The 115,343-nt window shown below is 71.7% G+C and carries 113 protein-coding genes, 3 tRNA genes and 1 pseudogene (1 of these 117 running past the window's edge); 68 read left to right on the top strand and 49 right to left on the bottom strand.

Annotated features, from left to right (window positions below; translation table 11 throughout):
• From EF879_RS23655 to EF879_RS23635, 5 genes are all read right to left on the bottom strand, one after another.
• Window positions 1-783, bottom strand: partial view of an LLM class flavin-dependent oxidoreductase gene (locus EF879_RS23655; protein ID WP_123562257.1) — the 5' portion only. It extends 573 nt beyond the left edge of the window; 783 of the gene's 1,356 nt are visible here — the first part of the coding sequence; its start codon is at window positions 781-783; the stop codon falls past the left edge of the window.
• On the bottom strand, window positions 780-1,607 hold the full coding sequence (locus EF879_RS23650; RefSeq protein WP_123562255.1) for an ABC transporter ATP-binding protein: 828 nt from the start codon (window positions 1,605-1,607) through the stop codon (window positions 780-782). The genes EF879_RS23655 and EF879_RS23650 overlap by 4 nt, the downstream gene beginning before the upstream one ends.
• The gene (locus EF879_RS23645; protein WP_233604695.1) at window positions 1,583-2,635 is read right to left on the bottom strand and encodes an ABC transporter permease; all 1,053 of its coding nucleotides are present in this window, start codon (window positions 2,633-2,635) and stop codon (window positions 1,583-1,585) included. The genes EF879_RS23650 and EF879_RS23645 overlap by 25 nt, the downstream gene beginning before the upstream one ends.
• Before the next feature lie 4 nt (window positions 2,636-2,639).
• Window positions 2,640-3,722, bottom strand: a complete 1,083-nt coding sequence (locus EF879_RS23640; RefSeq protein ID WP_123562343.1) for an ABC transporter substrate-binding protein — start codon at window positions 3,720-3,722, stop codon at window positions 2,640-2,642.
• 129 nt (window positions 3,723-3,851) lie between these two features.
• A complete protein-coding gene (locus EF879_RS23635; RefSeq protein WP_123562253.1) occupies window positions 3,852-4,367 on the bottom strand; it encodes a flavin reductase family protein in 516 nt (171 codons plus the stop codon).
• A 796-nt stretch (window positions 4,368-5,163) separates the two neighbouring features.
• Between EF879_RS23635 and EF879_RS23630 the strand changes: the two genes are divergently transcribed.
• Together EF879_RS23630 and EF879_RS23625 are read left to right on the top strand one after the other, a co-directional pair.
• A tRNA-Leu gene (locus EF879_RS23630) sits at window positions 5,164-5,250 on the top strand.
• 257 nt (window positions 5,251-5,507) lie between these two features.
• The gene (locus tag EF879_RS23625) at window positions 5,508-6,734 is read left to right on the top strand and encodes a site-specific integrase (protein ID WP_123562251.1); all 1,227 of its coding nucleotides are present in this window, start codon (window positions 5,508-5,510) and stop codon (window positions 6,732-6,734) included.
• Between the two features lie 75 nt (window positions 6,735-6,809).
• On the opposite strand, the gene EF879_RS23620 is transcribed toward EF879_RS23625, so the two are convergent.
• A complete protein-coding gene (locus tag EF879_RS23620) occupies window positions 6,810-7,001 on the bottom strand; it encodes a helix-turn-helix domain-containing protein (protein WP_158624281.1) in 192 nt (63 codons plus the stop codon).
• Between the two features lie 175 nt (window positions 7,002-7,176).
• On the opposite strand from EF879_RS23620, the gene EF879_RS23615 reads away from it, so the two are divergent.
• From EF879_RS23615 to EF879_RS23580, 8 genes are all read left to right on the top strand, one after another.
• A tRNA-Gly gene (locus tag EF879_RS23615) sits at window positions 7,177-7,248 on the top strand.
• A gap of 30 nt (window positions 7,249-7,278) precedes the next feature.
• Window positions 7,279-9,381 carry a Hint domain-containing protein gene (locus EF879_RS27800; protein ID WP_199736585.1) on the top strand — a complete coding sequence of 701 codons (2,103 nt, stop codon included), beginning with the start codon at window positions 7,279-7,281 and terminating at the stop codon, window positions 9,379-9,381.
• Entirely contained in the window at window positions 9,378-10,289 is a 912-nt protein-coding gene (locus EF879_RS23600; RefSeq protein WP_123562247.1) for a ParB N-terminal domain-containing protein, read from the top strand. Before EF879_RS27800 ends, EF879_RS23600 begins: the two co-directional genes overlap by 4 nt.
• 122 nt (window positions 10,290-10,411) lie before the next feature.
• Window positions 10,412-10,699, top strand: coding sequence for a hypothetical protein (locus EF879_RS23595; RefSeq protein ID WP_123562245.1), 288 nt, complete (start codon window positions 10,412-10,414; stop codon window positions 10,697-10,699).
• Between the two features lie 81 nt (window positions 10,700-10,780).
• A complete protein-coding gene (locus tag EF879_RS23590) occupies window positions 10,781-11,398 on the top strand; it encodes a hypothetical protein (protein WP_148086539.1) in 618 nt (205 codons plus the stop codon).
• A complete protein-coding gene (locus EF879_RS27385; RefSeq protein WP_158624279.1) occupies window positions 11,373-11,522 on the top strand; it encodes a hypothetical protein in 150 nt (49 codons plus the stop codon). The genes EF879_RS23590 and EF879_RS27385 overlap by 26 nt, the downstream gene beginning before the upstream one ends.
• Window positions 11,523-11,572: 50 nt before the next feature.
• Window positions 11,573-11,932: a hypothetical protein gene (locus tag EF879_RS23585; protein WP_148086538.1), complete on the top strand. Its 360-nt coding sequence runs from the start codon at window positions 11,573-11,575 to the stop codon at window positions 11,930-11,932.
• A gap of 3 nt (window positions 11,933-11,935) precedes the next feature.
• Window positions 11,936-13,333 carry a terminase large subunit domain-containing protein gene (locus EF879_RS23580; RefSeq protein ID WP_123562240.1) on the top strand — a complete coding sequence of 466 codons (1,398 nt, stop codon included), beginning with the start codon at window positions 11,936-11,938 and terminating at the stop codon, window positions 13,331-13,333.
• A gap of 8 nt (window positions 13,334-13,341) precedes the next feature.
• On the opposite strand, the gene EF879_RS23575 is transcribed toward EF879_RS23580, so the two are convergent.
• Window positions 13,342-14,679, bottom strand: a complete 1,338-nt coding sequence (locus EF879_RS23575; protein ID WP_158624277.1) for a helix-turn-helix domain-containing protein — start codon at window positions 14,677-14,679, stop codon at window positions 13,342-13,344.
• A gap of 79 nt (window positions 14,680-14,758) precedes the next feature.
• Between EF879_RS23575 and EF879_RS28345 the strand changes: the two genes are divergently transcribed.
• The 3 genes from EF879_RS28345 to EF879_RS23565 are packed head-to-tail and all read left to right on the top strand — an operon-like array spanning window position 14,759 to window position 16,060.
• Window positions 14,759-14,911: a hypothetical protein gene (locus EF879_RS28345; protein ID WP_233604694.1), complete on the top strand. Its 153-nt coding sequence runs from the start codon at window positions 14,759-14,761 to the stop codon at window positions 14,909-14,911.
• Window positions 14,908-15,801 carry a hypothetical protein gene (locus EF879_RS27795; protein ID WP_199736584.1) on the top strand — a complete coding sequence of 298 codons (894 nt, stop codon included), beginning with the start codon at window positions 14,908-14,910 and terminating at the stop codon, window positions 15,799-15,801. Before EF879_RS28345 ends, EF879_RS27795 begins: the two co-directional genes overlap by 4 nt.
• Window positions 15,794-16,060, top strand: a complete 267-nt coding sequence (locus EF879_RS23565) for a hypothetical protein (RefSeq protein ID WP_148086537.1) — start codon at window positions 15,794-15,796, stop codon at window positions 16,058-16,060. The genes EF879_RS27795 and EF879_RS23565 overlap by 8 nt, the downstream gene beginning before the upstream one ends.
• Window positions 16,061-16,180: 120 nt before the next feature.
• Here the strand turns inward: EF879_RS23565 and EF879_RS23560 are convergent, their stop codons facing one another.
• A complete protein-coding gene (locus EF879_RS23560; protein ID WP_123562234.1) occupies window positions 16,181-18,637 on the bottom strand; it encodes a BsuBI/PstI family type II restriction endonuclease in 2,457 nt (818 codons plus the stop codon).
• Window positions 18,638-18,855: 218 nt separating this feature from the next.
• On the opposite strand from EF879_RS23560, the gene EF879_RS23555 reads away from it, so the two are divergent.
• The 21 genes from EF879_RS23555 to EF879_RS23460 all read left to right on the top strand — a co-directional run bounded on the left by EF879_RS23555 (window position 18,856) and on the right by EF879_RS23460 (window position 34,881).
• Window positions 18,856-19,170, top strand: a complete 315-nt coding sequence (locus tag EF879_RS23555) for a hypothetical protein (RefSeq protein WP_123562232.1) — start codon at window positions 18,856-18,858, stop codon at window positions 19,168-19,170.
• Between the two features lie 3 nt (window positions 19,171-19,173).
• Entirely contained in the window at window positions 19,174-21,024 is a 1,851-nt protein-coding gene (locus tag EF879_RS23550) for a hypothetical protein (RefSeq protein WP_123562230.1), read from the top strand.
• Window positions 21,021-21,248 (top strand): hypothetical protein, encoded by a 228-nt coding sequence (locus tag EF879_RS23545; RefSeq protein WP_123562227.1) that lies wholly within the window; start codon window positions 21,021-21,023, stop codon window positions 21,246-21,248. The genes EF879_RS23550 and EF879_RS23545 overlap by 4 nt, the downstream gene beginning before the upstream one ends.
• A gap of 2 nt (window positions 21,249-21,250) precedes the next feature.
• On the top strand, window positions 21,251-23,455 hold the full coding sequence (locus EF879_RS23540) for a phage minor head protein (RefSeq protein WP_148086536.1): 2,205 nt from the start codon (window positions 21,251-21,253) through the stop codon (window positions 23,453-23,455).
• 287 nt (window positions 23,456-23,742) lie between these two features.
• Window positions 23,743-25,428, top strand: a complete 1,686-nt coding sequence (locus tag EF879_RS23535) for a major capsid protein (RefSeq protein ID WP_233604693.1) — start codon at window positions 23,743-23,745, stop codon at window positions 25,426-25,428.
• Between the two features lie 71 nt (window positions 25,429-25,499).
• Window positions 25,500-26,330 (top strand): hypothetical protein, encoded by an 831-nt coding sequence (locus tag EF879_RS23530; protein ID WP_123562223.1) that lies wholly within the window; start codon window positions 25,500-25,502, stop codon window positions 26,328-26,330.
• Window positions 26,331-26,339: 9 nt separating this feature from the next.
• On the top strand, window positions 26,340-26,690 hold the full coding sequence (locus tag EF879_RS27380; RefSeq protein WP_158624275.1) for a hypothetical protein: 351 nt from the start codon (window positions 26,340-26,342) through the stop codon (window positions 26,688-26,690).
• 188 nt (window positions 26,691-26,878) lie between these two features.
• A complete protein-coding gene (locus EF879_RS23520; protein ID WP_148086535.1) occupies window positions 26,879-27,214 on the top strand; it encodes a hypothetical protein in 336 nt (111 codons plus the stop codon).
• 65 nt (window positions 27,215-27,279) lie between these two features.
• A complete protein-coding gene (locus tag EF879_RS27050; protein WP_148086534.1) occupies window positions 27,280-27,888 on the top strand; it encodes a hypothetical protein in 609 nt (202 codons plus the stop codon).
• A gap of 69 nt (window positions 27,889-27,957) precedes the next feature.
• Window positions 27,958-28,980, top strand: coding sequence for an N-6 DNA methylase (locus EF879_RS23515; RefSeq protein WP_123562217.1), 1,023 nt, complete (start codon window positions 27,958-27,960; stop codon window positions 28,978-28,980).
• 273 nt (window positions 28,981-29,253) lie between these two features.
• A complete protein-coding gene (locus EF879_RS23510; protein WP_123562214.1) occupies window positions 29,254-29,517 on the top strand; it encodes a hypothetical protein in 264 nt (87 codons plus the stop codon).
• A gap of 153 nt (window positions 29,518-29,670) precedes the next feature.
• Window positions 29,671-30,198, top strand: a complete 528-nt coding sequence (locus EF879_RS23505) for a hypothetical protein (RefSeq protein ID WP_123562212.1) — start codon at window positions 29,671-29,673, stop codon at window positions 30,196-30,198.
• Window positions 30,195-30,695: a hypothetical protein gene (locus tag EF879_RS23500; RefSeq protein WP_123562210.1), complete on the top strand. Its 501-nt coding sequence runs from the start codon at window positions 30,195-30,197 to the stop codon at window positions 30,693-30,695. Before EF879_RS23505 ends, EF879_RS23500 begins: the two co-directional genes overlap by 4 nt.
• The gene (locus EF879_RS23495) at window positions 30,692-31,078 is read left to right on the top strand and encodes a hypothetical protein (protein ID WP_123562208.1); all 387 of its coding nucleotides are present in this window, start codon (window positions 30,692-30,694) and stop codon (window positions 31,076-31,078) included. The genes EF879_RS23500 and EF879_RS23495 overlap by 4 nt, the downstream gene beginning before the upstream one ends.
• A 186-nt stretch (window positions 31,079-31,264) precedes the next feature.
• Window positions 31,265-32,212, top strand: a complete 948-nt coding sequence (locus EF879_RS23490) for a PKD domain-containing protein (RefSeq protein WP_148086533.1) — start codon at window positions 31,265-31,267, stop codon at window positions 32,210-32,212.
• A 9-nt stretch (window positions 32,213-32,221) separates the two neighbouring features.
• Window positions 32,222-33,010 (top strand): hypothetical protein, encoded by a 789-nt coding sequence (locus EF879_RS27375; RefSeq protein WP_158624273.1) that lies wholly within the window; start codon window positions 32,222-32,224, stop codon window positions 33,008-33,010.
• Complete coding sequence (locus tag EF879_RS23480; protein ID WP_148086531.1) at window positions 33,007-33,552, top strand: hypothetical protein; 546 nt, start codon at window positions 33,007-33,009, stop codon at window positions 33,550-33,552. The genes EF879_RS27375 and EF879_RS23480 overlap by 4 nt, the downstream gene beginning before the upstream one ends.
• Window positions 33,553-33,555: 3 nt before the next feature.
• The gene (locus tag EF879_RS23475) at window positions 33,556-33,816 is read left to right on the top strand and encodes a hypothetical protein (RefSeq protein WP_123562200.1); all 261 of its coding nucleotides are present in this window, start codon (window positions 33,556-33,558) and stop codon (window positions 33,814-33,816) included.
• Entirely contained in the window at window positions 33,816-34,244 is a 429-nt protein-coding gene (locus EF879_RS23470; RefSeq protein ID WP_199736583.1) for an HK97 gp10 family phage protein, read from the top strand. The genes EF879_RS23475 and EF879_RS23470 overlap by 1 nt, the downstream gene beginning before the upstream one ends.
• Window positions 34,241-34,603 carry a hypothetical protein gene (locus tag EF879_RS23465; RefSeq protein ID WP_148086530.1) on the top strand — a complete coding sequence of 121 codons (363 nt, stop codon included), beginning with the start codon at window positions 34,241-34,243 and terminating at the stop codon, window positions 34,601-34,603. Before EF879_RS23470 ends, EF879_RS23465 begins: the two co-directional genes overlap by 4 nt.
• Window positions 34,564-34,881 (top strand): hypothetical protein, encoded by a 318-nt coding sequence (locus EF879_RS23460; protein ID WP_123562197.1) that lies wholly within the window; start codon window positions 34,564-34,566, stop codon window positions 34,879-34,881. The genes EF879_RS23465 and EF879_RS23460 overlap by 40 nt, the downstream gene beginning before the upstream one ends.
• Window positions 34,882-34,947: 66 nt before the next feature.
• Here EF879_RS23460 and EF879_RS27790 read toward each other — a convergent pair whose 3' ends face one another.
• The 8 genes from EF879_RS27790 to EF879_RS23420 all read right to left on the bottom strand — a co-directional run bounded on the left by EF879_RS27790 (window position 34,948) and on the right by EF879_RS23420 (window position 39,950).
• A complete protein-coding gene (locus EF879_RS27790) occupies window positions 34,948-35,160 on the bottom strand; it encodes a hypothetical protein (RefSeq protein ID WP_199736582.1) in 213 nt (70 codons plus the stop codon).
• A gap of 100 nt (window positions 35,161-35,260) precedes the next feature.
• Window positions 35,261-35,611 carry a hypothetical protein gene (locus EF879_RS23450; protein WP_148086529.1) on the bottom strand — a complete coding sequence of 117 codons (351 nt, stop codon included), beginning with the start codon at window positions 35,609-35,611 and terminating at the stop codon, window positions 35,261-35,263.
• A 10-nt stretch (window positions 35,612-35,621) separates the two neighbouring features.
• Window positions 35,622-36,419 carry a peptidoglycan-binding protein gene (locus tag EF879_RS23445; protein ID WP_370375553.1) on the bottom strand — a complete coding sequence of 266 codons (798 nt, stop codon included), beginning with the start codon at window positions 36,417-36,419 and terminating at the stop codon, window positions 35,622-35,624.
• A 289-nt stretch (window positions 36,420-36,708) separates the two neighbouring features.
• Window positions 36,709-37,098, bottom strand: a complete 390-nt coding sequence (locus EF879_RS23440; RefSeq protein WP_148086528.1) for a hypothetical protein — start codon at window positions 37,096-37,098, stop codon at window positions 36,709-36,711.
• Window positions 37,099-37,743: 645 nt separating this feature from the next.
• Window positions 37,744-37,911 (bottom strand): hypothetical protein, encoded by a 168-nt coding sequence (locus tag EF879_RS27370; protein WP_158624271.1) that lies wholly within the window; start codon window positions 37,909-37,911, stop codon window positions 37,744-37,746.
• A 302-nt stretch (window positions 37,912-38,213) separates the two neighbouring features.
• Entirely contained in the window at window positions 38,214-39,059 is an 846-nt protein-coding gene (locus EF879_RS23430) for a helix-turn-helix transcriptional regulator (RefSeq protein WP_123562187.1), read from the bottom strand.
• A complete protein-coding gene (locus EF879_RS23425) occupies window positions 39,059-39,577 on the bottom strand; it encodes a DUF6879 family protein (protein WP_123562185.1) in 519 nt (172 codons plus the stop codon). Before EF879_RS23425 ends, EF879_RS23430 begins: the two co-directional genes overlap by 1 nt.
• Window positions 39,558-39,950: a hypothetical protein gene (locus EF879_RS23420; RefSeq protein ID WP_123562339.1), complete on the bottom strand. Its 393-nt coding sequence runs from the start codon at window positions 39,948-39,950 to the stop codon at window positions 39,558-39,560. Before EF879_RS23420 ends, EF879_RS23425 begins: the two co-directional genes overlap by 20 nt.
• 154 nt (window positions 39,951-40,104) lie before the next feature.
• Between EF879_RS23420 and EF879_RS23415 the strand changes: the two genes are divergently transcribed.
• The 27 genes from EF879_RS23415 (at window position 40,105) to EF879_RS23290 (ending at window position 63,779) form a co-directional block, all read left to right on the top strand.
• On the top strand, window positions 40,105-42,930 hold the full coding sequence (locus EF879_RS23415) for a hypothetical protein (protein ID WP_123562183.1): 2,826 nt from the start codon (window positions 40,105-40,107) through the stop codon (window positions 42,928-42,930).
• Window positions 42,931-47,166 carry a hypothetical protein gene (locus EF879_RS23410; protein WP_123562181.1) on the top strand — a complete coding sequence of 1,412 codons (4,236 nt, stop codon included), beginning with the start codon at window positions 42,931-42,933 and terminating at the stop codon, window positions 47,164-47,166.
• Window positions 47,138-48,235, top strand: a complete 1,098-nt coding sequence (locus EF879_RS23405) for a hypothetical protein (protein WP_123562179.1) — start codon at window positions 47,138-47,140, stop codon at window positions 48,233-48,235. The genes EF879_RS23410 and EF879_RS23405 overlap by 29 nt, the downstream gene beginning before the upstream one ends.
• Window positions 48,232-48,933: a hypothetical protein gene (locus EF879_RS23400; protein ID WP_148086527.1), complete on the top strand. Its 702-nt coding sequence runs from the start codon at window positions 48,232-48,234 to the stop codon at window positions 48,931-48,933. The genes EF879_RS23405 and EF879_RS23400 overlap by 4 nt, the downstream gene beginning before the upstream one ends.
• 346 nt (window positions 48,934-49,279) lie before the next feature.
• Window positions 49,280-49,594, top strand: coding sequence for a hypothetical protein (locus EF879_RS23395; RefSeq protein ID WP_123562175.1), 315 nt, complete (start codon window positions 49,280-49,282; stop codon window positions 49,592-49,594).
• A 194-nt stretch (window positions 49,595-49,788) separates the two neighbouring features.
• A complete protein-coding gene (locus EF879_RS28900; RefSeq protein WP_123562173.1) occupies window positions 49,789-50,481 on the top strand; it encodes a helix-turn-helix domain-containing protein in 693 nt (230 codons plus the stop codon).
• Between the two features lie 281 nt (window positions 50,482-50,762).
• Complete coding sequence (locus EF879_RS23385) at window positions 50,763-51,887, top strand: AAA family ATPase (RefSeq protein WP_158624270.1); 1,125 nt, start codon at window positions 50,763-50,765, stop codon at window positions 51,885-51,887.
• Window positions 51,884-52,426, top strand: coding sequence for a hypothetical protein (locus EF879_RS23380; RefSeq protein ID WP_123562169.1), 543 nt, complete (start codon window positions 51,884-51,886; stop codon window positions 52,424-52,426). Before EF879_RS23385 ends, EF879_RS23380 begins: the two co-directional genes overlap by 4 nt.
• Before the next feature lie 87 nt (window positions 52,427-52,513).
• The gene (locus EF879_RS23375; RefSeq protein ID WP_148086526.1) at window positions 52,514-52,846 is read left to right on the top strand and encodes a hypothetical protein; all 333 of its coding nucleotides are present in this window, start codon (window positions 52,514-52,516) and stop codon (window positions 52,844-52,846) included.
• Window positions 52,847-53,046: 200 nt separating this feature from the next.
• On the top strand, window positions 53,047-53,316 hold the full coding sequence (locus tag EF879_RS23370; RefSeq protein WP_123562165.1) for a hypothetical protein: 270 nt from the start codon (window positions 53,047-53,049) through the stop codon (window positions 53,314-53,316).
• 83 nt (window positions 53,317-53,399) lie between these two features.
• On the top strand, window positions 53,400-53,714 hold the full coding sequence (locus EF879_RS23365) for a hypothetical protein (RefSeq protein ID WP_123562163.1): 315 nt from the start codon (window positions 53,400-53,402) through the stop codon (window positions 53,712-53,714).
• Between the two features lie 58 nt (window positions 53,715-53,772).
• Entirely contained in the window at window positions 53,773-54,138 is a 366-nt protein-coding gene (locus EF879_RS23360; RefSeq protein WP_123562161.1) for a hypothetical protein, read from the top strand.
• A 9-nt stretch (window positions 54,139-54,147) separates the two neighbouring features.
• A complete protein-coding gene (locus EF879_RS23355) occupies window positions 54,148-55,149 on the top strand; it encodes a DUF2637 domain-containing protein (RefSeq protein ID WP_148086525.1) in 1,002 nt (333 codons plus the stop codon).
• 9 nt (window positions 55,150-55,158) lie between these two features.
• Window positions 55,159-55,563, top strand: a complete 405-nt coding sequence (locus tag EF879_RS23350) for a hypothetical protein (RefSeq protein ID WP_123562157.1) — start codon at window positions 55,159-55,161, stop codon at window positions 55,561-55,563.
• Window positions 55,564-56,267: 704 nt separating this feature from the next.
• Window positions 56,268-57,230: a recombinase family protein gene (locus EF879_RS23345; RefSeq protein ID WP_123562155.1), complete on the top strand. Its 963-nt coding sequence runs from the start codon at window positions 56,268-56,270 to the stop codon at window positions 57,228-57,230.
• 158 nt (window positions 57,231-57,388) lie between these two features.
• A complete protein-coding gene (locus tag EF879_RS23340; protein WP_123562153.1) occupies window positions 57,389-57,604 on the top strand; it encodes a hypothetical protein in 216 nt (71 codons plus the stop codon).
• Window positions 57,605-57,706: 102 nt separating this feature from the next.
• Window positions 57,707-58,690 carry a ParB/RepB/Spo0J family partition protein gene (locus EF879_RS28670; RefSeq protein ID WP_158624268.1) on the top strand — a complete coding sequence of 328 codons (984 nt, stop codon included), beginning with the start codon at window positions 57,707-57,709 and terminating at the stop codon, window positions 58,688-58,690.
• Between the two features lie 154 nt (window positions 58,691-58,844).
• Entirely contained in the window at window positions 58,845-59,024 is a 180-nt protein-coding gene (locus tag EF879_RS23330) for a hypothetical protein (protein WP_123562149.1), read from the top strand.
• Between the two features lie 397 nt (window positions 59,025-59,421).
• The gene (locus EF879_RS27365; protein WP_158624266.1) at window positions 59,422-59,589 is read left to right on the top strand and encodes a hypothetical protein; all 168 of its coding nucleotides are present in this window, start codon (window positions 59,422-59,424) and stop codon (window positions 59,587-59,589) included.
• A 94-nt stretch (window positions 59,590-59,683) separates the two neighbouring features.
• Window positions 59,684-60,193, top strand: a complete 510-nt coding sequence (locus tag EF879_RS23325; protein ID WP_123562147.1) for a hypothetical protein — start codon at window positions 59,684-59,686, stop codon at window positions 60,191-60,193.
• Window positions 60,190-60,432, top strand: a complete 243-nt coding sequence (locus EF879_RS23320) for a hypothetical protein (protein WP_123562145.1) — start codon at window positions 60,190-60,192, stop codon at window positions 60,430-60,432. The genes EF879_RS23325 and EF879_RS23320 overlap by 4 nt, the downstream gene beginning before the upstream one ends.
• Complete coding sequence (locus EF879_RS23315) at window positions 60,429-60,704, top strand: hypothetical protein (RefSeq protein ID WP_123562143.1); 276 nt, start codon at window positions 60,429-60,431, stop codon at window positions 60,702-60,704. The genes EF879_RS23320 and EF879_RS23315 overlap by 4 nt, the downstream gene beginning before the upstream one ends.
• Window positions 60,704-60,853, top strand: a complete 150-nt coding sequence (locus EF879_RS27360) for a DUF6011 domain-containing protein (protein ID WP_158624264.1) — start codon at window positions 60,704-60,706, stop codon at window positions 60,851-60,853. The genes EF879_RS23315 and EF879_RS27360 overlap by 1 nt, the downstream gene beginning before the upstream one ends.
• Window positions 60,850-61,083, top strand: coding sequence for a hypothetical protein (locus tag EF879_RS23310; RefSeq protein WP_148086524.1), 234 nt, complete (start codon window positions 60,850-60,852; stop codon window positions 61,081-61,083). Before EF879_RS27360 ends, EF879_RS23310 begins: the two co-directional genes overlap by 4 nt.
• Window positions 61,084-61,488 (top strand): hypothetical protein, encoded by a 405-nt coding sequence (locus EF879_RS23305; protein WP_123562139.1) that lies wholly within the window; start codon window positions 61,084-61,086, stop codon window positions 61,486-61,488. It abuts the gene before it with no gap.
• A 14-nt stretch (window positions 61,489-61,502) separates the two neighbouring features.
• Window positions 61,503-62,090: a hypothetical protein gene (locus EF879_RS23300; protein WP_123562137.1), complete on the top strand. Its 588-nt coding sequence runs from the start codon at window positions 61,503-61,505 to the stop codon at window positions 62,088-62,090.
• 825 nt (window positions 62,091-62,915) lie between these two features.
• On the top strand, window positions 62,916-63,779 hold the full coding sequence (locus EF879_RS23290) for a hypothetical protein (RefSeq protein WP_123562133.1): 864 nt from the start codon (window positions 62,916-62,918) through the stop codon (window positions 63,777-63,779).
• A gap of 156 nt (window positions 63,780-63,935) precedes the next feature.
• Here EF879_RS23290 and EF879_RS23285 read toward each other — a convergent pair whose 3' ends face one another.
• The 9 genes from EF879_RS23285 to EF879_RS23245 all read right to left on the bottom strand — a co-directional run bounded on the left by EF879_RS23285 (window position 63,936) and on the right by EF879_RS23245 (window position 77,808).
• Window positions 63,936-65,729 (bottom strand): Hsp70 family protein, encoded by a 1,794-nt coding sequence (locus EF879_RS23285; protein WP_158624262.1) that lies wholly within the window; start codon window positions 65,727-65,729, stop codon window positions 63,936-63,938.
• Between the two features lie 81 nt (window positions 65,730-65,810).
• Window positions 65,811-66,587, bottom strand: coding sequence for a hypothetical protein (locus tag EF879_RS23280; protein WP_123562129.1), 777 nt, complete (start codon window positions 66,585-66,587; stop codon window positions 65,811-65,813).
• Window positions 66,588-66,596: 9 nt separating this feature from the next.
• A complete protein-coding gene (locus tag EF879_RS23275; protein WP_123562127.1) occupies window positions 66,597-67,376 on the bottom strand; it encodes a hypothetical protein in 780 nt (259 codons plus the stop codon).
• 70 nt (window positions 67,377-67,446) lie between these two features.
• A complete protein-coding gene (locus tag EF879_RS23270) occupies window positions 67,447-68,592 on the bottom strand; it encodes a CdaR family transcriptional regulator (protein ID WP_158624260.1) in 1,146 nt (381 codons plus the stop codon).
• A 220-nt stretch (window positions 68,593-68,812) separates the two neighbouring features.
• Window positions 68,813-71,410, bottom strand: coding sequence for a rifamycin-inactivating phosphotransferase (gene rph / locus EF879_RS23265; RefSeq protein WP_123562123.1), 2,598 nt, complete (start codon window positions 71,408-71,410; stop codon window positions 68,813-68,815).
• Window positions 71,411-72,134: 724 nt separating this feature from the next.
• Window positions 72,135-75,068, bottom strand: a complete 2,934-nt coding sequence (locus EF879_RS23260) for a discoidin domain-containing protein (RefSeq protein ID WP_123562121.1) — start codon at window positions 75,066-75,068, stop codon at window positions 72,135-72,137.
• Window positions 75,069-75,125: 57 nt separating this feature from the next.
• Window positions 75,126-76,271, bottom strand: a complete 1,146-nt coding sequence (dgoD, locus tag EF879_RS23255) for a galactonate dehydratase (protein ID WP_123562119.1) — start codon at window positions 76,269-76,271, stop codon at window positions 75,126-75,128.
• A complete protein-coding gene (locus EF879_RS23250) occupies window positions 76,268-77,029 on the bottom strand; it encodes a FadR/GntR family transcriptional regulator (protein ID WP_233604692.1) in 762 nt (253 codons plus the stop codon). The genes dgoD and EF879_RS23250 overlap by 4 nt, the downstream gene beginning before the upstream one ends.
• On the bottom strand, window positions 77,026-77,808 hold the full coding sequence (locus EF879_RS23245) for an SDR family NAD(P)-dependent oxidoreductase (RefSeq protein WP_233604691.1): 783 nt from the start codon (window positions 77,806-77,808) through the stop codon (window positions 77,026-77,028). Before EF879_RS23245 ends, EF879_RS23250 begins: the two co-directional genes overlap by 4 nt.
• Before the next feature lie 238 nt (window positions 77,809-78,046).
• Here EF879_RS23245 and EF879_RS23240 point away from each other — a divergent pair, with 238 nt between their 5' ends.
• From EF879_RS23240 to EF879_RS23215, 6 genes are all read left to right on the top strand, one after another.
• A complete protein-coding gene (locus EF879_RS23240; protein ID WP_123562115.1) occupies window positions 78,047-79,387 on the top strand; it encodes an ABC transporter substrate-binding protein in 1,341 nt (446 codons plus the stop codon).
• An 84-nt stretch (window positions 79,388-79,471) separates the two neighbouring features.
• A complete protein-coding gene (locus tag EF879_RS23235) occupies window positions 79,472-80,368 on the top strand; it encodes a carbohydrate ABC transporter permease (protein WP_123562113.1) in 897 nt (298 codons plus the stop codon).
• Window positions 80,365-81,285, top strand: a complete 921-nt coding sequence (locus EF879_RS23230; protein WP_123562111.1) for a carbohydrate ABC transporter permease — start codon at window positions 80,365-80,367, stop codon at window positions 81,283-81,285. The genes EF879_RS23235 and EF879_RS23230 overlap by 4 nt, the downstream gene beginning before the upstream one ends.
• A 25-nt stretch (window positions 81,286-81,310) precedes the next feature.
• Entirely contained in the window at window positions 81,311-83,344 is a 2,034-nt protein-coding gene (locus EF879_RS23225; RefSeq protein ID WP_123562109.1) for a glycoside hydrolase family 2 protein, read from the top strand.
• A 35-nt stretch (window positions 83,345-83,379) separates the two neighbouring features.
• Window positions 83,380-84,744 (top strand): cellulase-like family protein, encoded by a 1,365-nt coding sequence (locus EF879_RS23220; RefSeq protein ID WP_233604690.1) that lies wholly within the window; start codon window positions 83,380-83,382, stop codon window positions 84,742-84,744.
• Between the two features lie 275 nt (window positions 84,745-85,019).
• Window positions 85,020-86,219, top strand: coding sequence for an SGNH/GDSL hydrolase family protein (locus tag EF879_RS23215; RefSeq protein WP_233604689.1), 1,200 nt, complete (start codon window positions 85,020-85,022; stop codon window positions 86,217-86,219).
• A 186-nt stretch (window positions 86,220-86,405) separates the two neighbouring features.
• Here the strand turns inward: EF879_RS23215 and EF879_RS23210 are convergent.
• The 22 genes and pseudogenes from EF879_RS23210 to EF879_RS23105 form a co-directional block, all read right to left on the bottom strand.
• Window positions 86,406-86,479 (bottom strand) — tRNA-Pro (locus tag EF879_RS23210).
• Between the two features lie 224 nt (window positions 86,480-86,703).
• Complete coding sequence (gene der, locus EF879_RS23205; RefSeq protein ID WP_123562105.1) at window positions 86,704-88,110, bottom strand: ribosome biogenesis GTPase Der; 1,407 nt, start codon at window positions 88,108-88,110, stop codon at window positions 86,704-86,706.
• Window positions 88,111-88,177: 67 nt separating this feature from the next.
• Window positions 88,178-88,861, bottom strand: a complete 684-nt coding sequence (gene cmk / locus EF879_RS23200; RefSeq protein WP_123562103.1) for a (d)CMP kinase — start codon at window positions 88,859-88,861, stop codon at window positions 88,178-88,180.
• A 148-nt stretch (window positions 88,862-89,009) separates the two neighbouring features.
• Window positions 89,010-89,756 (bottom strand): pseudouridine synthase, encoded by a 747-nt coding sequence (locus tag EF879_RS23195; protein WP_123562101.1) that lies wholly within the window; start codon window positions 89,754-89,756, stop codon window positions 89,010-89,012.
• Complete coding sequence (gene scpB, locus EF879_RS23190) at window positions 89,743-90,735, bottom strand: SMC-Scp complex subunit ScpB (RefSeq protein WP_123562099.1); 993 nt, start codon at window positions 90,733-90,735, stop codon at window positions 89,743-89,745. Before scpB ends, EF879_RS23195 begins: the two co-directional genes overlap by 14 nt.
• On the bottom strand, window positions 90,732-91,736 hold the full coding sequence (locus tag EF879_RS23185; RefSeq protein ID WP_233604706.1) for a ScpA family protein: 1,005 nt from the start codon (window positions 91,734-91,736) through the stop codon (window positions 90,732-90,734). The genes scpB and EF879_RS23185 overlap by 4 nt, the downstream gene beginning before the upstream one ends.
• 177 nt (window positions 91,737-91,913) lie before the next feature.
• Window positions 91,914-92,843, bottom strand: coding sequence for a ParA family protein (locus EF879_RS23180; RefSeq protein WP_123562097.1), 930 nt, complete (start codon window positions 92,841-92,843; stop codon window positions 91,914-91,916).
• A 218-nt stretch (window positions 92,844-93,061) separates the two neighbouring features.
• Complete coding sequence (locus EF879_RS23175) at window positions 93,062-94,066, bottom strand: tyrosine recombinase (RefSeq protein ID WP_123562095.1); 1,005 nt, start codon at window positions 94,064-94,066, stop codon at window positions 93,062-93,064.
• Window positions 94,067-94,160: 94 nt separating this feature from the next.
• Window positions 94,161-95,276: an alanine dehydrogenase gene (ald, locus tag EF879_RS23170; RefSeq protein WP_123562093.1), complete on the bottom strand. Its 1,116-nt coding sequence runs from the start codon at window positions 95,274-95,276 to the stop codon at window positions 94,161-94,163.
• 309 nt (window positions 95,277-95,585) lie between these two features.
• The gene (locus tag EF879_RS23165; protein WP_233604705.1) at window positions 95,586-96,161 is read right to left on the bottom strand and encodes an NUDIX hydrolase; all 576 of its coding nucleotides are present in this window, start codon (window positions 96,159-96,161) and stop codon (window positions 95,586-95,588) included.
• A 251-nt stretch (window positions 96,162-96,412) separates the two neighbouring features.
• A pseudogene (locus tag EF879_RS23160) lies at window positions 96,413-98,137 on the bottom strand (CTP synthase); the annotation flags it as partial.
• Window positions 98,138-98,450: 313 nt separating this feature from the next.
• Complete coding sequence (locus tag EF879_RS23155; protein ID WP_233604704.1) at window positions 98,451-100,592, bottom strand: hypothetical protein; 2,142 nt, start codon at window positions 100,590-100,592, stop codon at window positions 98,451-98,453.
• Between the two features lie 272 nt (window positions 100,593-100,864).
• Window positions 100,865-102,043 carry a glycosyltransferase family 4 protein gene (locus EF879_RS23150; protein WP_123562091.1) on the bottom strand — a complete coding sequence of 393 codons (1,179 nt, stop codon included), beginning with the start codon at window positions 102,041-102,043 and terminating at the stop codon, window positions 100,865-100,867.
• The gene (gene murJ, locus EF879_RS23145; protein WP_123562089.1) at window positions 102,040-103,719 is read right to left on the bottom strand and encodes a murein biosynthesis integral membrane protein MurJ; all 1,680 of its coding nucleotides are present in this window, start codon (window positions 103,717-103,719) and stop codon (window positions 102,040-102,042) included. The genes EF879_RS23150 and murJ overlap by 4 nt, the downstream gene beginning before the upstream one ends.
• A gap of 1 nt (window position 103,720) precedes the next feature.
• A complete protein-coding gene (locus tag EF879_RS23140) occupies window positions 103,721-104,596 on the bottom strand; it encodes a hypothetical protein (protein ID WP_123562087.1) in 876 nt (291 codons plus the stop codon).
• The gene (locus tag EF879_RS23135) at window positions 104,593-105,528 is read right to left on the bottom strand and encodes a copper transporter (RefSeq protein WP_123562085.1); all 936 of its coding nucleotides are present in this window, start codon (window positions 105,526-105,528) and stop codon (window positions 104,593-104,595) included. Before EF879_RS23135 ends, EF879_RS23140 begins: the two co-directional genes overlap by 4 nt.
• A gap of 48 nt (window positions 105,529-105,576) precedes the next feature.
• A complete protein-coding gene (steA, locus tag EF879_RS23130) occupies window positions 105,577-106,755 on the bottom strand; it encodes a putative cytokinetic ring protein SteA (protein WP_123562084.1) in 1,179 nt (392 codons plus the stop codon).
• 140 nt (window positions 106,756-106,895) lie between these two features.
• The gene (gene recN / locus EF879_RS23125) at window positions 106,896-108,653 is read right to left on the bottom strand and encodes a DNA repair protein RecN (RefSeq protein ID WP_123562082.1); all 1,758 of its coding nucleotides are present in this window, start codon (window positions 108,651-108,653) and stop codon (window positions 106,896-106,898) included.
• 82 nt (window positions 108,654-108,735) lie between these two features.
• Entirely contained in the window at window positions 108,736-109,620 is an 885-nt protein-coding gene (locus tag EF879_RS23120) for an NAD kinase (RefSeq protein WP_123562080.1), read from the bottom strand.
• Complete coding sequence (locus EF879_RS23115) at window positions 109,617-110,453, bottom strand: TlyA family RNA methyltransferase (RefSeq protein WP_123562078.1); 837 nt, start codon at window positions 110,451-110,453, stop codon at window positions 109,617-109,619. Before EF879_RS23115 ends, EF879_RS23120 begins: the two co-directional genes overlap by 4 nt.
• Window positions 110,454-110,479: 26 nt before the next feature.
• Window positions 110,480-110,722 (bottom strand): hypothetical protein, encoded by a 243-nt coding sequence (locus tag EF879_RS23110; RefSeq protein WP_199736580.1) that lies wholly within the window; start codon window positions 110,720-110,722, stop codon window positions 110,480-110,482.
• Complete coding sequence (locus EF879_RS23105) at window positions 110,719-111,462, bottom strand: phasin family protein (protein ID WP_123562076.1); 744 nt, start codon at window positions 111,460-111,462, stop codon at window positions 110,719-110,721. The genes EF879_RS23110 and EF879_RS23105 overlap by 4 nt, the downstream gene beginning before the upstream one ends.
• Window positions 111,463-111,581: 119 nt before the next feature.
• On the opposite strand from EF879_RS23105, the gene EF879_RS23100 reads away from it, so the two are divergent.
• Window positions 111,582-111,920 carry an SCP2 sterol-binding domain-containing protein gene (locus tag EF879_RS23100; protein WP_123562327.1) on the top strand — a complete coding sequence of 113 codons (339 nt, stop codon included), beginning with the start codon at window positions 111,582-111,584 and terminating at the stop codon, window positions 111,918-111,920.
• Window positions 111,921-112,027: 107 nt separating this feature from the next.
• On the opposite strand, the gene EF879_RS23095 is transcribed toward EF879_RS23100, so the two are convergent.
• A complete protein-coding gene (locus EF879_RS23095; RefSeq protein WP_123562074.1) occupies window positions 112,028-113,083 on the bottom strand; it encodes an HAD-IIA family hydrolase in 1,056 nt (351 codons plus the stop codon).
• Window positions 113,080-114,132, bottom strand: a complete 1,053-nt coding sequence (locus EF879_RS23090) for a Replicase polyprotein 1ab (protein ID WP_233604703.1) — start codon at window positions 114,130-114,132, stop codon at window positions 113,080-113,082. The genes EF879_RS23095 and EF879_RS23090 overlap by 4 nt, the downstream gene beginning before the upstream one ends.
• Window positions 114,133-115,343 lie beyond the last annotated feature (1,211 nt).

Here is a 115,343-nt window from a genome sequence, read left to right as displayed (position 1 = left end):
CCGGCCGAGGGCCCGGGCCCGGGCCTTCAGGTCGGCGTAGAACGCCTGCGCCTCCGGCAGCGTCTGCTGCGCCGTGAACACGGCCTCGGCGTAGCGGGCGGCCAGTTCCTTGCCGTCCTCCGAGGAGCCGGCCTGGACCAGCACCGGGTGGCCCTGCGGCGACCGCGGGACGTTGAGCGCGCCCGCCACCTTGAAGAACCGTCCGACGTGGTTGGCCGGGAAGATTCGGTCCTGGTCGCCCCAGACGCCCGCGGCCTTGTCCCCGAGCGCGGCGTCGTCGGCCCAGCTGTCCCAGAGCTTGCGCGAGACCTCGATGAACTCGGCGGCGCGTTCGTACCGGTCCCGGTGCGCGGGCAGCTCGTCGAGGTTGAAGTTGCGCGCCGCGTCCAGCCCAGCGGTGGTGACGACGTTCCAGCCGGCGCGGCCGCCGCTGATGTGGTCCAGCGAGGCGAACCGCCGGGCCAGGTTGAACGGCTCGTTGTACGTCGTCGAGGCGGTCGCGATCAGTCCGATCCGCTCGGTCACCCCGGCGAGGGCGGTGAGCAGCACGGTCGGCTCCAGCGCCCCGGAGGGGCGGCGGCCGACGTTGTTCCACAGCACCGGGCTGTCGGCCAGGAAGAGGGAGTCCATCGTGCCGCGTTCCGCGATCCGGGCCAGTTCCGTGTAGTGCCGGACGTCGACGTGGGCGAACGGGTCGCTCTCCGGCAGCCGCCAGGCCGCCTCGTGGTGCCCCACCCCCATCAGGAAGGCGTTGAGGTGCAGGGTGCCGGGTCGTTGGCTCATGAGGTCGCTCCTTCGGTGCGTGTGACGCCGAGCGCGGCGAGCAGCCGCTCCCGGTACCCCTGGAAGCCGGGGTGCCGGGGTGAACGGGGAGTCGGAAGGTCGATGGTGGTGTCGACGGTGATACGGCCGGCGTCGAGCACCAGCACCCGGTCGGCGAGGGTGACCGCCTCGTCGACGTCGTGGGTGACGAGCAGCACCGCCGGCCGGTGCCGCTGGCACAGTTCACGGAGCAGGCCGTGCATCCTGATCCGGGTCAGCGCGTCGAGCGCGCCGAACGGTTCGTCGGCCAACAGCAGCCGCGGTTCGCTCACCAGCGATCGGGCCAGGGCCACCCGCTGCTGCTCGCCGCCGGAGAGTTCGGCGGGCCAGGCCCGCTCCCGGCCCGCGAGTCCGACCTCGGCAAGCCGGGCCCGCCCCTGGTCGGCCGCACCCGGCCCGGTGAGGCCCAGGATGACGTTGGGCAGCACCCGCTGCCAGGGCAGCAGCCGAGCGTCCTGGAAGATCACCGAAAGCCGCTCCGGCACCTCGACCCGACCGGCGCCGTCCGCGTCGCGGTCCAGCCCGGCGAGAGCCCGCAGCAGGGTGCTCTTTCCCGATCCGCTGCGGCCGAGCAGGGCGACGAACTCGTTGTCGGCGATCTCCAGGTCGAGGTCCGCCAGGACGGTCCGTCCACCGAGTCGGCGGGTCAGGCCGCGTACCCGCACCGGTGGGCGGACGGGTTCGGCCGCGGCCTGCGGGAACGGGACGTCCGGGTCCGGCGTCGGCCGGTCGCCGGGGGTCGGCGAGGTCGAGGAGGCGGTCAGTCCGCCAGGGTGCGTCGCCATGACAGCGCCCTCCGCTGCGCGATCCGGACGGCACCGTCGGAGAGCAGCCCGAGCAGGCCGTAGAGGACGAGGCCGACGATGATGACGTCGGTTTGGCCGTACTGACGGGCCAGCTCCATCAGGTAGCCGATTCCGCTGGTCGAGTTGATCTGCTCCACCACCACCAGCGCGAGCCAGGCGTTGACGACCGCGAACCGCAGGCCGAGCAGGAACCCGGGCAGCGCACCCGGCAGGACCACCCGGCGGAGGAACCGGCCGGGGCTCAGCCGCAGCACCTCGGCCAGCTCGACGTACCGGTGGTCGATGGTGCGCAGACCGTTGTGGGTGTGGATGTAGACCGGCACGAAGACGCCGAGGGCGATGGTCACCACCTTCATCTGCTCGTCGATGCCGAACCAGAGGATGAGCAGCGGCAGCAGTGCCAGCGACGGAATCGCCCGCTTGATCTGCACCGGACCGTCGATGATCGCCTCGCCCCACCGGCTGAGCCCGGAGAGCAGGGCGAGCACGACGCCGACCAGCACGCCGAAGACCAGGCCGAGACCGGCCCGCTGGGTGGAGATCAGCAGGCTCTCCTGGAGGCGGCCGTTGGCGAGCAGCTCGCCGGCGGTGGCCACCACCGTCCAGGGCGCGGAGAGGGTCCGTTCGTCGAGCACGCCGGTCGCGGAACCGGCGGACCAGACGGCGAGCAGCAGCACCGGACCGATGGCCCCGCCGAGCGGGATCGGCCGGCCCGGGCCGAGCCGGCGACGGCGCCGGACGGACCCGCCGCGGGCGGTGTCGGTCGCGCCCGCCGCCTCCGGGGCCAGGGCGGTCGGGACCGCGCGGCGCGGCGCCCCCGGGTCCGGGACTCCCGTGCCCGGTACGGCGCTCGGGGTGACCGGATCCGGAGCGTTCGTGTCCACGACCGTCGGGTCCGGGGCTTCTCCGTCCGCGACTGCCGGATCCGTCGTCGGGCTCACCGGGGTCAGGTACGGCGCCGCCGTCGCCAGGCTGGCCGCCGTCTCGGGATCGAGCTGGGTGGTCACCGCACTACACCCCCGTGATCGCGTCGGCGGCCACCGACTCGTACCGCAGGTCGTATAGGTCCGCCGCCGGCAACGGTCGGTTTCCGGTCTCGGCGGCGAGCAGGTCGATGGTCTGCTGGTGCCGGGCGATGACCTCGGTCCAGTTCGCCGGAATGTCCGGTACGCCGGCGTTCTCCACCAGCCACTGTCCGTCCTCCCGGGTCAGCCCCTGGTCCTGGACGTAGTACCGCTCGATCCACTCGTCCGGGTTGTTCTCGATCCAGATCAGCGCCCGGGCCCAGTGCTGGACGTAGGCCCGGATCGCCGCGGCCTTGGCCGCGTCCTGTAGGACGGCGACCGGCGCGTACAGGTGGCCGGGGTCATCCCGCAGCCCGTGCGGGATGGTGCTTCCCCCGTCCCGGGCGTACTTCGCCTGATACCGCTTGACCTGGATGCCGCCGAGTGGTGCGACCTCCACCTGCCGGCTGGCCAGGGCGGTCACGTAGACGTCGCCGGTGCTGGCCAGTTCCACCAGCCGTACGTCGCGTTTGGTCAGCCCAGCCTGCCGCAACACCCGCAGCACCAGGGCGCCCTGGGCCTGGCCCGGGCTGTAGGCGATCGTCTTTCCGCGCAGGTCGGCCAGGCTCCGCACGGTGACCCCCGGCGCGATGCCGAGCTGGTAGATCGGGTGATTGACCGGATCCTGACGGAACCGGGAAGCGACGATCTTGACCGGAAGCCCGGTCCAGGTCGCGTGGATCGGCGGGATGTCGGCCACCGCCCCGAGGTCCAGGGCATCGGCCCGGAACGCCTCGATGGTCTGCGGGCCGCCGCTGAGGTTCGCCCAGGAGACCTCGAAGGTGAACCGGTCGATCTCGCCCGAGAACTCGATCGCCTTCTGGGTCTCCTTGTCACCGACCCGCAGCACCGTGCCGTCGGGCACCTCGACCGGCAGCGGCGCGTCGAGCGCGAGCCGCACCGTCGGCGCGTCCCGGCCGGCGCAGGCGGCGATTCCGGAGGCGGCGACACCGAACGCGGCCGCGAGGAGGGTACGCCGGCGGAGGGCCAGCGGCCCGGCGGCGGAGAACGGGGTGGACGGAGGGGGCATGGGCGCGCTCCTGAAGACAGACTCGACAGGCCGGCGTACGGGGCCGGCGGCCTGATACGGGAACCAGCGGACCGGAACGGCGGACCGGACCGACGGCGTGACCGGCGGCACGACCGCGGCCGGACGGTCTCAGCTGGCGGTGGGAAGTGCGGAGGTCAGCGACGCGTACCGGCCCATGTGGTAGAGCAGCGGCGTGACGTCCTCCGCGTGGTGGTGTCCGACCAGCGGCTCGGCCAGCACGATCGCGTGGTCGCCGGCGACGACCCGGTCGACGGTCCGACAGACCAGCCAGGCGATCGTCCCGTCCAGCAGCGGCACGCCGTACGGGCCGAGCCGCCACTGCGGGTACGCGGCGAACCGGTCGATGCCGCTGGTGGCGAAGATCCGGGCGATCTCGTGCTGGCCAGCCCCGAGCAGGTGGACGGCGACGTGTCCGGCACTCGCCACCGTCGGCCAGCTCGACGAGCCGCGGTCCAGGCAGAACGAGACCAGGGGCGGCCGCAGCGAGACCGAGGTGAACGAGGTGGCGGTGAATCCGGCCGGCGGTTCGCCCGCCGCGGTCACCACCGTCACCGTCGCCGCCTGCCGCCGCAAGAGCGTACGGAACCGCGCCGAATCGAGCCGGGGCGACTCGGAAATCGTCATGGCATCTCTCCTGTCCGTCGCATGGCCGTAGCCGCCAATGGCAAAGTCGTGGCGATCCGGAACGGGAACCCGACGGATGAACGGAGCCCCGAACCGGTGGGAGACGAGACACGAAAACGAATCCACCGGCACCTCGACGTGCGGCGGGAAGGGCAGGGTCAGCGGACGTCAGCCGGCCGGGTCAACCCCGGCGGCGGGCGCGGTCAGCGGGGACAGCCTGCGCTGGCGTGACGAGCCAGATCGATGTGCAGGCGGCTGACGAGGTGGAGGATGTATTGCCGCTGCATACATTGAATAATCCGTACCACTGCCGGGCACGGTCAACAGCGTTCCAAATTCCGAGAATGACAGGCGTATTTGCACCAGGCCCCGGAATGGAACCACGAAACATCCTGATAGCGATTCCGCAGATATAAGAGAACAGCAAGTCAACCAACTATTAACATCCGCACAGGAATGTCTGTGTCCGGGCGGTCGACCGGCGCCGCCGCACTCCGTACCCGTCGCGTGGCGGTCGAGGTCGCCGCCGGGTCCGGGATCGGCCGCGGACCGGAGGGCAGCGACGGAGAGTGCGGGCCGCCCCATCCGGTGCCACAGCACTCCCCCGGGTCCCCGGGGGGCACCCGCGTGACCCGGTCCGGCGTCCGGACCGGGGGCCGACGGGAGCGGCCCGGGGCGGGTGGGTGGCCGCCGTGCATGATCCACGAGAGCCGTGTACAGTAGTGCCCCGTGCGGCTCTGCGGGAGCAGATCGGGGAGTTCCTCGTTTGGTTGCTCGCGCTAGAGTGGCAGTGCACGTCCGGGTGGCGGAATGGCAGACGCGCTAGCTTGAGGTGCTAGTGCCCGTATAGGGCGTGGGGGTTCAAGTCCCCCCTCGGACACCAATCAGGGTACGAAGAAATTAGGCCGTTGACCTGGCAGAACTCGGGTCAGCGGCCTTGATCGTTTCTGGGTTCGCTGCCGCCACGGGAACATCCCGGGAACATCGTTCCCGGAGCCGTCCATCCGACGGGCTCGTGGGCGCGTTTTGCGCTCCAGCAGGATGTACGGCTACGGTCCCACTGCTGCGCATGTAGGTGCGCGCGGGCGGCATGGCTTTGAGGCGATCCGGCCGCCTGCTTCACGTGGAGGACCAGGAGCAGTGGCATCGATCGAGAAACGCACGTACAAGGACGGCAAGACGCATCGGTGGCGGGTGAAGTGGCGCATCGGCGGCACCGGCGACTGGGACGGCAGGCAGTTCGACACCCACACTGACGCCAAGCGCTTCAAGGCGCTCGTCGACGCGAACGGCGACCACATGCCGCCCACCGAGCAGCTGCACGAGCACGGCTTCGGCTACCTCGCACCCGCCGGTACCGGACCCGCTCCAGTCACGCCCGAGCCGGAGCGCCAGGTCACGTTCCGGGAGTACGCGCTCGACTGGCTGAGCACCCTCATCAAGCCGCACCCGGAGACGAAGCGGAAATACCTCGAGCGGCTGGAGAAGCACGTCTTCCCGCGGCTCGGCGACCGGCCGATCGCCGCGATCACCCGACGCGAGATGCGCGAGTGGCAGATCGCCCTGCTGGACGCCGGACTGTCCCCGAAGACGATCGCGAACATCCGAGGCGAGACGATCGTGCCGATCTTCCGGGCCGCCTGCCTGCCGGGCGAGGACGAGGAGCCAGCGCTGCGCACGTACAACCCGATGGACGGGCTACCGCTGCCCGAGGCGGCTCGGCATGAGCGGGACATCCTGGAAAGCCCCGACGAGGCGAGGATCTTCCTCGAGGCGGCGTACGAGGTCGACCCGGAGGCAGCGGACCTGCTGCTGACCAAGCTCGCCTCCGGCCTGCGGTGGGGCGAAGTGAGCGCGCTGCCGCCCCGGGCAGTCCGGCCCAGGCTCGGCACGATCGAGATCGTGCAGGTACTGCGGAAGGTCAACCGCAGGTGGGTGGTGGAGCCCAAGCCGAAGACGCAGCAGGGCTACCGGGAGGTGCCGCTGCCGCACCAGGTGATGCAGCTGGTCGCCGAACGCGCCGCGCAGCCAGGCCGCGAGTTCGTGTTCGTCGCCCCGCGCGGCAACCACTGGCGGTACGAGGACTTCTACGAGGGCCGGTGGGTGAAGATCCGCGACCTGGCGCGGGAGAAGGGACTGCCCCGCCGGATGACGATGCACGGGCTGCGCCACTCGATGCTGACGCTGCTCGCGACCGAGGGTGTGGACCTGGCAGCGCTCAAGACGATGGCCGGGCACAAGAGCGTCACGACGACGCTGAACGTGTACGTGCACGCCACCCGGAAGCACCACGAGCCGGTCCGCCGGATCGTTGGCGGCTTCCTCGGCGTCGACAAGCTGAGCACCGTGGGGGGTGCTGTCGGGTAGAGGGGGTGACCCGACAGCGGCGGGCGGCGAGCAGGCAGAGGCTCGCCGCCCGCTTGCTTCGCAGATGCCTCTGGCTCAGCGCCGCCGCGTGGTGGTCGGCAACGCCGGCGACCGGCGGTACGCGCTCGCCAGGTCCTCGTCGGTGAACCTGACCAGCCTGCCCAGCCGGTGACAGGAGATGCGGCCCTTGGACACCCAGCGCCTCAGCGTGCCCTCGGTGATGCGCAGCTTCTCCGCGGCCTCGGCGTAGGTGTAATCCCGCTCCACGACTCTCCCACCTTTCATGATCCACGCTGGCCGTGCGGTCACAGTAGACCATTGCGGCCCTACAGAGCTACGGCGATGCACGCCAAGCCACAAAGTGATCGAAAGGCGGCCTCCCTGCTCTCCCGGGCACGAGGCATACGGCTACGATCTGGCCGTGCGCGCATACCGCGCACCCGCGCTGGAAGTGCTGTTGGTGGCACGCCGCCGTTCCACGGCGGAGGCCCAGGTTCGAGCCCTGGCCGGCGCTCGACGCCGCCACGGGGGAAGGTGGTGACGCGTGTTCCACGGCTCCATCCCAGCCGACCTGCGCAGCATCATCTACGAGCACGCCGACTCGTGGCCCGACACCGACCTCTACGTCGGCTGCTCCGGCAACTTCACGATCGAGCGGACGCTGCACGCCCGCCCCGGCGAACACCGCACCATCCACGGCAACGACGTCCAGGCGTACTCATCGGCGTTGGGCTGGTGGCTCGCCGGCCGCCCCCTCGACTACCAGCTCAAGGAGGAGCACCGCGACCAGCTGGCCTGGCTGGAGCCGTACCTGACCACGCCGACGCACACGCTCGCCACGCTGATGCTCGGCACCCGGTTCCTCCAGTACGTCGGCCGGTCCGGGGTCTACTACGAGCGGATGGTGCGGGCCACCATCGGCCAGTTCCCGACCATGCACGCCAAGACGGTCGCCAAGCTGGAGGCGCTGACCCTGCGGCTCGGCTCGTACTACTGCGGCGACGTGCGGGACTACCTACGCGACGTGGTGCCGGCCGACGCCCCGGTGGCGATGTTCCCGCCGTTCTACTGCCTCGCACCCGACGAGCGGCTGCTGACCGAGGACCTGCGGTGGGTGCCGTGCGGCGAGCTGCGGCCCGGCGACCGGCTCCTCGCGTTCGACGAGTACCCACCTGACGGGATGCGGCTGCGGCGCTGGCGGCGGTCCGTCGTCACCCGGTCGGAGCCGGCAGTGAAGGAGTGCTTGCGGGTGCACCTCGCTGACGGCACCTCGATCGTCTGCACCGCCGACCACCCATGGCTGGCCGACCAGTACGACAGCAAGACAAGCGGCGGCAAACGCCGCTGGGTGCGGGCCGACCAGCTGCTGGAGAAGGCACCGTACGTGCTGCGGCTGCTCGACACCTGGGAGGAGGCCCGCACCTACGAGGCCGGGTGGCTGGCCGGCATGTTTGACGGCGAGGGCTCCATCCACATTGGGCAGGCGTCGAAGCTTCAGCTGTCGCAGCGGCCCGGACCGACGGCCGACAAGGTGATCGACCTGTTGAAGCGGCACGGCTTCGACGCCGGCGCGAAGCTGCGGCCGAGCGGAGTCCTGGGCATCGAGGTCGCCGGAGGCTTCCCGACGATCCTGCGGGCGCTCGGCACGCTGCGCCCCGAACGGCTGATCTCGCGCCTCGCGGCGCTCGACATCGAGCAGATGAGCGTCCGGTCGCGCGGCAACTGCCGGGTGCGGGTCGTGGCGGTGGAACCACTCGGCGAGCGACCCATCCAGTCGATCACGACGACGACCGGGACGTACATCGGCGAGGGCTTCGCCATGCACAACACCGGCGACTACGAGAGCCAGTTCGCGGCCATAGACCACTACTTCGACTGGCCGGCGCCGACGTACAACGAGCTGGACGAGGACGGCAAGGAGGAAATCATCGCCGCGGTCCTCGACCGGCCACACTGGATCCTCGGCCTGCACATCGCCCGGGACGAGCTGCGGCCGTGGCTGCGCGGCGTCGTGCAAACCAGCAACCGCGGCCTGCCGATCTACGTCTACGCCTCCTCCGGCCCGCGCCGGGTCGTCCGGCCCGCCCAGCAGGTCACACCGATCCTCATGCCGAAGATCGGGCCCAACGAGGACCTCGGCGACCGCATGGCCATCCACGTGCTCACCGGCGGCCAGTTCTCCGCCATCCGGAGCCAGTTCATGTCCAAGACGATCCTGCCGGGCTCTCCCCTGCTCGCCTGCGGCGTCAGCGTCGACGGGCGCATCATCGGCGCGTTCGCCTACCTGCCGCCCAAGTACGACCCGTCAACGGCGTACCTGATGAGCGACTTCCCGGTGTCGTGGACCCGATACCGCAGGCTGGCGAAGCTGATCGTCATGGCCGCCGCCTCCCGGGAGGCCCAACTGCTGCTCCAGCGCTCGCTCAGCAAGCGGCTCACCGCCTGGTCGACGACCGCGTTCACCAACAACCCGAACTCGGCGAAGTACGGGCGCGGCATCCCCGGCGTCAAGCTGCAGAAGCGCAGCGAGCCGGCCGCCGACGGCATCCACCGATACCAGCTCCAGTACGGCGGCCCGCTCGGCGGCTGGACCCTCGACGAGGCGCTGACGGAGTGGAAGCGCCGCCACGGAAAGGACACGCGATGAGCGACGACGAGGGACCGCTGAACCTGCGCCGCGAGACGGTCGACCCGCGCGAGCTCACGCTCGTCGAGGTGAACGCGCGGTTCATGCGCAAAGAGGTGTTCGACCGGCTCGTGGCCAACATACGCCGCGACGGGGCGCTCACCAGCACACCGCTAGTGTGGAACGACCAGGCCACCGGCCGGATGGTGGTGCTGTCCGGCAACCACCGGATCATGGCCGCCCGCGAGGTCGGCCTGGAGCAGGTCGACGTCATCGTGGTCGACCAGCCGCTGTCCCGCGCCCGGCAGGTCGCGCTGCAGCTGTCCCACAACGCGATCGAAGGCGAGGACGACCCGGCCACGCTGCGGCAGCTGTACGAGGAGCTGGACGACGTCGACTGGCGGGCCTACTCCGGCCTCGACGACAAGCAGCTCGACCTGCTCGCCCAGGTCGACCTGGAGGGCCTGAGCGAGGCCAACCTCGACTTCGCCACCGTCCAGCTCGTGTTCCTGCCCCACGAGCTGGACGCCGCCCGCGCCTCGTTCGACGAGGCCCGCAAGCTCGTCCAAGCCGACGCCCGCTGGCTCGCCGCCTACGCCGACTACGAGACCACCCTCGACGCCCTCGCAACCGCCCACGGCGCCCACAACGTCGGCAACGTAGCCACCGCCCTCGGCCTCATCCTGGCGGTGTTCGAGCGGCACCTCGACGAGCTGCGGGACGCCTGGCTCGACCCAGACACCAGCGAGCCCGTCGACGCTCGACGCCTCGTCCCCATCGAGACGATCCTCGGCACCCGCTCGATGCCGGCCGACGCCGGCGCCGTGCTCGCCCGGGCCGTCGACCGCATGGTCCGCAAGGGCGAGGTCCCCGCCGACCAGCGGTGGCGCGCCCTGGAACTGCTGGCCGCCGACTACCTGGCCAGCTGACCCACACCGGGCCCCGGCGGACCTGACCCACCAGTCAGCCCGCCGGTCCCGCACACCCCGCGCCAGCCGGCGCATGATCAAGACGGCCGCAATAAACCACCGCGACCGCACAGGAGGAGACCATGACCAGCACCGCCCCCGACAACGACCTGTACGCCGGCCTGGACGAGCGGCAGCGCGCCGAACTCGACCGACGCTGCGACTACCACCCACCCGCCGACCTGGCCACCGCCGAGCGGCACGCCCGGTGGCGGGCCGCGGTGAAGGTGCTCATGGCCGAGGCGATGCGCAGCCTGCCGCCCGGCCGCGAATCCTCGCTGGTGCTCACCGCCCTCGACGACGCCCTGATGTACGGCAACGCGGCGATCGCCCGACCCCCGATGCCCAGCGCCCGACCCGCAGGCCACTGAGAACGGATCGGCCCGACCCGACTTCCCCGCCGGCCGGGCCGACCGCACCACCGCACGCCAGCACAGCACGAGGAGGTGACCGTGACCGAGCAGGCGGTCCTCCCGTGGGACAGGCAGGACGACGAGCCCGAGAAGGCGTACTCGTACTTCGCCCTGTACCGGGACCTCGGTCGCACCCGCACCGTCGCGAAGGCCGCCGCCGAGGTCCACAAATCCCGGGACTACCTCCACAAGCTGGCGAGCACCTGGCGGTGGGTGCAGCGGGCGCAGGCGTGGGACCGCGAGCAGGACCGCCTCTACAGCGAGGGCCTGGCCGAGCGGCGCCGGGACATGGCCGAGCGGCACGCCCGCATCGCGTCCGCGCTGCAGGCGAAGATCGTCGCCCGGTTGCAGTCCCTCGACCCGGCGGCGCTGACGCCCAACGACATCGCGCGGTGGCTGGAAGTGGCGACCCGGGTCGAGCGGCTGGCCCTCGGGCTGCCGGACTCGACGACCGCGCACACCGGGCCCGACGGCGGCCCGATCCAGGCCGAGGTCAGCCAGATGAGTGAGGAGCAGCGGGCCGAGTTCTTCCGGGCGCTGATCGCCGAGGCGCAGTCCCGCGCCGGCCTGTCCAGCCCGGACAGCGGCGACGACGGGCCGGGCGACGCCGACGACACGGAGGAGGCGACCGATGGCGAGTCGGCGCCGCAGGAATGACGGGCAGGTGTGGATCGTGGTCGAGGTACGCGCCCCCCGGTGGGCGGTGTGGTGTGTGGCGGTGGGGTCGGTGCTGCTGGGCTTGGCCGCCGTCGGGTGCGTGTGGCTGGTGGCGGCCTGGTGAGCCGCGGTCCGAGGTCGGCCCGGCTGGTCGTCGGCCACGAGCGAGGCCGCGTGTATGGCACCCGGCGGCCTGAGCCGGCGGCGCCGGCCGTCGGCCGGTACGCGTGGCCCGAGGCCGACCAGGCGCCGACGCTGCCCTTGCCGCCGCCGCTCGTCGGCCCGCCGCCACCCTGGGCCCCGCTCACCACGGCGCAGCGGCGAGCTCTCCGCCGTCGGGTGTGGTCGTGGCGGCTGCTCCTCGGCGGCTGGCTCGCGGTGACGGTGCTGGTGCTGTACCTCGGCGTTCGGTGGCTCGGCGTCGCCTCGGCCTGCTGCCACCTGGTGACGGTGGCTGTCCTGTTCGGGCTGGCGTGGTGCGCGAGCGTCGACGTGCGCGAGCTGGAGCGCGATCTGCGGAACGGGCGGCGCTGACCGATGCTGCTGGCGTACCCGGATCCGGCGTTGATGTCCGACGCCGAGCTGGCCGCCTACCTGCGCGTGGTTTCGGAGGTGCAGGGCAACCTGCGCTACGACTGGCCCCGGCACGCCCGGCCAGAGCAGTTGGAGCCCGCCTGGTACCGGATCTGGATGCTGCTCGCCGGTCGCGGCTTCGGCAAGACCCGCACCGGCGCGGAGACGGTCCGGAAGTGGGCCGCCGCGCGGCCGGGCGGGCACTATGCGGTCGTCGCGAAGACGCACCGCGAGGTCTACAACGTCTGCTTCACCGCCCGGCGGGCCGGGCTCCTCGCGGTCATTCCGCCTCGCGAGGTGGCGACGTTCAACAAGTCGGAGCCCTACGTGATGCTCCGCAACGGGTCGATCATCCGCGGCTTCGGCGCGCAGGACCCCGACGTGCTGCGCGGCTACGACTTCGACGGCGTGTGGTGCGACGAGTACGCCGCCTGGCCGGTGCAGACGGCGCAGGGCGTGTTCGACATGCTCTGGTTCTGCATGCGCGAGGCCGAGAACCCGCGCATGGTCATCAGCACGACCCCGAAGCCGCTGCCGCACATCAAGAAGCTGCTGACGCGGGCGGCGAAACAGAAGGCCCGGTCCAGGCGCCCCCGGGTGGTCATCACGCGCGGCCGGACGCTGGACAACGCGGCGAACCTGAGCCCGGAGGCGCTGGAGGAGCTGCTGGAGCAGTACGGCGGCACCCGGCTCGGCCGGCAGGAGCTGGACGCCGAGCTGCTGACCGACGTCGAGGGCGCGCTGTGGAAGTCGGCATGGATCGAGGCCGGCCGGGTCGACAAGGACGACGTGCCGCCCCTGGTCCGGACCGTGGTGTCGGTCGACCCGGCCGACACGGTGTCGGAGACGAGCGACGAGACGGGCATCGTCGCGGTGGGCCGGGGCGAGGACGGCGACCACTACGTGCTGGCCGACCGGTCGATGAAGATCGCCGGCATGGCGGCCGGCCGCCGGATCTGGCAGTGCTACATCGATGTCGACGCCGACGTGGTGATCGTCGAGGGCTCGTCGGTGTGGATGCGGGACATCCTCGTCGACGCCTGGATCGCGATGCAGCGGGAGGGACTGCTGCCCGGCGGCGACCCGCCGATCGACGTGGTGCAGCCCCGGGCGAGCAAGCGGGTCCGGGCGGAGCCGGTCGCGGCCCGGTACGAGGTCGACCCGCCCCGGGTGCACCACGTCGGCGCGTTCCCGGCGCTAGAGGACCAGCTGACGACCTGGACGCCGGAGTCCGGGGACTCGCCGGACCGGCTGGACGCGCTCGTGCACGGGGTGACGTACCTGCGCAGCAAGGAAACTCGGCGGGCCGTCGTTGCGTCGCCACTCGGTCACCGGGCTCGCCTGCAGGCGGACGCGCGATGACAGGTAGATCAGGCGTTGGCCTCCCGAAGCACCTCAACCCCAGAGCTCCCGGCCCAGCGGCTTATCTCGGCATGCCAGCCCTGATGCCAGTAGGGAAGGCGGATTGCTCCCTCTGGGGTCACGCCTTCGGCCTCCGCTGCCCCGAACGCCTGGAACAGTTCGCTAGCGAGTCGGTGGGTTGCCGCTGCCAAACCTGCCCCTCCAGCGCTCAAGTCGTCGATGTCGGCGACGGTCTCGGCGACCGGCGGCTCGCTTACCAGTTCGCCGCCGACCGGCTCATTTCGCCAACCGACGTTGGAGACCAGCGAGACTGGAACCTCAGACGTGACCGGCCAGATGGTGGTCCTGACGGTGGCCAGACCGCCAGCTGCGGCTTGATCACGCGCATGGCGGGCGAGAAGGTTGAGGCCGGTGCCGATGGTAAGTGTGAGCCACAGGTTGTCAGCGAGCTTGACCTTCAGATCCTTGACATCTGGACGCGACTCGATCTTCGCGCAGCCGAACACGCCGCTGCCGGTCTCATGCAGCTCGCACGCAAGACGCGAGTACGGCTTGCTTCTCTCGAGCGATGCGGTGCCTACCAAGCAGCGTCGGCGCACTGTCGATCGGTGGAACTTGCCCACTGGGATACCGAAGGCGCCCACTTCACAGCTCGCGTTACGCATCTGGAACGCCTTCAGCGCGGCGCTGTTGATGGTGGCAGACCCTGGCAGGTCCGGGACGAGGGTGACGACGACGAACAGCTCGTCTGGTGCGAGGCGTTGAACGAAGTCCGCTTCGATCCGGGCTGCTTCCTCGATCCGGCTTGCGAAGCCGGCGAACCGTGCCCGGTACGCCTCGGCCACTTCGCTCTCCGACAACCAGGCAGTCTCAGTACCAATCCGTTTCGGGTACAGCATCGACTTGTTCTGAGCGACGTAGGCGTGTGGCGCCGTCGCCGACCGCGCGACCCAGATGACGAGGAAGCCAGTACCTGGACGATCGGGATCCTCGATGGGGAGGATGTCGAACGTCGGTGTCGGCTGGATGTTGCCGACGACTGTCTGTCGGAGCCGGCGCCGCTCGTCGTCGCTGATGACGACGCCGGTATCGGTTGCCGCGCGGCCTTGCTCGTCCTCGTCCATGCCGAGGACGAGGATGCCGCCGTTGGCGTTCGCGAGTGCGGCGACATCGGTGCACAGGGCCTTTCGGTCTCGGTCGCTGCTCGTGTAGGTGTCGCGCTTGAAGTCCAGGTCTGGGCCTTCGGCGGTGTGCGGGATGAGGCCCTTCACCTGCGCGTAGGTCAGCGTCTCGTCGATTGCTCCACCGAGGAGCTGTTCAAGCCGGCGGTTTCGGAGCGTAGGCATGCGGTCGATCGTGGACCGGGCTCCCGCAGGGACGCAACGTCTTTGACCTTCCATAATCAACTGGCGCAAATGATCTTGGATGATGCGATGTCTATGTACGGCGCAAGCCGCAGTGGCGTGGCTGGACCGGCTGGTTGAGGCCGGCTACACCCTGTCGGATGCCGAGGCTGCGGTACGCGCCGAGCTGCCCGCCGCCCCGGACGCCGGCAAGCAGGAGCAGGGAGACGAGTGAGCGAGAGCCGGCTGACTCGTCGCTCAGCCGAGGAGGCCCGCGCCTGGTTCGAGCAGGTGCGGGCCTCCGCTGAGGCGGACGGCCCGGTGCCCGCGGGCTCCGCGGCCGCGCGGTGGCGGCAGATGTCCCCCGATGCGCGGGAGGCGGCTGCCGTGGTGTTCGACGAGATGATGAAGGAGCGCACGATGACCAGCGGTGAGCGGCTGCTGCACGCCGCCTGCCCCGAATGCGACCGGTGGGTCGGCCAGGCCCACCGCGAGGACTGCGCCATCGCGCCGTGCCTGCTGACCGGCCTGGCGCGGCGCGGTTGCCGGGAGTTCGCCCGTGCAGAGCCGCACGACTGTGGCGAGGCGGTGTGGACCGGTGACTGGCCGGGCCACCCGGAGTGCCGCGAGTTCGGCTGGTATGTGCGGTGGGACCAGGCGGCCGGCTGGGTGCGGTGCGGTCCCGACGAGCCCGGGGCAGGGCCGGACCTGTCGCGGCTGTACGAGCAGGCCCGGTGGGATGTCGACCGGCAGCGGTGGGTGCAGCGCCGCGCCGTCCTGTTCAGCCGGGCGGGGCGCGGCCGGGCCGCCGTGGAGGAGGCGGCGCGGACGCTGCGGCGCTGGTGTGACACGGCCGGGTACGCGGTGGTCGCTGAGCACACCGGTCCCGGTGGCTGGTCTGCTGCGGTCGCCGACCTCGTTGAGGGCCGCGCCGACGTGATCGCGGTGCCGTCCGTGGAGCGGCTCGGCCACGGCCGGCAGGTGTTCGCGCGGATCACCGAGGTCCGCAAGGCCGGCGGCACGATCGTCGGCCCCGGGGTGCAGCTGGCCGGTACGAGCCTGCTCCTGTCGGCGACCCTGGCCGATTCGCCGGCCGGCGGAACGGCGGAGCGGCGCCGTGGTTGAGGTGACGCCGTCCGGCCGGCCGGTGACCTGCGACGGCTGCGGGGCACCGGTCGAGAAGGTAACCGCGGCGATGCGGCACCCGGTGCCGCCGGACACCGGGTTGACGCTGTACGGGCGGCCAGACCTGGAGTACATCGTGTGCGGCCCGCTGCCAGACGGCTCCCAGCCGTGCCTGGTGTTGGCGTGGTTGGCGGACGAGTTGTGGGACCGGGTGCGCTGCCGGCGGCCCGGCTGCGACGGCACTGAGTGCGGCGGCTAGTCCGCCTGGCGGACTAGCGAGAGGGGCGGGTCACGGCGATGCCGTGACCCGCCCCTTGCCGCCAGACACGCTGGTAGTTATGTGTTCGAGCATCGTCCCGGGCCGAGATTCGGCGAATGCCTACGGCTGGGCCAGGTATGGGCCGAGGAACCGCTCGCCGTTGAAGTGGATCATGTGCGTTGGGTTGTCGGCGCACCATACTTCGGTCTCCCACGAGATTTCCTGCAGGTACCTCCGCATCTCCTTGCGACTGGGAAAACAGGAGACGAAGACCAGTCCGGCCGTGGAGCCCGCGAAGAGAGTCTGCAACTCGGCATGGCGTTTGGCGTCGACGGGTCCGTGGCTGGACGCTGCCTCTAGAAGAACGAGCCAGTTCTTGTCTTCCATGTACACGACGAGGTCGGGCATCTTGCCGTGCTTGTCAACTGTGACGCCGAGCGCTTTGAGCGCATCGTTGTCGAAGAATGCCCACTTCTCATCGGCGTCACCGACGTATAGGGCAATCCCGCCCGGAGTGAAGTAGCTACAGAAGTCTTTGACTATGGCGTCGAGGAGTTCGTTTTGGCCGCCCGGGCTGAGGGTAATCTCTTGCCCTCCGGGGAGGGTTACCGGGATGCGTCGCATGGTCCTCTCCGCCGCGTAGGCTTCCAGCTGGCCTGGGAGATCGGCCAGGTACGCACGAAGCTCGTCGGCGAACCGGGGTGTGCCAAAGGTCCGAATTAGAGCGACAGCTCGGTCGGTGATCTGATAGCACCAGCGAGGAGAGTTGACAGGTCGGTCGGGCCGGTCGGGGTTTTGTAGAACCAGGCCGGCAGCGGCGAACTGGTGCAACGTCTGCCTGCGGATCGTCTCCCGCGTGTTGGGCTTGTAATCGCGGCCGTAGTGCTGCCGTAGGAAGTCCATGATCTCGACGGTGCGCAACATGGGGTTCTGAGCGGCTTCCCACGGCTGGTCGGGCAGTAGGTTGAGCAGGGCGCGCAGCACCAGCGCTGACCGCTCGTTGCTGCGCTCTGCGTCGAAGTTGAGCCGACCGAGCAACTGGCGGGCCTGCTGCACTGACTCTGCTACCTGGTCCTGCGGCACCGTGCCTCCCTGTTCCGTCGTGTCGGCCCCGCCAAGAACGTGCTGCAGCACAAGCGCGTCGATCTCATCTTGGCTTGGCCACTCGCCTGGTCGGACGTTCTCGCTGAGGCGGCGCAGCTGCGCGGCATCAGGGTAGCGAAGGTTTCTCAGATCGGTTGCATTGACCTGCGTGTGGCCGCTGAACTGGCGGAAGTGGGTGTCCAGCACGTTGGAGTTGAGCCAGATCGCCAGACCGACCGCAAGTGGCTCGTCCAAGCCGTTGCCATCACGATGGAAGACGTTGAGGTGGTTTTCGAACGCGACCCGATCTGCCGGGACGTCGGCGGGCCGATATACGGAGGCGACCACGCGCCTGGTTTCCTCCTTGGCCGAGAACCGCTTCACTAGGACGTAATAACCAGCGGGTAGCAACAGGCTGGCGGTCGATGCGTCGGCGACGATGGCGTTTGGCTTGCGGTACGCAGGCAGTGGCCAATTCACCCGACCGTTCTGTAAATGACCAGGATAGATCAACGGCACTGTGTCAGCAGTCGGCATGGCTCGCAGCGCATCCTTGACGCGGAAGTCGACGACCCGTCCGGTTGACACGTTGAGACCGAGATCGGCCAGCGTGGCAGGGAGTTCGGCGACGATATCGGCCGCTCGATCGTCCTCGACGTCTGTAGGGATATGGAGGAACGATTCGGGATCATCTGGCCGGATGATGTCCTCGTAGGTGACTAGCCGCTCGTGGGTTGGGTCAGCGTAGCCGCGTGAGGTGACAATGGTGACTTTCTCTGAGCGGCGAGCCCGCGTGCCTGTCAAGATGATGTTTTCTTGCAGCACCGATAGATCGGCGAACAGTGCGCCTCGTTCCTGGAAAACGTTGATACGGTCGACGCCCAGTAAGGAAAAGAACTGCTTGCGAAATTGCCGGAAGTATGTGCCATTAGCGAAACTACGAGGGGTGATGGCTACGAGTTGGCCACCCTCGGTGAGAAGGTGCACGCCGAGCGCGAGGAATGCCGCGTAGAGGTTCGGAACGTCTAATCCGACAGATTGAAGGTGACGGCGCACCGCCGAACTGCGAGCTACCTTCCGGTACGGGGGGTTCTGGATCACCAGGTCGAACCGTGGCTGCTCACCTACCAGGTCGAGCACGCCGGAGACCCGGGCGGCGGCCCATGGAATGAAATCCGCCGCGACGAGCTCGTAATTGAACTGGCCGCCAAGGGCGCGCGCAGTCTCCTGGCAGTCTTCCAAGGTCTGACGCAGCGTGTCATGCAGCCCCGATGCCAGTTCAACCGCAGTGACCCCTACCGTTAGAGCGGGCCGCTCTCGCAGCACCCGGGCAACCAACGCGGCCGACAACGATCCGGACCCGGCACCCGGATCCAGCACCCTGAGCACGCCACTTTTTGGCAGGCTCGGCTCTGCGGCGATGCGCTCGGCCACCACGCGAGGGGTGAAGAATTGGCCCAGGTCCCGCTGCTCGACGGGGTTAAGCAGTGCCATCGCCGCACCACGTCGGGCTTCGGTCCTTGCTAGAAGGCCATCGATCACTAGATCTCGCTGAGGGTCCGTCACCACGCCGGTGAGCATACTGGGCAGCCTGTTCCGCTTTGAGTCGCCATCCCCTAGCCGGCTTGCGCATTCGTGCTCTGTTGATCCTCAGCACATGGCCGATGCCCGTTGCATGTCCGGCCGCAGTGCCTCGGCTTATGCTCATACCTGTGGCGGCGATGATCGAGATCGTGGTGGTGCTATTCGTGGTCGCCCGGCTGACCCGGCTGGTCGCCGCCGACGAGATCACTCGCAGAGTCCGCGAGGCGGCGGTGCGGCGGCTGCCCGACGGCAGCTCGTTCGCGTACCTGCTGTTCTGCCGCTGGTGCCTGTCGGTGTGGGTCGCCTTCCCGGCCGCCGCCGCCTGGTGGGCGCTGTCGGCCGTGCCTCGCTGGTCCGGGCACTGGTGGGTCGACGTCCCCGCCGTCGCCCTGGCCTTGTCGCATGCGACCGGCCTGCTCGTGCGCGCCGAGCCGGAGGAGTAGCCGATGGCGTGGTGGGGCACGAAGCCGAACGCGAGCAGCGCGGTGGGTAAGGCGACCGCCGTGGTCGCCTCCGCGGCGAAGATGCGCTACGAGTCCAGCGGCACCATCCGGAAGGTCACTAAGCAGGAGTGGCAGGAGGAAGCCTGGCGGCACTACGAGGAGTGCGGCGAGCTGGCCTACGTCGTCGACCTAGTGGCCAAGGCGATGGGCCGCACCCGGCTGTACATCACGCAGATCGACGACGAGGGCCGCCCCGTCGAGTCCCCGAACGAGGCACCGGCCGGCGTCAACGACACGCTGCTCGGCGGGCCGGCGAAGCAGGCCGAGCTGCTGCACGACGCCGGGATCCAGCTCGGCGTGCCCGGCGAGTGCTACCTGATCGGTGAACTCGAGCGCGACGAGAACGGGAACGCCACCGACCGGGAGACCTGGTTCATCGCGTCGATCGACGAGCTGACGGAGAAGTCCGGAACGTACGTGCTCGACCAGGGCGCCGGGCCGCGCGAGCTCGTCCCGGAGGAGACGGTCATCGTACGGATCTGGGTGCCGAGCCCGCGGCGGCATGCGTTGCCGAGGTCGCAGGTGCAGGCGAACCGGCGGGTGCTGCGGCTGATCGAACGGCTGACCCAGTACGTGCAGTCGCAGATCGACTCCCGGCTCGCCGGGGCCGGGATTCTGCTGCTGCCCAACGAACTGTCATTCACGGCCGCCGAGCAGGAAGAGAACTCCGAGGATGGGGTGTCGTCGTTCCTGGCCACGCTGACCGAGGCGATGACCACCGCGGTGAAGGACCGCGACTCGGTGGCCGCCCTCGTGCCGATCGTCGTGCAGGGCCCCGCCGAGCACCTGGAGAAGGCCCGGCTGCTGTCGTTCGCCACCGAGCTGTCGGCGGCGGTTCCGTCGATGCTCGACGGGGCGATCCGGCGGCTCGCGCTCGGCCTCGACGCCCCGCCGGAGATGCTGCTCGGCATGACCCAGGCGAACCACTGGGGCGCCTGGATGACCGACGAGGCGACGATCAAGTACCACGTCGAGTCGAAGCTGGAACTGTTCTGCTCGGCGCTGACCCAGCAGATGCTGTGGCCGGCGCTGGAGGGCGTCGTCGACGACCCGAAGCGGTGGGTGGTCTGGTACGACACTAGCGAGCTGACGCAGACCCCGGACAAGGGCGCCGACGCGAAGGACCTGTACGCGGCCGGGGAGCTGTCCGGCGATGCGCTGCGCCGCGAGACCGGATTCGGTGACGAGGACAAGCCGACCGACGAGGAGCGGGAGCTGCGCCGGTTGCTGGAGATCGTGCGTACCGTGCCGGCCGCCGGCCCGCTGCTCGTGCAGCGGCTCCTACAGGTTGCCGGCGTGGCTGTCACGGTCGACCCGGCTGCTCTCGCCCCGGCGCCGCCGGCCACCCCACCCGCCGAGGAGGAGCCGCCCGTCAGCGAGCCGCCGGCCGGCGACACCGAGGACCGCGGCCCGCCCGAGCGGAACGCGATCGCCGCCTCGGCGGCCGAGCCGGGTGAGGCGTTCATCGCCGCGTGCGAGGCGCTGGTGCTGCGGGCGTTGGAGACGGCCGGGAAACGGGCGGTCGGCCGCCAGCGGTACCGGCACGACCACCTGGCGCCGTGGGAGCTGCACACCGTGCAGCAGGCGACGCCGGTGTCCGTGCCCCGGCTGCTCCAGGGCGCGTTCGCGACGGTGCCGCACGTCGCGTCGCGGCTCGGGGTCGACGCGGAGAAGCTGACCGCCGCCCTGACCGGGTACGTCGGCCGGCTGCTGGTGACCGGGGCGAAGCACGACCCGGCCGAGCTGCGCGAACACCTGATGGCCACGGTGTACGGAGAGCGGGTGCCGACATGACCGCCCCAACCGCGCCCGCCCCGGAGCTGGTGGCGCTTTCCGGGATGGCGTGCCAGCGGTCCGGGCGCGGCAAGGGCTGCACCCGGCTGCGGTGGCACGAGTGCCGCACCTGCGGCTGGTCGGGTGATCTGTGGGACGGCGACCAGCCGCCCGTGACCGACTTCGCGCACGTGTGCGACCCGGCCGACGTCGAGCGGCGCCGGCGGATTGTCGACGGGGGGTGACGGTGGCCGACGTCGACCCGTGGCTGCCGCTCCGCCTGGACCACGAGGCGCGGGTGGTGGCCGCCGAGAAGCGGATGGAGGTGGCCGCCAGGGCGGCGCTGCGGGCGTGGCTGCGTGCCGCGCGGGCCGTGACGCTGCCGGCGCCGGTCACCGCGGCCGCGCCGCCGCCGGACCCGTCCGCCCTCGCCGGTACCGGGCAGGCGTGGATGGAAGCCATGACGGTGCACCTGGTGCCCGAGGCCGCGCGCACGTTCGACGCCGGGGTGGTCGATGCGGGCGGGGACGTGGAGCTGCTGCGCGTCGCCCAGCTCAAGGACGAGTACCTGCAGGCGTTGCCGAACCGGCTGACCGGGGTGCCCGACAGCGCCTGGCAGCAGGTCACGGCCGTGGTGGCGGAGCTGACCGCCGAGGGTGCCAGCATCCCGCGGATCCGGGACGCGATCGAGGAGATCCTGGGCGAGCGGTCCTGGGCGGACCGGGCGGTGACGATCGCCCGGACGGAGACGGTCGGCGCGTACAACGCGGGCACGTTGACGGCGTGGCTAACCGCCGAGCAGGCGCTGGGCGAGCGACTGGACAAGGTGTGGGTGGCGACCCACGACGAGCGGACCCGCGACGACCACCGCGATGCGGACGGGCAGCGGGTCGCGCTGGACGGCGTGTTCATGGTCGGTGGGGTGCCGATGCGGTTCCCCGGCGACCCGGCGGCGCCGCCCGGCCAGGTCGTGAACTGCCGCTGCACGATGATCGAGGTGGAGGCTGACGAGCCGCTACCTGCGGTCCCTGAGCACCCCTGGCCCCGGCGTGACCGGTCCAGCGGGTTGGAGATCACGGTGACGGCGGCGGGAGCCGCGAAGGGTGGAGCCATGGCGACGTGGAAGGGCGTGCTGGCGCCGCTGGGTGCGAAGTCGGGTGACCGGCGCATCTTCGCGGCGGATGGCGAGTGGAGCTTCCGGGACATGCCGCTGCCGCTGCGGTGGGCGCGGCAGGATGCACCCGGGCATGAGGGCGCGGTGACGATCGGGCGGATCACGGCCGGCGAGGTGCAGAAGACGAAGCTGGTCGGCTCGGGTGACTTCATCGACGCGGTGCCGGAGTTGGCGGAGGCGCTGGAGCTGCTGCGCAACGGGGTGCTGTTCCCCAGCGTCGACCTCGACGACTTCGAGTTCGTGTACACGGACGAGAAGGGCCGCCCGATCGCGGACATGTCCGATGAGGAGTGGGAGGCGTTCGTCGAGTCGGGCGAGGAGCCGTACATCACGGTGACCAAGGGTCGGGTGATGGCGGTGACCCTCGTCGGGACGCAGGCGTTCACGGAGGCCCGGCTGGAGCTCGTCGACGACGAACCGGGCTCGGGCGAGCCCTCGGATGGGGTGGAGAAAGAGGAAGCGGCGGTGACGGCGGCCGGCACGGCAGCCGGGAAGAAGCAGCTCGCGCCGCTGTACCCGCCCCGGGCCTGGTTCGACGACCCGGGCCTGTCCGAGCTGACCCCGATCACGGTCACCGCGGACGGGCGGGTGTTTGGCCACCTCGCCGACCGGGACTGCCACCTGAGCTTCTTGACGCAGGGGCAGTGCGTGCTGCCTCCAGAGGAAGGCGGGTTCGACTGGTTCCACCGGCCGGAGATCATGTGCGAGGACGGCTCGCTGATCGCGGTCGGGCACATCACCGCCGGCACCGGGCACGCCGATCTATCGGCCAGCGCGGCGAGCGCCATCGCCCACTACGACAACACGGGCACGCAGGTGGCGGTGGTGCGGGCTGGCCGGGACGAGCACGGCACCTGGGTGGCCGGGTCGCTGGTGCCGGAGGCAACGGAGGAGCAGGTGCAGCTGCTGCGCCGGTCGCCGCTGTCCGGGGACTGGCGGTGGATCGGCGGCGCCCGGCAGCTCGTCGCGGCGCTGTGCGTCAACGTCGGCGGGTTCCCCGTGGTCAGGGGGCGGGCCTCGGGTGGGCGGGCGTACGCGATGGTCGCGTCTGGCTGGCGGGGCTGGCGGCCGTCGGTGCCGGCGGTCCGGCGCGGCGAGGCCGGATTCGTGTCGACGGCGGCGCTGGACGCGGCGATCCGCCGGGCCGTCGCGGCGTCGTTCGCGGCTGAGCGGCAGCGGGCTAGCACCGCGGCGGCGGCTGAGCGGATCGCCGCCAGCATCGGCCGGGACCGGTCCACGCTCGTCGCGGCGCTGTCCGCGCAGGTGCACGGCGAGTAGGGAGGGTTGATGGGCTGCAACTGCGGCGCGAGGAGCCGGAAGACGGTGTACGTGCTGTCCTACGAGGACGGCAGCGGCCGGAAGTCGAGCGAGCACCCAACGAGGGCGGCGGCGGAAGTCGCAGACGCCCGGCAGGGCGGCGGCGGGGTGATCCGGCCGGTCCAAAAGTAGGCACGCGGCCCGGCGGTGCGGATCTTGCCGCGCCGCCGGGCTACGCTGTGCCGGTACCGCCGATGCTGGCTGCGGGCCGGTCGGGATGAGATCCCTTCCGTGCTGAGGAGCCACCGGTGGACTTCGAGATCCCCGAGAGCCTGGACGGCCTCGACCTGGATGCCCTGTCCCAGCTGGAGACGGACGCTGTGGCGGCGTTCGACGCGCTCCGGGACGACCCGAACCTGGACGCCGCCGGTCTGGCGCGGCTGCGCGAGCTGGCGGCTTTCGTGCGGCAGGTACGCGACCAGCAGGCGGCCATCGAGCAGGCCGCAGCGCAGGTGGTCGCCGAGCTCGACGACTTGGACGCGGCCGTGCACGGCGGCGGTGACGACGAGGGCGACGACGCCCGTGACGGCGGTGAGCCGGCCGCCGCTGGTGAGGGTGAGCCGGCCGGCGACGGCGAGCCGGCCGAGGCGACCCCCACGGTTCAGCCGACGCCGGTGGTGGCGTCCCTGGCCCGCCGGGCGGCCCGGCGGCAGCCGAAGCCGCGCGTCGGCCGCAGCGCACGGTCGGCAGTGATCAAGGCGGCGGCGGACGTGCCGAACGTGCCGCACGGGCACGTGTTCAGCTCGGTGGCCGAGCTGGCGGCGGCGTTCGACGACAAGTGGGCCGGGTTCCCAGGCCCGGGCGCCCAGGTGCGGACCCGGATCAAGCAGGGCGTGGCGCGGGTGGAGTTGCCCGTCGACCAGGCGCTCGTCGCCGGCGGGGCGATGAGCGACTACGACGTGGTGGAGTACGCGGCGTCGGAGTCGCGGCTGTCCGGCGGCAACCTTGTCGCGGCCGGCGGCTGGGGCGCGCCCAGCGAGACGCTGTGGGACCTGTGCGAGGGCCTGGAGACCACCGAGGGGATCCTGGACTTGCCCAGCATCACGGTCCAGCGCGGCGGTCTGCGGTACCCGAACAACCTCGACTTCCGCGACTTCTACAGCGCGGTCGGGTTCGTGCAGACCGAGGCCGACAGCATCGCCGGCACGGACAAGCCGGCGTACCGGGTGCCGATCCCGACGTTCGCCGAGACGCGCCTCGAGGTCGACGGGGTGCAGATCGAGCACGACATCGTGCAGAACGCGGTGTGGCCGGAGCTGACCCGGGACGTGGTGCGCCGGGCGATGACGGCGCACGAGCACAAGATCAACGCGCGGATGATCGCCCGGATGGCGACAGCTCCAGCGCAGTCGACGGAGTTCACCCTGACGTTGGGTGGCGACGTCGACGGCGACGAGACGACCACCGCGGTTCTCGGCTCGGTGAGTCTCGCGGCGACCGACTACCGGTACCGGTACCGGATGAGCCGGCGGCGGCTGCTGGAGCTGGTCGCGCCGGCGTGGCTGATGGAGTGGATCCGCGCCGACATGGCCCGCCGCGCCGGGGTGAACTACTTCGACGTCACCGACGAGCAGATCAACGGCTGGTTCACCAGGCGGGGCCTGCGCCCGCAGTGGGTGGTGGACTGGCAGGACGGCTACGTCAACGCTGGCGGTGCCGGGTTCGGCGGTACGGCCCCGCCCGGCCAGTGGCCGGCGTCGGTCGACTTCCTGATCTACGCGCCCGGCACGTGGGTCAAGGGCTCCAAGCCGATCATCGACCTGTCGGCGGTGTACGACTCGACCCGGCTGCGGGACAACGAGTACATCGCCCTGTTCACCGAGCAGGCGACGCTGCTGGTGAAGCGCTGCTACGTGTCGTACAAGGTGACGGTGCCGCTGTGCCCGACCGGTGTGACCGGGCAGACCGTGGCGTTCGACTGCGCGGCCGCCTGAGCTACCCGTTGACGGGGCCGCGCCACGTCCCCGCTCGTGGCGCGGCCCTCCAGCCCATCCGGAGGTGACGGGTGACGCAGCCCCTCGTGTACGTCAGCGCGCCGGCCACGACGCCGTACAAGTACGGCCTGTTCTCGGCGGCGGCGGTGGTGGATCCGGTCGACCAGCGCGAGTTTCAGGCCGGCGTGGAGTGGGAGCCGGTGACGGTCGACGCCCCGGCGGCGGCGACCAGCTCGGCGGCGTCGGATCCGAACCGGCCGGCGAAGACGCTGACCGTCGGGGTGCAGCGGGTGACCGCCTCGCCGGTGCTGCGGCTGTACGCCGGCGTGGAGGCGGACCTGGCCGGCCGCGACGACCACCTGGAGCGGGCCCGCGCGGCGCTGGGCCTGGTCGAGCAGCAGTCGCTGGAGCACTACGTGTGGACCGGCGCTGCCGGGAACCGGCCGCGCCTGGCCGACCCGGGCACGCAGGTCCTCGCGGGTTCGGACGTGACGCCGGTGTCGCTGGCCACCGCGGTCGGGTTGCTGGAAGAGCACATCAGCGACCGGACCGGGGTGCTGGGTGTGGTGTGGGTGCCCCGCAGGCTGGCGGGACAGCTCGCGTCGGCGGACCTGACGCGGGTGGAGAACCCGCGGATGGTGGCGCCCCTGGGCACCCCGTACGTGTTCGCGCACACCAGCGGTGTCGGTCCCACCGGCGCCGCCCCGGCGGCCGGTGAGGCGTGGCTGTACGGGACGGGTCCGGTGATGGTGCGCCGGTCGCAGGTGACGATGCCGCGGCTGGTCGAGGCGCACGACCGGGCGACGAACGACGTGTTCGCGCTCGCCGAGCGGTTCTACACGGTCGGGTGGAGCGGGCCGGCCGCGGCGGTGAAGGTGAAGCTGCCGGCGGAGCCGGCGTAGGAGGTAGAGATGGCGCCCACGATTTACCCCACGGACCGGGCGGACGCGAAGGCGTTGGCGCGGCGGCTTCTGGACGCCGCCGGCGCGGAGCGGCACGACGAGGTGCGGACGGTGAGCGACGGCCCCCTCGGGCTCGGGTTCGACGTGCCGGAGGACCTGGCGGTGAAGGTGCTCGGCGTCGAGGGGTTCGACGTCGGCGAGGACGAGCCGGGTGCGGCCGGTGAGCGGCAGGCGGCGGAGGCCGCCGGGGAGAAGACGTCGGCCAGGGTCGGGGCCGGCGAGTCCGAGGCGAGCGCTGCCGGCGGTGGCTCCTCCGCGCCGTCGAAGGCGTCCCGGGCGCGTGCTGGCCGGAGCACGTGACTCGGAGACCCCGCGCGTCGGACCGCGCCGCCCCTGCTGGCTGCTTCCCGGGCCAGTAGGGGCGGCGTTGTCTGTGTGACCTGTTACACGGCCCCGTGGTGTACATATTTTGTGTACGGATGGCCTGCCCTCTGCATACAATGAATATGTACGCGATGTCTCCATCTACTGAGAAAGAGAGGGCAGAAATGGAACAGCGAGTGCGGGAACTCCTTGGCGAGTACCAGGTGCCGGTCGAGGTCGTCGACCCGAGCGACCTCGCCACCCAGCTGGCGATCCGGCTCGCCGAGGTCGAGCGGGCCGTGGAGGCCGCGGCCCGCGAGGTGCAGCGGGCGACGGAGCTGGCCGTCGCGTCGGCGAAGCAGGGCGACCTGCGGGCGATGACCCGGGGCTCCCTGATGGCCGCCGTGACGGACAAGGCGGCGGCGTTCGACGCGGCACTGATGCGCGTCGCGGAGCGCCGGGAGGCGCTGGCGCTGGTCGCCCACGACGTGCGGCAGAAGCGGGGAACCGCGAGCAACTGACGTCGACGAGTGCGCGCCGGCCGGGTTTCCGGCCGGCGCGCCGCCATTTCCAGAGGGAGGAAGGCATGAAGGTCACGAAGGACGACGCGAACGGGCTCGCGGCGCTGGTCGACGTCATCGGCGCGTACGGCACGGTGACCGAGGTCGACGACGCCCAGGAGCACATCACCTTTGAGCTGGCGGGCGTCGCGTACCGGTTCGTCGTGGAGGACGGCAACGCGCTCGGCGTCACCGAGCCGATGGTGATGCTCCTGTCAGTGCGAGGGCCGGACGCGAAGTGGCCGCCGTCGACGATCGTCGTCGAGGAGACGGCCGGGTTGTACGTGGTGCCGCCGAGGATCGCCGAGCGGATCGTGGCCCGGTTCCACGAGCACGGGTGGTGCCAGCAGTGCCGTGCCGGCTGGCACACCAGCTGCGAGCGGCAGGCGGGCGATGGGACCTGCCGGTGCCGGTGCCGGTGCGCGGTGGAGTGGGCGGTCAGCCGCGTAAAGGCGAGCCTCGGGCCGCTGCCGGAGCCGACGCCGACGCCGGCGGTGGCCGCGGCTCCGAGCGATGCGCAGACCGGCGTGCTGCTGCCCCGGCGTGCCCTGCGGCCTGGCTCGTGCGGGTGCGAGTGCGCGACCGGCGGCTACTGCGGCGGCTGCGGTCACGCGGGCTGCGCCTTCCGCAGCTGACCCACAAACCCGGAGCGCCCCCGCAGCCCGACGGCTGCGGGGGCGCCGCCATTCGAGCTGGAGGTACCGATGACAACGAAGACAGCGCGGCGGAAGGCCGTGCCAGAGAGTCCCCGGCAGCACGCCTGGAAGATCGCGGAGGCGGTCGACGAGGCATGGCACGGGAACTTCGGCGGCTCGCGGATCGAGATCCCGGTCAGCGTGGTCGCCGCATTGGCGCTCGTCGAGCAACGCGACCCGGACGGGCCGGACCTGGCGGAGCAGATGCTGTCGCTGGACCGGCACGGGTTCGTCGAGCTGCTGCGCAGCATCTGGAACCGGTTCGCGATCGGGCGGCCGGACCTGCTGCCCCGCACAAAGCCGCTGTGGGGGTGGCTGGACGACGACGACCTGGACGACCAGTTGCTCCGGTCGGTGCACGCCACCGGGCAGGCGGCGCTGAAGAAGGGCCAGCTGGAGCTCACCGGCGTGAGGTGGCGCCGCGAGGAGGTGGACCTGCTCGGCAGCGTGCTTCAGGCGATCCGGTCCCGGTCGGCGCGGGACGGCCTCGGCCAGTTCCTAACGCCCGTTGACGTGACGGACATGATGGGCGAGATAGTGGTGGCTGACCTGGGAATTGCGGCGTACGAGGTGGCCAACGACAGGCTGCCGCTGTCGGTGTTGGAGCCGTGCGCTGGCACGGGCACGATGCTGCTCGGGGCGGCGCGGGCTATACGCCGGCGGGGCGGCGACCCCGAGGCGGTCGAGTGGTGGGCCAACGACATCGACTGGCTCGCCGCGGCCTGCTGCGCGGTCAACGTGCACTGCTGGGGCTTGGGAATGCGGGTGGTCGTCGGGTGCGGCGACGGGCTGATGAACGACTGGATGCAGGCGGCGCTTGACGAGCGGCAGCGGGCGATCGACGAGGTGGCCAGGCTGTGGGAGCAGGCCCGGATGCTGGCGGCGGTCCGGCAGCTGTTCGGTCTGGACGCGCCGGAGGAGCCGCTGGTGCGGCACCTGCGCGAGTCGTTGCCGCCGGAGCCGAAGGCGGCGCCACCGCACTCGGCGACGTTCGACGCGGACGCGACCTACCGGCAGGGGCGGCTGTTCTAAGCCGTCTTGTGTGACCCGCTCCATAGCCCAGCCCGTACATAAATTCTGTACGCGCAGGAGGCTTGCCGTATACAATGTCTATGTACGCCACGCGCCCATCTACCTGGAGGAAGAGATGCCGGAGAAGGTGATTGAGCCCGACCTGTCGGCTGCGACTGACGAGTGTGGGCGGTTCAACTGCAACGACGAGATGGACTGCTGCTGGCACTGCGGTGCGCACTTCTCGGAGCCGCACGCGCCGGATTGCAAGCACGCGGACGAGCCGTTCGACGAGTGCGACGCCCGTCCGGCCGACCCGGAAGAACAGGCCGACCGGACGATCTGGACGGCCAGCTGGGGCGGCACCGGGAGCGGGTCGGTGAGACGGTCGAGGACCTGAAGGCATACCTGGTCCGCTCGCGGACGCCGCAGTGGTACGCGGACAAGATCGTGGCCTGGTTTGCGGGCGGCGCGACGCCGTCGCCGTACACCCTGCCGGCCTGGCACGGCGAGACCGAGTCGTGGTGGGTCGGGTCACTCGACGAGGCCCGGTCCTGAGCTGGTGACTGCGTAGACGGGACCGGCCGGGTGGCCGGCCCCGGTACGGAGTTCCCAGCCTGGGCCTCCGATCTATACGGCTACTGTTGATGATTGCGGCCGTACAGAAAAAGGTAACTGTTTAAGCAAGACCCCGTTCACGTGGAGGTAAACATGGGTCTTCGCGCGCTGCTCGGTGTCGAGGACGCCGGCGGCACGTACCGGGCGCGGTATGTCCACTACGACGGCTGCCCCACCGTGATCGTGCCCGCGCTGACCGCGCTGGTGCACAACGTGCTCGACCACGACCAGGCGGCGGCGGTCGACCATCTGCTGCGCTCCGACTGGCGGTCGCTCTACGCCCTGCCCGGCACCGGCATGGCCGGCGAGGTGGTCGGCGCGCCGATCCTCTGCGCCCCGGAGCCGGAGACGGGTCACATCGGCACGACCACCCCGGGCGACCGCGAGTGGGCTTACCTGTTCGGCGGCCACCGGTTGCACGTCTACCTGGCCGTCTGGCCGGAGCGCGGCGACAAGCAGTGGCAGCCGTGGGCGTGCTGGTCGGTCAACGAGCTTCCCAGCTTGTCGATGACCGAGCTGCTGGACGTGCAGAAGCGCGGCTTCGCGACGCAATGGCGGGCCGCTGATTTCCGGAAGTACATGGCGGCGGTCGCCGAGCGCTACGGGGAGGTTTGGCGATGACGGCACTGGTGGGGCGCTTCGCCCCCGGCGGCGACAGGTGGTACCGGGCGCGGCCGGTCGACCTGGAGGGCCAGCCGAGCTGGCTGCTCGGGCAGATGCACGCGATGTGGCGACGGAAGTTTTCGCGGGACACGGAGGAGATGGTCGCCGCGTTGCTCGACCGGGACTGGTGCTTCCTGGCCAACACCGAGTGGCCGCCGGCTGTGGTCGCCGACGAGGAGGGCCGGTGGGTGCACGTCACCGGCGTCGGCCGGGCGCACCCTCTCGGTGTCAGCGGGAGGGCGCTCGTCGGGCGGATGCCCGCCGATCCGCCCGGCGAGGGTGAGGAGTGGGCGTACCTGTGGGAGTACGCGTACGGCGCGCTGCACGTGTACGTGGCGGTGGCCGGGCGGTGGGAGCACATCGCGACGCTGCCGCTCGACGTGTGGGCCGGGCTGACCGACCAGCTGGTGCTGGACGTCCAGGCCCGGCGCGGCTGGATGGAGCGTGCGGCGTGACCGTGGAGAGTACGAGCCGGATGGGTCTGCCGATCCGGGTCGACGAACTGCGGCGCCGGGACCATGTGGTGTTCCTCGGCAATGTCGTCGAGGTCCTTGACGTGCACGGGCACCCGGACTTCGCGACGGCGTTGCAGGTGATGGTACGGCGGATGCCGGAGGGCAAGCCGGCGTCGGCGCTGCTGCCGAAGGGCCACATGGTGATCGGGCTGTACTTGCCGAGGCTGGTGCCCATGCACTGCGCCTTCTGCATCCGGGCGGTGACGGTCGAGGCGGACCTGGCGTTGGGCACCCCGAGGAAGGTGACGTGCCGGCGGTGCGCGAGCCCGCCGCCCGAAGGGACGGTGCCGATGCCGCCCGTTCAGCCGAGGAGGCTGACCTAGTTGGAGATGTTCCACCGGTGAGAGGATCGAGGGTCGTGCCTAGGGGCACGACCCTCGACCATCGGTGAGTCACCGCCCAGGCCGCGCTCGTGTCCAGGGTCGATCCGGCGCCGCCTGGGCTACCCTAGGCGGGTAGCGCCGCTGGCTGCGGGCCGGGCACAAGGATCTCCCGTTGAGGACGTGCCGATGCCTGCGGTGTGCGATGCCCCGGTCAAGGGGAAGATGCTGCGTGCCACGAAGCTCGACGCGTGCGGCAACCCGGTCATGGGGGCCGGGGGTTGGCCGGTGCACGTGGTCACGAAGGGCTTCATCTCGGTCGAGTACGCGCCCGAGTTCGACGAGGGCGAGGAGATCGACCAGAAGGACGCCAACGGCGACTCCGCCGTCTACGAGCCGGGCCGGCGGCGGATCAAGTTCTACAACGTCACCGTCAGCTGCTGCAAGGTCGACCCCGAGTTGTACACGATGTTCACCGGCCACCCTGTCGTCCTTGACGAGGACGGGGTGGCGACCGGGATGCGGGTCACCAGCGGGATCAACCTGGCGTCGTCGGTGGCGCTGGAGCTGTGGTCGGGCACGTCGCTGAAGAAGTGCGCCGGCGGGGCGACGCCACGGCCGCGGTTCGGGTACTTCCTGCTGCCGCAGATCATCGACGGGCACGTCACGGACTTCACGATCGAGAACGCGGCGGTGACGTTCACCCTGACCGGGAAGGCGATCGAGAACGAGGCGTGGGACGTCGGCCCGTACGACGTCTACCTGCGCTCGACCGGTGTCGGGAAGCTCCTCGACCCGATGGGTGAGAAGGACCTGCTGCACATCGACTGGACGACGCTGCCGCCGCCGGCGCCGACGTGCGGTATCACCGAGCGTCCGCCGGACGGTACCTTGGCCGAGGACGCCACGGACGCGACCGGCATGACGGCCGAGTTCACGGCGACGTACGTTCCGCCGGGTCCTCCGGTCCACACCTACACGGTGGATTGGGGTGACGGTGCGGTGTCGCCCGGCCCGGCCGAGGCGGCGAAGGTCAGTCACCAGTACGCATCGGCCGGCGTGTACCTGGTGACGGTCACCGACACGACGACCGGGGCGCAGCGCTTCAAGTCGGTCGCCGTGCCGTTCGCGCCGTAGGCGACCGCCGTGACGCAGCCGGTCCGGACCGGCCCGTGCGACTGGCCGCTGATCACGGCCGGCTGCGCGGGCTGGGCCGACGTGGACGCCGAGATCAAGGCGACGGCCACCAGTGTGGCGACGGAGGTGCTGTGGGCGCTGTCCGGTCGCCGCTTCGGCCTGTGCTCGTTGACGGTGCGGCCGTGCCGGCGCAGCTGCCCGGACGGATACGACTTCTGGCGGTTGCTGCCATACCTGCCGACGCTGCCGTACGGCTGGCTTGGGGTGTCGTGGTGCGGCTGCTCCGGGCCTGGCTGCTCGTGCTCGTCGCGGCTGTGCGAGGTGGGCCTGGCCGGTCCGGTGCACGGGGTGACGGAGGTCCGCGTCGACGGCGAGGTGGTGCCGCCGGCCGCGTACCTGGTGCACGACCGGCGGTGGCTGGTGCGGGTTGACGGGGACTGCTGGCCGGAGTGCCAGGACTTCACCGCGGCGGACACCGAGCCCGGCAGCTTCGTTGTGACCTATCAGCGTGGCATCCCGGTGCCGGTGGGCGGGCAGCTCGCGGCCGGGCAGTACGCGTGCGAGCTGGCGAAGGCGATTCTGGCCGACAGCACGTGCCGGCTGCCTCGGCGGGTGCAGTCAGTGGTGCGGCAGGGCGTGCAGCAGACGTTCCTCGACCCGGCGCAGCTCGCCAAGGACGGCATGACCGGGCTGCCCGAGGTCGACCAGTGGTTGCGGGTGGTCAACCCGAACCGGCTGCCCCGCGATTCGGTGGTGTGGTCGCCGGACCTGGCCGGCGGTCGCCGGAGGACGTCATGACCGCGCCCGTGGTGCCGGCCGACCCGGTGGCTTGGCCGGTCGCGGTGGCGCTGCGTGCCGCGGTGGCTGACGAGCTGGTCGCCGCGCTGGGTGGGACGCCGGCCACCACGGCGGTCGTGCCCGGCCGGGACGTGGCCATCGACGACTGCTGCAACGGGCAGGCGTGGGTGCGGATCGTGCGCGTGTTCCCGACACGGCCGGGCGAGTTCCCGCAGGGCCGGACGACGCCGATCGGCGACGGGTGTGACCCGGGGGTGTATTGGGCGGTGGAGCTGGGCGTCGGCACCGCGCGGTGCGCGCCGAGTCAGGACGACTTCGGGAACCCGCCCCCTGCGGAGGACCTGGAGCGGTCCGCGACGGTGCTCGCCGACGACGCCGGCCGGATTCGGCGGGCCGTCCTGAGCCGGCTGCCCGAGGTCGAAACGGTCGAAGAGGTGTTCGTCGGCGAGCAAACCAGCGTCGGCCCGTCCGGCGGCTGCGTCGGGCAGGAGCTGCTGGTGACGGTGATGACCACCCTGTGCGTCGGAGGGGATGAGGAGTGAGCGATGCCGAAACTCGGTGAGTTCGTGACGGTGCGGGCGCTGGTGAACATGCCGGGCGTCCAGGCCGGCGAGGTGCAGGTGCTGGAGTGGACGGCCCGGTTGGCGAAGCTGGTGCGGTTGGGCCGCTACGAGCTCGTCGAGCGGGAGGATCCGCCGACCCAGCCGCCGGCGCCGCCGGAGGGTGAAGCGACGGCGGCGGACGCCGTAGCCGCCGGCGTGGATGAGGCCGAGCCGGCCGGGGCGAAGCGGTCGCGTCGCCGTTGATGGCGCTGGTCATCAAGGCCCGCGTCGACCTGTTCCAGGGAGAGATGCGGCAGCTCCTCACCGGCCCGGTTGGGCCGGTGGTGTCGTTCGTCCGGTCGGTGGCCCGCCGGGTGCGGACCCGGGCGGTGCTGAAGTGCCCGGTCGACACGGGCCGGCTCCGGTCAGCACACCGCGAGGAGGTCGGCGTGCGCCTCGGCCAGGTGTACGGGTTCGTGGTCAACGACGTCGAGTACGCCGAGTACGTGCACGACGGCATCGGCCCGCACATCATCCGGCCCCGGCGACCGGGTGGCGTGCTGCGGTTCGAGACGGGCGGCGAGGTGGTGTTCACGACCTATGTGGACCACCCGGGCACGAGGCCGCAGCCGTGGCTGCGGGAGGCGATGGAAGAGGTGGCGGTTCCGGCGGGGTTCCGGATCGTCCGGTGATTGGGGAAGAGATGCGGGAGTTCACGACCAGCGCCAAGGCGGCGCAGAGCAGCGACGGCGGAAGGTTGCCCGACGTGCCGTTCAAGCTCGACGGCGTGGAGATGGTGTGCCGGGCGCCGAAGGACGCGCAGCTGGCGTACCTGCTGGCGGCGGCGTCGTCGAGCCGGGCGCAGGAGGACCAGGTGGCGGCGGTCCTCGACTTCTTCGAGCAGACGCTCGACCCGGCGGGTCTGCGGGTGTTCAAGAAGCGGCTGCTCAGCACCGACGACGAGTTCGACTTCTCGGACGCGATGCGGATCTTCGAGTACGTGTGCGAGGTGTGGTCCGGCCGCCCTACTGGGTCGGGCAGCGGCTCCTAGACCTGGCGGTCAACCGCTGGCCCGAGTTCCACGGCACGATGCTTCTCCGCACCGGGCGGGAGCCGCTGAGGCTGCCGCTACCGTCGCTGCTGGACGTGATCTACGCCTGGTGGGTGGAGGGGGCGACGGAGAAGGACATCGCGAAGTTCCATCGGCAGCTGACGACGCCGCCGGCCGGCGCCGAGCTGGAGGGCCGCGAGGAATGGTCGGACGAGGAGACGGACGACTCGTTCGAGCGGGCGTTGGGCAGCCTGCGCGGTGCGGCCCGTACGGCGTAGTCCCGGCGCGGTGGCATGAAGAAGGGCGACCCCGGGCGGGGGGTCGCCCTTCGCGGCTCGTTGGGGCTACCGCAGGTCCCGGTCGCCGCGGAAGGTGGTGCCGCGCGGCGGCTGGTACGGCGGAATCTGTCCCAGGTCGATCTGCGCGGCCTGGCTGGCGGCGGCCTGCTGCTTGAGCTGGTTGACCCGGGGCTTGATGAGGCCGAAGTAGACGAGTGCGTCGGCGATGGCCGCCACGGCGAGGGTGACTTCGGTGATGGCCTCCTCCGTGATCGGCACCCAGCCGAGCGCGGCAAGGGCGATGAGGATCGCCTTGATGGTGACGGAGAGGACGGCGCCTGCGCCGACAGGTTGGTGGCGGGCGTGCCCGGGTTGGTGCTCATGGGGTACCTCCGGTGAGTTGGCGGATCTGGGCCTTGAGGTGCGCGTTCTCGGCGAGGAGCCGGTCCCGCTCGGCGGCAACGTTGGCGCGGGCCGCGAGTTCGGCCCGCAACTGGTTGACCTCGCTGCGCAGCTCGGCGATGGTGGCGTTCGCGGTGGCCACCTGCCGCTCGGCGCTGGCGAGCTGGGCCTCCAGCCGGGTGAGGGTGCGTTCCGCGATCTGGTTGCTCAGGTCGGCGAGCGTGAGGTCCCGCGTCCGCCGCCCGAGCAGCCAGGTGAGAAACCGGTCGACGACGACGCCGGCGATGGACCCGCCACCGATGAGCGCGACGATCACCGCGGCATTCACTGTGCGGCTCCTACGTGACCGGGTTGTGGTAGGCGGCGTCCCAGGTCTGCCGGCCGAGGAGCCCGTCGACGAGCAGGTTCTGGTCCTTCTGGAAGGCGGTGATGAGCGCCTTGTACTCCGGCCCGTAGATGCCGTCGTTGCCGTACTTGGTGAGCCACCGCTCGCCCTTGCCGATGCTCCAGCCCCGCCGGCTGAGCTGGTTGGTCCATTCCTGGATCCACTGCCTGTCGGTGCGGCCTTTGAAGGTGCGCAGGTACTTGCCGGAGACGCTGTAGTCCGGTCCAGACGCCGGGCCGAAGTACCAGCCGGCCGGCAGCGGGAACGCGACGGCGGGGCCGGGCGCGGGCCGTCCCGGCTTCGGCGGGGCGGGTGTGGGGGTCGATCCGACGATGGGCAGGCCAGCGCGTAGCCAGCTGTAGATCTCGTCCCCGGGGCAGGCGGTGGCACCGCGGTCGCGGTGGCCGAGGAGGGCCAGCTTGGAGCCCTTTCGGCGGTTGGCTTCCTCGTACAGCCAGCGGAAGCTGCGCCGGGCGGCGTCGGAGACGTCCTGGCGGTTCGGGCGGTCCAGGCCGATGATGCAGACGCCGATGTTGGGCGTGTTGTGGCCGGCGCAGTGGGCGCCGAGAACGGTCCAGCCCCGGCCCTCGTAGATGTCGCCGTTCAGCGAGTTGATCAGGAAGTTGTACCCGACATCCGCCCAGTCTGACGTCCATGTGGAAGGCCTGGATCTGCCTGGGGCTTTGCGTCGCGCTCGCGGCGCTGTAGTGCCCCATGAAGCCTGTGCGCTTGGACCAGGGCACGGCCTCACGGCTGCGTGGTGGTCTGGCGCCCCATTCGGCGCGGCTGATGATGTGCAAGGAAAGCTCCTCCCGACAGCCATGCGTGCTGGTGGCTGCCGGGGGGCGGACGCCATTAACGGTAGCGGCCGAGGGTGACAGGCATCGGTCAGGGCCGGTTGGCGGGCGCGTCGCGCGGGTGCTCAGGGACGCGACGCGCCCGCCGGTTGCCCGGCGTCCGGCTACGGGGGAAGTCGGGACGCGCGGGCCCGGCCCGCCGGCCGCGGCGGCTCCGGTGCCGACGGCCGGCGGGGTCTCAGGTTAGGTGCGCCAGACGAAGGACACGTCGTCGGCGGTGGCCCCGACGAGGACCTTGACCAGCAGCATCTCCAGCACGGACTGCCGGTAGATGGAGGCGATCGCGGCGACGGTGGCGTGGCGCTCGGCGGCGAGCCACGTCATCGACTCGACGGGCTCGGCGAGCACCACGGCTGTGCGGCAGCCGAGCGGGCATTTGTAGGCACGCCGCTTGTCGCCGCGTGGCTCATGGGCCGGAGCCATGGGGATGTCGCACGGCCCGCACCAGACGAGGTTGCGCAGCAGGTAGGGGTCGGTGCTGGCGGCCATGGCCGGCCGGCCGGCGCCGGTCACCAGCGTGGCCCGCCGTTTGGGGTTGCCGGAGGGTGGGGCGCCGTCGGGTCGGCGCCCCACCCTCGCTCGGGCGCCGCAGGTCCCGCCTCGGAAGTTGCTGCGATCCCGGAGGCTGCCGGGGGGACCTGCGCACCCTGGGATGGAGGCGCGGCGTTGGCCTCGTCCTGCCGCGGACGTACCGACCGTTCGTGCCACGGGCGCGGTTTAGCGTCGGCGGCGGTCAATGAGGTGGGATCGACACCCGCGGCGTGGATAACGATGCTCGCGTTGTAACGGGCTCGACATCCCAGGTATCCGCAGGTGCAGCTGCCGCCCGGACCGGGCTGGTGTCGTAGGTAGACCTCGACACAGTGCTGGTACATCACGGACCCTTTGAGATTCGGGATCACGTTGGAGCGGAGTCGTGTCACCAGCGGCCGCCGTTTCCTCGCCGCCGCTGCTGGCCGCCTCGACCGGTCAGCGCTGCGGCGATGTGCCGGTGGATGATGTTTGGTCCGACCCAGGCGGGCGTGAGGCGCGGGCCGTCGAGCGGACCGCTCGACGGGGTGAAGTCCGGCGGGGGTACCTGGTGTGTCGAGGTCGACGAGCTGCGCTGGCGGAGGGGGCAGGCATGCCAGCGGGATCCGCAGGTGCACCAGTCGCCGCCGCGTGACCAGTCCTGCTCGTGGTCGAGTCCGATGGGCGCCTGTAGCGCGGGGGTCGTGATCACAGCGCCCGCCCGATTGCCGTCTTGACGTCGGCGCGGCGCGCCCACTCGGCCGCGGCGCAGGGCCACGGGTTGCGGCACCACACGCAGCGACGACGGATGGTCAGCGGCGGCCAGGCCAGCCTGAGCGTGAACAGGCCGCTGTCGGCCCGGTGGATGGTCAGCACGTACGCTGTGATGGTTTCGCGCTGCCCGGCGGTCAGGGCCAGACAACCGAACCCGGGGATGGGTTCCGTAGGGCACGGGTCGGGTACTTCGATCCCGTGTCCGCTAGTGGCCTGGCTGTGGGTGTTGGCTTTCGGATGGGTCTGACGCAAACCACTGACGACCACGACTAGCCCCCAGGTGATGTGTGCCCTCGTACCTCACGTCGCGCCACCGGCCGTGATCGCCCGATCACATTGCCGTGGCACGTGGTGACGGTAGGGAACGGGCCGCGTCGAAGGGGAGGATGTTGCACGAAGTTGCATCAACTCGCGTCGTCGAGGCTCCTGAGGGCGCTGGTGATCAGGCTCCGGGCGTCACGGCCGTAGACGGCGGACGACGCCAACCGCTCGAATGCTTTGGCGTAGACCGCGATGTCCCGCGGCTGCGTCAGTTTGATTTCGGCCGAGATCGTCTCGATGAGGACCGTCGTGTTGTCGAGTATCCAGAAGCCGTGTAGCGGCAGGAATTTGTGAGTGGCCCGAGTTGGGATGATTCCCATGTGAACACGTGGAAGAGTCGAAGCGGCCAGCAGGCGATCGAGTTGGCCAACCAAAACATCTGCTGGGGCGATGCCCAGTGTCAGGGCCGTTTCGCAGAAGACCATGTGAAACCGGTGCTCTCCCCGGTAGAGAATCTTCTGCCGCTCCATGCGAGCCTCCACGCCGTCGTCTACGTCATCCGGCAGGCCGTGGAAGTCGATGAAGCTGGTTAGCAGGGCCGCGGCGTACTCGGCAGTCTGAAGCAGCCCGGGTATGAACATCGGCTCGAAGGCGCGAAAGAACGTCGTCTCGGCCTCGAAGCGGACGCTTTCCTTCTGTCGCCGCTTGGTGCCGGATCTGAGCTGCCGGCGCCACTCGACGAACATTGTGTCGATGGAGCGGACGGCCGCGACCAGGTCTGGTATCTGGTCTTCGGCGTTGCAGATGCGGCACCACGTGCGTACGTCGTTCTCGGACGCGTTGATGACGCCGTGTTCCAGCTTGGAGACCTTGGTGTAGTGCCAGCCGGCGTTGGCGGCCAGCGCCCGGCCCGTCAGTCCGGCGTCATGCCGGATGTCCCTGAGCCTGACGCCCAACGCCTCGCGGGCCTGACGGGCCGGGGTGGACACTAGCCTGCTGGGTGGTACTCGGCGTACGGGATCGCACGCGCCCACACCTCGTCACGCACCGCCCGGTACTGGGCCACGAGCTGTGGGTCGTCCTCAGTGGCGTAGCCGCCGGAGCGTCCGTCTGGCTTGAACAGGCTCAAGACGAGCTGGTCGTCGTCAAACAGCCAGCAGTCCTCGGCGGGAAGGGTGATGTCGCTTGCCTGCGCGCGGGGCAAGTAGCGGATGTCTTCACCGGCCTTGGCGTTCTGGGGGTCCAGCTCTCGCTCCCAGCGTACGTAATCCGAATGGGGCTCTGTGACGATCCGCACTCGTTGAATCACCGTACCGGCTGAGGTGACGGCGCGGACGAAGGACAGCCACTCCTCGCGCCAGGAATAGTCGTCCGGCAGCCCTTGGATCCATCTCTGGAAAGGGACGTCTTCCTGTTCGACCCGGTAGACATCCCGCATCTCCAAGTGAAAGGCGCGGACGCCGGGGCGAAACAGGGATTCAAACTCTCTACTGGTGATCGGATTCATCAATGTTCTGTACCAGGTTCTGCATTTGCTCGGCGGGCACCTCGACGCAGGATTCGTGCGGCGGGATGTCCATCTGGGCGAGCGCGGCGGCGTCGGTCATCCGCGATCCTCGGATGATGTAGGTCCCCCGCTGGGTTACGTGGACGATCGGCGGCGCTATCCGCTTCACCTGCCCGTTCAGGCCGTTCTTGGCCAGGTGGGTCATGAGCCTGGCGGGTACCTCAACAACGGTCTCCTGATCTGTTTCTGAGCGGGCGAGGATGTCGGCGTCGCTGACGCGCCACCCCTGCACGACGTAGCTGTCACGGTCGGTCGCGTACAGGGTCGGGCTCTGCCCGCCTGTTGTCTCCTTGCCCAGGAACGTTAGCCGCATCTCCCAGCCTCTCTGGAACAAGTTGCACGGGGTTGCCTACCCCGACGATCGTCGGGCTCGACCGTGTGCAACGTCAAGGCGGGGTGTGAGGCACGAAAAGGCATACGGCCGCAATGAACGACAGCGGGCGTATAGGACCGCCTACGCTGATCATGTGGCACTCGGGCGCGCGTACATCGAGATCGTCGGCGACGTGAGGCGCTTCGGGCCCGACCTGCGGAAGGGCCTGCAAGCCGCCTTCAAGATCGGGTCGATCGGGACGATCGCCGCCTCGGCCACCACCCAGCTCGTCGGGCTGGCCGGCGCGATCGCCCAGGTCGGCGGCGCCGCTGTGGCAATCCCGGCCGCCATCGCCGTTGGCGCCGCCGCCATCGGCACCCTGCGCCTGGCTACCTCCGGCCTCGGCGACACCCTCACGGCAGCCGCAGAGGGCGATGCGGCGAAGTTCGCCGACGCGATCAAGAACCTGTCCCCGCAGGCACAGCGCCTCGCCCGGGAGTTCCAGGCCGTGTCGCCTCCGCTGCGGGAGATCCGCGCCGCCGCGCAGGACGCCTTCGCCGCCCCGATCGTCGGCCAGATCAGCGCCACCGCGGCCGTGCTGTCCGGGCCGCTCCGCACCGGCCTCGCGGACATCGCGGTGTACTACGGTCTCGCCGCCCGCCGGGCGCTGGAGTTCGCGCGGGAAGCGGCGACCGTTGACGCACTGCGCTCGGTGCTCGACACCACCCGGGTGTCGGTCGCCAACCTGACGGTGGCGACCGGGCCGCTGCTGGCCGGGTTCCGGGACATCGCGGTGATCGCGCTGCCCGCTGTCGAGCAGCTCTCGGCAGCCGCCGGCGATGCTGCCACCGGGTTCGGGCTCTGGCTGTCGTCGGTCGCCGCATCCGGTGAGGCGAGCGCCGTCCTCGAGCGCGCCCTGGGTGTGCTGTCACAGCTCGGCCAGATCGCCCGCAACGTCGCCGGGATCATCGGCTCCGTCCTCGGCGCCGCCGCCGGTGCGACAGGCAACGCGCTCCTGACCAACCTGGTCAACGCCACCACGGCGGCGCGGGAGTTCCTGGCCTCGGCAGAGGGCGGCACCGCCCTGACCGGGATCTTCACCGCGCTGGCCACCGTCGCGGCCGGGTTGTCCCCGGTGTTCGGGACGCTGGTCGGGATTATCAGCAGCTCGCTGGTGCCGGCGCTGCTGCCGATCGCGCAGGCGATCGTCCCCGCCTTGCAGGCCCTCGCCAACGGTCTCGCGCCAGCGATCTCCGCGCTCGGCGCGGCGCTCGGCCCCGTGTTCGCGGCCCTGTCGACCGGCGTGCAGGCCCTCGCGCCCGCGCTCGGGCCGGTCGGCCAGGTGATTGCGTCGATCGCGCTGGCCCTCGCTCCGCTGCTGCCTGTCGTCGGCCAGCTGGTAACCCTCCTTGTCGGGCCGCTGGCGCAGGCCCTCGCCGCCCTCAGGCCGCTGATCGGTCCGCTGGTATCCGCGCTAGCCCCGGTCCTGCTCCAGATCGGGCAGACGCTCACCGCGGTCCTCGCCCCCGCCGCCGGGCTACTCGCCAAGCTGTTCACCCAGCTGGGGCAGCCGCTCGGCCAGGTCGTCGCCGCGCTGGGCAGCGCCCTCGCGCCTGTGCTCAACGCCCTCGGCCCGCTGATCGTGCAGGTCGTCACCGCGCTGATGCCGCTGATCCCGGCGATCGTGTCGCTGCTGCCGCCGGTCGTCGCCATCGTGGTGGCGTTGACTCCCCTGATCGAGCTGGCGGCGCAGCTCGCCGGGGTGCTGGTGGCGCTGGCCGCGCCGCTGATCAAGGTCGCGGCGCTGCTGGTGTCGTTCCTGGCGTCGCGGGCGGTCGTCCCGTTGGTCCAGGCGATCGCCGGCGCGCTGGCGTGGCTGTTGTCGCCGCTGTCCGGGGTCGCCGACTGGCTCGGCAAGGTCGCCGGGTGGCTGAACACGATCGACTGGGCTGGTGTCGGGTCGGCGATCGGCGGCGCGTTCTCGTCGGCGTGGAACGCCGTCGTCGGGTTCTTCACCGCGGTCGGGACGTGGTTCGCCGAGCTGCCGGGCCGGATCGGCGCATTCCTGGCCAGCCTGCCGCAGATGCTGTGGAACCTGTTCACGTCGGCGGCGAGGATGGCGTTGGAGGCGCTGGGCGTCGGCATCGGACTGATCCTCTACGCGGTCACGCAGCTGCCGGGGCAGATCATCGCCGCGGTGCAGCAGCTCCCGGCCCTGCTGGGCAACCTGTTCACCCAGGCGTGGAACCTGGCCCGATCGCTGTTCCTGGCCGGCGTCAACGCCGTGGTCGGATTCGCGACGGCGTTGCCGGGCCGGATCCTGTCGGCGCTGTCCCGGCTCGGGAGCATCATCTCGTCGACGTTCACCGGCGCGGTCAACGCCGGCCGGACCGCGGCGGTGAACGGCTTCAACGCGATCGTGTCGTACATCGCGGGGATCCCGGGCCGCATCTCCGGGTACGCCAGCCGGTTCTTGTCTGCCGGCAGCGCGCTGATCGGCCGGCTGGTCGACGGGTTGCGGCGGGTGCCGTCGCTGGGCAGCATCGCCTCGGCGATCACCGGCACCATCCGGACCCAGCTCAACCGGATCATCGGCGCGATCAACTCCGGCATCAGCCGGGTCGACGCGCTGCTGCCCGGGTCGCTGCCCCGCATCCCGTACCTGGCCGACGGCGCGATCCTGCGCCGGCCGACGTTGTTCGTCGGCGGCGAGGCCGGCGACGAGGTGGTCATCCCGCTGACCCGGCCCCGCCGGGCGCGGGAGCTGGCCGAGGAGTCGGGGCTGCTGCGGATCCTCGCCGGCCAGCTCGGGCAGGGCGGCGGGACGCCGATCGTGTTCGGCCGGGGCGCGATCTCTGTGGTGTTCGAGGGTGTCATGCCGACCCGGCAGGAGGCGCTGGAGGCCGGCCGGGCGGTCGGCGAAGGCGTGTGGCAGACGTTGGCCCGGCGGGACGTGGCCACGACGGTGAGGACGATCTGAGTGGGGAACTACAACCCGGACTGGCCGTACGTCATCGGAATGCAGTGGGCGCCGCTCGTGGCTGACGCGGTGCTGCTCGACACCGCCAGCGAAGTCGGCTACACGTTCAAGGCCCGCCACGACTACAGCTCGTCGGAGGAGGGCCTGGGGCGGGTGCGGCTGTTCGCGACCGCGCCGCCGCCGGGTCGGCCGACCCGCAAGGAGCTGCTGGTCAACCTCTACCGGTCCGATGTGGTGGCAGGCACCGGCCCGATCCGCAAGCTGGTGATCGCCTGCACGGGGGGCGAACTGCTCGGCGGTGCGGCCCTGGCGGGCGGCGCCGCGCAGCCCAACGACGCCGTGCACAACCCATCCGACCCCCGGCACATCACGCTGACGGGCCCGAACGCGGCCTGCCGGTTCTGGTTCGACACCGGCTCGTCGCAGGTGCAGGGCGCGTTGCGGTACCGGCGGATCCTCGACGTGTCGGTGCTCTACGTGATGTCGGGCCCGTTCGCGGACCTGTCCCCGGCGGTGACGCTGGGCCTGGAACGACCGTCGGCCGGACTGAACTGGGTGATGGACGAGACGTTGACGGGGCCTGCCCTGCATACCGAGGTCACCACCCCGCGCCGGGCCCGCCTAGGCGAGCTGAACCCGTGGTGGAGCACGGCCGACACGCCCCTGACGACGAAGACCCGGCTGCCGTGGAAGTGGGCGGGCGGCCTGGCGCCGACGTCGGGGCTGATAGCGCTGTCCGGATCGGGTGGCACGAACGTCAACGTGCGGCTCCAGACCAGCGCGGCCGCCGCGGCGAGCGCCGTTTTCCAGGTGCACTACCTGGCCCTGGAGATCACGTACGGGGAGGAGAACCGTGTCGCGGGCGGCGGCCTGGACATCTCCGACGGCGCGGCCCTCATCGGCGGCTACTACTACGAGATCCCGCTCGTCGAGATGTACAACTTCGGGTACGACGTGCCCCTCCGCGCCGGGTACGAGTACGCGGTCACCGTGGGGCAGGCGTACTCGGGGCAGATGTCGGTGGCGTCGCCGGTGCCTGTGCCGGTCGACCGGCTGGGGTCGGTGGGGCCGTTCCCTGGCCACCGGGGGGTGCTGCTGCGCAAGACGCTGCGCGAGGGGTCGGTGCCGACCGTGGAGACGGTCAGCGAGATGCCGGCGATCGTCATGTACGCGGGTGCGAGCGCACCCGGCACCGCCGACATCAGCTCGCACGGGTACCTCGCGCAGGCGGTCGGCACGCTGTACGACCATTACGGGCCGGGCGCGACGATGCAGCGGCTGCTCAACGACGTCGCCGGTACGTACGTGTGGGCGAGGTTCTACGCCCGCCACCTGCCGGGCACGAAGGACCCGCTGGAGCTCTTCCAGGTCGACCCGGCCGATACGTGGGTGCGGCTCGGCCCGAGCGCCTCGATCACGGTCGACGAGTTCGACGCGCTGCCGGAGGTGGCCGGAGGTTGGAAGGAGGTCACGCTGCGGCTGGAGCCGCCGTACGTGGCGAGCGGCGCCGGCGGGACGACGTGTTGGGCGTTTTACAGCAGTGCCGACGGCGAGGTGCCGTGGCAGGTCCTCGGCGCCGACGCGGAACCCCACACCCTCCTGGGCTCCTCACCGTCCCAGCCCGGGTATGGGGACCTCGGCGGGTACGCAACGATCGACGGCAACAGCGACGTGTCCGTTGACCTGACGCTCATGCTGGCGCAGGAGATGGACGCGGTGACCGGCCTGGCGGTGCAGTCGGCGGTGCAGCCGCTGACCGTGGTCGACGAGAACTGCCAGCGGCCGGTGGGCGGCATCCCGACCGGCATCCACTACCACCAGCTGTCGTGGACGGCGATCAACACGGCGGTAGTCGCGGGGTGGGGCCACTACGAGGTGCAGCGCCAGGACGACACGATGCCGTCCGGCGAGTGGGAGACGATCGCGAAGGTCGTCGAGCCGAACGTCACCGCGGTCGACGACTACGAGGCCCGGGTGGGCGTCGAGTCGCGGTACCGGATCCGGATGGTGCACCGCACCGGCATCGCCGGCCCGTGGTCCGCGCCCGTCGCCGCCACCATCCCCGCGCCAGGTGTGACCGGCACCGGCGTCGACGTGGGGGTGCTGATCCTGACCAGCAACCGCAGCCCGGCCGCGAACCTGGCCTACGTCATGAGCTGGGAGCGCCAGAGCGCCGAGGAGTTCACGTTCCCGGAGGCGGGCCAGGTCGAGCTGCAGGCGATGTTCGACCGGGACTACCGCACGGCTTTCCGGCCGCTGGAGCGGGGCGGGGTGGAGTTCACCCGCACGGTGCTGGTCAACGCGGCGGCGGTGCCGCCGGGGACGATGGACAAGGGGTTCACGGATCTGCGGGACCTGGCGTGGGACACGTTGCCGTACGTGTGCGTGCGTGACGAGCTGGGCAACCGCTGGCTGGCGGCGCTGCTCGTGCCGTCCGCATCGGTGCGGCGGTCCCGCAAGCGGGGGCACCTGCACCTGGCGCAGCTGACCGTCGTCGAGGTCACCGACACGCCGGCGCCGCTGGACGGCGGGCCGGCGCCGTGTGAGGGCCTTCGCCCGGAGGGCACCGTCGACGCGGTGACCGCCGACGCGGACACGCCGCCCGGCCTGGACCCGATCGTGGTCGACGACAGCTTCACGCGGGATGTGCCGGCGGGTGGATTGGGTAGCACCGAGACGCCGGGCCTGCCGTGGACGATTGACATGGGCCCGCCGGAGGACGTGTCCGTGACGGGCGGCGCCGGCCGGATCAAGCTGGTGGAGTACCGCAACAGCAACCCGTTCTTCGAGACGACCGTGGCCGGGTGGACGACGTTCGGGTGCACGCTCGTCCGCTCGACGGCGCAGGCGCACGAGGGCGTCGCGTCGGGGTTGGTGACGCCGGACGGCGTGACCGCGCAGGTGCGGATCGAGTCGAACCAGGTGACCGGTGCGGCGGTGGGCGTGACCTGGCGGGCGGTGGCGTGGGTGCGGTGCGCGGTGGCCCGCAACGTCGTCCTGTCGATCAACTGGTTCGACGCGGCCAGCACCTACCTGAACACCTCGTCGAGCAGTCCCATCGCGGTGGCCGCGAACACGTGGACCCGACTGACGTTCAGCACGGCCCCGACGAACCCGGCGACGGCGAAGGCCAGTGTCAACGTGGTCATGGACGGCACGCCGCCGGCGAGCCACCTGCTCTACGTCGACGAGGTGGCGCTCGGGCCGTCCCCGGCCGGCAAGGGGATCGTCACCGGCCCCGACCGGCTCGACGTCGACATTCGGGCGCGGTTCCGTCTCGACACGGCGGCCCTCACCCAGCCGGTCAACGGCTACCTGCTCGGCAGGTACGTCGACGCCAACAACCACTACCTGGCCCGGCTCGCGTTCAACCCGGACGGGACCCTCGGCGTGGGCTTGGAGAAGCTGGTGGGTGGGACGCTGACCACGATCGCGCCGCTGGAGATCCAGGAAGACAGGAACTGGGACCCGGTGACCTGGGCGCCGGGGGACTGGATCTGGCTGCGGATGCAGGTACGCGGCTCGGTCGTGCGCGCCGGGGCATGGAAGGACGGCGGCGACTTCTACAACTACCCGGCGCAGGTCGTGGACTCCAGCCTGGCGGTGGCCGGCCGGACGGGTGTGCGGGGCGCGTTGACGGCCGGCAACACGAACGTGACCGCGACGATGGATGTCGACGACTTCCGCGTGCGCGAGCCGATGGCCGACTTCGACATCCGCGTGGAGCTGCGCACCTCGGCCGACCAGTGGGCCGTGGCAGTTGAGCATTACACCTCGGACCCGGACGGGTTTGTCTCCAACGGCTGGGACTTCATGGTTTCCGAGGTCGAGACGTGCGTCGAGGTGTTCGGCCAGGACGTCTTCTACCAGTGCGTCAGTACCGACGTGCTTCAGGTGGTGACCCGCCAGCGCCGGTGGGTCCGCGCCACGTACGAGCAGGACGCGGGCGGCGGCCTGGCGCGGATGGACCTGTACACGTCGCTGGACGGGGTGGCGTGGACGCTGGTGTACAGCGCGACCGACTACCCGGAGCCGCTGGACCTGGACCCCGGATTCTTCTCGCTGTGGGTGCGGGGCGGGGTCACGGTGTCGCGGGTGGAGGTACGCAACGGCATCGACGGCCCGATCATCACCGCGCCGGACTTCGAGGCGCTGCCGAAGGGCACCACGTCGTTCGTCGACGCGCAGGGCCTGAGGTGGGAGGTGAATGGGCTTGGCATCTGCGGCACCGCGTGACCTGCTCGATCTGCCCGACCACGTTGGGCAGCGGGCGGTGTCGTTCCGCTTCGACTTGATCGACGGCCGCACTGGGGTGCGGCGCGGGCCGCTGACTCCGCTACGCGGGACGACACCGAGCCTGAGCCACGATGTCACGGCGACGATCGTGCGGCGGGTGTCCGGGCTGACCCTCGGGGCGGTGGACGCCGAGCGGGTGAACCCGCTGACGGACCGGGTGGCGATCTCGATGGTGGTCGGCGACCGGCCGCCCAGCGTGTACCCGCTGGGCCGGTACATGATCGCCGACAGTGTGGAGGTGGTGCGCAGCGGCGGGTCGACGGCTCCGCTGACCCTGTTCGACGAGATGTTCATCGTCGACCAGGAGCTGGAGAGCGGGTTCGACGCGGGCGGGCAGCTCGTCGACCAGGCGGTGGCCCGGCTGCTGGATGGGTTGCCGATCGGCGAGGTGGCGATGGACTCGACCGAGCAGCGGTCGGTGAGCTCCTGGTCGCCGGGCACCTCCCGGGCTAGCGCCCTGCGGGACCTGGCGACGATGGGCGGGTACTTCAAGCCGTGGTTCGACCACCAGGGCCGGCTGCGGCTGCGGCGCGCGTTCGAGCCGGCTGGCCAGGCGCCGACGATCGACCTGGACGCGTCCCGGCGGGTGGTCCGCAACTCAATCTCGCGCGTGTCGGACCTGCTGACGGCGCCGAACCGGTTCGTCGTCGTCAGCAACGACCCAGGTTCGGACGCGGCCCCGCTGGTCGGCACGTACGACGTGCCGGCGTCGGCGCCGCACTCGATCGCCCGACGCGGGTTCGTGCTGCCGAGGGTGGTGGAGGCGCAGCTGCCATCGCAGGCGCTGGTGACGGTATACGCGCGGACGCTGGGCATACAGCAGACGATCTACGAGTCGGTGGAGCTGAGTACGCCGCCTGACCCGCGGCACGACGGCTACGACGTGGTGCGGTGGGACGGGCAGCTGTGGCTGGAGACCGGCTGGACGATGGCGCTCGCCCCGGGCGGGGAGATGCGGCACACGCTTCGCCGGGCGTATCCGACGACGGACGGGGATGATCCGGCGTGAGGGATCCGTATGGCCATCTGCCGGTGAAAGCGATCGCCGAGGCGGTGCTGGAGCGGGCGAGCCGGCTCGGGCTGATGTGGCGGCTGCGGCCCGCGACAGTGGTGAGCGTGGCGGCCGACGGGACGATCCGGGCTGTCTACGACGGCGACACGGTGCCGATTCGCGTCGTGTCCATGGTGGGGCCCGTCGCGGTCGGCGCCCGGGTCATGGTGGTGAAGTCGCCGCCGTCCGGGAACCACATTGTCGGCTGGGCGGGACCACCCGCCCCCGGTGTCGGCCCGGACGGGCTGGCGTGGGCGGAGAACAACTCGCCGGCCGTGACGGCCCAGACCGTGGTGTTGTCCGTGCCGATGGTGCTGCGGGCGCGGACGGCGTACCGGGTGGAGCTGGGCGGCGGCGTCAGCTCGTCGGCCGCCGGGGTGCAGCCGTTGTTCCGGCTGATGCGGGCTGGCTCCCCCGCGGTTCAGATCACCGAGTTCTACCGGTTCCGGACGGAGGGCGGCCCGGTGATGAACTGCGACGCGCTGCGGTACATCAAGCGGGACGCGGACACGGACCTGTCGACAACGATCCAGCTCACGCTGGAGGCGAACACGGGAACGGTCACGCACATCGGCGCGCCGGGACGGCCCCGCTACTTGCAGATCACGGCATGTGGCGAGGCGGTGAAGTTCCCGCACGCCGTCGCGGTGACGTAGCCGCCCCGGATAGCAAGGAGCCCCGGACCGTGGTCCGGGGCTCCTTGCGTTCACGTGGAGACACCAGCATAGCCGGCTGCGCGCAGGCCGAGCAAAGGATGTCCCGGACATACATACAATATTGACGTCGAGATGGCCTATCCTATACAATGTCTTTGTACGTCTCGTCTGCCATGAACAGGAGGGAAGATGGCCAAGATCTTGCCCAGTGCGGCGACGTCGGGCCTCGCGGCCGGACCGCTGCCCTGCGGTTCTGACCTCGGAGCCGCTGCGGCGCTGTGATCGATCCCGCGGGGTGGTGCCGTACATTCTCTCTGTACGGCGCCCGTCGTGGGAGGAGAGGAACGTGAAGGTGAGCAAGACCCAGTTGAGGGCGGCGGTCCGTTCGGTCGCCGACAACCTGATCGAAGAGGGGCCGATCTCCCCGCCGCCCGTCGTGGGCCTCAAGGAGATCGGCCGGATGTTCGACGTGAAGGACAACACGCCGTACCAGTGGCGGTCGAAGGGTGTGCTGCCCAAGGAGGACGGCGAGGTGAGCAACAACCCGGTCTGGAAGGTGCCGACCATCTACGCGTTCGCCGAGCGGACGAACCGGACGATCGTGTGGGATCCGTGGGGCATCAAGCGGGACCCGGGCGAGCCCGAGGCCGGGACGGCGTGAGGGTATGAGGATGCCCGGAGGCACTGCGGCCGTACACGTCGGGTGTAAGGTGCCGGAGAACGTCTCGGCCCCGCCAGGCGGTCATCTGGCGGGGCCGGTGGAGACGTACCCGGATCGGATAACGGGTCGCACGCGCATCGTACGCCAGTTCGGGGTGCGGTGCGCTGGCGGCGCTGCACAGAGAGGCCGCCTGCATGGTCGACCGGTGGACGGTCGAACGCGCGGTCAGGAGCAAGGAGTGCACGTTGGATCCTCCTGGCCGCCAGCTCGTCTTGACGCTGCTGACGTGGACGGACCACGCCACGGCCACGATCCCCGAGCGGTTCACGCCGAGCCTCACGGATCTGGTCAACGGAACCGGGCTCGCCCGGTCCACCGTGGCCGCGTGGCTCAACAAGCTGGAGAAGGAGGGCTGGGTGGTTCGGACCCGGCCCTCCGTGGCGGACGCGCGGTCGAAGAAGGCTCGGACGGTGTACCGGCTAACGGTGCCGTCTGGTCCGCTCACCGGACTAGTGGGGGACGAGACGCGTCCGCCACCCGGACCAGACGAGCGGGAAGAGACCCGCAGGGCTGGTCCGAGAGTCGGACCAGCAGCGTCCGATTCGCCCCGGCTTGCTGGTCCGGGAGACGGACCAGAGATGGCCGGTTCTAGTCCGGGTCGCGGACTAGAGCTAGTCCGCCTGGCGGACGGTTCTAGTCCGCCACGCGGACTCAATCCAAACGGGAAACAGGACCTACCGGTTGGCGGCGGCACGCTCGCCGACCACCGGTACGTCGAGGGGCCGAACGGCTACTGCGCCTTCCCTGGATGCAGGAGATCGGCCCCGCTGCACGGCCGCCACCTGGCGGTCGTACGGGAACACGGAAGGAGAGTGATCGGGAAGTGACTGTCCCCCTGCCGACAGTCGACGTCGCCCAGTGCGCCACCTGTGGCGGGCTGCTCGTTCCCGCAGGCGACGACTGGCGGCACGAGGCCGACACGGCCTGCACGGCGTTCGGTACGCCGGTCATCTGTCGGCACTCCGACTGCGGCTTCCCTGCCGCTGTCGGAGCACTGGCCTGCCAGGTCCACACCGGGCTTTCGCATGGCCTCGATCTATACGGCCGCAATCACGTTCAGTAGCCGTATAGCCTTTGTAAGTTCGTTCACGTGGAAAGGGACGAAGACGTGTCAAGGTTCAAGCCTGCGACGAGGAAGCAGGCGAAGGCACGGATCGCGCTCGCCGGGCCGTCCGGCTCCGGCAAGACGCTCACCAGCCTCAAGCTGCTCTACACGCTGACTGGCTGCCGGACGGTCGCTGACGGCATCGAGCGGATCGCCGTCGTCGACACCGAGCGGGACTCGGCCGACAAGTACGCCGCCAACCCGGAGCTGCCCGGAGTCCTGGACATGACGCCGGAGGAGGCCGGCGGGTACGGGTTCTCGAAGATCTCCCCGGTGAAGTACGACCCGCGGCAGCTGGTCGAGCTGATCGACGAGGCTGCCAACGAGGGCTTCGCCGGGTTCATGGTCGACAGCCTGTCGCACTACTGGTTCGGGCCTGGCGGCATCCTGGAGCTGGTCGACCTGTTCGCCCGCAACCACAGCGGCCGATCGATGGACGGCTGGAAGCAGGTCCGCCCGATCGAGCGGGCGTACATCGAGGCCCTGATGTCGTACCCGGGCCACGTCGCGGTCTGCCTGCGCTCTAAGCAACGGTACGAGCTGACCGAAGGTTCGGACGGCAAGGCGAAGGTCTCCAAGCTGGGCATGCAGCCCGACCAGCGCGATGGGATCGAGTACGAGTTCGACATCGTTGGCGACATCGACGCGGAGCACTTCCTGCGGATCACGAAGAGCCGGTGCGACGCCCTGGCTGACCAGGTGATCTACAAGCCGGGCGCCGACCTGGCGCACCAGCTGCTTGACTGGCTGGAGAACGGCGAGCCGCCGGCCGACGTCGACTGGCCGAAGGCGCTCGCCGCGTGCAGCTCCCGGGAGGACCTGGAGGTGCTGTGGCAGCGAGCACAGCGGCTCGGCATGACGCAGAAGCTGCGACCCGCGTTCAACGCGCGGGGCCAGGAGATCGCCGCCGCGCGAAAGACGTCGCTCGCCCAGGCCGCCGACATCGACGCCTCAGAGGAGGCCGGGGCGGAGATGGCTCGCCGGGCCGCCCGCATGGCCGGCGCGACGCCCAACGAGCCGCCGGGCCAGCCGCGCGGCGATGTGAAGACGGAACCAGCCGCCCAGGTGACCGAGCAGCCGCCAGCTGAGGCCAGCGGCCGGGCCGACCTGGCGGAGGTGACCCGGTGACCAGGCAGCAGCTCCCCGAGGTGGCGATGCGGGCCGCCGTGCTCAAGGCCCTCGCCGACGAGGTGAAGAAGGCGTACGACGCCGCCCGGCACGAGGCCGACAGCGGACTGATCGACCTGCACAACCAGCTCGGGGTGACGACGGTCGAGGTGCGGGTGCCCGGCTGCGGACGGGCGGTCGCCCAGCTCAGCCTGAGCACTCCTGAGCCCGGGTTCATCGTCGAGGAAGCCGGCTTCCTCGCCTGGTGCAAGCAGGAGCACCCGACCGAGGTGGAGGTCACGACGCCGGCACCGGTGGAGACGGTCCGGCCGGCGTGGCGTAAGGCGCTGCTGGCCCGGATGCGGGTCGAGCCGGATGGCACGGTCGTCGACGGCGAGACCGGCCGGGTACTCGACTTCGTTCGGGTCGCCGAGCCGGCCCCGCCGGCCACGCGGCTGACGTGGAAGACCGGCGGACGGAAGGAGGTGGCGGCGGCGTACCGGGACGGCCGGCTGGCGCTCGGTGAGCTCCTGGCACTGCCGTCCGTCGAGGAGGAGTGACCGGTGGGGCCGGGTCGAACAATGTTGATCTTCGACCCGGCCCCGTCCCACACTGAGGAAGCCTCGACCAGCGGAGAGGTGTGTGTGGTGGCCATCAGCACGGCACTGCTGCGCGACGGCACGGTGGACGTCGAGGCGTACGTCTCGGCGGTCGACGCCGGCCGTCCGGTCGGCGTGTGCGGCTGCGGTGGCCTGCTGGCCGGGTCGACGGAGCAGGGGCGCGGTCTGCTGTGGCTGACGACCTGGTGCCAGGCGTGCGGTGCGGAGACAACGTCGCCGGGCGGCCGGGTGCTGGCCCGGCCGGAGGCCGCGCGCCGGGCGCAGCCGGCGTGGTTGCTGGAGGCAGCGGCCGAGCTGGAGGCGCGCCGGTTCCCGGAGCGGGACGCGCCTGAGGGCTTCGCCCGCCCACAGCCTGTCTAAGCCTTCGTCCCGGCACCTCCTCACTTCCCGACCCGATCGAGGCCGTTCGGCGGTCTCCGTGGAGGGGCCTGCGGTGTCGGCGCCTGTGTGACCTGCTACACGGCCCAAGATATACATAAAACCTGTACGCCAAGATCGCTTTTTGCCTACAATGTTTATGTACGCACCGCTCCCCTTCTCCCCCTAACAAGGAGGAAGTCATGCCCACCCACCAGGACGTCATCGAGCAGGCCCTGCTGGGCGCCATGCAGGAGGCCGACCTGGAGCTGGCCGCCGGCGAGATCGGCGGGCACCTTGCGGTCCTGCACGACGCGGAGGGCGCCCCGGTCGAGATCGACGAGGTCCTGACGCTCTCCAGCGCCGGCTTCATGACCTCGAACAGCGGCGTCGTGCTGCGGCTGAGCGACGGCAGCGAGTTCACCGTCGAGATCAAGGCGTACCGCGCGCCGCGCGGCGGCTGGAACCACTGAGCACCCCGGCGGGCGCGCTCGAGGAGCGCGCCCGCCACCCCTTCCCGACCTCAACCCACCCACCCTGCCTGGAGGTACCGACCATGACCGCCCCGACCGCCCCCGTCCTGCTCTGCACCCAGCGCATCGAGATCCCGACCATGAACGCCGAGTTCGTGCCCGAGCAGGACGGCGGCCCGTGCACCGAGCGGGGCGTCGCCAAGCTGACGATCGAGCACGACGGCGACCGCTGCGGGCACGACGGGCTGTGCCTCCTCGACCCGGAGACCGGCGAGGACATCGAGCCGTGGACGGAAGAGCAGTGGCTCTGCCGCCAACACCTGTGGGAGTACGAGCGGGCGGTCGTCGCCAGCTCCGCCGACGCGGGGCGCGGGGCCGAAACGCTCACCCTGCTCTGACCACCGACCGGGGCCGCCCGGAGCACCCGGGCGGCCTGCAACGCATTGGAGGAGAACTGTGGAGGACCCGTTCGCTCTGCCGGAAGCGCCGGCAGCGGCCGAGACGGTGGTGATCAAGCTGGCGCTGCGCGCCCTGGTCGTCGACGACGGCGGCGAGTACGAGGGCGCGCCCGCCAGCTGGTGCCGCGGCTGCCTCGCGGACATGGGCGGCCAGCGGGCGGTGAAGCTGGCCGGGCGGTGGATGCACGAGGCCTACGCCCGCACACGGCTCGACCCGGCTTACCCACGCGACGCCTGGCTCGTCATCGCCGAGCACCTGGCGGCATCGCCGAAGCGGCACAGCACGGCGACGCTGCGGGCGGCGCTGACGGCGCTGGCGGCGATGGCCCGTGACAGCGGCAACGCCGCGCCGGCAGCCGGGTAGGTGCCGGCAGTGGTTCACGTGGGGAAGGTGGCGGTGCCCAGCCGGCCCGGCAGCGATGAGTGGGGCGTCGCCTGGGTGGCGTTCGTTGCCGGCATTGCCGCCTCGCTGGCCGCGAACATCGCGCACGCCGACGTCAGCCTCGGCGCCAAGGCGATTGCCGGCTGGGCGCCGCTCGCCCTGTTGCTCTGTGCCGAGGTCGTCATGCGGGTGCCGGCACCGCGGTCGTGGATCCTGAGGACGGTGCGGCTGCTCGCCACCCTCGCCGTTGCCGGGGTCGCCGCGCTGGCGAGCTACCGGCACATGCGGGACCTGGCTCTGGAGTACGGCGAGGACTGGCTGACCGCGGCTACCCTGCCGCTGTCGGCCGACGGCCTGATCATCGTCGCGTCGATCGCGCTGTTCACGCTCGCCCAGGAGCGGCGGCGGGCTATCGCTGCCGAGGCCCTGGCGCTCCAGGCGGCGCCTCCAGGCGCGCCGGTGCCGCCGGTCGACGAGCCGGTGCCGGACCGGGTGGCGACGCCGCCGGGGGCCGATCGGCCCGCCCCGGCCGCGCCTGCCGTTGCCGACCCGCCAGCCGACCCGGTGCCGATGCCGTTGCCGGAGCCGCTGCCGGAGCCGGACCGGATGCCGTTGCCGGCGCCCGACCCGGTGGCGGAGCCGGCGCCCGAACCCGTGCCGTTGCCGGTGCCGGACCCGGAGCCGCCCGCCGCTGTGGCAGAGGCGCTGCCGCTGCCGGAGCCGGAGCCCCGGCCGGACGACGACCAGCTGCCGTTCGGCTTCGAGCCGGTGCTCTCCCGGCTGGATGCCGCGACGCGGCAGCTGTACGTGCGGGCGTACCGGCGGTACCTCGACTCGGTCGCCGCCGGCAGCCCCTTGACCGGCGCCAAGCTCGGCCAGCACTGCGGTCGCGGGGAGCGGTGGGGTCGCGACCGGATCGCGGAAGTCAAGGCGGCGCAGCAACGCGCTGCAGAAGCTAAGGAGCTGGCGGCGTCCGCCGCCGGCGGGATGTGAGGAGGAGACATGGTGTCCATGGCAATGGTGCAGGCAGAGTGGGCTGCCCGGTTCCGCGAGCACCCCTACGCCTGGGTCATCACCCGCGACCGAGACCACGAGCTGCACGGCACGTCGGAGTCCTCGGTCGGGATCAGCGGGCCGTCGCAGGCGACCGAGGAGATGGTCAAGCGCGCTCGGACGCAGGGGCGGCGCTTCCGGCTGCTCGACGAGGGCGACATCGACGAGAGCGCGATCCTCGACGGGAAGCCTGTCGACCCGGCGGAGCGGGGCGTGGTGTACGAGGGCCAGATCTGGACGCAGGACGAGCCGGGGTCGGACTCCGACTTCGGGCCACTGCGTGACTACGGGGAGCCGAACTACGGATGCGTCTCGATTCAGTACCTCGAGCGCGGCCGGTGGGTTTCGCTGTAGTGGCGCACCATACGGCCGCAATGGTTGAATGAGACCGGACTGACCGGCCTGCGCCGGTCGGGCCGTGGGGCGGGCTTGGTGGCTGTCGGGGGACGGACGCCTGGCCCGCCCCGAATGCCAACCCGGACGAAACATGAGCCCGGCGCCCCTTACGGGGACGCCGGGCTCATGTCATTGCGGGTAAGGGACAGTGCTGCGCCAGTCGATTACAGGCGGTGAGGAGCTGTAAGGTTGCCGACCAGTTTCCGGAAGGGTTCATACCTACCGTATGAGCTAACGGCACAGTGAGAGGGACACTGTGTGAGCAGGTCACATGTAGGTGTAGGTGGCACGGTGCCATCGCCCACTGCTACCGTATAGATGGCCCTAAGTGGTGTAAACACTGCGTAAGGTATGACACTGTGCAGCACTGCAACCAGCCTTGGCACGGTAACCTCACAGGCTGCTGCCAACCGGGGGTTGCCGGCAGCGGTTGGTTGCAGAGCACGTTGACCAGGGATGGAGCGTCGATGAGCGCGACGTGGAGCCTCTGCGGAGGGGCGGGTAGTACGGCGACAGTCCGCGACTGCGCCGTTGCTGCGCCAGACTCGCGTCGGCTGTCGATCATCCGGGCGGACGGGGCCGCCATAGATCGACGCCGAACTAGGCGTCGTTGAGCTTGTCCGAAAGCAGAGGCACTGCCGTCGTGGACCCAGGGGTCGGAGATGCGTTGCTACGGGTATGACGAGACGGGACGGCAGATCGTCCCTCACGAGGCGGCAATCATCCAGGAAGTGGTGAAGCGGCTGCTCGCCGGCGAGAGCATGCGATCCATCGTCGCGGACCTGCGTGCGCGCAATGTCACCACGTCAGCCTCGCGTCCGTGGACCCAGCAGTCGCTCAGCCGGCTGCTGAAGAACCCGCGGCTCGCGGGGCTCAAGACGTACCGCGGGGACGTCGTCGGCCCAGGCGAATGGCCAGCGATCATTGACGAGGCCACGCACAGGAAGCTCCTAGAGCTGCTCGACGACCCGGCGCGGAAGCAGCCGTACGCGACCAACGTGCGCAAGTACCTGTTGTCGGGCGGATTCCTGGTGTGCGGATTCCCCCTGCCTGACGGACAGGGAGGCACACGCCCGTGCGGCAAGACGCTCTACACCCAGCCCAGCAATAGTGGCAAGCGTGGATACGTGTGCCGATCGGGCAGCCCGAGCTACGGGTGTGGTCGAATCCGCATCGCGGCGGAACGCCTTGAGGAGGAGGTCACCGTGCGGGCACTGGCCCGCCTGGCGTCGCCGAAGGTGCGCGCCCGCCTGGAGGCGGCGGTTGGCGCCGCGGCCTCCGGCACGGAGCACATCACTGCGGCAGTGGAAGCCATCGGAGAGCGGCTGAAGGAGGCGGGGCAGGCGTACGCGCAGCGGCAGATCAGCATCGACACGCTCAAGGCGATCGAGGCTGAGGCTCGGCGCGAGCGGAAAGCCCTGCAGGAGAGTCTGGCCCAGGCGGAGCGGCTGCGGTCGCTGCCCGCGACGACGCCGGATGCCCTTGCGGCGTGGTGGGTTGATGCTCCGCTCGAGAGGCGGCGGGACATGTTGGCGCTAGTCCTCGACCGGATCGTCGTCAAGCCCGCAACGCGCGCCGGAGTGGCCCGTTTGGACACTGACCGGTTGGAGTTCGTCTGGAAATAGAACCGAAAGCACTACCAGCGTTGACCCACCAGAGGATTTGATCTGTCGCGGGTAGTCGTCCCAGGTTTACCATCAGCCACGTCTTGGGGCGCGTTATAGCCCGGTCCGGCTGTGGGATCACAGTCGGACCGCTAACGCATCTATCGGAGGCGGAGCTGGTGGATCGCGGCAAGAAGATCGAGGTACTGAGACTGGCGCAGAGGATTGCAGCGGAGCTGGAGTCCGGAAGGGTGGACGACGTCGACATGGATGATGAGACGGTGGCCCGCGTGGCCGCGATGCTCGCCCCGAGAACACCGATCCTCTACCGGCCGCCCCAGCTCAGGATCCCATCTCGACTCGTCAACCGGAAGCGTGCCCAGCTCACGGCCTAACAAACTCGCCAAGCTGTACATAAAACATTGACCGCAAGATCGTTCCTGGCATACAATGAACATGTACGACACACGTACACCGTTCACAGTGGAGGAACGATCGTGGTTGCCAAGAAGCCAGCCCTGAGGAACATCCCGGTCAGCAAGATCGAGCCGGACCCGGACCAGCCTCGCAAGCAGTTCACCGAGGAGGAGCTGGCCGAGCTGGCGCAGTCGATGCAGAAGATCGGCCAGCTCCAGCCGGTCGCGGTGCGCAAGACGAAGACCCCCGGCCGGTACCGCCTGGTCGTCGGCGAGCGGCGCTGGCGGGCCGCCCAGCAGGGCGGTATCGACGAGTTGGCCGCCATGGTGTGGGAGATGGACGACGAGGCAGCGTTCATCGCGCAGGTCGCCGAGAACGTCAACCGGCAGGACATGACGCCGATGGAAGAGGCCAACGCGTACCAGCGCCTCGCGGCGGCCGGCTGGGAGGTCGAGGCGATCGCCGAGCTGTTCGGCAAGAGCCAGCCGTACATCGGGTGGCGGATCGACCTGCTCGGCCTCGTTGACGAGGCGCAGGAGCTGGTGGCGAAGAGCCAGCTGCAGGTGGGCGTCGCCTGGTACGTGTGCAAGCTGTCGCCCGACCAGCAGCGGCGCTTCCTGGTGAAGTGGGCGCGGGCCGAGTTCTCGTCGGCGCGAGACGCCGAGGCGTTCGCGAAGGCGTGCAAGGCGGCCGAGGAGCAGGGCGGGTTCTTTCGGCTTGACGAGTCGGAGCACGACGAGGAGGCGCAGGAGAAGGTCGTCGCGGAGCGGAAGAAGGTCGTAAGCAAAATCGACCGGCTGGCCACCGCCGGCGAGATCCTGCAGGAACTGTCGCAGCTGAACCCGGTGGACCTGGCGCGGCTGCTCGCGGGCGCCGACGGCGGAGTGGGCGCCTACCGGCAGCGGGTGGACCACCTCAAGACGCTGGCGGGCAAGGTGTCGGCGAAGCTGCGCAAGGCCCAGGCGATCGCGGCGTCGGCGACGGTGGAGATCGACCCGGCCGTGGTGGTGGAAATGCCGGCCGAGCTGATCGACCTGACTCCGATGCCGGCCGCAGCCGAGTAGCCGCCGGCCGCTCCCGTGCGCCCCGCGTGCCACCGCACGCGGGGCGCACCTGTTGGCGGGGTGTACGGGCGCAGTGGTAGTGCGTATGCTCCCGACCTGTGGAGCCTGTTCACGTGGCGAAAGAGCCGGCCAGCCGTCTGAAGCGGACGGTCTGATGCCGGTGTTGGGCCCGATCGACCTGCCGCCCTGCGGCGTGTGCCGGCGGGCGAAGGTGCGGGTACGCCGACGCGAGGCGGATCCGGTGGTGCTGTGCCTGGCGTGCGACGGCGGGCCGCTCGTCGACCAGGCCCGCGCGCAGCTCAGCGAGCGGCAGCGCCGGGCGCTGAATCTGTGACCCGCCGGAGTGTTCGAGTGGCCGCAGCGACAACCCTGCTGGCGGTGCGGGGGCGATATCGCGGTGGTTCGGACTGGACCGCACAGCTGCCTGGTCATCGACGCCGACCCGCACCCGACGGGAGACGTGCGACTTCGGCGCGAGCCAGACGGCTGGACGGCGCGGGTCATGACGCTTGAGCAGTGGTACGTCTGGGCGGACGTACGTCGCGCACAGCCGTACCTGCCGGCCCGGACAGGTTTCGTCGTGACCTCGGTGTGTACGGTCGCATTTGCATAGAGACGCAGATATGCATACAATGTTTATGTACAACCTGCGTCTCCTGGCGGCCATCTGGGCGCGCGGTGTCGTCACGCTCATCTAGACGTGGCCGATCCCGCGCACGCCGACGGCACTGATGGAGGCGAAGCGGCGGGCACAGGCCGAGCTGTACTGGCAGGCGCGGCTGTCGAACGCGGTCCCGCTCGGGCCGGCGACCTACCGGGTCGCTTCTCGGGCGGTGTTCGACGACTACGCCGGACCAGCGCTCGTCGCGGAAGTACAGGCAGCGTTGCTGCCGATGTAGGAGACGGAACGACCGGGGAGGGGGCAACAGTGCCCGCAAGGTGTACGGCCGCAATGACATGCTGCGGACTACTACGCGCGAGAGGGGGCGTGGGATGAGTAGCGAGGACGTCATCCGCGAAGAGCAGGTCCGGTGGCTGCGGACGCAGCTGCCGACCTTCCTCAGCACTCGGGACGTGGCGACCATCGCGGTCGCCGCGACGGCCGAGGAAATCGGCCTGGATTTGTCCGACCACGACGTGCGGGCGCTGGCGCTCGCCGTAGTCGACGCAATCGAGAAGGGCACCGAGCTGCGCGGCATCGAGTTCGCGTACAGCGTCATCGACCGGGAGGTCAACGACACCTACCGGCACCTCATCGCCCCGGCGACGGCGAAGACGGCCGCTGACCCGCACCACGCCCCGGTTCTCTACGCACACCAGCAGTACGTGAGCGGCATGGCGACACTGCGCCGCCGCATCGGCGACGTCCTGCTTCGCGCCGGCAAGCAGTGGCTCGGCGCCGAGCCGCCGATCGTCGAGGCCCCGCCCGTCGTGCCGCTGGCCGCCCCGGCCGGAGCCGTCGAGGCCCGCGAGCGGGCCGCAGCCCGGGTGGCGGCGGCATGACCGTCGACCTGGAGGAGACCGACGCCGACCGGGCGTTCGAGGCGCGGCCGGGCTGCTGCGCCGACTGCGACGAGATGCTGGCCGAGGCTGGCGACCTGTCGGAGTACGAGCGGGAGCTGGCCCGGCGGCGGCGGACCGCCTGGCGGCGGGCCGTCGCGGTCGCGCGGTGGGTCGCCGAGGCCCGCCGGGCTCGGCTGCGCGCCCTGCACGTCGACTACCGGCGGCGGCGTGCCCGGTGAGCAACCCGGACAGCGAGGAGGTGCGGGCGCGGGCTCTGGCCCGGGCCCGCGCCTCCCGGCGCGAGTCGGGCGGCGAGGCGCCGCCCAGCCGGGAGCGGCCGGCGCCGACCGGCCCGGTCCGCGACCCGGCTCCGGTGCATGACGGCGTGGCGAAGCTGGCCACCCGCTACCTGCTCGACGGCTACCGGCCGGACGAGGTGGCGGAACGGCTCGGTGTCGACCGCGGATGGTGCCGGCGGATCGCCCGCCGGCTCAGTGGAGGAGGTGACTGATGCCCGATGAGGTGGCGGCCGACCAGGAGCCGATCGGGTGCGAGGACTGCGGGCGTCCACTGCGGACACCGAAGTCCCGCGCGGAGCGGATCGGTCCAAAGTGCGGCCGGCGGCGCCGCGAGGCGGCCGGGACGGCGGTGACGGCATGAGCGCGATGATCCGCATCGGCCACGGCCTGTACACCGCGGTGGTGACCGCGCAGGCGCATCTGCCCCTGCCGGCGCCGCCCGACAGCGGATCCGACGAGGTGGTGCAGCTGGAGCTGCTGACCATCACCGCCCCGCCCCGGGTCGTCGCGGCGGCGATGGATGCGCTGGCCGACCACCTCGAAGACCTGCTGTCCACCATCGCCAAGCTCTACGACACCCAAGGAGGGTGAATGCAGCTGTTCACGAGCCGCTACCAGCGGTTCCGGCCCAGCCAGGGCGCCCCGGTCCGCACGACCGTCGGCGCCCCGCGCTTCCAGCTCAACTACGAGCTGGCCGGCGAGGCGCGACTCTTGATGCCGAGCTACGCGATGCTCAAGCTCGCCGAGGAGCCGTACCGGGCCATCTACCGGGAGCGGCTGGAGGCCGCCGGCGTCGACGCGATCCGGCGGCAGCTCAAAGCGATCGCCGTCGCGGCCCACACCGATCGCCTGGTCCTGCTCTGCTTCTGCGACCTGTCGGCGCCCGCCCCGGACGGCTGGTGCCACCGGCGGATGTTCGCGCAGTGGTGGCAGGAGCGCACCGGCGAGGCGGTCCCGGAGCTGGCCGAGCAACCCGACCCGACCCTGTTCGACTGACCGAAGGAGTTCACGTGGAATCGACTCTCAACGTCCCGGCGCCCCCGCGGCCGCCGGGCGACATCGCCGACCTGCCCGCCGACCTGCGGCCGGGCGACGCCGGAGTGTTCTCCGGCGATTGGTTCGCGTACGACCACGACGGCGGCACCCGGTACGCGGCGGCGTTCGCCGGCACCCTCGTCAGCCGGGTGACCGGCTGGGCAGTGTGGGAGTGCACCCAGGCCGTTGCCCAGGACATCCTGGGCGAGCAGGAGCGGATGCACTGGACGGAGTATGAGCGGCTACGCGCCGACGGCATGCCCGCCGAGACGGCGAAGGCGCGTGTCGACGCAGGGCTGGCTGTGCTGTCGTGGGACGGCCCGGTGCTGGTCGTCGACGAAACACGGCTCGGCGGCACGGTCACGCGGATCGCCCCGGACGAGCGCGGAATGTACGTCGTCATGGGCGGCGTATGGTGCTGGACCGAGGTCCCCGCGCACCTCGTCGACGTGATCCACGGCGACGGCTCGCGGGTCTCCTGGAACGACCTGGGCGAGGATGCGAAGCGGGCGCTGGAAGGCGTCGTCGGCCCCGTGGCAGACGGTACGCCCTGCGGCGGCTGACTGTAGCCGTACAGCTGGGGGTCGGCGCGCCGCGCCGGCCCCTTCGCTTGGCCTAAGATCATCGGTGTTCCCGGCGGGAACACGGGCGGGAACAGAGAGCCACAAGCGGCCACAACGGGCCACGACTGGACACACGCTGACCTGCGCTCGTAGGATCGGCCCAGGTCAGCGGCCCGGTTTCGCGGGGTTCAAGTCCCCCCTCGGACACGGTTTCCCGGCATATCCGCGCGATGTGACACGCCGGTGACGACGGGGCGTTGACCCACCGTCCTGATCTCCCTGACCTCCCGGCGGCTGGCCGCGCGGCGTACTCCCGAGTTGTCCAGCGCCGATGCGGAATGGCGGCGGCCGAGCGCGATGGCTGCCGCGCCCGGCGGTCGGACGTTCCCGCCACCGGTCTCCGTGCACCGCAGCCCTGGCACGCCGGCGGTGACCGTAGCGTCCCCGACCGGGGAGGCGTCTTCCGCCGGCGGCATCACCCGGCAGCGCGCCGCGTCCTCCGCGGCACCGCCGTGCGACACCACCCGGCCAGCAACCACGTCTCACTACGCGCGACCGCGACCGACACGGCCGGCACCACCGCCGGGCAGACCACCATCAGTGCCTACCGACTGCGATGAGCCGAGGCGGCCTGGGGTACGTCCCCCGACGGGTCGCCCAGCGAGCGGCCCGGATCGCGACCCCGGACGGTACCGGTCGCGCCGGGGAGGCGGCGTTCCCGACGCTGGCCATGTGCGAGAAATGTACGGCCCGCCGCCCACCCTTCCAGGCACAGGGATCATCGTGTCCGCACCGGTGACCGGTGTGGACCGGAGGGGAGGAAAGATGCCTCGGATCCTGGTCACGGCTCTGGCAGCCGTACTCGTCCTGGCAGCGGCGCCGACCGGGGGCGCCAGACCGGCGGTCGCCGCCGACGCCGTGCCGGAGGCCACGACCTCACTGCACTACACGAACAACATCGGGTTCGACCCGGCGCCGCGGGACGTCGGCTTCAACCTGTGGGACCTGGGCCCGTACCCGGAGGAGGTCAACGCGCTGCCGGCCGGTCACCGCGCTCTCATCTGGGTGGGCGGGGACTACAGCCAGTGCACCTCCGAGTACACCGACGCCGAGTTCAACGCCCTGGTCGACAGCCTCGCCGACAACCCCAAGGTCTTCGGCTGGTACCTCTGGGACGAGCCGGACCTGGCCCGGTGCCCGACGCTGCTCTCGCTGATCAGCAAGCGGGCCGCCTACATCCGTACCCGGACGGGCGGAGCGCAGAAGTCGTTCGTCGTGTCGGGAGGCGGGGACGGTGAGGCGGCGCCGGCCGCCCTCGCACCGGCCCGCTCCGGGGTGGACCTGATCGGGCTCGACCCCTACCCGTGCCGGATCGGTGAGGCCTGCGAGTACGGGCTGATCGACCAGGCGGTCCAGCAGACGCTCGCCAACGGTATCCCCCGCTCCGCGATCGTGCCGGTCTACCAGGTGTTCGGTCAGACCTGCGCGAGCGTGCCGACGACAAACCGCAAGTGGCGGCTCCCCACCGCCGCCGAGATGGACCAGATCTTCGCCCGGTGGGATGCCCTGGTGCCCAATCCGGTCTTCGACATCGCCTACAGCTGGGGCGTGCAGCCGGAGTGGGCCTGCCCCAGCCTCGCCGGCAGCACCACCCTGCAGAGCCGGTTCGCCCAGCGGTTCGCCTCCTGACCCGCGTACCGCAGCTGCGGACGCGGGGACGCCTCGGTCCCCGCGTCCGCGCGATCCGGTGTCACCGGGCCCGCCGTCTGGTCCCGCTCATGAGGAGCGACACACAGGACGACGCACAGAACGGTGCCCGGTGTCCCGGATACCGGAGCAGCCCGCTCACGCGTCGGTGTCGGGGTCGTCGCTCACCCGCTTCGCCGTCACCATCTGCGCGGAGTTCCAGATCGCCAACGAGTCACCGGAACACCGGTAGTCCAGCGACCCGTCCGTCTCCGGAAGGGACGCGTCGTTGACCACCTCGCCATCGACTCGGCCGATCAGACGGCCGCTGGCACGGACATCCCGAAGGGTGAGTGTGCCGTTCTCCGTCGTCGCGGTGCCCTCGATCCAGCCACTGACGACGACCTCGTACCCCCGACCCGACTCCTCGCCGGTCCAGGTCGTGCTGTCGCCGTAGTCGAGCATCACCCTGCCGGTTGGCCAGAACCGGTATACGACGCCGGGCCCCGTCCGCCGGACAGCCGGTCCCTCACCCCGACCCTCGAGCACACTGTGGGTCTCCTGCCAGGTGCCGATCAGGCAGGTGTCGATGGAGCGCGCCACCGTCCCAGTGCCGTCGCCCTCGTCGCCCGCCGAGCGGCCGTCGGGCGGGTCGCGCAGGAGCGGCAGCGCCACGACCGCCGCGCCGACAGCCAGAACCAGCCCACCGGAGATCGCGAGCCGCCGGCGCCAGACACGGATGTCGGGTCGGGCGGAGCCGGTCTGCCCCGTCTGTCCGGACGCCGGCGCCGGTGCGGAAGCCGGGGACGGTGACGGCTTGGGACTCTGGGGCACCGGTGCCGGCCCCGGCCTACCCCGGTCGGGCTCACCAACGTGCAGGCTGCCCTCGGCCACCACGAGTTGCGGCTGCTCCACCGTGACCGGCGGGATCCCCAGGCCGCGGTGCAACAGGGTGGTCACCAGGGGGATTCGGCTCGCTCCGCCGACCAGGTACAGCCCGACCAGGTCGACGGCCCGCACACCGGCGTCGCGCAGGACGGCGGAGGCGACCTCGACGGTCCGGGCGAGGATGGGCTCGGCCAGCTCCTCCAGCAGCTCGCGTCCGAACGGCACGTCGTCGTTGACGATCGGCACGTGCACCAGCACGCTGGTAGACCGGGACAGGATCTCCTTGCCGGCCCGTACGTCGTCCCAGAGAATCCGGCTCAGCCGCTGGGCTTCCGGATCCGCGGGCTGGCTCAACCGGGCCCAGGCCGCCGCATCCCGACCGGCGTAGATCGTCCCGAGGTACGCCACCATCGCGGCGTCGATGTCCAGTCCTCCGACGTCGGCGAGCCCACCGGTGGCGAGCACCTCGAAACCCCCGACCGTACGGCGTACCACCGAGACGTCGAGGGTGCCGGCGCCGAGGTCGTACACCATCAGGGACGCGCCGACCGGCACGGCACCACCCCGTACCGCCACGAAGTGGCTCGCGGCGGCGACCGGCTCGGGCACCAGCGACACCTCGGGAAAGACGGCACTGCCCGCGGCGAGCAGGATGTTCCGGCGGGCCGTTCCCCAGGCGGCCGGATAGGTCACCACGGCGGATGGAATCGGGGCGCCCGCCGTCCGCGCCGCCTCCTCCGCCACCCGGCCGAGCACCGCGGCGATCAGCTCCGGCACCGGCACGGCCGACGGCACACCTCCGGCGGATGCGGGACCGAACAGGACGGCAGCGTCGTCGATACACCGCTTCGGGTGCGGCTCGAAACGCTCCGGATGTGACCGGGCCGCGTGCACGGCCGGCTGCCCGACCGAGATGCGGCCGTCGGGCTCGACGAACACGGCCGAGGGCAGTAGCGGCGAACCGTCGAAGAGCAGGGGTCGGACCCGTCCGTCCGGCCAGCGGAGCGCCGCCACGGTGTTCGACGTGCCGAAGTCAACGCCCAACCGGAAGCCGCGCGAGACCACCCGGCCATGATAGGGAGGCATCACGGATGGCCGTCCCGGCCGCACGGCGTCGACCGAGACCGTACGACCGGGACGGACGGGTCAGACCCCCAACGAGCGGAGTCGGGGTAGGGCGGACACGGCGGCGGGACGGCTGGTGTTGCGGGTGGCGATGTGCTCGGCCTGGGCACGGGAGGGTTCGGCCGGGGCGACGACCCACGCGGACTCACCCCGGTCCCCGTTGTAGGCGACGCACTCCCACCACTTCTCCCGGGGAAAGCCCGGTTCCTTGGCGCCCCTCTTCACACACGTCGGGGTGAGTTTGGCGACGACCGCCTCGTAGCTGCGGATCTGGTCCTGGATGACCAGGTTGATGCCGTTGGTCAGGCCGGCGCGGCCGCGGGCGGCGACCACGATGGCGAACAGCGCGGGCAGGACGTGGCCGATGTTGTCGACCGCCTGTGGCGTCTGCACGGTGGTGACGTACGCGGTCGCCAGTGTGGCGCAACCGGTCGCGTCCCGCGCCCAGAGCTGCCGCACCGTGTTCGACATGTTCTCGATGTCGGCGACATCGATGGTGTGCTGGCGGGCGCAGGCCTGCACCTCGGCGCTGGCGATCAGTTCGGTGTGGGCGATGATGTCGGCCTTCGCGGCCTCGACGGCGGCGACGACCTGCTGGACGGCCTCCCGCAGCGAGGGGTCCTCGGAACTGCCGCCGCCCAGCAGGTGCCCGGCGACCGCGACCACGAGGCCGGTCCAGTCGAACGCCATCGCCGACGCCTGGCCGGTGCGCGGCGCGGCCTGGGCGGCGGTGGGGACCACCGTGACCACGACGGCGAGTCCGGCGGCGAGCAGGCAGGTACGCAGTCGGTGTCTCACGTCTCTCTCCTACTGTCCCTGTCCGGCGAGGATGCGTCTGGCCGCCGCCCAGCTGGAGTTTCTGGCGGCTTCGAGCTTGAGCTCTTCCAGGTTGACCGGGCCGCTGTGCCAGGTGTTGCCGACCATGTGGTCGATGCCGTAGGCCTTCTCTCCGTTGGCCGCCTCGCACTCGTAGCGGATGAAGATCTGGCCCGGAATGGGTTCGGGGTCGCTGAAGCTCCGGCAGGTCGGCTCCAGGTCGGCCACGATCGCCCGGTTGAGATCGCGGTACCTGGCCTCGATCTCGCTGAGGCCGCCGGTCCAGCCGGCGTCGGTACGCGCGGTCAGCGTGATCGGGTAGAGCACCTGCGCGGCGAGGCCGATCTGGTCCTTGGCCTTTCTCCCGACCACCTCGTACTTGCTGGCCGCGTTCTGGGCATAGTGACCGACGTCCAGGGCGAAGGTCTCCAGGAGGATCTCGTTGTCCCGGATGGCGTGGTAGTCGAGCATGTCGATCCTGACGGCCGCGGCCTGCCCCAGCACCTCGGCGGCCTCGATGCCGTCCACGTGCGCGATGACCTCGTTCTCGAGGCCGGTGAGCGCCCCGGTCACGATCCGGACGAACTCGACGATCTGCTCCGGCGTCGCGCCGCCCGACCGGTAGACGTTCCAGGCGATCAGGGCCGCGTCCACGATCGGATCGCTGATGCCGCCGTCGGTGTCGGCCCGCGCCGGCTGTGCCGCCCCGGGCAGCAGCATCGCGGACGCGACGGCGACCGCCGCGATGCCACGGACGAGCTTTCTCCCCATGGCGGGCAGTGTGGCGGGGCCGGACGAGGCGCGTCTTCGTGACGAGGACGCAAGTCTGCCGGGCCGTTTGTCAGTCTGCGTAGCGGTCCGCGGCGAGCGTCCGCGCGACGGCCGTACTCAGCAGCCGGACACCCACGGTCGAGCCGGGATCGATACCGGTGACCTCGCGCACGCGGCGCAGCCGGTAGTCCAGCGTGCGCGGGTGGATGTGCAGCGCGGCGGCGGTGCTCGTGCGGTTCATGTCGTTGGCGTAGTAGGCCCGCAGCGTCGCCACCAGGTCGGGACCGGTGGCCAGCGCCCGCGCGTAGCTGCGCAACCACCCGTCGACCGCCGGTGTACGCGCCACCGCCATCTCCACGAACAGGTCCGCGATCGCCGGTAACCGCTCCGGAGGATCCTGCGGCGGTGCCACCCGGCTCGCCTCGCGGGCCCACGTCAGCGTCCTGGCCAACCCGCCCACCGGTCCCTCCGCCGAGCCGACGCCGCAGGGCTGTCCGATCAGGGCCGTCGCACGCCGTACCCACCGCAGGATCTCCACCTCCGCCACATCGGCGGGCGCGAGCACGGCGACCTCGTCGGCGGCGAGCCAGGACACCGGGATCCGGTCCACGGCGAGCGCGGCGACCACCTCGGACCGCGTCTCCGGAGTCACCGGTCGTGCCGTGGTCAACACGACGATGCGGTACCGCCCGGTACGGCGCAGGTCGGCGACGAACGGCGCCACCGGCTCGTCGGCGAGCAGGGCGCGGGCCAGAATCTCCAGCCGCGTCGGCAACACCCGCGCGGCACCCACGCCGCAGGTGTAACCCCGCAGGTAGGCACTGCGGGCGCGGACACCCTGGGTACCGAGCCAGCCGACGATCCGCAGCAGGTCGGTGACGTCCTCGGGACGGGCCAGATCGTGCACCTCGCGCACCATCAGGGCGGTGTGCAGGCCGATCACCTGCTGCTGGGAGGAGACCGACAGTCCCACCTCGGCCCGCTGGCGGCCGACCGCGGCGATGTCGGCCAGGTCCTTCTCGGTCAGCGGCCGTCCGGCCAGGGCGAGATCGAGCGATCGGCGCCGGATGAGGACGGCGAAGTCGTACACCCCGATCTGCTCGTCGGTGCCGGGCGCCATCGCCTGGTACTCGCTGACCTCGTGGCGGTACGTCTCGACCGCGTGCCGCGCGTTGACCTCGACCCGCTCATGCAGGGCGTCGAACAGTGCACCCATCGTTGCGGTTCCTCCCCGTCGCGGACGCCTCGGGCGGTGACGGTTGGGGGATCGCCACGTCATCGACCGTAACAGATATCTCAGGTCACCCTGACGATGGAGGAAACCCTCCCGGCGGCTGGATCGGCGTCACCGAACCGGCCGCCACGACGAGCGGCTCTCGTGCCGCACGGAGCCGGGCGCGACGCGACCGTGGTCGTGCGTCCCCTCCGCCGAACCGTCAGTCGGACAGGATCTCGACGTACCCGTCGGTGCCGTGTACGCGGATCCGCTGTCCATCGGAGATCAGTCGCGTAGCGTTCACCACGCCGACGACGGCCGGCAGGCCGTACTCCCGTGCGATCACCGCCCCGTGGGTCATCATCCCTCCGGCCTCCGTCACCAGGCCTGAGGCGGTGACGAAGACGGGCGTCCAGCTGGGGTCCGTATACGCCGTCACGAGGATGTCACCGGGTTCGAGATCGGCCTGGGCCATGTCCAGGAGGACCCGGGCCCGCCCCTCGACGGTCCCGGCGGAGACCGGGAGGCCGATCAGCGCACCGGCCGGCACGCCGTCACGTCGGTACGCCCCGACGATGACCTCGCCCTCGGAGGTGAGCACCCGGGGCGGCGTGAGCGCCTGGTACGACCTGAACTCGTCCTTGCGTCGTTGGATGAGCTGGTTGTCGACGTGGTGGGTACGCACGACGTCGTGGAGCTCATCGAACCTGAGATAGAAGATGTCCTCCCTGTCGCGGAGCACGGCCGCCTGCACCAGGCGCTCGGCCTCCCCCAGCAGGGCCCGCTTGTAGACGAAGTACCGGCTGACCATGTGGTACTTCGGATACTCGCGGTAGCCGATGAAGGTCCGCAGTCGATCGATCATCCGCTTCGTCTCGTCGGCCTTCCGCTCGCCGTCCGGTAGGGCCCGCACGCGCGTCAGGAGCTCCTGTTCCTTCGTCCACGCCTCCTGCCGACGCTGCGCGAACAGCCGCTGACCGGCGCCGGGCTCGAAGCTCCTGATGGTGGTGAGGAGCGTCGGTACGAGCATGCGGGGGCGTTCGCTCCACCGCGGTCGCGTGATGTCGATCTCACCGACGCCGCGCATGCCGTACCGGTCGAGCCAGGCCCGGATGGCGTCGCGGGCTTCCCGCCCGCCCCGGAGCCTGGGCAGATCGTCGAGGAAGCCATCGTCCTCGACCTGCTCCAGGAAGGCCACCACCTCGGGATACGGACGGATCGCGTCGGCGACGTCCAGCAGCGCCAACCCCATCTCGGACGTGACGTTGTGGGGGGCGGACTGCGTGAGGGTGTCGGCCGGGTTCTTCTCGCCCAGCCACGCCCGCAGGTGATCGTTGAGCCACCAGGTGGCCTCTATCCCCGCCATGACCGCCTGGTGACTCAGCGGATCGAACAGGATGCGCCTCAGCTCCGCGATGTCCGCGCGGATGGTGTCGAGGAGCGCCGGTCCGGACATGGTCCGGGTGGTGGCTTCCAGGGCGGCGAGGGAAGCCTGGCTGCGCGCGACCAACTCGGCGACGATGGCCGGATCCGTCTCGATCGGGGCCGGAGCCTCGCCCGCCGGCGTGCCGGGACCGTCGTCGGGGAGCGACGGGACACCGTCGTCGCGTTCGAGGACGGTCCGCAACGCGTCGCCGATCAGCGGATCGGATCGTCCCAGGGTATCCAGGAGTTTCGCGCGGCGCGTGGGCGAGGCCAACATCGCGGTGACGTCGACGAACAGCCGCCCACCGGCCTCGCGCATCGGCGCGGGGGTCGTCAGCTGCCAGAGGGAGAGCCCCAGGGGCTTCATGGCGTCGGTCATCATCTGCTGATGACCGACGGAGACGTAGACGTGCTTCTCCTGGTCGTCGGCTTCCGGGATCGGAAACAGCGTGGTGATCGGTCGGCTCTGAACAATCTGGAAATCACCGTCGACCAGGCACCATTCGATGTCCTGGGGATGGTCGAAGTGCGCCTCGATCCGCCGGCCCAGCTGCACGAGCCGCACGACCTGCGCATCCGTCAGCGCGGGCCGCTCCTGCCGTTCCGGGGCGATCACGACGTCCCGCGTTCCGCCGTCGGGCAGGGCGTGCACGGCACGTTGCTTGGCGACGACGGTCCTGGCGATGACCGCGCCGTCGCGTACCGTGAACACGTCCGGGTTCACCAGACCGGAGACCAGGGCCTCGCCGAGGCCGAAGCTGGCCTCCACCACGGCGGTCCTGCGGTGGGACGTGACCGGGTCGGCCGTGAAGAGTACGCCGGCCGCCTCTGGAAAGACCATCTGCTGCACGACCACGGCCAGCTGCACCGTACGGTGGTCGATGCCGCTGCGCTGGCGGTAGGTAACGGCCCGCTCGGTGAACAGCGAGCCCCAACATCGGCGGACGTGGTCGAGGATCGATGCCGGCCCCACGACGTTCAGGTACGTGTCCTGCTGGCCGGCGAACGAGGCCGTCGGCGTGTCCTCCGCCGTCGCGCTGGATCGGACCGCGTAGGCGACGTGCTCGCCGAGCTGGGCGAGGGCGTGGGTGATCGCCGCCGCGAGGTCGTCGGGGACGGTGACTCCCTCGATGGTCCGGCGGATCTCCGCGCTGATCGTGCGGACCGCCTCGCGGTCATCCGTGGTCAGGCGCGACAGCTCGGTGAGCCGATCGTCGATCGACGGCGCCTCCGCCATGATTCGCCGGTAGGCGTGCGTCGTCACGCAGAAGCCGACCGGGACGCGAATCCCCTCGACCCGACACAGCTCCCCCAGATTCGCGCCCTTACCGCCGACGAGCGCGACCTGGGTCCTGTCGATCTCGTGAAGGCTCCGCACGTACGGCTCGGTCACTGCGACGCCTCCGGGGCGGCGGTGCTCCGCACCGCACCGGTCGGTTGCGGCACCGACCTCCCACGCCGAGTCGCACCGCTGGTCGGGCGCATTCGCATCGCATCGCCTCTCTCACTGAGGAGTCGCATCGCCTATCCCTCCGAGGCGTCGGCTGGCCGACGCCGGAACATCGGAACGCCTTCGGGAGGTCAGCTCCCACCGGAACAACACCGGGCGTCCGTCATCGCGGGGCAGGCCGATGCCGGCCATCCGGACACGTCGTGGCGAGGACGGTAGGGGTCCTCCACCTCAGCCGCCGCGTGGCGCCGGTCGCACCGTCCGGGGGATCACTCGACTACCGGCCAGGTCACGTCCCACCACGGATGCCGACCGCCCGGTTCCGCCACACCCTGCGCGACAAGCCGCGCGTCCGACTGCGCCGGCGGGCGCATCGACGGCCCGATCGCCCGCACCCACACCGCCGATCCCACCCCGAGTCACCGCGCCCCCTCCATCGACGACGACACATGCCGATCGTGCCCGCGTTTCCGCAGGCCGTGGCCTCGGCCGACGATTCTCCGGCACGACCGTGGCCTTGCCGCAAGCCCCGGGTTCTGGTATAGGTTGGGATTGGCGGGGAGTGATTTTCTTCCTCCTTGTGGCGCCCTTCCCTCGTCCTTTCCGCATCACCCTTCTCATGTCGCCCGTTGCGGGCCCGATCGGCGTCGGTGGCGGTGGGAACGCGTCAACCGGCGTGCGCGATGGCGATCTCCGCGGCTGACACGTGACCGTTGACCCCGGCGCGTGCAGTCAGTCTGACGTACCGTGCCCGCGTCGCGTCCCACTCGGCGACCTTCGTGGTGTCGTCACCCGCCCAGGTCGCCTCGGCGACGGTGGTGAAGGTGGAGCCGTCGGTGCTCACCGCGATCGTGTAGTCGGTGACGATGCCGTTGGCGTTGCCGTCCTGCCGCGGCTGGTACAGCAACGCGAGGGTGTCGTAGGTCGCGCCGAGGTCGAGCGTGATCGACTGCGGCGGAGGCGTGTACGGGCTCCACGACTGGTGCCACATCGTCGCACAGTCCCCGTCGATCGCCTTCCCCGCGTCGTATCCCGCCTGCTGGCTGGTCGCCGTCGCGGTCATCGTCGACGGCGGCACGAGATGCGGGAAACGCGGTACGGGGTTGGCCGGCGGCTCGCCCTCGCCGAGAGAGGGCAGCCGCGTCCGCGACACGGCGACCTCGGCCGCCATCGCGGCCGCCGGGCAGCCGCTGACCTCGGTCGCCTCCAGGCGCACGTACCTCGCACGGACCGGAACCGGCAGCGGTGCCGTCTTCGTGGCCGGGGTGTCCGCCCAGTGCCCACGCACCGCCTCCGTGAACTCCCGCCCGTCCCGGCTCGTGGACACGGTGTATCCGGTGATCCCGCCGGCCGTCGCGGTGACCGCCGGGGTGTAAGCGAGGCCGGCGACGGTGGTGACCTTCCCGAGGTCGAGGGTGAGCGCCTGCGGCAGCGGCGCGACCGGCGCCACCTGCGATCGCCAGCTCGACCACAGGTGGTCGTCGATCGCGTGCCGGGCGGGATAGTAGTGCCCGAAGTCGTTCGCCGTGTGTTCGCTGGTCGCCGTCGCGGTCATCGTCGAGTGCGGGATGAAGACCGGCCACGGCCCGGTCGGCACCACCCGCAGGTTGTCGAACTGGGCGCGCTGCCAGCCGCCCACCCGCAGTCCCACCTGCCCGGTGGTGTGGTCGGCGTCCGCCACGGTGGTCAGGACGGTCCCGTCCAGCAGCGCCGTGATCCGCTCGCCCCTGAACCGGAGGCCGAGCCGGTGCCAGGTGCCGGTCCCGAGCGTGGGTACCGCGCCGCTGGCCAGCGTTCGGGTGCGGCTCCGGACGTCCTCGGTGAACAGCGACCAGGTGCCGGTGTCGGCGACCCGCAGGTGGTAGCCGGCGGCGTTGTGCTGCTGGCTGTCCACCCGGCCGAGCAGCTCGACGTGCCCGGGCTGGTCGAGGAGGGCGTCGACGCTGACCTCGTAATCGCCCCACCACCGTGGATCACCGACCATGGTCGTCGGCGGCAGGTTCGTGTCGTGCCAGGCGAGTGGCGGCCGGGTGACCTGCTGTTCGTAACAGGTGCCGTCCCGGTCGCCGGCGCACGGCACCGCCTCGAACGCGCCGTGTACGTCGGCCACGTAGCGCGCGAGGCCGAATCGGGTACGCTCGAAGTCCTCGCGGTACGGAAGCGCGAGCTGGGTGCCCGGGTCGGCATCCGACGCGGCCGACCCCTTGGCCTGGCCGGTGGTCGTCGAGATCGTGTAGAGACGACCGGGCTCGACGGTGAGCTCATAGACTCCGTCGACCGGTGTGATGCTGCCCTGCCGGATGAAGTCGTCGTCGGTGCTCGCCGTCGTCAGGTCGGTGGTCCAGACCGACACCGGGCCGGTGGAGAGCCCGCCCGACACCTCGAACCGCATCGTCTCCGGCCCGACGGAGTCAAGAGTCTCGATCACGACGGTGTAGTCGCCGCTGGCCGGCGCCCTCAGAACGACGTGGCTCGCACCCGCGCCGCTGTACCCGCTCGCCCCGTCCAGGTATCGCCAACCCGGATCGGTGAACTGGGTGGTGTGCGCGTCGACCCAGACGCTCGGCCCCACCTCGTAGGAGCCCGACCACGGCCGCTCCGCCAGGATCAGGCCGGTGCCGCCGATCGGGAAGTTGTCGTACCAGGCCGAGATCAGCGCCCAGTTGAGGTTCCCGGTGATCCGCGCGTCGATGTAGTGCCGGTTCATGGCCCGGGCCAGCGGCTGCGCGCCCACGTCGTAGTCCTGCGTACTGTTCTCGCTGTCCCACAGTGGCTTGCCCGTGGCCAGCGCCGCCTCGCTCACGTGGCACGTCCGCTGCAGCGTCCGCCACTCGCACACGTCGTGCTCGCCGAGGATGTCGATCGCGGCGTCGAGTTCGGGGTCGGCGGCGATCTGCGGTGCCGCGAACCAGTAGTCCGGCGGGCTGTGGTTGTCCGTCGCCACGATCCGTACGTCCGCGAAGCCAGCCGCGTCCAGTGCCCGACGGAGCTCGACGGACACGTCGCGGTTGAAGCCGCTCTCGTTCGCCGCGCCGAGGTAGTCGATGTCGAAGCCGTTCTGTCGGGCGCATTCCAGCCATGTCAGGAGGTAGTCGACCCGGTCTGTGGACCAGTAGCCACCGTCGAACCAGCCCGGTGCTCCCCACGGCAGACCGTAGAACCTGATGGCGGGGTTGCGTTCCCGTGCCTCGGCCATCAGCCACCACTCGTAGCCGCGGTGGCAGTCAACCTCGTCGGGGGTCCGAAGGTGGCTGGGTTCGGCCCCCACCGTGGCGTCGACGTCGGCGCCGATCTCGACCTTGAGGATGTCGAGGGCGGCACCATAGTTCGGTCGGAAGAGGTAGTCGAGGATCTGCTCCCGTTCCGGCGCCGGGTAGTCGAGCAGCAGCCGGGAGGAGCCACCGGCACTGACCCCACCCACGCCGTCGAACGTCCGACCGGTGTCCGTACCGTCGACGCTGATCGTGTGGACGGCGGCGTCTGCGGTCGACGCCTCGGTCGGTGTCGGCGCCACCGGCGGGAGTGCCGCCACGGTGAGCGAGAGCGCGCCCGCCACCAGCCGGAGCCCGGTGGTACTCCCCATCGACCGGGTCAGGTGCACCGGTACCTCCTCATCGGATCGGTTCGCTCGCCGCTGGGCGAGGCCGCCGTCGTCGTATCACCACTCGGCGAAGCTGCCGTCGTCGTGCCGCCACACCGGTGAGTGCCAGGCGTGGCCGAGTTCGTCGGCTCTGCGCACCGCCCTCTCGTCGACCTCGATCCCGAGGCCGGGCCGGCGCGGGCGGGCCACCCGGCCGTCGACGAACCGGAAGACCGACGGGTCGACCAGATAGTCGAGCAGCTCGTTGCCGGCGTTGTAGTGGATGCCCAGGCTCTGCTCCTGGATCAGGAAGTTGGGGGTGGCGAAGGCGATCTGCAGGCTCGCGGCGAGGGCGATCGGCCCCAGCGGACAGTGCGGAGCCACGCTGACCCCGTACACCTCGGCCATGGCCGCGATCCGGCGCACCTCGGAGATGCCGCCGGCGTGGCTGATGTCCGGCTGCACGACGGCGAGCCCGGTGTCGAGCACCTCCCGGAAGTCCCACCGGGAGTACATCCGCTCGCCGGTGGCGAGCGGCACCGGGGAGGCGGCCACCACGTGCCGCAGCTGGTGCCGCTCCTCGGGCAGCAGCGGCTCCTCGACGAAGAGCGGGCGGTACGGCTCCAGCAGCGGCAGCAGCCGACGGGCGTTGGCCAGGCTGACCCGACCGTGGAAGTCGATCGCGACGTCCCGGGAGTCGCCCAGCACGTCCCGGACCGCGGCGACGCGCCGGACGACCGCCTCGATCTCGGCCGGGGTGGCGATAGGGCCGAGCCGGCCCGAGGCGTTCATCTTCACCGCGGTGAATCCCGCCTCGACCTGCGCCCGGACGGCGTCCTCCAGCTCGGCCGGCTCGTCGCCACCGACCCACGAGTAGACCCGGGTCCAGTCCCGCACCGGGCCGCCCAGCAGCTCGTGTACCGGCGCGCCCCGGACCTTGCCGGCGATGTCCCACAGCGCCTGGTCCAGCCCGGCGACGGCGCTGGAGAGGACCGGACCGCCGCGGTAGAAGCCACCCTTGCTGAGTACCTGCCAGTGGTCCTCGATGCGCAGCGGGTCGGTGCCGACGAGCAGTTTGGCCAGCTCGGTGACGGCGGTCCGGACCGTGGCCGCCCTGCCCTCGACGATCGGCTCGCCCCACCCGACGATCCCCTCGTCGGTGCCGATCCGGCAGAACAACCAGCGCGGCGGCACGAGGAAGGTCTCGACGGTGGTGATCTTCACTGCGGCTCCCGAGGCGGTGCCGAGGGACCGGAGGCCCGGGCCCTCTCGATGTCGAGCAGGCTCTTGGCGAGCAGCGCGGTGACGGCGGCGGCCGCACCCTCCGCGTCACGGGCGCGGATGGCGCTCAACACCGCGGCATGGGCGGGGGTGGGGTCGTCGTCCTGGACGGCACCATGCACCATCCGGTCCCGGGCGGCCAACCCGGTCTCCAGCACCACGTCCATGCTGACCAGCAGCTCGTTGTGGGTGGCGACGAGGAGGGCGCGGTGAAACGCGAGGTCGGCCTCGACCGCGTCGCCGTCGCCGCCCGCCGCGGCCGCCATCAGCTCCAGCGCCCGCTCCAGCGCGGCGATGTCGGAGTCGGTACGGCGCAACGCCGCCAGCCGGGCGCTCGCCGGTTCGAGGATGCCGCGCACCTCCGCGAAGTCGTCGAGGAACTGGCTGTCGGGCAGGCCCTCGAACCGCCAGCGCACCACGTCCGGGTCGAGCAGCCGCCACTCGCTGCGGGGCTGGACGAACGTGCCGCGCTTGGGTCGGGCGTCGACGAGCCCCTTGGCCTTGAGCACACGAAGCGCCTCGCGCAGTACCGTGCGGCTGACGTCCAGCTCGACCTCGATGCCCGGCACGTCGAGCGTCTCGCCCTCGGCAAGATCTCCGGTAAGGATGCGCCGGCCGAGCCGCTCCACCACCTCGCCGTGCAGGCCGCGGCCACGGTACGCGCCGGGCGCCCTTCTCCCGATCATTCCCGCCCCGTTCATGCCGAGTCCTTCACCACGCTCCATCCGCCGTCGATGACAAGACTGGCGCCGGTGATGAAGGACGCCTCGCCGGAGGCGAGGAACGCGATGCCGGCCGCCACCTCGGCAGGTTCACCGAACCGCCCGACCACCGTTGCCGCCGCGCTGCGCGACCGGTCGGCCTCGGAGACGCGGTCCCACGCCCGACTCATCACCGGCCCGGGCAGCACACTGTTCACGCGTACCGCCGGACCGTACTCGACGGCAAGCTGCCGGGTCAGCGCGGCGAGCCCGCCCTTGGCGGCGGCGTAGGCCGGGTGGCCGGGAACTCCGAACATCGCGTGCACCGAGGACACCACGACGACCGCGCCACCGCCGGGCGCCGCCGACCGCCTGAGACCGGGCAGGCAGGCCCGGAAGCCGAGGTACGTCGCGGAGAGGTTGACCGCGATCTGCCGGTCCCACGAGGCCGGGGTGAGCTCGCCGGCCGGTGCCACCTCCACCGTGAACGCGTTGCTCACCAGCACGTCCACCGGGCCGGTCCGTTCGGCGTGGGCGACGACCTCGGCCCAGCGCCGCTCGTCAGCCGCGTCGGCCAGCAGGGCCTCCGCCCGACCGCCGCCGGACCGGATGTCGTCGGCCACCCGCTCGACCCCGGGGTCGACGTCGGTCAGCACCACCGTGGCGCCCTCCGCGGCGAGCCGGCGGGCGGTGGCGGCCCCGATCCCGGAGGCGGCACCGGTCACCACCGCCACCCGTCCGGCGAACCGCGCACCGGGATACCTCACGTGCACACTCACCCTCCCCCTTCCCCCGTCGACCGACCCGGCGTTCACTGTAGATGAAAGCATTTTTTATGACTACATCTTGACAGAGACATAGCGATACATGAGCCTCCTGCCAGGCAGGCAGGGGCGCCTGAGGCTCCTGCCGGGCAGGCAGGGGCGCCCGGCAACGCTGAGCCGGACGGCTCAGCGGCGTGCCAAGCCCACCACGTCCACCCGCCACCGGGGGGTGGACCGCGAGTGAGGAGACAGGATGAGACGTACGCGCGGTCGCTGGCGGGGCCGAACCGCGTTGTTGTTCGGGCTGGTGCTCGCCGTGGTCATCGCCGGCTGCAGCTCGGGCTCGGACCCGGCGTCCACTGGAGAATCAGCTCGTAAGCCGGGTGAGAAGATCACCCTGACCTTCTGGTCCTGGGTGCCCGGCGTGGACAAGGCCGTCGACCTGTGGAACTCCGAGAACCCGGAGGTCCAGGTCAAGCTGGAGAAGATTCCGGCGGGCAACTCGGGCGGCTACGCGAAGATGTACTCCGCGCTGGAGGCCGGTACCGGCGCGCCCGACCTGGCCCAGATCGAGTACCAGGAGCTCCCCGGCTTCCTCCTCGAGGGTGGACTGGTCGACCTGGCGAAGTACGGCGCCAAGGACGATGCCGGCAAGTTCGTCGAGTGGCAGTGGCGGCAGGTCGCCTTCGGCGACGGGGTGTACGCCATTCCGCAGGCCTCCGGCCCCATGGCCTTCTTCTACCGCCAGGACCTGTTCAGCCGCTGGGGAATCGAGCCACCGAAGACGTGGGACGAGTTCCGACAGGCGGCGCAGACCATCCGCGCCAAGGATCCCAAGGCCTACATCTCGACGTTCCCACCGGGCAACGCCGGCTGGTTCGCCGGCCTGGCCTGGCAGGCCGGTGCCAAGTGGTTCGGCGTCGAAGGCGACACCTGGATCGTCAACATCAACAGCCCGGAGACCCGCAAGGTCGCCGAGTACTGGGACGGCCTGGTTCGGGACAAGCTCGTCAAGACCGATCCCGACTTCCAGAACGGGTGGTACAAGGACCTGCAGGAGGGCGCCATCGTCGGCTGGGTGAGCGCCCAGTGGGGTGACGCGATCCTCGCCGGCAACGCGCCGCAGACCGCCGGAAAGTGGCGGGTCGCGCCCATTCCGCAGTGGGACACCGGATCGTTCGTCTCCGCCAACTGGGGCGGTTCCACCACCGCCGTCCTCAAGGGAGCGAAGTACCCCAAGGAGGCGAAGGACTTCGCCGTCTGGCTGAACACCGACCCGGAGAGCGTCGACCTGCTGATCCAGGGCGGCTACGGCTGGCCCGCCGCGAAGGACGCGCTGTCCGGCTCGGCGCTGGACAAGCCGTACGACTTCTTCGGTGGGCAGAAGATCAACGACGTGTTCGCCGAGGCTGACAAGGCCATCGACCAGGACTGGACGTGGATCCCCACCACCGCGGCGACCTACCAGCACCTCGGCGACGGCTTCCAGAAGGCGATCGCCGGGCAGGGCACCTTCGTCGACGCCGTCGAGGCGGCGCAGGTCAAGACCGAGGCCGACCTGAAGGCGAAGGGCCTCAAGGTCAAGGCCGGCTGACCGGAGCCGGCGCCCGTCCGGTGGGCGGGCGCCGGCTCCGCGGTGCACACCCGACGCGTCCCATCACCACCCCGGGGGGAACCCATGCGCTCACGCCGATCGGACCGGGCCGCCGCGGCCGGGTTCCTGGCTCCCTTCCTCCTCCTGTTCACCGCCTTCTTCGCCCTGCCGATCGGCTACGCGGTGTACCAGAGCCTGCTTGCCGTGGAGCGGATCGGACCGCTCGGGCTCGGCGGGTCCAGGACAGTCTTCGCCGGTCTCTCGAACTACCGGGCCGCCCTCACCGACGATGCGTTCCTGGACAGCATCACCCGCGTGCTGCTGTACGCCGTGGTCCAGGTCCCCCTGATGATCGGCCTGGCCACGATACTGGCGCTGCTGCTCGACGCGGCCGCCGCGCGCGGCGTGCCCTTCTTCCGCAGCGCCTACTTCCTGCCGTACGGCGTGCCGGGCGTCATCGCCTCGATCCTCTGGGGATTCCTCTACGTCCCCGGCGTCAGCCCGATCATCGACCTGCTCGACGCGGCCGGACTGACCGTCAACCTACTCGACTCCGGCAGCGTGCTCTGGTCCATCGCCAACATCGTGACCTGGGAGTTCGCCGGCTACAACATGCTGGTCATCGTCGCCCAGCTCAAGGCGATCAACAGTGAGCTGTACGAGGCGGCCCGCATCGACGGCGCCGACGCCTGGCAGGTGATTCGCCACGTGAAGCTGCCCCTCATCCGGCCGGCGATCGTGCTCACCACGGTGTTCACCATCATCGGCACCCTCCAGCTGTTCGCCGAGCCGCTGGTGCTGCGTCCGACCTCGACCGCGATCAACACGTCCTACACACCCAACCTGGCCGCGTACACCCAGGCGTTTGTCAACAACAACTACAGCCTCGCCGCGGCGCAGTCGGTCATCCTCGCGGTGGCCGCGTGCGTGCTGTCGTTCGGCTTTCTCCGCCTCGTCGGACGCAGGGAGGACGACCGGTGACCACACTCGTCGAGCCACACGCGACGCGGTCCGGCGGATCGCCGGCCCCGGCCGAGGCGGCGCGGAGGCGCCGCCTCGGGCCGGAGCTGCACTGGCGGATTCTCGTCGTCGGCCTGCTCACGGTCTTCGCGGTGTACTTCCTGCTGCCGGTCTACTGGCTGGTCGTCGCCTCGACGAAGAGCACGGATCAGCTCTTCGGATCGTTCGGGCTGTGGTTCTCCGAGCCGCGCCTGATCGACAACCTGCGCAACGTCCTCACCCACGACGACGGGATCTACCTGCGGTGGGCCGTCAACAGCGTCCTCTACGCCGGTGTGGGCAGCGCGGTGGCGACCCTCATCTCCGCGATGGCGGGGTACGCGCTGGCAAAGTACCGCTTCCGGGGCCGGGAGGCGCTGTTCAACCTCATCCTCGCCGGCGTGCTGATCCCGGGTACCGCGCTCGCCCTCCCGCTCTACCTGATGATCAGCAAGGTCGGCATGGCGAACACCTACTGGGCCGTGCTCCTGCCCTCGATGGTCAGTCCGTTCGGCGTCTACCTGTGCCGCATGTACGCCGCGACCGCCGTCCCCGACTCGATACTGGAGTCGGCGCGGATGGACGGGGCCAGCGAGCGACGCATCTTCACCACCCTGGCGGTGCGCATCATGTCCCCGGCCCTGGTGACCGTCTTCCTGTTCCAGTTCGTCGGCATCTGGAACAACTACTTCCTGCCACTGGTCATGCTCTCCGACCCGGCGCTGTACCCCATCACCCTCGGCCTCACCTCCTGGCAGTCCTTCGCCGACCGTCAGCCCGAGCTCTACCAGTTGACCGTGGGCGGTGCGCTCCTCTCGGTGCTGCCGCTGATGGTCGCCATCGTCGTGCTCCAACGGTTCTGGCGAGGCGGGCTGACCGAGGGAAGCGTCAAGGCATGACCGTTCCGACACCCCTGGAGCCCGCATGACCCCACCCCTGCACGCCACCCGCCGTACCGTTCTGGCCGCCGCCTCGCTCACCGCGCTGACCGCCGCGCTACCCGGTGTGGCCTCCGCCGCCCCCGCCGTCGGCGGCCTGCCCACCCCGTCGGTGCCGCCACACGGTGACCGGGAACCGGCCGGGACCCGGATCGAACGCATCGACGGGACCGGTGTGGTCTTCCAGTACGGTCGGGTCGTTCCGGCCTTCGACGGCTGGGACCGACGCGAGCCGACCCGGGGATACCGCATGCTGGATGGACGCTGGCACTTCCGGTTCGACCCCGAGGACCGCGGACTCCGGGACGGCTGGGCACTGCCCGGCTTCGACACGACGGACTGGGACACCATCGACGTCCCCTCGTCCTGGGACCTCCACGACACCCCGGGCTTCGGCGGCTACGACGGCACGCACTTCGGCGAGGGAACCGCCTTCCAGGACGGCTATGCCTGGTACCGCACCACCGCGACGATCCCCGGCAGCTGGCGGGGACGGCAGGTACGGCTGACGTTCCTCGCGGTGAACTACCGCGCGGACGTCTGGGTGAACGGCAGGTTCGTCGGCGCGCACGAGGGTGGCCACACGCCGTTCGCCATTCCGGTCGGTGAGGTGGTCGCACCGGGGCAGCGGGCGGTCATCGCGGTACGGGTACACCGCCGCCCCTCGTACACCGACTACCGCACCGGGACCGGCCCGATCAGTGACCCGCTCGCGGTGCCGTGGAAGCCGGTCGACTACTGGCCGTACGCCGGCATCACCCGATCGGTGTGGCTGGAGGCCGTTCCCGAGGTGAGCATCCCGAAGGTCCTCGTCTCGGCCCGGGATGGTCGGTTCGAGGCCCGGGTCGTGGTGGAGAACCGCGGCGGTCGCCCGTTCACCGGGCACGTCGTCGTGTCGCCCGGCCGGGGCCCGCGGGCCGGCCGGACATCGGTGCCGGTGGCGGTTCCCGCCGGCCGTGTCGCGGTGGCACGGGTCCAGGTCGCGCTGCCCGACGCGCCGACGTGGAGCCCGGCCGAGCCGACCGTGCTGACCGCAACCGCGGAACTGCACGTCGGGCCGCCGGGCGCCGGGCGGCGGATCGACCAGCTACGGACGGACTACGGCATGCGCTCGGTGGAGGTCGTCGGGTCGACCCTGACGGTCAACGGTGCCCCGGTGTTCCTCAAGGGGATGAACTGGCACGAGGAAACGGCCGCGAGCGGTCGGTCGATGACCCGTGCGGAGTACGACCACGAGCTCGGCCTCGCGCGGGACGCCGGCGCGACCATGCTCCGCAACACGGTCTACAACCGGCACCCGTACGTCTACCAGTGGGCCGACCGGCACGGCGTCTTCGTCATGGACGACATCGACACGATGTGGCTGAACACCGACCAGGAGCGCGTGCAGACCACCACCTACGGGCTCTCCAGGGCGCTCGCGGCGATGATGGCCTGGAACCAGCACAACAACCCGTCGGTGATCCTCTGGTGCCTGCAGAACGAGTCGGAGATCGACCCGGACGGCGCTCCCGTCTACCGCGCCTGGCTCACGGACATGAAGGACGCCGTCAAGGCGGTGGACCTCCAGAACCGACCGGTGACCTGGGCATCGAACACGACGTTCGACCCGGCGTTCGACATCGCCGACGTGATCGGCTTCAACGAGTACTTCGGCTACTTCTACGGCCAGAACTCCGATCTCGGCCCGGCCATCGACGACGTACACACCCGGTACCCGGACAAGCCCATTCTGATCACCGAGAACGGGACCTGGTCGTTCCTCGGCCACCACGGCCCCGCGGACGAGCACGGCACCGAGGAGTGGCAGGCGGCCAGCTTCCGGTCGCACTGGGACCAGGTGTCGGCACGCGCGGCCTACGTCGCCGGATACACGTTCTGGGTGCTCAAGGACTACAAGCAACGGTGCGGTTACAACGAGGAGTACAACGGCATCTCCGTGATGGGGATGGTGGGCTTCGACTCCACCACCCGCCGTCTGGTGTACGACGCGTTCGAGAACGCGCGTTCACCACGGTGACGTCCCCCGACCCCGTTCCGAAAGGCTCCTGACCCGTGACGATCGTCCACCCCCACGGGGTTCCGGCACACCTACCGCCGCGGCTGACCATCACACTCTGGGACTTCAGCTGGTACACCCAGGCCACCGCCGGAGAGCCGTTCCACGACCTCGACACGGCCTTCGCCGAGGCCGTCGGGCGCGGCTACAACACGGTACGGATCTGCGCCATGCCGTACCTGCTCTTCGGGGACCACGGCATCGACACCTCGGCGCTGCGGTTCACGTCCATGGGTGGTGACGTTGGCCGACGCACCCGCTGGTACAACGTGGCGGGCGGCGCCGTCCTGGACGGGCGGCGACGCCTCCTCGCGCTCTTCGAGGCCGCCCGGCGACACGACTGCTACGTGATCCTGTCCTCCTGGGAGTACCAGCAGAGTCCGGCCTTCCTACAGGGGCGGGAGTGGTACGACGCGCTCATCTCGATCCCGCCGTCGGATCGGCACGTCACCATCGCCCGGGCGATGGCCGACCTCGTGGGTTTCGTCAAGGACGCCGGGCTGGCCGACCGGATCGCCTACGCCGAGCTGCACAACGAGGTCGACCTGAGCCGGCTGACCCAGGTCGACGGCGGGGACACGGACCCCTACTGGCCGCAGCGGCAGGCCGTCGCCGACGGCGTCGCGGTGCTGCGGGAGCGGCACCCCGACGTGCTCGCGACGACGTGCTACGGCATCCCGCCGTACCTCGACATGGCGGCCGTACCCGACAACGGGCAGGTCGCGCACTTCCACGTCTACGTCTACGGGGTCCTGGCCGCGTTGGAGAGGTGGGCGGGGGTACGCGTCCCGCCGCCGGAGTTCCCCACCCCGCGGCTACGGGCGCTGCTCCGGGAGGATGCGCCGCCGTTCGAGGCCTACGCCAAGCAGATCGAGCCGTGGCGGCTGGCGGCGACCGGCGTCTCGGCGAGCATGTTCTACAGCTACGACTGGGTCGACACCGCGAAGTGGGACCGCTGGCTGTACGAGAACTACGGTGACTACCGGATCGCGATGACGCAGGCGCTCGACGACCGGCTCTCGGTCATCGCCCGATGGGCCGACCGGCACGGGGTGCCGGCCGTCATCGGCGAGGGGTGGATCGGCTACACCCCGCTCCTCGCGGAGTTCGAGGACGGACCGGTCGGTCAGGGCCTGGCCGAGCACGCCCTGACGCGCTGCATGGAGTACGGCTTCTGGGGGGTCGTCCTGGGATCCAACTCGGCGCCGCACCACCCCGGCTGGCGCAACGTGGAGTGGCAGCGCCGGTGGACCAGCCGGTTCCGGTCCGGCCAGGGGATGAACGGCGGCCCGGGGCAGCACGCGGCGTCGCCGTCCGGGGAGGTCGCGGACGGACCCGGCACGGGGAATGGAGAGGTCTGACGATGAGCCGTCGTACCGGCCCGTCGCCGCGACGTCTTACCGGTCCGTCGCCGCGACCCGGGCACCCTCGGCGCCCGGGTCGCGCCCTGATCGCGCGACCGCCGATCAGCCGGAGGGCGGGGGGCTGGCGCGTCGCGGTCGCGGCGGCGGTGGTGGCGGCGCTGCTGCCGGTCGACGCGCCGGCAGCGGGGGCCGACACCGGGACCCTGGCACGACCGGAACCTGGCACTCACGCCACGCATCCGACCGGGCGAACCGCCGGACCGCAGGGCGAGGTGGCGAAGGGTCCATCGGGTACGGCGGACCGTGGGCGGGCCTGGGTCGGTACCTGGCAGACCACCGCCCAAGCGCCGATGGGACCGACCTGGCAGGGACCGAACTGGTCCCAGGAGGGATTCGACAACCACTCGCTTCGCCAGGTCGTACGGGTCAGCGTCGGCGGGCCGATGGTGCGGATCAGGGTTTCCAACGTGTACGGTCAACGGCCGCTCCGGCTGACCGGTGCGACGGTCGGCAAGGCCGCGCAGGGAGCGGCCGTGCAGCCCGGGACCCTGCGCCGGGTCCGGTTCGACCGCACGTCCTCCACCGTCGTTCCTCCGGGGCGCGAGAGGTTCAGCGACGCGGTGCCGCTGTCGGTGGCGCCACTGGACCGGCTGACGGTGACCCTGTACGTCGCCGAACCCACCGGACCCGCGACGTTCCACGAGTTCGCCGCGGCGACGACGTACCGCGCCACCGGGGACCACCTGTTCGACGAGACCGCCGCCGCCTACACGGAGACCGGCCGGTCCTGGTACTACCTGTCCGGCGTCGACGTCGCCCGGCAGCGGGGCCGCGCGGAGCACGCCGTGGTCATCGCCGGCGACTCGATCACCGACGGAGTGGGCGCGAGTAGCGACACCGACAACCGGTGGCCGGACGAGTTGGCCGAACGCCTCGCCGCAGCCCACCGGCCGGTTGGGGTCCTCAACGCAGGGCTGGCCGGCAACCGGCTGCTGACCGACTCCAACTGCTACGGCGAACGGCTGACGGCCCGCTTCGCCCGTGATGTTCTGGACCAGTCCGGGGTGAGAACCGTGGTGGTGCTGGAGGGCATCAACGACATCGGTGCCCCGCTGTGGGTCGACCCGTGCCTCGGCCCCCGCCCGGTCATCACCGCCGATCAGCTGATCGAGGGCTACCGGACGCTGATCCGGGCCGCCCACGCCCGAGGCATCACGATCATTGGCGCGACACTGCTTCCGTTCAAGGGTGGCGGCTACCACAGCGACCAGGGCGAGCAGACGCGGGTAACGGTCAACCAGTGGATGCGGACCAGCGGCGAGTTCGACGCAGTCGTCGACCTCGACCAGGCGGTCGCCGACCCGAGCGAACCGGCTCGGATGCGCGCGGACTACAACGCGGGTGACGGCATCCACCCGAACGACGCCGGCTACCGGGCGATGGCCGCAGCCTTCGACCTCGACGACCTGTAGTAGGCCGTACCGGGTGGACGCCCGGAGATCTGGTCGGCACGGGACCGTCGGCTCGGCGCGGCGACGTGGTCCCCACGTGGTCCCCACCCTCGGGCCGTCTAGATCCACCACGGCCGCTGTCCCGGAAACGTAAGAGAGGCCGTTGACCAGGGCGTACGCTCCGGTCGACGGCCTCTCTCGGTGCTGTCGGGACGGCCGGATTTGAACCGACGACCCCTTGACCCCCAGTCAAGTGCGCTACCAAGCTGCGCCACGTCCCGTTGCCACCGTGCAGGTCTCTCCTGAGGTGGCCGATACAGCTTAGCGCAGGATGATCCCGGACGCGCACACGCCCTCCCCCTGTCGCCGCGGTCCGGGGTCGGTGCCGGTCGACCACGGCACACCCCGTACACCATCCTAGGAGGATGGGTTGATGTGCGACCGCGCCGGCGGCTCGCGCCGACCGGGGTGCGGCAGTAGCCGACCGCACCCCGGTCGGCGGTCGCTAGCCGCGTGCCTTGCCGCGCCCGCCGGCCCCGGCCCTCTTCCGGGGACGGACGGAGACCTCCACCGGGGTGCCCTGGAAGCCGAACTCCTCCCGGAGCTTCCGCTCGATGAACCGCTGGTAGCCGGCGTCCAGCGGGCCGGTGGTGAAGAGGACGAACCGGGGTGGGCAGGTTCCGGCCTGGGTGGCGAAGAGCACCCGGGGTGCCCGACCACCGCGTACCGGGTGCGGGGTCGCCTGCACCAGCGCACTGAGCCACTGGTTGAGCTGCCCGGTCGGTACCCGGGTCTCCCAGCTCGCCAGGGCGGTCCGCAGCGCCGGGGCGAGCCGTTCCACCGCCCGTCCGGTCTTCGCCGAGAGGTTCACCCGGATCGCCCACGGGATTCGCCGCAGCTCCCGGTCGATTTCCCGGTCCAGGTAGTACCGCCGCTCGGCGTCGACCAGGTCCCACTTGTTGAACGCGATGACCAGCGCCCGCCCGGCCTCGGTGACCATGGTCAGGATCCGCTGGTCCTGCTCGCTGATCGGCTCGCTCGCGTCGAGGAGCACCACCGCCACCTCCGCGGCCTCGATGGCCGCGGCCGTACGCAGGCTGGCGTAGTACTCCGTCCCGCTGGCCCTGCCCACCCGCTTGCGCAGCCCGGCGGTGTCGACGAACCGCCAGACCTCTCCGCCGATCTCGACGAGGCTGTCGACCGGGTCGACGGTGGTGCCGGCGACCGCGTCCACCACCGCCCGCTCCTCCTTTGCCAGCCGGTTCAACAGGCTGGACTTCCCCACGTTGGGGCGGCCCACCAGCGCGACCCGGCGCGGGCCTCGCGGGCCCGCCCCCGAGACCGGAGGCGCCTCGGGCAGCGCCGCGAGGATCGCGTCGAGCAGGTCGCCGGAGCCCCGGCCGTGCAGCGCGGAGACGGGATGCGGCTCGCCGAGCCCGAGGGACCACAGCGACGTCGCGTCGAGCTCGATGGCGCTGTTGTCCGCCTTGTTCGCGACCAGCAGCACCGGCTTGGCGCTACGCCGCAGCATCCGTACCGCGGCCTCGTCCACGTCGGTGGCCCCCACCATGGCGTCGACCACGAACAGCACGACGTCGGCGGTCGCCACCGCCTGCTCGGCCTGGGCCGCGATCGCCGCCGCCCGGTCGCGGGCGTCCGGCTCCCACCCGCCGGTGTCGACCACGGTGAACTGCCGTCCGGCCCACTGGGCGTCGTAGGCCACCCGGTCCCGGGTCACCCCCGGGACGTCCTCCACAACCGCCTGCCGACGGCCGATGATCCGATTCACCAGCGTCGACTTGCCGACGTTGGGGCGCCCGACGACCGCCACCACCGGCACCGGGCCGGCCGGCGCCACCTCGTCGTCGACGTCCGGCTCCCGCAGCTTGACCCAACCGTCTCCGGTACTCACGACGCCTCCTCGCCCCGGCGGGCACCGTCCCGCCCCGCTTCACCACCCGTGCGCCCGATCCGGCGCGTCACCGGTCGGACCGCCGTCCGGTGAGCAGCTCCCGCAGCTGGGCAACCACCTCGTCGACGCCCAGCTCGGTGGTGTCCAGCACCACCGCGTCCGGAGCCTGCCGCAGCGGGTCGGCGGCGCGGGTGGAGTCGAGCCGGTCCCGCCGCGCCAGGTCGGCCGCGGTGGCCGCCAGGTCGGCCGCATTCTCCATGGAGCGGCGTTGCGCCCGCGCCTCGGGTGACGCGGTCAGGTAGACCTTCAGGTCGGCATCCGGCGCCACCACCGAGCCGATGTCCCGACCCTCGACCACGATCCGGCCAGCCGCCTCGATGATCGCCCGCTGCTGGGCGACGAGGATCTCCCGGACGGTGGGCACCGCCGCCACCGCGGAGACGGCCGCGGTCACCTCCGGGCCCCGGATCTCGCGGTCGACGGCGATTCCGTCCGCGGTCACGCTCGGGGCCTCCGGGTCGACGCCGATCCTCAGCTCGACCTCTCTCGCAACCTTCGTCACCGACTCGGCATCGGCCGGATCGACGCCGGAGCGCAGCACCGCCCAGGTCACCGCCCGATACATGGCACCGGTGTCCAGGTAGCGGGCGCCAAGGGCGCTCGCCAGCCGTCGGGAGACGGTGGACTTCCCCGAACCGGACGGGCCATCCACGGCGACCACACATCGCCCGGTCCGTACCTCTTCCGCCACCGTTCCTCCTTCACCCACTCGACACCGTCGGCCCACGGCCGGTCGGCGGCGGCGCACCGCGCCTCCGCGTTTCGCTGTCCATCATGCCCCGCGCCCCGACCCGGCCTGCGCCCGACGGTCATCGCACAGCGGCGGCTCCCCGACCAGGTCAGCCGCCGACGGCCTTGAACAGCGCGGCGATCTCGGCGTTGCTCAACACCCGGGTACGTCCGGGACGCAGGTTGCCCAGGCGGATCGGCCCGATCGCGGTACGGACCAGCCGGGAGACCGGGTGCCCGACCTCCTCCATCAGGCGCCGCACGATGTGTTTGCGCCCTTCGTGCAGGACGAGTTCCACCTGGGCAATCCGTCCCAGGGTGTCCACCACCCGAAACGCGTCAACCCGCGCCGGTCCGTCCTCCAGTTCGACCCCGGCCTTCAGCCGCCGCCCGACGTTGCGCGGCAACGGCCCCGCCACCTCGCAGAGGTACGTCTTCGGCACCCCGTACGACGGGTGCATCAGCCGGTGCGCGAGCGTCCCGTCGTTGGTGAGCAGCAGCAGGCCCTCACTGTCCGCGTCGAGCCGGCCGACGTGGTAGACCCGTTCCTCGACCCGGCCCAGGAAGTCCGAGATCGCGGTGCGGCCCTTCTCGTCGGCCATCGTCGACACCACGCCGCGCGGCTTGTTCAGCGCCAGGTAGACCAGGCGGGTGTCGGTCACCACCCGCTCACCGTCGACGTGGATGACGGCGGTGGTCGGGTCGACCTTGTCGCCGAGCTGCGCGACCCGCCCGTCCACGGTGACCCGGCGCCGAGCGATCAGGTCCTCGCAGGCGCGCCGGGAGCCGACACCGGCCGCCGCGAGCACCTTCTGGAGGCGTTCGACCCGCGGGGGTGGCTGGTCATCGTGGGGCATCGGTGATCTCTTCCACGTTGTCGGGCAGGAACGGGGCGAGCGGCGGCAACTGGTCGACGCTGTCCAGCCCGAGCTTCTCGAGGAACAGCGTCGTCGTCCGGTAGAGGTGGGCACCGGTCTCCGGTTCGGTGCCGCACTCCTCGACGAGGCCGCGTGAGACCAGGGTACGGATCACTCCGTCGCAGTTGACACCGCGGATGGCCGAGATCCGGGAGCGGGTCACCGGCTGCTTGTAGGCGACCACGGCGAGCGTCTCCAGCGCCGCCTGGGTCAGCCGTACCGACTGCCCGTCCAGGACGAACCGCTCGACGTACGCGGCGTACTCGGGACGGGTGTAGAGCCGCCATCCCCCGGCCGCCCGGCGCAGCTCGAAGCCGTGCCCGGCCTCGGTGTAGTCCCGGGCCAGCCGCTCGAGCATGCCGGCGATCCGCTCGGTCGGCTGCTCCAACACCTGGGCGAGGACGATCTCCGTGACCGGCTGGTCGACGACGAGCAGGATCGCCTCCAGGGCACCGCGCAGCTCGGCGTCGTCGATCAGGGCAAGGTTTCCGGCCCGCCGCCCCGCCTGGTCGGCGGCGGGCGCGGGCTCCGCCGCCTCGGTCGACGCGCCACCGCTCTCGCCCGGCCGCTCCTCGGCCCGGACGTCGGACGGCGTGGGGCCGGACTCTCCCGGCACCTCCCGCGCCGGAACCCCGGACGCGCCGCCGGAGTCGCCCGGCGAGGCCGAATCCGCGCTGACCGGCAACGCCGGTTCGGCGCCGCCGGACGGTCCCGGCTCGGCACCGCCGGACCCCGGTTCGACGGCACCGCGCGGACCCGGTTCGGGATCGCGCGGCGGCTGCGGTTCGGCGGTGTCGCGCGGCTGCGGTTCCGGGTTGTCCGGCGGCGTGGGCGAGTCGGTGGCGGGTGACCGCTTCCAGGGCGGCACCCAGGCCGCGGCCTGCTCGGCCAGGGACTCTGGCCGACCGTCGCTGGTCACCGTGGTTCCTCCTGTGTCTGCTCGGTATCGGTCGGTCCGCCCGCGGTCTCGTCGGCACCGGCCGGCGCGCCGTCGCCCGTCCCCGACGCGGGTCGCTCCCCCTCGGGGCGCCCGGCGGCCGGGGACCCGGCATACTCGTCGATGTCCAGCTCGGCACCACCGTCGGCCGGACCGGTCCACCGTACGGTCAGCTCCCCGAGCGCCTCCACCTGGGTGAAGCCGACCAGTCCCTCCCGGTACAACTCGAGCAGCGCCAGGAACCGGGCCACCACCTCGAGGGTGGACGTGCAGTCGGCGCAGAGAACCCGGAACGTGGCGCTGCCGGCCCGGCGCAGCCGGTCCCGCAGCAGCGCGGCGTGTTCCCGGACGCTGACCCGGACCATGTGCACGTGGTCGATCGAGACCACCGGGGGCGGCTTCGGCGTCATCGCCCTCACCGCCAACGCGGCGAGCCGGTCGGGGCCGATCCCCAGCACCAGGTCGGGCAGCGCCTCGGCGTACCGGGGTTCGAGGGTGACCGCCCGCGGGTAGCGCCGCGAGCCGACGGCCTCCAGCTCGGCGATGTGGGCGGCGGCCTCCTTGAAGGCCTTGTACTGCAGCAACCGGGCGAAAAGCAGGTCTCGCGCCTCCAGCAGGGCGAGATCCTCCTCGTCCTCCACCTCGGCGGCGGGAAGCAGCCGGGCCGCCTTGAGGTCGAGCAGGGTGGCGGCGACGACCAGGAACTCGCTCGCCTCGTCGAGGTCCCAGTCGTCGCCCATCGCCCGGATGTAGGCGAGGAACTCGTCCGTCACCTGGTGCAGGGCGACCTCGGTGACGTCGAGCTTGTGCTTGCCGATGAGTTGCAGCAGCAGGTCGAACGGGCCGGTGAAGTTCGCCAGCCGTACCGTGAAGCCGCTGCCCGACTCCGCCCCGCTCGACGCCTCCGCGGTCGGGCTCGCGGGCGACGACGCGGACGGGGCCGGATCGGGCGACGTCGGGGTGGCCTCGGCGTCGGGCGGCACCGGGTCGGATGGGGAACTCACCCGACGACCGTAGTCCACCGACTCCGAACCGTCGGCGAGCAGCCTCGTGCCGGTACCGTCACTCACCCGATGATCCTCGACACGGCGGGCGCCGGAGCGGGCCCGAAAAGGAACGAGAAGACGTCCGGCGCCGGCCGGCCCCGGACCTCGCACAGGTTACCGCTCGGCCTGCGCGGCGATCACCTCTCGGGCCAGCTGCCGATAGTTCCGGGCCCCGGAGGAGGCCGGGTCGAGGGTGGTGATCGGCGCGCCGGCGACCGTGGACTCGGGGAACTTCACGGTCTTGGTGATCACCGTCTGGTAGACCTTGTCCCCGAACGCCTCGACCACCCGTTGCAGCACCTGCCGGCAGTGCGTGGTGCGGCTGTCGTACATGGTGGCCAGGATGCCTTCCAGCTCCAGGTCGAAGTTGAGCCGTTCCCGCACCTTGTCGATGGTGTCCAGCAGCAGCGCAACGCCGCGGAGGCTGAAGAACTCGCACTCCAGCGGGATGAGGACGCCGTGTGACACGGTCAGGGCGTTGATCGCGAGCAGCCCCAGCGACGGCTGGCAGTCGATGAGGATGAAGTCGTACTCCTTGCGGATTCCCTTCAGCACCCGGGCCAGGGCCATCTCCCGGGCGACCTCGTTGACCAGCTGAATCTCGGCGGCGGAGAGGTCGATGTTGGCGGGAAGCAGGTGCAGCCCGGCCACGTCGGTCTTGATCAGGACGTCGTCGGGGGTGACGTCGTCCTGCATGAGGAGGTTGTAGATTGAGAGGTCGAGATTGTGCGGATTGACCCCGAGCCCCACCGAGAGCGCGCCCTGCGGGTCGAAGTCGACCAGCAACACCTTGCGGCCGTACTCGGCCAGGGCCGCACCCAGGTTGATCGTCGTGGTGGTCTTGCCGACGCCGCCCTTCTGGTTGGCCATCGCGATGATCCGCGCCGGGCCGTGCTGGTCGGGCGGCATCGGCTCGGGGATCGGCTTGCGCATCGTGTACGCGGCCGGGTCGGCGGGACCGAGTTCGGCGCCAAGATCCAGGGCGGACTGCTGCTCGCGTAGAGTCGAGGTCCACGCCTCGGCCCGGTCACCGTTATCAGCCATGTCCTCGTACGCCCCCTCCCGACGACTGCCCGGCGTCGGAGCCGAACGGCGTCCTGTGCGGCGCCGCCGCGAACCTCGATTGCCGCCTCACGAGGCCGCGCCGATGCCGACTGTACGCCACGTCGCAGCACCGTAGTGGGCACCGTCTCGGCGTGTCGACTCGGCGGAGGCACCGTGCGCACGGCCCAAACCTCCGCGCCGAGATTACCCAAGACGATTCAGCCGAGTGCCCGGGGATGCGCCGTGACGTACACCTCGCGGAGCCGGTCCACTGTCACCAGCGTGTAGACCTGGGTGGTGGTGACCGAGGCGTGTCCGAGCAGTTCCTGCACGACCCGGACGTCGGCCCCACCGTCGAGCAGGTGGGTGGCGTACGAGTGGCGCAGCGTGTGCGGCGAGACCGCACCCGGCCCCTCCACCGGCAGCCCGGCGCGCCGGGCCGCCCGGCGCAGGATGGCCCAGGCGCTCTGCCGGGACAGCGGCCCGCCGCGGGCGTTGAGGAAGACGGCCGGGGTGCCCCGGCCGCCGGCGGCGAGCGTCGGCCGGGAGCGGACGAGGTACGCCCGCAGCGCCTCCGCCGCGTACCCGCCGACCGGCACCAGCCGACTCCGACCACCCTTGCCCCGCAGCAGGACCACCCCCTCGACCAGGTCGAGGTCGTCGATCGCCGTACCGACCGCCTCGGAGATCCGCGCGCCGGTGCCGTACAGGAACTCCAGCAGTGCCCGGTCCCGCAGCGGGAGCGTCGCGGCCGGACCGGTCGCCCCGACCGGGCCGGCCGTCTCCAACAGCCGCAGCACGTCGGGGACCTCCAACGCCCGGGGCAGCCGGCGGGGCGGCACCGGAGGGCGGACGTCCCGGCTCGCGTCCTGCCTGACCAGGCCCTCCCGCACGGCAAACCGGTGCAGGCCGCGCACCGCGGAGGCGGCCCGGGCGGCGGAGGCGGCCGACAGCGGCGGATGCTCCGCGTCACCGGCCCGCAACCGCGCCACATGGCGGGCGATCTGCGCCGGCGAGACCGCGGCGAGGTCCTGGACCCCGTCGGCGGCCAGACTCGCCAGGTAGCGTTCCAGGTCCCGGCGGTACGACGCGAGTGTGTTCGTCGACAGCCCACGCTCGACGGTCAGGTGATCGAGGTAGTCGCGCACGACCCGCCGCAGCGCCGCGGAGGGCTCGGCTGACGGCCCGGCAGCCGGCGGGGCCGACGGGTCGGGGGCGTGCACCGGCGCGGCGGCGGCCGGGGACGGCCCGCCGTTCCCGGCCGGGTGCGGCCGCCCGGTCAGCGCACCGCCCCCGTTCGCCAGGCCGCGGCCGGGCTCATCCCAGGACCTCGGCCAGTGGCAGGGTCGACATCCCGTGCGCCTCCGCGACCGGACCGTAGGTGACGTGACCGGCATAGGTGTTGAGGCCGAGCGCGAGCGCCGGGTCCCGCCGCAGCGCCTCGCGCCAGCCGTGGTTGGCCAGCTCCAGCGCGTAGGGGAGGGTGACGTTGGTCAGGGCGTACGTGCTGGTGTGCGGGACCGCTCCGGGCATGTTCGCCACGCAGTAGAACAGCGAGTTGTGCACCGGGTAGACCGGGTCGTCGTGGGTGGTCGGGCGGGAGTCCTCGAAGCAGCCGCCCTGGTCGATCGAGATGTCGACCAGGACGCTGCCGGGCTTCATCTGGGAGACGAGTTCGTTGGTGATCAGCGTCGGCGCCTTGGCCCCGGGCACCAGCACGGCCCCGATCACCAGGTCGGCGTCGAGCACCGCCCGTTCGATCTCGTAGGTGTTCGACGCCACGGTCTGCAGGTGTCCCCGGTAGATGGCGTCGGCCTGGCGAAGCTGGCTGACCGCCCGGTCCAGCAGCAGCACCTCGGCCTGAAGACCAAGCGCGATCGCCGCCGCGTTCCGGCCGGCGACACCGGCGCCGATCACGACCGTCTTGGCCGCGTAGACCCCGGAGACGCCGCCCATCAGCACACCGCGCCCGCCGCCGCTGCGCATCAGGTGGTACGCCCCGACCTGCGGGGCGAGCCGGCCGGCGACCTCGGACATCGGGGCGAGCAGCGGCAGCGACCGGTCGGGCAGTTCGACGGTCTCGTACGCGATGCCGGTGACCTTCCGGTCCAACAGCGCATCGGTGCAGGCCTTGGAGGCGGCCAGGTGCAGGTAGGTGAAGAGCACCTGCCCCTCGCGCATCCGGTGGTACTCCTCGGCCACCGGCTCCTTCACCTTCAGGATCAGCTCGGCGGTGCCCCACACGTCGTCGGCGGTGGGCAGGATCGTGCCTCCGGCCGCGGCGAACTCCTCGTCGCTGATCGACGATCCGGCGCCGGCACCGGTCTCCACGAACACCTCGTGGCCGGCCCGGACGAACTCGTGCACTCCCGCCGGGGTGATCGCCACCCGGTACTCGCGGTTCTTGACCTCGCGCGGAATTCCGACCTTCACGATGCAGACACCCTCTCTCCGGGATCACCGGCCCGGCGGGGCGGCCCCGTTGCCGCCGCCGTCCAACCGTCCCGTGCGCGGAAGTCTAGGGCCGGGCCCCGATCCGGGCAGCCCGCATTGTGACAGGGGGTAACCACCAGTCTTGACGGTGTGTCAGCCGCTGTGGACGTGTCCCGTCGGCGGATGGCCCGGTGCCCAACCCGCCCTGTCGGAGGGTGGCCCGTCCCGGTGGCGGTGTCCCGAGCCGGGTCCCCACCGGGCGCCGCCGCGACAGCGGAGGGTCACCGCCCCCGGCCGGCGGGCCAGCGGTCAGGGCAACGGCGCGTCGGCGGGCCGCAACGGTGCCCAGCCCTGGTCCCGGGCCCGGGCGGCGGCGAGGACCCCGGAGACGCAGGCGACGTTCGTGATCTCGCCGGCCAGCACCATCGCCACCGCCTTGTCCAGGTCGACCCGGGCGACCTCCAGCTCGGCCTCCTCGTCGCGGCGTTCGTGTCGCGCCTCGGGCGGCACCTCGGAGAGGTCCCGGGCCAGGAAGATCCGGATCATCTCGTCCGAGTAGCCCGGCGAGGTGTGCACGTCCACCAGCAGGTCGAGCCGGGCCGCCTGGAGGTCCGCCTCCTCGGCAAGCTCGCGCAGCGCGCTGGCGGGCGGCGCCTCGCCGGCGACGTCGGCGAGACCGGCCGGCAGCTCCCAGAGGTCCCGGCGGAGCGGATGCCGGTACTGGCGGATCAGCACCACCCGCCCCTGGTCGTCCAGCGCGACCACGGCCACCGCGCCGACGTGCCGCACGTAGTCCCGGGACGCCACCCGGCCCCCGGGCATCTCCACCTCGTCGGTGACGACCGAGAAGACCCGGCCCCGGAACCGCTCCTGCCGGGACCGCACCTGGTAGCGGTGGCCGGCTGCCTCGCGGCGGTCCGCGGAGCCGTCGCGACCGGCGGCCTCGCCCCGGTCGGCAGCGCCGCCGGGGCGGGCCGTCTCGTCGCGGTCGACAGCGCCGTCACGGCCGGCCGTCTCGTCACGGCCGGGGTCGGCGACCGGGCCGGTCACGACGGGAAACTCGCGCGGACCGGCTGGACCCCACCGTCGACGCGGCCGTTCCGGTCGCCCGGCTCCGCCGCCGCGGATTCCCCGTTGGCGCCCGCCTCGCCCTCCGTCGTCCCGCCGGTGGCGGCCGATGCCGACGCCAGGTCGACCGGGAGCTGGTCCGCGGCCGAGTACGCGACGACCGCGCCGACGAAGGCGACGAAGAGCGGATGCGGTCGGGTGGGGCGGCTCTTCAACTCCGGATGCGCCTGGGTCGCCACGAAGAACGGGTGCAGCGAGCGGTCCAGCTCCACGAACTCGACCAGCCGGCCGTCCGGGGAGGTCCCGGAGACGTGCAGGCCGGCCTTCTCCAGCACGTCGCGGTAGGCGTTGTTCACCTCGTACCGGTGCCGGTGCCGCTCGCTGACCTCGGTGGTGCCGTACGCCTCGGCGACCAGCGACCCCTCGACCAGCTTCGCCGGGTACGCGCCCAGCCGCATCGTGCCGCCGAGGTCGCCCCTGCCCGCGACGATCTCCTGCTGATCCGCCATGGTGGCGATCACCGGATGCCGGGCCTTCTCGTCGAACTCGAGCGAGTTGGCGCCGTCCAGCCCGGCGAGGTGCCGGGCCACCTCGATGGTCATGCACTGGAGTCCGAGGCAGAGCCCGAGGATCGGGATGCGGTTCTCCCGGGCGTACCGGGCCGCACCGATCTTGCCCTCGATGCCGCGTACGCCGAACCCGCCCGGGATCACGATCCCGTCCACCCCGGCCAGCGCCGCGGCGGCGCCGGAGGTGGTCACGCACTCGTCGCTCGGCACCCACCGCAGCTCCACCCGGGCCCGGTGCCCGAACCCGGCCGCCCGGATCGCCTCGCTCACCGACAGGTACGCGTCGGGCAGGTCGACGTACTTGCCCACCACGGCCACCTGGACGGTGTGGTGCGGGTGGTGGACCCGGTCGAGCAGGTCGTCCCACCGGTCCCAGGCCACGTCCCGGAACGAGAGGCCGAGCCGGCGTACGACGTAGGCGTCCAGCCCTTCGCGGTGCAGCACCTTCGGGATGTCGTAGATGCTCGGCGCGTCGGGCGCGGCGATCACCGCCTCGCGGTCGACGTCGCAGTAGAGCGAGAGCTTGTGCTTGAGCTTGTCGGGGATCTCCCGATCGGAGCGGCAGACGATGGCGTCCGGCTGGATACCGATGTTGCGCAGGGCGGCGACCGAGTGCTGGGTGGGCTTGGTCTTCAGCTCGCCCGACGGCGCGAGGTACGGCACCAGCGAGACGTGCAGATAGAAACAGTTGTCCCGACCGAGGTCGTGGCGGACCTGGCGGATCGCCTCCAGGAAGGGAAGCGACTCGATGTCCCCGACCGTGCCGCCGACCTCGGTGATCACCACATCCGGGGTCCGGCCGTCCTCGTCCGGGTCCGCCATCGCCAGGATCCGGGCCTTGATCTCGTTCGTGATGTGCGGGATCACCTGGACGGTGTCGCCCAGGTACTCCCCGCGCCGCTCCTTGGCGATCACCTCCGAGTAGATCTGGCCGGTGGTGACGTTCGCCTTCCCGGAGAGCGAGCGGTCGAGGAAGCGCTCGTAGTGGCCCACGTCGAGATCGGTTTCGGCCCCGTCTTCGGTGACGAAGACCTCGCCGTGCTGGAACGGGTTCATCGTTCCCGGGTCGACGTTCAGGTACGGGTCGAGCTTCTGCATCACGACCCGCAGACCCCGGGCGGTGAGAAGGTTTCCAAGGCTGGACGCGGTCAGGCCCTTCCCGAGTGAGGAGGCAACGCCCCCGGTGACGAAGATGTGCCTGGTCGTCCGTGCTGAAGGGGCCAAGGCCTGCTCCCGTGGTCGTTCGTTGCGATCATGCAGACCGGGTCCGATCAGCCAAGTGATCCACGCGATCCACGGGATTCCACGGTAACACGGTCCCTGGCCGGGGCACTCGCCGCACCCGTTACCGGGCCGTCGACCCGACGGTCGCCCCGACGCAACCTCGCCGTCACCCCACCGGCGGTCCGGTGCGGGGTGGCCGCGGGGTCGGCATGCCGGCCCCGCGGCGCCACCGCACCGCCCGACCGGTCAGCGGACCGCCCGGCGCGGTCGCCGACCCGGTCGGCGCGCGGCGGGAGGTCATCGCACCGTCCGATCAGCGGGTCGACATGCCGGCCGGGTCCTCCGGCCACGGTACGGCCGGCGGCATGGTCCGGTCGGCGGCATGATCGAGGACCCGCAGGGCGGCCAGGGCCGCCATCGGCACCGCCAGGGCGGCCGCCGCTCCGGCCACGTTGAGCGCGGAGCCGCCGAGCACCCCGCCGAGCAGGGCGGCGACGGTGATCCCGACCATCCCGGCCCGGATCGCCGGGTAGATCCCGAAGAGGCGCTTCAGCCCGCCCCATGGCCGGAGCAGGGCGAACCACACCAGCACCGCACCGACCACGGCCAGCACGGTCAACGGACTGCCGACCAGCGCCGCCAGGTTGGCGGCACTGGACCGGTGCACGGCAAGGCCGCTGGTGCCGTCACCGAAGGCGGCGAGGAACCGTCCGATGCTGCCCCGCTGGTCCGGCGGCTGGCGCAGGTCGAGTACGGCGAACCCGATCGCCACCGCCAGACCGGCGACCGTGGCCGAGGCCAGCCGTCCCGGGGTGAGCCAACCGCCGGTGCTGATCGCGGCCGCGACGCTGACCCCGGCGGTCAACGCGATCGCGCCCACCGGATCGCCGCCCAGGTAGGGACTGCCGACGATGATCACCCCGACGGCACCGACCAGCACGACCACCGCCGGACGCCACTCCCGACGCACCCGCTGGGCGAGCCATCCGGCGGTGAGCAGGCTGCCCGCGACGAAGACGCCGAGCGCGACCACCCCGAGGCCCGCGTAGCGACCGCCCTCCAGGGCCGAATAGCCGATAACCCCGTTGAGCTGAAGCCGGGCGCCCGTGATCACGTCGACGGCGACGACGAGTGCGGCGAGCGCGGCCACGCTCCCCAGCGGCCAGAGGGTCCGCCCGTACGCCCGGGCCAGCCGGACCCCGGCGGTGGCCGCCGCGAGCAGAACGACCGTGACCAGCGCGAAGTAGACACCGGCGTGCTCGCCCCGCCACCACGGGACCACGTCGGCCACCAGGGCGGTGGGAATCGCGAGCGCCGCCGCGATGAGCAGCACCTCGACCGTCGCGACCACCCGCCGGGGCGCCGGGGCCGGACCGCCCGGCCCGGCGTGGCGACGCGCCCGGCGCAGCAGCGGCACCACCGCCACCGCGAGCAGGACCTGCAGGCCGGCCAGGAGCGTGAAGAACCAGCGGGCCACCCGCTGCTGCGCCCGGGCCTCCCGGTCGGCGTCCGACGGCACGGCGAGCGCCTCGGGCAGGTCGGCTGGCCGGCCCTCGACCACGATGGCCGGTCGGCCGGTGAAGAGCTGGTCCGGCGCCGGTCGTCCGAGCGCGGCCAGCGCGGTCGGCGCCAGGTCGACCAGTTGGAGGTAGCCCTCCCGCCCGGTGCTGCGCGAGGTCAGCCAACCCCGCTCCCAGCCGGGCCCGTCCGCCACCACGACGTGCAGCCGTGACGAGCGGTCGGTGTCGGCGATCCCGGCGACCAGCACCAGGGACCGCTCGGGCCGGGCCGCCAGCACCCGGGCGAGGGTGGCGTCGGCGCGCCGCGCGGCGGCCGCCCGGACGTCCGGGTCTTCGCCGGCGACGGTACCCAGGTCGATGATGCTGAGCACACAGGAGGCGAGAAGGTCGCGGGGGTCCGGGGGTAGCTCCTCCGCGTACCGGTCCACCCGCCCGAAGGGCCGCGCCGCGGCGACGGCGGCCCCCGGCCCGACCGCGACCGTGCAGCGGACCGACTCGGCCAGTGCCCCGGGCACCGTCCCCCATCGCAGCGTCACCTGGTTGTAACTGACCGTGGTCCGCTGATCGGGCAGGTTGGCGCTGATCGAATCCGGTCGTTCGATGGTGACGTCGAGGGGCGGGCACGTGGCCGGTACGGCCTCACCGTCCCAGGCCGCGAAGTTGCCGGCGCCGAGGGTCTGCCACCCGTCGATCGGACACGTCGGCTGGCGCGCCGACCGGACCGACAGGGAGCCGATCGCGCCGCCCTCGGCCAGCCGCCACAGCGTGGGCGTGGTCTCCGGGCTCACGTCCTCCCAGCGCAGTCCCGGTACACCGGCCAGGACGACGTAGTCGGCGGTCTTCTCGGGCGCGCCGGCGGCTGGTCGGACGACCAGGGCGGCGAACCCGAGGGCGGCCACCACCACGGTCAGCAGCACCGGGACCAGCCGGCCCAGCGTCGGCCCGAGGGTGGCGAGCCGGAACCGTCCGGGACGCCGGCGTGGCGGGCCGGACCCGCCGCGCCCCGCGCGCCCCCGGTGCGGCGACACCGCCACGCCGGCCAGCCAGCGTGGCACGGACCGCCGCAGCACGGACGCCAGCGCCGCGACCGGCGGCCAGGCCGACGACACCGGAAACGGCGCGGACGACGGCGCCGACGACAGCGGTACGGCGGCCCGTGCGGAGGACGACACCGGCGGGCCGGACCGGACGGGTTCGGAGGGCAGCATCAGGCCTGCCCCGCCGCCGGGTCGGTCGTCCCGCCACGGGTGGCGGAGTTGCCGGACGGCCCGCCCTTCCGGGCCGGGGCGAGTTCGGCGTAGAGCGCCGCCACGGCGGCCACGGTGTCCGCCTCGGTCGGCCACCGCGCCGCCTGCGCGACCGCGAGCCGGGCCAGCGCGGCGCGGCGGTCGGCGTCACCGAGGAGTGCGCGTACCGCCTCGTCGACCGCGGTCGCGTCGCCCGGCGGCACCAGCACCGCCGCCTCCCCCACCAGGTCGGGAAGCCCGCCGACAGCGGTCGCGACCAGCGGTACGCCGGCCCGCAGCGCCTCCTGGGCGAAGAGCTGCCGGGCCTCCCAGTCGCTGGTCACCACCGCGAGATCGGCCGCGCCGAGCAGGTCGGCCACGTCGGTGCGGTGCCCGAGCAGGGTGACCGGGGCCCGGGCGGTGGAGATCCGGGCGGCGAGCTCCCGGTAGCTCGGCCCACTGCCGGCGACGACCACCACCGGCACCGGGTCGAGGTCCCGCCAGCGTGCGGCGGCGTCGACCAGGATGTCGTACCGCTTCTGCGGATGCAGGCGGCCGACCGAGAGGATCAGTGGCTGTCCGGGCGCGACGCCGAACTCGGCCCGGACCGCGGCCCGGCTCCGCCGGGGCGGCGGCAGGGCCGGCGCGGCCACCGGGACGAGCCGGGCGTCCGGGGCGCCGACGGCGCGGGCCCGCGCGACCAGGTCGGCCGAGGCCCCCAGGGTGACCCGGGCCCGGCGGGCGACGACCCGCTCGACGAGTCGGGAGACCCGTCCGCGTAGGCCGGTGGCGAGTACCGAGTTGTGCCAGGTGACCACGACCGGTGGCGCCGGTCGGGCCAGCACCGCCACCAGCCCCGCCCGCAGGCCGTGCGCGTGCACCACGTCGACCGGCCCGGCGAGCACCCGGCGCAGCGCGGCGACGGCCCGGGCGTCGGCCGGGGTCGGGTTGGCCGGGATCTCGACCGGGACGAACAGGGCACCGGTGGCGGTGAAGTCGAACTGCTCCCCGGTGGCGGCCGGGCCGCAGACGGTGACCGAGGCGCCGCCGGCGACCAGCCCCCGGGCCAGCGAGACGATGTGCTGCCCGATGCCACCGGTGCTGGAGCCGGTCAGCAGGACGACCGAACCGGCCCAGTCAACGGCTGTTCCGGTGCTCACCGCGTCCCCCGTTCCCTCTCCTCGTCCTCCTCCGGATCCGTCGCGCCGGGCCGACCCCGGCGCGCCGACCCGAGCAGCCGACTCCGGACCGAGGCCAGCAGCGGGCGTACGTCGGACCGATCCAGCGGATACGCGATCGCGACGAAGACCACGCCGACGGCGACTCCGGACAGCATGCCCTGAAGCAGCGCGGCGGCTCTCGCCGGGGTGCCGTCGACGACACCGGCCAGCCCGTGCGCCAGCGCCGCACCGGCCGCCGCCGCGACCGACGCGGCGAGGAGGCCGGTCAGCGCCGCCCGGCCCAGTCCGGACAGCGCGGCGCGGCCCGCGGCGCGGGTCACGGCCACCACCAGCAGGACCCCTGTCACCAGCATGCCGAGCGAGTTCGCCAGGCCGACCGCGAGGACCCGGTACTCGACCGGGAGGACGGTGGCGAGCGCGACGGCGGCGAGCGGTACGAGGAGCCAACCGGTGACGGTGGCGAGGGTCGCCGGGCCGGCGGCGGTGCGGGCGTACAGGGCCCGGGTCAGGATCGCGAGCAGGCCGTACCCGAGCAGCCCCGGGGCGAAGCCGGCGACCGCCGCGGCGGCGGTCGGGCCGCTGCCGGGCCAGAAGAACCGGGCCACGGGCCCGGCGGTGCCGACCAGCGCGGCGGCACCGAGGCAGCTGAACAGCAGCACCCGGCGGGCGGTCGGGGCCAGGGTGTCGCGGTACGTGTCGACGTCGCCGGTGGCGGACGCGGCGGCGAGGGTGGGGTACGCCGCCACGGCCAGCGGCACCGCCAGCACCGCCCAGGGCAGCAGGTAGACCGTCTGGGCCAGGTTGAAGACGACCGGCGCACCGGTCGGGCCGCCGGTGACCTGGTGCAGACTCACCACCAGGGCGACCTGCTGGGCACCCACCGTGGCAGCCCCGGCCAGGGCGAGCCCACCGACCCTGGCCCGGGCGTCGGCCGGGAACCGCCAGCCGGGCCGGATCCGCAGCCGGAGCCGGCGCAGCGGGATGAGCAGCGACAGCGAGAGCACCATCACGCCGAGGGTGGTGCCGCCGGAGAGGATCAGCTCGCCACCCCGTCCGACCTCGGCGATCCGCGGATGCACCCCCTCGACGGCGGCGAACGCGAGGTAGACCCCGATCACCGTGACGCTGGAGAGCAGCGGGGCGATGACCGGCCAGGCGAACCGCCGGTACGACTGCAGCACGCCGGTCAGGACGATGCCGATCCCGTACAGCGGCAGCTGCGGTGCGAAGATCCGCAGCATCCGCGCCCCGGCCTCGACCTCGGCGGCGGAGCGCCCCTCGGAGACCAGTCCGATGATCGGCTCGGCGCCGAGCGCGACCACGACGGCGAGCGGGACCAGCAGGGCCAGCGTCCAGCCGAGCAGGGCGCCGGTGGTCGCCGAGACCGCCGCCCGGTCACCGGCCGCGACCGCGCCGGCCAGCAGCGGTACGACGAGACTGGCCAGCGCCCCGCCGGCGACGATCTCGAAGATGATGTTCGGGACGGTGTTCGCGACGACGTACATGCCGCCGAGGTCGCTGTTCTCCCCCATCACCCAGGTGAAGACGGCGGTACGCCCGAACCCGGCCAACCGGCTGGCCACGGTGAGGACGGCGATCAGCGCCGCGGCGCCGGCGACCCGACCGGCGCCGACGAGGGGGGCCGGCGTTGTCACGTCAGGAGTGTCGCCGACCCAGCGCGTCAAGCTCGCGCAGCCCCCGGGTCTGCTGGATCACCTGGGTGAAGCTGACCTTCTCGCTGGCGGCGGTGAGCGCGGCGATCCCGGTCAGCAGGGCGGCCCGCCCCACCGGCCCGGTCCGCGCGGCCAGCGCCACGCCGAGCAGGGCGCCGAGGGCGTTGGCCCCGCTGTCGCCGAGCATGACCCGCTCGTCGAGGTCGGCGGGGAGGAGCGCGGCGGCGGCGCCGAGGGGCCCGGCGGCGAGTCCACCGGCCGGACCGGGCAGCAGCGGGGCGCCGAGCAGAGCGCCGGCCTTCAGCGCCCGGCCCGGGCGCAGGTCGAGCAGGTTGACCAGGTTCGCGGTACCGGCGACGACCCCCGCGCCGAGCAGCACGTCGACGAGGCCGGCGGCGCGGCCGGCCCGGCGGCGCCGGGGATGGGCCCGGACGGCGGGATCACCGGCCAGCAGCGCGGCGGCGGCGAGCCCGGCCGCGCCAACACCGGCGATCTTGACGAGGCCGCTGGTGACCCGGCCCCGCCGCAGCGCCGCCAGGTGCCCGGCAAAGCCCTTCGCGGCCTTCTGCTCGGGCCGGGCGCCGACCACGTCGTCGTAGAGCCCGACGGCGCCGGCGGAGAGGCCGGCGACCAGGGCGGCGGCCGCGGTGCGACGGCTTGGCGCGCCGGCGGCGGCGCCGACCGCCGCGGCGGCGGAGAGGGCCGGTCCGGCGGCCAGGGTGACGGTACGGCCCCGGAAGTTCGTCCGCTCCAGCGCGGGGGCCCAGGGGCCGGCCGAGACCGCGCGCAGCGCCGCGCCGGCCACCGCCGCGCCGACACCGAAGGCACGCCGCCGCGCCGCCCTGTCCCGGGCGCTCACTCGGGGAGCTCCGGCAGCAGCGACTGGGCGCCCTCGCCGACCCCGTACGCCCCGGCCCGTTTGAGGGTGACCTGCTGCACCAGCGCCAGACCGGCGGCGAGCTGACCGGCGGGGTTGTTGGCGTTGTCGACCGTGGAGATCGTCTTGGACAGCGCGGGGTCGCGCCTGACCTCGGCCACGAGGTTGCCGCCGCTGCTGCCGCTGCCGGCGACCACGGTCAGCGCGGCCTTGTCGAACTGCTCGGTCAGCTTGACCACCGAGTCGTCCTTCTCGGCCGCGTCCCGGTCGACGTACGGCTGTCCGCTGACCACCACCACCGCCTCGGCCGAGGCGGTGACCCGCTCGGGCACGGTCAGGTAGCCCGCCTCGCTGTAGTCCTCCAGCACCGCCCGCCGGTCCACGTCGGTGACCGGCGAGCCCCCCTCGGGGCGGTCGATCAGGGCGCTGGTGAGCAGCGCCGCGGACTTCTCCACCCCGTGGCTGCTCGGCAGCTCCGTGTCCGGGATGGTGGGGCGGGCCGCCCGGGCCGCCATGCCGAGCAGGTCGACGTTCGCCGCCGGCTCGAGGAACCGGTCCTGGATGTCGATTCGTCCGGTGATCGTGGCACCGGTCTGGCGGATCATCTCGGTGACCCCGTCGACATGCTCCTGCCCGCTCGGCAGGACCAGCAGCAGCACCCGGCGGCCGGTGAGCGTGCCGCGCAGCAGGTGTGGCGCGGCCTCGGCGACGAAGTCCTCCTCGCGCTGGAGTTCGGCCTCCATGCTGTTGACCTGGTCCCGAAGCTGGTCGTTGCTCTTGCTCAACGCGTTGACCCGGTCCTTGAGCGAGTCGGCGACCGGCCCGTTGAGGGCCGCGGTGCCGACCACCAGACCGATGGCCAGAGCCAGGAACACCGCGGTGAGCGACACCACGTGGTACCGAAAGTTGATCACGACCAGCGCCTCTTGATCGATCGGGGCCCGACCGTCGCAGGCCGGGGGCTAGAAGAGCTGTCCAAGTTGGAACACCACATTGTTCCACCACTCCGAGGCCACGCCGAGGTACGCCTTGCCGACGGTGGAGACCGCCACGGCGGAGGCCATCGCCGCGAGCGCCGAGAGCACCAGCAGCAGCAGGGAGGACCCCGAGATGCTCTGCCGGTAGAGCCGGCTCACGCCCTTGGCGTCGACGAGCTTGCCGCCCACCTTGAGCCGGGTCAGGAAGGTGGAGGCCATCCCGCCCCGGCCCTTGTCGAGGAACTCGACGAGCGTGGCGTGGGTGCCGACCGCCACGATCAGCGAGGCCCCCTTGCCGTCGGCGAGCAACATCGCCAGGTCCTCGCTGGTGGCCGCGGCCGGGAAGGTCTGGGCGCTGACCCCGAGGCTGTTCACCCGGGCCAGCCCGGGGGCGCGCCCGTCCGGGTAGGCGTGCACGATCACCTCGGCGCCGCAGCGCAGCACGTCGTCGGTGACCGAGTCCATGTCGCCGATGATCAGGTCGGGGGTGTACCCCGCCTCGACCAGCGCGTCGGCCCCGCCGTCAACCCCGATCAGCACCGGCTTGAACTCCCGGATGTACGGGCGCAGCACGTCGAGGTCGGCCTTGTAGTCGTAGCCGCGGACCACGATCAGGCAGTGCCGCCCCCGGATCGGAGTCTCGATGTCCGGCACACCGACGCCGTCGAGCAGCAGGTCGCGTTCCTGCTTGAGGTACTCCATCGTGTTGGCGGCGAACGCCTCCAACTGCACCGACAGCCCCTCCCGGGCGTCGGCCATCGCCTTGGCCACCGACTCGGCGTCCTGTCGGGTGCCGTGCCCGATCGGCTCGTCGCCGACGAGCACGGTGTTGCCGTCGATCCGGACGGTGTCCCCCTCCCGGATCTGCTGGAAGATGCTCTCCCCGAGATCGTCGATGAGGGGGATGCCGGCCTTGATCAGCACCTCCGGCCCGAGGTTGGGGTAGCGGCCGGAGACCGAGGGCTTGGCGTTGAGTACGGCGGCGACGCCGACCGCCACCAGGGAGTCGGCCGCCACCCGGTCGAGGTCGACGTGGTCGATCACCGCGATGTCGCCAGGGCGCAACCGACCGACCAGGCGCTTCGTCCGGCGATCGAGGCGCGCGGTGCCGACTATGACGCCCGGTTCCGCGCTCCGGGCCCGGCGCAACGTGGGTAAACGCATCCTGACCATCCTGGCATGTGGGGCAGAGCTTTCTGTCGCGACATGCCTGAGCAGGGCCGCCACCCCAAGGGAACCACACTTACGCCGGGCCGGGTGTGGCCGACGTCACATTGCCTGTCCACTCGCCGGCCGCCCCCGGCTCACGCGCGGCGTTCGCGGGCCGCCACCGCCAGCAGCTCCTCCGCATGCGCGATACCCAGATCGGAGTCCGGCAAACCCGCGAGCATCCGGGCGAGCTCCCGGGCCCGCTCGGTGTCCTCGACCACCCGGACCCCGCTGGTCGTCACCGCACCCCCGGTGTCCTTCGCCACCACCAGGTGACGGTCGGCGAACGCGGCAACCTGCGGCAGGTGGGTCACCACGAGCACCTGGTGGCTGCGGGCCAGCCGGGCCAGCCGCCGCCCGATCTCCACCGCGGCCTGCCCACCGACGCCGGCGTCGACCTCGTCGAAGACCAGCGTCGGGGGACCGCCGGAACCGGCGAAGACGACCTCGATGGCGAGCATCACCCGGGACAGCTCGCCGCCCGAGGCGCCCCGTTGCAGCGGCAACGACGGCGCGCCCGGATGGGCCAGCAACCGCAGCTCGATCTCGTCCGCGCCGTCCGGCCCGATCCCGGCCTCGACACCATCGACGGTGAGGGTCGGCTCGCCCCGGCCGACCGGGCGGGGCAGCACCGCCACCTCGATCCGGGCGTGCGGCATCGCCAGCCCGGCGAGCTCGGCGGTGACCGCCTCGGCGAACCGGGTGGCCGCCTCCCGGCGGGCTGCGGAGAGCCGGGACGCCAGGTCGGCGACCTCTCCGGCCAGCCGGTCCCGCTCCCGCTCCAGCTCGTCGAGGAGCTCGTCGGAGCTGTCCAGCTCCGACAGCCGGGTACGGGCCCGCTCCGCCCAGGCGATCACCCCGTCGACGTCGTCGGCGTACTTGCGGGTGAGGCCGCGCAGCGCCGCCCGCCGCTCGTAGACCGCCTGCAACCGGGCCGGGTCGGCGTCGAGCCCGGCGAGGTAGCGCGACAGTTCCGCGGCGATGTCGCCGACCAGGGTCGAGACCTCCTCCAGCCGCCCGGCCAGGTCACCGAGGGTCCGGTCCACGCCGGCCTGGGCCTCCAGGGTCCGTCGGGCGTGCCCGAGCAGCGTGATCACGTCGGCCGCCTCGTCGGTCGGCTCGGCCGAGCCGGAGACGCAGTGCTGCGCGGTCTGGGCGGCGGTCCGCAGCCCCTCGGCGTGCTCCAGACGCTGCGCCTCCGCCCTGAGCTCCTCGTCCTCGCCCGGCTGCGGGTCGACCCGGCTGATCTCGTCCAGCCCCAGGCGCAGCAGATCCGCCTCCTGGTTACGCTCCCGGGCGTTGCGCCGCCGGTCGTCGAGATCGTCCGAGACCCGGCGCCAGCGGGCGTACGTCTCGCGCAGGCTCTCCAGCAGCTTCTCGTGCTCCGGCCCGCCGAACCGGTCCAGCGCGGCTCGCTGCTCGGCCGGGCGAAGCAGGCGCAGCTGGTCCGACTGGCCGTGCACCGCCAGCACCTGCTCACCGATCTCGGCCAGCATCGCCACCGGCATGCTCCGGCCCGCCACGTGCGCCCGGGACCGTCCCTCCACGGTGACCGTACGGCTGAGCAGTATGGAGCCGTCGTCGTCCGGCTCGCCCCCCGCCTCGGCGATCCGGGCGTGCACGGCGGTGGCGACGGGACCGGTGAGCCGAAGACGGCCCTCGACCACCGCCCGTCCGGGATCGGCCCGGACGCGCCCGGCGTCGGCGCGTCCCCCGAAGAGCAGCCCGAGACCGGTGACCACCATCGTCTTACCCGCGCCCGTCTCGCCCGTGATGACGTTCATGCCGCTGGTCAGCGGCAGCGTGGTGTCCTCGATGACACCCAACCCGGTGATGCGCAGCTCTTCCAGCACAGCCACCGACAGTAGTAGCGGTCCCCGACACTTGACCACCCGGCGTCCGCCGCGCGTGTGTCCGGCGACCGCCGCGGGCGGGCTACCGGCGGCTGCCGCGCCAGCCCTGGACGGGGAGACCGAACTTGGCGACGAGCCGGTCGGTGAAGTGCCGGGCGCGCAGCCGGACGATCCGGACCGGGAGCGCGCCGCGGTGCACCGTGACCCGGGCACCGGGGGGCAGGTCGTAGACCCGTCGGCCGTCGCAGCAGAGCACCGCCAGCGTGGTGTACGGGTTCACGGTGATGGTGAAGCTGGAGTTCGGCGCGGTGACGACCGGACGGCTGAACAGCGCGTGCGCGCTGATCGGCACCAGCAGCAGCGCCTCCACCTCCGGCCAGACCACGGGACCTCCGGCCGAGAACGCGTACGCCGTGGAGCCGGTCGGGGTGGCGCAGACGACGCCGTCGCAGCCGTACCGGGACAGCGGCCGCCCGTCGACGTCGACCAGAAGTTCGAGCATCTGCGCCCGCTCGCCCTTCTCCACGGTCACCTCGTTGAGCGCCCAGGACTCGATCACCGGGCCGCCCTCGAACTCCGCCCGAACGTCGAGGGTGAGCCGCTCGTCCACTGTGTAGTTGCGGTTCACCACGTCCCGGACGGCCTCGTCCAGGTCGTCGATCTCGGCCTCGGCGAGGAAGCCGACCCGGCCGAGATTGATCCCGAGCAACGGTGCCTTCGCCGGCCGCGCCAGGTCCGCGGCGCGGAGAAAGGTGCCGTCGCCACCCAGCGCGATGACGATCTCGGCACCGTCCGCGGCGCCGAGCAGGCTCACCGGCCGTACGTCGGGCAGGCCCAGGTCGTCGGCCTCCTCGGCCACGACCCGTACCTCGAAGCCGGCGGCCAGCAGGTCGGCCGCGACGGTACGGGCGTGCTCCGTGCTCCGGGGACGCCCGGTGTGGGTCACCAACAACGCCGTCCGGGTCATCGGGCTTCCTCCCGGATCGCGCCGGAGCCCGCCGGCCCGGCCGCCACCGCCGCCCGAATCCGTGCCTCGTCCGGGGCCGGAGCACCCGTCCGCAGCCAGACGAAGTACTCCACGTTGCCGCTCGGCCCGGGCAGCGGGCTGGCCACCACACCGGCCAGGCCGAGCCCCAGCCCGGCGGCGGCGCCGGTCACCGCGAGAACCGCCTCGGTCCGCAGTTCGGGATCGCGCACCACCCCGCCGCTGCCGACCCGCTCCCGGCCGACCTCGAACTGTGGTTTGACCATGAGCACCAGGTCCCCCTCCGGGTCGGTGCAGCCGCGCAGCGCCGGCAGGACCAGGCGCAGCGAGATGAACGACAGGTCGGCGACGGTGAGCGCCACCGTGCCGCCGACGGCCTCGGGGGTGAGGCCCCGCACGTTGGTGCGCTCGAAGACCCGCACCCGGGGATCCTCGCGGAGCGACCAGGCGAGCTGGCCGTACCCGACGTCCACCGCGACCACCTCCGCGGCGCCGGCCCGCAGCAGAACGTCGGTGAAGCCACCGGTCGACGCCCCGGCGTCCAGGCACCGCCGCCCGGCGACCCGGAGCCCGTCCGGGGTGAACGCGGCCAGCGCGCCGGCGAGCTTGTGTCCGCCCCGGGAGACGTACTCCGCCCCGGGGTCGTCGCCGAGCACCCGCACCGGGTCGGCCGGGTCGACCATGGCGGCCACCTTGCGGGCCGGCACCCCACGGACCTGGACCCGTCCGGCCTCAACCAGTGCGGCGGCCTGCTCGCGCGACCGGGCCAGGCCTCGGCGGACGAGTTCGGCGTCCAGCCGGGTACGACGTGCCATCGATGGTTCTCCGAGAGGGGCGGGGCTCACGCCTGGTCGATGGTGGCGAGGGTCTCGCGCAGCGTACGGTGCGCGGCCTCGTAATGGGCGATCTGGTCGGCCGGCGGGAGATTCGCCGCGTTGGCCAGGGCCTGGAGCACCGCGTCGACCGCCGGGTGGCCCGATCCGGCCGTCTCGGTGCCCTCCCGGTCCCCCAACCCGGTGGTCGCGGCGCCGGGGCGGCTCGTCCCGGGCGGGAACGGACCGCGCACGGACGCTGGCTGGGTCATGCCGCACCTCCGTCCCCGGCAGACGGGCGCCGGACGGTCGGAGCCTTCCGTGCGGACGTCTTCGTCACCGCGGGCGGGGTGCCGGTCGTGTCCGGACCGGACGGCGCCGCGGCCCCGCGGCCCGCGGTGGCCCGTTGCGCGGCCCCCTTCGTCGCCACCGCCCTGCCACCGGCCCGCTTCGCCACCGTCGTGGTACCGGTGCTCTTCTTCGCCACCGCCTTCCGGGCCGACGGTTGCTCGGCGAGGGTCTTCCCGGCGCCGGGCTTCTTCGCCACCGCCTTCTTCGCCACGGTCTTCTTGGCCACCGGCGTCGTGGTGGCCTTCCTCGGCCGGGCCGTCCCGGCGTCGGTCGCCGGCGTCGGCTCGGCCACCTCCTCGCCGGGGAGCCGGTCATCCGTGGTCGTGGCGCTGCCGCCCGGGGTGGTCGCAGCCCCCGCCGCCCGAACCGCCGCCAGCTCCCGCTCCAGACGCTGGACCCGCTCGCTCAACGCGGCGACCTCGTCGCTGGTCGCGAGCCCGAGGACACCAAGGGCCCGGTCAACCTCGGCCCGGACGAGCCGGGTGAGCGCCTCCCGGTTGGCCATCCCGGTCGAGATCAGCTCCTCCGCCATGGTCTGCAGTTGGGCTGCGGTGGCGCCGCTGGAGCCGACCAGCTTCCGCGCGGCCGCCTGGGCGCGCTTCCGCGACGCCTCCGTCAGCCCGAGGGCCAGCTCGAGATAGGCCCGCCACGCATCCTGCATACCCTCGTCCTTTCGCGGGTGCCGACTGTACAGGTTGTCACGCTACCGGGCGCCCAGCGCTGTCCCGTGCGGTACGGTGCCCGGGGACGGGTGTGGCGCGAGGCGAGGAGGGGCGGGCGATGGCCAGCGTTGACGAATGCCGGCAGGCGCTGCACGAACTGGCGGCCCGGATGGACGCCAACGCCGAGACGGTCCGTAAGCGCGTCGACCTGGACCGCACCCTCGCCTGCCGGATCACCGACCTCGGCGTCGCGTTCCACGGGCGGCTGACCGGCGGTCGCCTGTTCGACCTGGCGGACGGCGACGACCCGAAAGCGAAGATCGCCTTGAGCACGACCAGCGACGACCTGATCCGTCTGGTCAGGGGCGAGCTGGACATCCCGCGGGCGCTCGCGACGCGACAGATATCGATCAGTGCCAATCCATTTGATCTGCTGAAACTGCGCAAACTGCTCTGATCAACGGCCGGCGGACCGCTGGGGTACCGCGCGACCGACCGCCGGGGTCCGATCGGCCGGCCCCGTCCGTCGACTCCCACGCGGAGCCCGGCCGCCGCGGGACGGCCTCAGCCTGGTCCGGCCGATCCGAGCAGCCCCAGGGTCTCGAGCACGGCGCGGGCCTCCGCGTTCGCCGGTCGCACGGACCCGAGCGGCTCCGCGCTCGACCAGGCGGCGGCGCACAGGACGCCGAGCGCCTCGAGCGCCGACCCCGCGCCGGCGAGTACCCAGGCTGCCTCGTCCCGGATCATCCGCCAGCCGGGCTCCCGGAGCGCCCGCTCCGGGGCGGGGCCGGACAGCCGCGCCACCCGGGCCGGGTCGTGCAGGCCCCTCAGATCCTCGGCGACGTACGTCGGCCGGGCGGTGACCGGGGCGTGCAGCAGCTCCCACGGCGTACTCGCCCCGGTCAGGACAAGCAGGCTGTCCATGCCGGCCCGGACCGCGCCCTCGATGTCGGTGTCCAGCCGGTCGCCGACCACGAGCGGCCGGGCGGCACCGGTCCGTCGCGCCGCGGTCGTGAACAGCGCCGGGCCCGGCTTGCCGATCACCAGGTCCGGCTCCCGGTCCAGCGCGGTACGGAGCACCGCGACCAGCGCGCCGTTTCCCGGCACCGGGCCCCGTGGTGTGGGCAGGGTCCGGTCCGTGTTCGTGACGATCCACTCCGCGCCGCGGCGTACCGCCAGCGCCGCCTCGGCCAGGTCCGCCCACCCGACCTGCGGCCCGTAGCCCTGGACCACCGCGACCGGCTCGTCCTCGACTCGACCGACCGGTCGGAGCCCGACGGCGCGAACCTCGGCCCGCAATGCCTCCGCACCGACCACCAGCACGGGTGAGTCCGCCGGGAAACGCTCGGCGAGGATCTCCGCCGCCGCGGCCGCCGACGTGAGCACCTGGTCGGGCCGGGCGTCGAGCCCCATCTCGGAAAGCAGGGCGGCGACCTCGACGGACCGCCGGGAGGCGTTGTTCGTCGCGTACGCCAGCGGCTTGCCCTCGACACACAGCCGGTGGACCGCCGCGACGGCGGTCTCGATCGGCCGGTCGACCAGGTACACCACCCCGTCGAGGTCGAAGATCACCAGATCGTACGCGTCGACGAGCCGACCGTACGGCGCAGCGCCGGTCACGAGTCGCCCTGGTCCGGCGACCCGACGTCCTCGCTCCCCTGCCCTCCCGGATTCCGGTCCTCCGCTCCGCCGACGGTCTGGGCGGGGGTGGCGTCGGCCTTCGGTCCGCTGCTCCGGGTGGCGGTCTCGGTCGGCTCCGCCGCGGCCGGGCCCTCGTCCGGTGCCGTCATCGCCGTGTCGGCGGGGTCGCCGGCCCGGTCGACGACGTCGGACCGGAGATCCCTGTCGGACTCGTCGTCGGCGCCGGCGGGCACCTCGGCGTCGGGCTCACCGTCGGATCGGTCGGCGTCGGGCTCCGCGGGCCTACCGGGGGCCTCCCCGTCGGGCTGGTCACCGTCGAGCGCGGTCCGCTCGCCGGCGGGGCCGCTGCTCACGTCGCCGTTCGGGGTGGCCTCCCCACCGGCCTCGTCAGGATCCGGCTCGTCATCGAACTCGTCTTCCTCGAGAACGACACCATCCAGCTCCAGCAGCCGCTCCGCCGCGTCGGTATCGCCGAGCTCGTCGGCGTCCGCGGCGCGGGCGAACCACTCCCGTGCCTCCTCCTGCCGGCCGGTCGCGAGCAGCGCGTCGGCGTAGGCGTACCGGAGCCGTGCCACCCACGGCTCGGCCGAGGTCGCCGTCAGCTCACGGACCTGGAGCATCGCCACGGCCGCGTCCCGCTGGCCCAGGTCTGCGCGGGCCCCGGCAGCCACGATCAGCAACTCGATGGCCGCAGCCTTGTCCAGGGACGCGCTGTCGGCGCCACGGTAGAGGTCGATCGCCCGCTCCGGCCGGCCCAGCGCCCGCTCGCAGTCCGCCAACACCGCCAGGTGCGGCTGCCGTCCCGTCATCCGGTGGTACGTCCGCAACTCGGTAAGGGCGGTCTGCCACTCGCCCGCCCGGTACGCGGCCAGCCCGACCGCCTCACGCACCGCGGCGATCCTGGCTGCGAGGCGTCGTGCCGCGACCGCGTGCTCCAGCGCCAGGGCCGGGTCCTCGTCGATCAGCCGGCCCGTCGCGACAAGGTGCCGGGCAACCCGGTCCGCGACCGGCTTGGTCAGGGACAGCAGCTCGGCACGGACGGCACTGTCCAAATCCGTCGCGACGATCTCGTCGGGCAGGGCGGGGCCGGTTACCTTCTCCCGCCTCTCACGCCCCTGGGCGGCGTCAGCCGGGGCCCGGCCGGGATACTCCGCCCGGCCACGCCGCACCTCCTCGCGCGGCTGCGGGGTGGCGGCATCAGGGTGCCCGCCGTCGTCCCGCCGCGCACCGGTCCGACCCGGTCGCCCCTGATCGCCGTGGTCCCTCGGCGGGCGCGCCGTCGTCCGGTCGTCCCCACCAGCACCGTGCCGCGGGCGGTCACGCCGGTGGTCGTCCCGGCCCCCCACCCGGTCGGTCCGCCTCCGGTCCGGGCCGAAACCACGCTCCCGGTCCGCGACGGAGCGCTCGTCACCGGCTCGACCGGCTCCGTCCCGGACACCGCGGTGGTCACCGGCGCGCCGGTCGTCCCGGAAGAGGTCCGCTCGGCGGTCGCCCCGGAAACCACCATCCCGACGGTCCCGGGAGGAACCATCCCCGCGGCCGCCTCGATGATCGCGGTCCCGACGGCCGTCCCGGGGAAACCCGTCCCGGCGGAAGCCGGCGCCGCGCCGGTCGTCCCGGGAGAAGTCTCCGCGGCGGCCGCCCGCGGCGTCACGGGCGTCGCCGCCGCGGCTCCGGTAGCCGCCCCGGTCGGCGCTCCCCGCGCCGCGGGGATCGCCACCGGCCCAGCCCACGCCGCGGTAACCGTCGCCGAGGGCACCGTTCCCCCGAACGCCCCAGCCAGGACGCGCACCGCCGCCCTCGCCCGAGGGGCGCCGGTCCCCGTCGGCCCGCGCTCTCCACGCGCCCGAGCCCGCGTCACCCCACCGGTCGCCTCGCCCACCGGAGCGGCCGTCGCCGCGCGACTCACGACCAAACCACCCGTCGCGCCGATCGGCGCCACGGCCGTGGTCACGGTCCCGAAAACCACCGCCGTCTCGATATCCCGGCCGATCCCCACGATTCGGCCCCGGTCGCGGTCCATCGCGGAAGCCGCCCGCCGCGCGGTAGCTCCCGCGCGACGAACCGAACGATTCACGATTCTCCCGGTACGACGGGCGACCGTCCTCACGTCCGACGGCGTCACGACCACCCCGTCGATCCGGACGGTCGTCCTGACGGCGCGGCCGGTCTCCGCCATGCGGCCGTGAAGTCACGGGTACATCCTTCCTCATGGCGATATCGCCACAACATACAGTGC

The organism is Micromonospora sp. HM5-17, assembly GCF_003762835.1.
Lineage (GTDB): Bacteria > Actinomycetota > Actinomycetes > Mycobacteriales > Micromonosporaceae > Plantactinospora.
The sequence above is the reverse complement of the archived record's forward strand: the minus strand, read 5'-3'. Positions and strand labels throughout refer to the sequence as shown.

Bases quoted from the DNA above. Each gene is read 5' to 3' on its own strand.
- EF879_RS23425 (WP_123562185.1), bottom strand. From the start codon at position 39,577: ATGAATCCGATCACCAGTAGAGAGTTTGAATCCCTGTTTCGCCCCGGC.
- EF879_RS27385 (WP_158624279.1), top strand. From the start codon at position 11,373: ATGGCGAGTCGGCGCCGCAGGAATGACGGGCAGGTGTGGATCGTGGTC.
- EF879_RS23550 (WP_123562230.1), top strand. From the start codon at position 19,174: ATGGCGTGGTGGGGCACGAAGCCGAACGCGAGCAGCGCGGTGGGTAAG.
- EF879_RS23500 (WP_123562210.1), top strand. From the start codon at position 30,195: ATGACGGCACTGGTGGGGCGCTTCGCCCCCGGCGGCGACAGGTGGTAC.
- EF879_RS23365 (WP_123562163.1), top strand. From the start codon at position 53,400: ATGACCGCCCCGACCGCCCCCGTCCTGCTCTGCACCCAGCGCATCGAG.
- EF879_RS23470 (WP_199736583.1), top strand. From the start codon at position 33,816: ATGGCGCTGGTCATCAAGGCCCGCGTCGACCTGTTCCAGGGAGAGATG.
- EF879_RS23370 (WP_123562165.1), top strand. From the start codon at position 53,047: ATGCCCACCCACCAGGACGTCATCGAGCAGGCCCTGCTGGGCGCCATG.
- EF879_RS23325 (WP_123562147.1), top strand. From the start codon at position 59,684: ATGAGTAGCGAGGACGTCATCCGCGAAGAGCAGGTCCGGTGGCTGCGG.
- EF879_RS23330 (WP_123562149.1), top strand. From the start codon at position 58,845: ATGCCGGTGTTGGGCCCGATCGACCTGCCGCCCTGCGGCGTGTGCCGG.
- EF879_RS27050 (WP_148086534.1), top strand. From the start codon at position 27,280: ATGAAGGTCACGAAGGACGACGCGAACGGGCTCGCGGCGCTGGTCGAC.
- EF879_RS23310 (WP_148086524.1), top strand. From the start codon at position 60,850: ATGAGCGCGATGATCCGCATCGGCCACGGCCTGTACACCGCGGTGGTG.
- EF879_RS23575 (WP_158624277.1), bottom strand. From the start codon at position 14,679: ATGCCTACGCTCCGAAACCGCCGGCTTGAACAGCTCCTCGGTGGAGCA.
- EF879_RS23420 (WP_123562339.1), bottom strand. From the start codon at position 39,950: ATGCGGCTAACGTTCCTGGGCAAGGAGACAACAGGCGGGCAGAGCCCG.
- EF879_RS23650 (WP_123562255.1), bottom strand. From the start codon at position 1,607: ATGGCGACGCACCCTGGCGGACTGACCGCCTCCTCGACCTCGCCGACC.
- EF879_RS23635 (WP_123562253.1), bottom strand. From the start codon at position 4,367: ATGACGATTTCCGAGTCGCCCCGGCTCGATTCGGCGCGGTTCCGTACG.
- EF879_RS23180 (WP_123562097.1), bottom strand. From the start codon at position 92,843: ATGGCTGATAACGGTGACCGGGCCGAGGCGTGGACCTCGACTCTACGC.
- EF879_RS23270 (WP_158624260.1), bottom strand. From the start codon at position 68,592: ATGGGTGCACTGTTCGACGCCCTGCATGAGCGGGTCGAGGTCAACGCG.
- EF879_RS23545 (WP_123562227.1), top strand. From the start codon at position 21,021: ATGACCGCCCCAACCGCGCCCGCCCCGGAGCTGGTGGCGCTTTCCGGG.
- EF879_RS27380 (WP_158624275.1), top strand. From the start codon at position 26,340: ATGGCGCCCACGATTTACCCCACGGACCGGGCGGACGCGAAGGCGTTG.
- EF879_RS23235 (WP_123562113.1), top strand. From the start codon at position 79,472: ATGCGCTCACGCCGATCGGACCGGGCCGCCGCGGCCGGGTTCCTGGCT.
- EF879_RS23250 (WP_233604692.1), bottom strand. From the start codon at position 77,029: ATGAACGGGGCGGGAATGATCGGGAGAAGGGCGCCCGGCGCGTACCGT.
- EF879_RS23580 (WP_123562240.1), top strand. From the start codon at position 11,936: ATGCTGCTGGCGTACCCGGATCCGGCGTTGATGTCCGACGCCGAGCTG.
- EF879_RS23240 (WP_123562115.1), top strand. From the start codon at position 78,047: ATGAGACGTACGCGCGGTCGCTGGCGGGGCCGAACCGCGTTGTTGTTC.
- EF879_RS23345 (WP_123562155.1), top strand. From the start codon at position 56,268: ATGCGTTGCTACGGGTATGACGAGACGGGACGGCAGATCGTCCCTCAC.
- EF879_RS23480 (WP_148086531.1), top strand. From the start codon at position 33,007: ATGACCGCGCCCGTGGTGCCGGCCGACCCGGTGGCTTGGCCGGTCGCG.
- EF879_RS23225 (WP_123562109.1), top strand. From the start codon at position 81,311: ATGACCCCACCCCTGCACGCCACCCGCCGTACCGTTCTGGCCGCCGCC.
- EF879_RS23595 (WP_123562245.1), top strand. From the start codon at position 10,412: ATGACCAGCACCGCCCCCGACAACGACCTGTACGCCGGCCTGGACGAG.
- EF879_RS23505 (WP_123562212.1), top strand. From the start codon at position 29,671: ATGGGTCTTCGCGCGCTGCTCGGTGTCGAGGACGCCGGCGGCACGTAC.
- EF879_RS23600 (WP_123562247.1), top strand. From the start codon at position 9,378: ATGAGCGACGACGAGGGACCGCTGAACCTGCGCCGCGAGACGGTCGAC.
- steA (WP_123562084.1), bottom strand. From the start codon at position 106,755: ATGCGTTTACCCACGTTGCGCCGGGCCCGGAGCGCGGAACCGGGCGTC.
- EF879_RS23115 (WP_123562078.1), bottom strand. From the start codon at position 110,453: ATGGCACGTCGTACCCGGCTGGACGCCGAACTCGTCCGCCGAGGCCTG.
- EF879_RS23405 (WP_123562179.1), top strand. From the start codon at position 47,138: ATGGGCTTGGCATCTGCGGCACCGCGTGACCTGCTCGATCTGCCCGAC.
- EF879_RS27360 (WP_158624264.1), top strand. From the start codon at position 60,704: ATGCCCGATGAGGTGGCGGCCGACCAGGAGCCGATCGGGTGCGAGGAC.
- EF879_RS23195 (WP_123562101.1), bottom strand. From the start codon at position 89,756: ATGCCCCACGATGACCAGCCACCCCCGCGGGTCGAACGCCTCCAGAAG.
- EF879_RS23290 (WP_123562133.1), top strand. From the start codon at position 62,916: ATGCCTCGGATCCTGGTCACGGCTCTGGCAGCCGTACTCGTCCTGGCA.
- EF879_RS23350 (WP_123562157.1), top strand. From the start codon at position 55,159: ATGGTGTCCATGGCAATGGTGCAGGCAGAGTGGGCTGCCCGGTTCCGC.
- EF879_RS23320 (WP_123562145.1), top strand. From the start codon at position 60,190: ATGACCGTCGACCTGGAGGAGACCGACGCCGACCGGGCGTTCGAGGCG.
- EF879_RS23105 (WP_123562076.1), bottom strand. From the start codon at position 111,462: ATGCAGGATGCGTGGCGGGCCTATCTCGAGCTGGCCCTCGGGCTGACG.
- EF879_RS23640 (WP_123562343.1), bottom strand. From the start codon at position 3,722: ATGCCCCCTCCGTCCACCCCGTTCTCCGCCGCCGGGCCGCTGGCCCTC.
- EF879_RS23305 (WP_123562139.1), top strand. From the start codon at position 61,084: ATGCAGCTGTTCACGAGCCGCTACCAGCGGTTCCGGCCCAGCCAGGGC.
- EF879_RS28900 (WP_123562173.1), top strand. From the start codon at position 49,789: ATGGTCGACCGGTGGACGGTCGAACGCGCGGTCAGGAGCAAGGAGTGC.
- EF879_RS23515 (WP_123562217.1), top strand. From the start codon at position 27,958: ATGACAACGAAGACAGCGCGGCGGAAGGCCGTGCCAGAGAGTCCCCGG.
- EF879_RS23490 (WP_148086533.1), top strand. From the start codon at position 31,265: ATGCCTGCGGTGTGCGATGCCCCGGTCAAGGGGAAGATGCTGCGTGCC.
- EF879_RS23275 (WP_123562127.1), bottom strand. From the start codon at position 67,376: ATGGGGAGAAAGCTCGTCCGTGGCATCGCGGCGGTCGCCGTCGCGTCC.
- EF879_RS23560 (WP_123562234.1), bottom strand. From the start codon at position 18,637: ATGGCACTGCTTAACCCCGTCGAGCAGCGGGACCTGGGCCAATTCTTC.
- EF879_RS23520 (WP_148086535.1), top strand. From the start codon at position 26,879: ATGGAACAGCGAGTGCGGGAACTCCTTGGCGAGTACCAGGTGCCGGTC.
- EF879_RS23475 (WP_123562200.1), top strand. From the start codon at position 33,556: ATGCCGAAACTCGGTGAGTTCGTGACGGTGCGGGCGCTGGTGAACATG.
- EF879_RS28345 (WP_233604694.1), top strand. From the start codon at position 14,759: ATGATGCGATGTCTATGTACGGCGCAAGCCGCAGTGGCGTGGCTGGAC.
- EF879_RS23100 (WP_123562327.1), top strand. From the start codon at position 111,582: ATGGCCAGCGTTGACGAATGCCGGCAGGCGCTGCACGAACTGGCGGCC.
- EF879_RS23110 (WP_199736580.1), bottom strand. From the start codon at position 110,722: ATGACCCAGCCAGCGTCCGTGCGCGGTCCGTTCCCGCCCGGGACGAGC.
- EF879_RS23120 (WP_123562080.1), bottom strand. From the start codon at position 109,620: ATGACCCGGACGGCGTTGTTGGTGACCCACACCGGGCGTCCCCGGAGC.
- EF879_RS27365 (WP_158624266.1), top strand. From the start codon at position 59,422: ATGGAGGCGAAGCGGCGGGCACAGGCCGAGCTGTACTGGCAGGCGCGG.